This is a genomic window from Streptomyces sp. CB03234 (assembly GCF_001905885.1).
Taxonomy (GTDB): domain Bacteria; phylum Actinomycetota; class Actinomycetes; order Streptomycetales; family Streptomycetaceae; genus Streptomyces.
Window position 1 is genome coordinate 340,554 of record NZ_LIYH01000007.1, and the last position, 112,116, is coordinate 452,669.

Genomic DNA, 112,116 nt, shown 5'->3' on the forward strand with positions numbered 1-112,116 from the left:
CGGAAGAAGATCGACGCGTCGTCCAGGTTCTCGATGGTGGTGACCACCACGTCCGCGGCGGCGTCGCGGACCCGCTGCTCGACGGGGGCGTCCGCGCCCGCGAAGGCGTCCAGGCGCTCCTGCTGGAGCCGGAGCACGCGCGCGTACACCTCCTGGAGCAGGTCCTCCTTGGAGCCGAAGTAGTGGTAGAGGGCGCCCTTGGTGACGCCGGCCGCCTCGACGATCTCCTGGACGGAGGTGCGGTCATAGCCCTGCTCGGCGAAGAGCCGGGTGGCGGTGGCCAGCAGCCTCTGCGGGACGGGGATGCCGTTCCCGTCCGTCGTCCTGGCCATGTGCCGCCACCTCTCCGTTGCTCGTGCGTGTCGCCGTCCTACGCGGGATAACGCAGTTCCCGCCTGAGGATCTTCCCACTCGTCGTCTTCGGCAGCTCCGGCAGGATCTCGACCTCACGGGGATATTTGTATGCCGCGAGCCGCTGCTCGCAGTACGCGGAGAGCTCGGCGGGCTCGGCCGAGGCACCCGGGCGCAGACTGACGTACGCCTTGACCGTCTCCCCCCGGTAGGCGTCGGGGACGCCGACGACGGCCGCCTCGCGGACCGCCGGATGGGTGTAGAGGACGTCCTCCACCTCGCGCGGCCACACCTTGAAGCCGGAGGCGTTGATCATGTCCTTCTTGCGGTCGACGACGTAGAGCCAGCCGTCCGCGTCCATGAAGCCGATGTCGCCGGTGCGCAGCTCGCCGTCCGGGAAGGTCTGGGCGGTGGCCTCCGGCAGCCGCCAGTAGCCCGGGACGACCTGGGGCCCGCGTACGGCGATCTCGCCCTGCTCGCCGAACGGCACCTCCTTGCCGTTCTCGTCCAGGATCCGGACGACTGTCTCGGGCCCCGGGACGCCGACCGAGAGGGTGCCGGAGGCGGGGTCGACGGGGGCCTCCTTCTCGGGTGGTACGGAGGCGCAGGGGGCGGTGCATTCGGTCAGGCCGTAGCCGTTGCGGATGTACGGGCCGAAGCCGGCGCGGAACTTCTCTACCAGGGCCGGGGGGAGGGGCGCGCCGCCGGAGGAGATCACCTGGAAGGACGCGAAGTGGCCGGGCGTGGCGGCGGGGTGGGCGGCCAGCGCCATGAAGGCGGTGGAGGGGCCGACGGTGTAGGCGGGGCGGTACTCGGCGAACGCGTCGAGGACGACGCCCGCCTCGAAGCGGTACGCGAGGACGAGGGTGCCCGCGTTGGCCAGGCAGACGGCCAGTTGGCAGACCATGCCGGTGATGTGGAAGAGCGGGGCGAGGGCGAAGTAGGCGGCGCCTTCGGGGATGGAGTGGCCGGTGCGCTGCCGTTCGGCGTTGTGCATGATCCCGCGGTGCAGGTTCATGGCGCCCTTGGGCGTGCCGCTGGTGCCGGAGGTGTAGCTGATCAGGGCCACGTCGGTGGCGGTGAGGTCCCGGTCCGCGGGCGCGGGGTGGCCGGCCCTGGCGACGGTGGTCAGGTCGTCGGTGTCGGTCGGCACGGGCAGCCGCTGGAAGCCGAGGACACGCGGGTCGTCGCGGGTCTGGAGGTCCTTCTCGCAGGCGGTGAGGGCGACGCGTACGGGTGAGTCGGCGGCCGTTTCGCGCAGGTACTCCTCCCAGGCGCGGTCGGCGCAGATCAGCGCGCTCGCCCCGGAGTCGTGCAGGACGTGGGCGACCTCGGCCGACTTGTACATCGGGTTGAGCGGCACGACGGTCGCCCCGGCCTTCCACGCGCCGAGCAGGGCGAGGACGAAGTGCGGGGTGTTCTGGAGCATGATCGCGACGCGGTCGCCGCGCCCGACGCCCCGGGAGGCGAGGAATCCGGCCACCGAGTCGGAGAGCGTGTCGGTCTCGCGGTAGGTCAGGCGCCCGTCGAAGTAGGCGAGGGCGGGGTGCTCGGGGGCGCGGGCGACGGCGGCGCGGAAGGCGTGCACGACGGTGGCGGGCGGCTGGACGGGGGCCCGCTGGGCGTCGCTGAGCTGCGCGAGCCATGGTTTGGCCGCGTAGATCGAGGTCGTCGGGTTCACTGCCCGGTGCCCTCCCACTTCTGATGGATGTGGCTCATGTTGTTCAGCCAGCGCTCGGGGTCGCTCGCGCGGGCCCGGTAGTAGCCGGCGACCTCGGGGTGGGGCAGGATCAGGAACCGGTCGGCCTCGATGCCCTCGAACAGCGCGTCGGCGACGTCCTCGGGCTCGATGGCGGTGGGGGCGAGGACGAGCTCGCCGGCCGACCCGGCGGCGGTGAGCATGTCCGTACGGACGCCCTGCGGGCAGATCGCGTGGACCTTGAGGCCGCGGTGGCGGTAGGTGAGCGAGAGCCATTCGGCGAAGGCGTACGCGCCGTGCTTGGACACGCTGTAGGGCGCGGCGCCGACCATGGTGAGGAGCCCGGCGGCGGAGACGGTGGAGACGAACCGGCCGGAGCCGCGTTCCAGCCAGTCGGGCAGCAGGGCGCGGGCGGCGCGGACGTGGGCCATCACGTTGACGTCCCAGGCGGCCGCCCAGACGTCCTCGCCCGCGAAGGCGTCGCCGGGTGAGGCGAGCCCGGCGTTGGCGCAGTAGACGTCGACGGTGCCGCCGAGGGCCTCGCGGGCCTCGTCGACGATTCCGGAGGCGTCGCCGGGGACGGCGGTGGCGCCGATCTCGTCGGCGACGGCCTTGGTGCGGCCGGGGTCGATGTCGTTGACGACGACCCGGGCGCCTTCCGCCGCGAACCGCCGCGCGAGTGCGGCTCCGATCCCGCCGCCCGCTCCGGTGACGACCACGCCCGCGCCCTGGACCGTACTCATCGAGACCCGCCTCTCTTCTGTGACTGGACCGGCCGACAGACTAACCGGTCGGTATGTGGTGGGGGAAGGCCGTCGCGCCCGCCTCGTTCCCTGGGCCGGACGTGCGCGCTAGCGTGCGTGGCCGGAGCGGTCGAGCGGTCGAGCGGTCACGGAGGTGTGCGGATGAGCGTGTCCAGACGGGGTCTGCTGGTCGCCGGTGGCGCGGCGGGGATGGCGGCGGCCGCGTCGCCCGCCCTGGCGCACGGCGGCGGCCGCCGGGTGCGGACCGGCTTCGACCGGCTCGCGGCCGACGGGTACGCGGAGCTGGCCGGGCAGCGGGTGGGCGTGGTGACCAACCCCACGGGGGTGACCGCCGAGGTGGGGCACATCGTGGACGTCATGCACGCCGACGACCGGGTGGACCTGATCGCCGTGTTCGGCCCCGAGCACGGCTTCCGGGGCACGGCCCAGGCGGGTGGTTCGGAGGGGCGGTACGACGATCCGGCGACGGGGCTGCCGGTGTACGACACGTACCTGAAGAGCGGGCGGGCGCTGGCGGACATCTTCACCGCCTCCGGAGTCGACACGGTCGTGTTCGACATCCAGGACGTGGGCGCGCGGTTCTACACGTACATCTGGACGCTGTACGACTGCATGGTCGCCGCGGCGCTCGCGGGGAAACGTTTCATGGTGCTGGACCGGCCGAATCCGGTGACCGGGCGGGCGGCCCTCGGGCCCGTACTGGACAGGGCGTTCGCGACCTTCGTGGGGCGGGAGCCGATCGCGCAGGCGCACGGGATGACGGTGGCGGAGCTGGCGCGGCTGTTCAACGCCGAGTTCCTGGCGGAGCCGGTTGCGCTGACGACGGTACGGATGTCGGGGTGGCGGCGCGCGGACTTCTTCGACGCGACGGGGTTGCCGTGGGTCCCGCCGAGCCCCAACATGCCGACCCCGGACACCGCCCTGGTGTACGCGGGGACCTGCCTGTTCGAGGGGACGAACCTGTCGGAGGGCCGGGGTACGACGCGCCCGTTCGAGCTGCTGGGCGCGGAGGGGATCGACCGGCGGTGGGCGCAGGCGGCGAACGCGCTGGAGCTGCCGGGCGTGCGGTTCCGGGAGGCGTACTTCGCGCCCACGTTCTCCAAGTTCCAGGGGAAGACGGTGGGCGGGGTGCAGCTGCACGTGCACGACCGTGCGGCGTTCGACCCGGTGCGGACCGGCATCGGGCTGCTGGTGACGGCGAAGCGGAGCTGGGGCGGTTTCGCCTGGCGGCCGGACAACTGGATCGACAAGCTGACCGGTTCGGCGAAGGTCCGCACCCTGATCGACGCGGGAGCGGACACGGACGAGGTGGTGGGCGCCTGGGAGGCGGACCTGGCGGCCTTCCGGGCGGTGCGGCGCGCATACCTGGCGTACCACTGACAGCGGGACTGCCGGCGGCCCCGTTCGACGTCCCGTCACCGAACCGGCCAACGCGCACGGGCGCGGCGGCCATCGCACGACGGCGGCCGACGGCCGTATCCCGCCGATGTCGCCGACCGGGACGAGGAGGCGGGATCATCGTGGTCCCGGACAGGCGTTCGCACCGGCCGGGGCCCGGCATTGCCCTGAGCCCGCCGGACGGTGAGGGAGCGTCACTTTCTCGCAATCGCCACGCCGGGCGCCGTGGAGGCAATTCGCGTCAGATGTCCCGCTGATGGCCTCCATTCGTTTTTCGATGGAGCCGAACTGGGAACCCGTACGTCCATTCATCGACTCCGAAGTACGAGCGACGGAGGTGGCAGTGGATGGCCGGATTCCGGAGTCTTGCGAGACAGGTGCGTGATCCGAGGTGCGATCTGGCGCTGCGGCGGTATTCGCTGCGCAAGTGCCTTGAGCGGTTCGCCCCTTATGGGCACCGGGCGACCTGGGACCACCTGTGCAGCAGGCACAGGTTCGGGCCCGAGGACCGGGAGCCCGATCCGGCGCGGCTGGTGGCCGCGCTCGACGAGTTGGAAGAGGCGCGGGCGGTCTGGCTCGCGTACGAGGAGCAGTTCGCGGAGCGCCGCAAGCGCGAGAAGCACGACGGGCTGCGACGGCCCGGCTGGATCGACGACTGGCACCGGCGCACCTGGGGCGGCAACGGCATAGCTCGGTGCGACGACCCGTCGGTGCACCCGAGGGTGCCGCTGGCGGAGGCGCTGCGGCGGCTGATCGCCGCCCTGGAGGCCGGGCCGGGTGAACACTGCCCGGTGTGCGCGGGGGACGCGATCGTCTGGCGGCCGGACCTGTCGAACGAGCCGTGGTTCGGGCCGGTGTGCACGGGCTGTGGCGTGGTGGTGCCGCAGGCCGTCCTGACGCCCGAGGCGCTGGCGGCGGTCAAGCGGGGACGGCGCAAGGAGCTCGTGTCGGTGGCGTGAGCGCACCAGCGCGGGGGCGGGCGCCGCAGCCGGCACGCCCCCGTTGCCGGAGCGGGCCCGTTGCCGGATCGGGTCCCGTTGCCGGATCGGGCCGTTGTCAGTGGCGGGTGTCACCATCGGGGCATGATCCAGGTCTGCCTGAACGGGCGCCGCGGAACGGGGGGTTCCGCGGCCGTGCCCATGCCGCCCCGCGCGCCGGCCGGGGCGCTGACGGCGATACGGGAGGCGGTGGACGTCCCGGTCGGCGTCACCCCTGGCACCCCGGGTGTCGCGCGTGCCGGCCGAGGTGGCGTGACGGTATCAGGCGCCAAAACCGGTGGGCCACCGGATTCGCACGGGCGAGAGTGGGCGGCGACGAGAACCGCACCACGAGGAGACCACCACCATGTCGACCCTGCGTGTCACCGCCGAGCTGCTGACCGTTCACGAGCATCCGAACGCCGACGCCCTGGAGCTGGCCCAAGTGGGCCTGTACCGCGCGGTCGTCGCCAAGGGCGCCTACCGCACCGGTGACGCCGCCGTCTACATCCCCGAGCAGGCGGTGCTGCCGCCCGCGCTCGTCGAGGAGCTGGGCCTGACGGGACGGCTGGCGGGGAAGGCGTCGAACCGGGTGAAGGCGGTCCGGCTGCGCGGGGAGCTGTCACAGGGCCTGGTGTGCCGGCCGCGTGCGCTGGCGGAGGTGGACCTGGCGCGGGCGGCGGCCGAGGGGACGGATTTCGCGGAGGCGCTGGGCATCACCAAATGGGTGCCGCCGGTGCCGACGACGATGAACGGCGACGTGGAGCCGGCGCCCGGCCTGCTGCCGTGGGTCGACATCGAGAACATCCAGCGGTATCCGGACGTCTTCGAGCCGGGCGAGCCGGTGGTCCTGACCGAGAAGCTGCACGGCACGGCCTGCCTGATGACGTACGTCGCCGGCGACGAGCGGGTGCTGGTCTCCTCCAAGGGCTTCGGCGCCAAGGGCCTGGCCCTGAAGGAGGACCCGCGCAATCTGTACTGGCGGGCGATCCGCGCCCATGACGTACCGGCGGTGGCCGCACGCCTCGCCGCCGAGCTGGGCGCGAGCCGGGTCGGCGTGTTCGGCGAGGTGTACGGGGCGGGGGTGCAGGACCTGGGGTACGGCGCCAACGGCCGCAGCGAGGAGCTGGGTTACGCGGTCTTCGACGTCTCGGCCGAGATCGACGGCCACGTCCGCTGGCTGGACCCGGCCGAGCTGCCGTCGGTCGAGCTGCCGCTGGTGCCCCGGCTGTACGCGGGGCCGTACGACATAGCGAAGGTGCTGGAGCTGGCCACCGGCCGGGAGACGGTCTCGGGGCGGGAGCTGCACCTGCGCGAGGGCGTGGTGATCCGGCCCGCGACCGAGCGGTACAGCCCCGTGGTGGGCGGGCGGGCGATCGCGAAGGCGGTGAGCCCGGCCTACCTCACCCGTAAGGGCGGCACGGAGTACGAGTGAAATTTCTTGAGCCCCCTCTTGTCAACTTTGGCTCTCGGAGTTATAAGAAATAAGGCAGACGGTCAGCAGCATCCGTCAGTACACAGAGGAGGGACCGATGATGCTGATGCGGACCGACCCCTTCCGTGAGCTCGACCGGCTCACCGAGCGCCTGCTGGGCACCAGCGCCCACCCGGCGGCCATGCCGATGGACGCCTACCGCGAAGGGGACACCTTCGTCGTCCAGCTCGATCTCCCGGGCGTCAGCCCCGACAGCATCGATCTGGATGTCGAGCGCAATGTGCTCACCGTCAAGGCCGAGCGCCGTACGGCTCCGGACGGCGACGCCGAGATGGTGATCGCCGAGCGGCCGTCCGGCACGTTCAGCCGCCAGCTGTTCCTCGGCGAGACGCTGGACACCGATCGCATCGAGGCGTCCTACGACGTCGGTGTCCTGACCCTGCGGATCCCGGTCGCCGAGCAGGCCAAGCCGCGCAAGATCGAGATCAGCGGCGGGAGCGACCGCAAGCAGATCAGCGGCTGATCAGCGGCTGATCCGGCCCGCCGCCCGGCATGATGGGCGGGGACGGGTCTCCCGGCCCCGCCCATGACCATCGAGCGATGCCGAGGGAGAGAGATGCGCATGCAGTGGGACGCGTTCTTGGCCGCGGTGCAAGAACGCGGCGAATACCCCTCCCGGCGCGAGGCCGACCGGGCCGCCCGCGTCGTCCTGGCCCTGCTGGGCGCACACCTCGTCGGCAACGAGCGGGCCGAGCTGGCCGCCGGCCTGCCCGAGACGTGCGCCCTGGTGCTGCTCAACCCGCTCCCCGCCGCCGAACCGCTCGGGCCCGACCGGTTCGTGCGTGCCACGGCCGCGTGGATCGACGGCGCCACGGAGGAGACGGCCAAATGGGACATCGGCGCCGTCCTCAGCGTCGTGGCCGACACGGCGGACGAGGACCTGATGCGCCGTATCCTCCTCCAGCTGCCGCCCGGCTACGACCTGCTGTTCGGCCGCCCCGGCATGACGGAGCAGAGCACCCCCTCCCAGCCCGGGACGTCCGAGCCCGGCCTGCCTCCGGAAGCCTGACCCCGGAGGCCCGGCAAGGAGGCCTGGCCCGGAGGCCTGCGCCTCGGGTCTACTGCGCTGCCGCCTCCTCCGACGTCGGCCGGGGCCGTTCGGGCAGGAGGCGGGAGCCGACCATCCGCTCACCGAAGACGTCGTCCGGATTGGACAGGACGCACGTCTTCAGGGACAGGCAGCCGCATCCGATGCAGTCGGTGAGGTGGTCCCGCAGCCTGCTCAGCTGCTTGATCCGCTCGTCGAGTTCCGAGCGCCACGCCTCGGACAGGCGCGCCCAGTCCTCCCGGTTGGGGGTGCGCCCCTCGGGCAGTTCCGCCAGGGCGTCCCTGATCGTCGCGAGCGGAATGCCCACGCGCTGGGCGGCCCGCACGAACGCGACGCGGCGCAGCGCGTCCCTGCTGTAGCGGCGCTGGTTGCCGCTGGTGCGGCGGCTGGTGATCAGCCCCTTGGACTCGTAGAAGTGCAGGGCCGAGACGGCCGCCCCGCTGCGCGCGGAGAGCTGGCCGACGGTGAGTTCGTGGATCTTCTCTGGAATCTGCGGCACCCCTCGAACCCTACTGCTCCTCTCCGGGCGGTCCGTTGACAGGACCGCACCCGCCCCAGCATGCTGAGCAAGCGCTTAGACACCCCATGAGTACATGAGTCAGGGAGCTGGGAGATGGCAGAGCCGAGGATCTTCACGTCCGCCGACGAGCTGCGCGCCGCGGTCGGCGAGCAGCTGGGGCACAGCGACTGGGTGGAGATCGAACAGAAGCGGATCGACCTGTTCGCCGAGGCCACCGGCGACCACCAGTGGATCCACGTGGACCCGGAGCGGGCCGCGGCCGGGCCGTTCGGGACGACCATCGCGCACGGGTACCTCACCCTGTCGCTGCTCCCGCTCCTCGTACCGCAGATCATGCGGGTCGAGGGCATGAAGATGGGCGTCAACTACGGGACGAACAAGGTCCGCTTTCCCGCCCCGGTGCCGGTCGGGTCGCGGCTGCGCGCGACCGCCGTCCTCAAGGACGTGGCGGACGCGGGCGGCGGCGTGCAGCTGACGGCCGTGGTGACGGTGGAGCGGGAGGGCGGCGACAAGCCGGTGTGCGTCGCCGAGTCGCTGTCCCGCTACTACTTCTGAGCCCGCGCGGCCCCGGCGCCCACCATGCGCAGCACGAGGTCGGCGTAGAGCGCGCCGACCTCGTCGGGCGTCCGGCGCCCCCCGGTGCTGAACCAGCGGGCCACGTCGATGCAGAGCGAGAGCACGGCGAGGGTGGTGCCGGAGACGTCGGGGACGTCGAACTCCCCCGCCGCGACGCCCTCGTTGATGATGCGGCGCACCGCCGCGTCGCTCTTGCGGCGCAGCTCGAAGATCTCGGCGCGGTGCTCGTCGCTGAGCGACTCCAGTTCGTACTGGACCACGCGCGCGGTGGTGCGCCGGCCCGCGTGCCAGCGGACGAAGGAGCGTACGGCGTCGGCGAGCCGCTCGGTGGCGGTTCCGGGGCCGTCGGCGGCCGCCTGGAGGATCTCCAGCGCCTTCACATGGCCGATCCGGCTGATCCGGTGGAGGAGCTCTTCCTTGGTCTTGTAGTGGATGTAGAGCGCGGCCGGGCTCATCCCGGCCCGGCCCGCGATGTCGCGGGTGGTGGTGGCGTGGTAGCCGCGCTCGGCAAAGGCCTCGACGGCGGCGACGAGCAGCCGCCTGGCCGCGTCAGGGGTCACCTCGTCCCATGGCGTGTCCTCGCCGCCGGCCGTTTCCTCCGCCGTGCTCATCGTTCGCCCCTTCCGGTGTCCAAGGACCTTCCGGTGTCCAAGGACGAACACCATACCCCGAAGTGAGCAAGCGCTTAGAGCTTCTGGAACGGGTCGTGTTCGGCGAGCAGCTTCTCCAGCCTGGCCTGGTCGACCCTGCTGACGATCTGCCCGGCCTCCTGCCGGTCGCGGACGACCTTGGCGAGGGTGAAGGCGGAGGTGGTGAGGTAGAGGACGGCGATGCCGAGGAAGGCGCGCACCCAGGCGTCGGTCTCCAGGTTGAAGATGCCGAGGGCCACCGCGCTCAGGGCGATCGCGAAGGAGGCCACGGCCTGGCCGTAGTAGGCGGCCGTGTTCTGCTGCTTGACCGGTGTGTCACTCATGCCGGAAAGGATGCGCGGCCGCGGCGCGACCCGCATCCGTCCCCGTACTCATGCCGTACTCAGAACGCGGAGACCCCCGTCAGCGCGCGGCCGATGATGAGCTTCTGTATCTGGCTGGTGCCTTCGTAGAGGGTCATCACGCGTGCGTCGCGCAGCAGTTTGCCGACCGGGTACTCGTCGATGTAGCCGTAACCGCCGAAGACCTGGAGGGCGTTGTTGGCGGAGCGTACGGCGGCCTCGGAGGCGAACAGCTTGGCCTTGGAGGCGGCCGTGGCGAACTCCCGGCCCCGGTCGACGAGGTCGGCGACCCGCCAGGTCAGCAGCCTCGCCGCGTCGACGTCGACGGAGATGTCGCTGATCAGTTCCTGCACGAGCTGGTACGAGGCGATGGGCTTGCCGAACTGCTCGCGCTCGCCCGCGTACCGCACGGCGGCGTCCAGTGCGGCCTGGGCGATGCCGACGCAGCCGGCGGCGACCGACATGCGGCCCTTGGCGAGCGCGGACATGGCGATGGAGAAGCCCTTGCCCTCCGGGCCCATGAGCGCGGAGGCGGGCACCCGTACGTCCTGGAGGACCAGCTCGGCGGTGGCCTGGCCACGCAGGCCGAGCTTGCCGTGGATGGTGCGGCGGGTGAGGCCGGGCGTGTCGGTGGGGACGAGGAAGGCGGAGACGCCCCGGTGGCCGGGGGTCTCATTGGTGCGGGCGAAGAGGAGCACCACATCGGCCCAGGTGCCGTTGGTGATGAACATCTTGGTGCCGTTGATGACGTAGTCGCCGCCGTCGCGCACGGCGCGGGTGGTGAGGTTCCCGGCGTCGGAGCCGGTGCCGGGCTCGGTGAGGCCGAAACAGCCGATCGCGTCACCGGCGGTGAGGCGGGGCAGCCAGTGGTGCTTCTGCTCCTCGTCGCCCCAGGCGGCGATGGTCTTGGCGACCAGGCCGAGCGAGACGGACACGATGCCGCGCACGGACGAGTCGCCGCGCCCCAGCTCCTCGGTGACCAGGCAGTACGCGAGGTGGTCGCCGCCGGAGCCGCCGTACTCCTCGGGGATGGTGAGGCCGAGGAATCCGAGCGCGCCGAGCTTCTTGACGATCGACTTGTCGACGTTCTCGGCACGGTCCCACTCGACGACGTGCGGGGCGATCTCGCGCTGGACGAAGTCCTCGGCGAGCTGCCTGACGGCTGCCTGCTCCTCGCTCGGTTCCAGGTTCATACGCGGACACCCCACTTTAACTATCACTGCTAGTTTCTTTGGTCAGGCCTACTATGTGCCGCATGGCCCGACCGCGCAAGCCCCTCCTCAGCCGAGACCGCATCGTCGCCACGGCCGGTGCCCTGGTGGACGCGGAGGGGCTGGAGGCCGTCTCGACCCGGCGCCTCGCGGCGGAACTGGGCGTCAGCGGGCCGTCGCTCTACAACCACTTCCGCACGAAGGACGAGATCCTGGAGGCGGTGGCGGACTCGGTGAGCGCCAAGGTCGACCTGTCGATGTTCGAGGAGGACGACGGCCGCGACTGGCGCACGGCGCTGCACGACTGGGCCGTCTCCTACCGCGCGGCCCTCACCGACCACCCCAACATCGTCCCGGTCCTCGCCCGCGGCCCCGGCCGCCGCCCGGCCGGCCTGCGCGTCGCCGACGCCGTCTTCGGCGCGATGGTCCGCGCGGGCTGGCCCCCGGCGCAGGCCACCCACATCGGCGCGCTGATGCGCTACTTCATCACGGGCTCGGCGCTCGGCTCCTTCGCGCGCGGCTTCGTCGACGACGAGACGGCGTACGACCCGGCCGACTACCCGCACCTGGGCCAGGCGCACCTGCTCGCCGAGCGGCAGGAGGAAGTCGACGAGGGCGCCTTCGAGACGGGCCTGCGGGCGCTGCTGGACGGGCTGACGGCGCAGTACGAGGCCGTACGGGACCGGAATGTACGTGACCGGGGCGTACGTGACCAGGGTGCACGTGACCGGCGTGTACGTGACCGGGGCGGTTCGGCGCCGGCCGAGGCGTAGAGCCCGGCGGGTGCGGTGGTCCCGCGCTCCCGGCCGCGGCGGCGGACGGCGGCCGCGGACGGCGGCCGGGAGCGGCGTACCCGTCAGTGGGAAGCGGCCCGTGCCGCCCGGGAGGCCAGGATCCTGATGGAGACCAGGGCGATCACGGCGAGGCCCATGATGTAGCCGGAGACGGCCATCGACGTGCCGGTGGCCTCCAGCAGCAGCACCATCACGAACGGCGCCAGGCCGCCGCCGAACACGGCCGCGATCTGGTAGCCGAGCGAGGCCCCGGTGTAGCGCATCTCCGCCGTGAACAGCTCGGCGAACAGCGCCGCCTGCGGCCCGTACATGATGCTGAGGAAGCAGCTGGTGACGAACGTGCCGACGGCCAGCCACAGCAGCGACCTGGTGTCGATGAGCAGGAACAGCGGCACCGCCCACACCAGCAGTCCGACCGCGCCCAGCGTGTAGATGCGCAGCCGCCCGATGCGGTCGGACAGGGCCGCGGCGGCCGGGATCAGCACCAGCTGGGTGAGGCTCACACAGAGCGAGACGGTGAGGACCGCGCCGCGCTTCATGTCGAGCTCGCGGGTCGCGTAGTCGAGCACGCCGGTGATGATGATGTAGAACGTCGCGGTGTTGACGGCGAAGGATCCGCCGGCCAGGAAGACCGTGCCCAGGTGGCTGCGCAGGATGGTCCGCAGCGGCGAGCGCTTCGCGGTCTTCTCCTGCTCGGCCAGGGCCCGTTCGGCCTCCTTGAACGCCGGGGTCTCCTCCACGCGCGCGTGGATGTACCAGGCGAGGCCGAGGACGAGGAAGCCGACGAGGAACGGCACCCGCCATCCCCAGCCGGCGAACTGCGCGTCGCTGGTGAAGGCCCCGGCGACCAGGAACACGGTGTTGGCGGTCACCACGCCGATCGGGACGCCGAGCTGGACGAGGCTGCCGTACAGGCCCCGCTTGCCCTCGGGGGCGTACTCGGTCGCCATGAGCATCGCGCCGCCCCACTGGGCGCCGACGGCGATGCCCTGGAGGACGCGGAAGAGGACGAGCAGCACCGGAGCGGCGATGCCGATCGTCTCGTACGTGGGGAGCAGGCCGATACCGGCGGTGGCGAGGCCCATCAGGGTGAGCGCGAGGACGAGCATGGGCTTGCGGCCCCGTTTGTCGCCGAAATGGCCGGCGATGATCCCGCCGACGGGCCGGGCGAGGAACCCGACGGCGAAGGTGGCGAAGGCGGCGAGGACACCGGCGGACGAGCTGCCCGCCGGGAAGTAGAGGTCGCCGAGGACGAGAGCCGCGGCGATACCGAAGACGAAGTAGTCGTACCACTCGACGGCCGAGGCGAGCGCGGCCGCGGTGGCCACCCTGCGCCGGTTCCGGGTGCTGGGGGCGGAGGCGGTGGAAGGGGGAGGGGGAGGGGGTGCCGTGTCCATGCGGTGCACACTCCGTTTTGGGTGCGGGGGACGAAAGGGGGGCGGCGCCGTGAATTGCGGGGACCGTACCGACCAGCCGGTACGGTGGTCAACGGGTGAGAAGGCAACGGTTCCGCTTCGGTCCCGGCCACCGTCCCCGTACGGCGTCCCGGACGGCGTCCCGTACGGCCCCGGGCAGCACGAACACCCCGGCCGCGGGCAGCGGCCGGGGTGTTGGCGGGGCGGGCGCGAAGGGCTAGAAGACGACCAGGGCGCGTCCGCCCTTGCCCGCGATCATGTTGTCGAAGGCCGCCGGGATGCCCTCCAGCCCGATCCGCTCGGTGACCAGCGCGCCCAGGTCGAGGCGCCCGGCGCGGATGTGCCCGGCGAGGACGGGGAGGTCCTCGGCGGGGTTGGAGTTGCCGTACACGCAGCCGGAGAGCGTGCGGCCCCAGTGGAAGATCTCCAGGGCGTTGAACGTCACCTGCTGGTCCTTGCCGCCGATGCCGACGACCGTGGTGCGGCCCCCGCGCCGGGTGGAGTCCCAGGCGGTACGGATGGTGGCGGCGCGGCCGACGCACTCGACGGCCACGTCGGCGCCCTGGCCGCCGGTGAGCTTGCGCACCTCCCTGGCGGTGGTGTCGGAGGCCACGACGTACTCGGTGGCGCCGGCCTGCCGGGCGAGTGCCTCCTTCTCCGGGGACACGTCCACCGCGATGATCGTCCCCGCGCCCGCGATCCGGGCGGCCTGGAGGGTGGCCAGGCCCACCCCGCCGACGCCGAACACGACGACCGACTCGCCCTCGCGCACGCGCGCGGAGTGGTGGATCGCCCCGTACCCGGTGAGGGCGGCACAGCCCAGCAGGGCGGCGTCGGTGAGCGGGACGCCGTCGGGAACGGGCAGCACGCAGTTGGCGGCGACGACGGTCTCCTCGGCGAACGCGGCGACGTTCAGGCCCGGGTGGAGTTCCGTGCCGTCCTCGGTGACGGCGTAGACGGCGCCCGCGCCGGTGAGGGCGTCGGCGCACAGCCACACCTCACCGAGCGTGCAGGGGTGGCACGAACCGCAGGACGGCGCCCAGTTGAGGACGACGCCGTCGCCGGGGGCGACATGGGTGACGCCCTCTCCGACGGCGAGCACGGTCCCGGCGCCCTCGTGGCCCAGGACGGCGGGGACGGGCACCCGCATGGTGCCGTTGGACAGGGACAGGTCGGAGTGGCAGACACCGGCGGCGGCGAGGCGGACCCTCACCTGGCCGGGGCCGGGCTCCGGGAGTTCGATGCCGGTGATCTCCAGAGGAGCACCTATGGCGGGCAGGACGGCGGCGCGGACCACGATCGTTTTCTCCCGGTATGAGAACTGGTCAGAACTGGAGGGACTTGGTCTGGAGGTACTCGGCGAGGCCGTGCGCGCCCAGCTCGCGCCCGACGCCCGACTCCTTGTAGCCGCCGAAGGGGGCGAGCGGGTTGAACCGGCCGCCGTTGATGTCGACCTGGCCCGCCTCCATGCGGCGCGCGAAGGCGACGGCTTCCGCCTCGTCGCCGGCCCACACGGCGCCGGCGAGGCCGTACACCGTGCCGTTGGCGATGCGCAGGGCGTCGTCCTCGTCCTCGTACTTCAGGAACGAGACGACCGGGCCGAAGATCTCCTCCTGGGCGATGGTCATCTCGGGTGTGACGTCCGCGAAGATCGTCGGGCTGACGTAGTAGCCGCGGTCGAGGGGCGCGTCGGTGCCGCCCACGACGAGCCGGGCGCCCTCCTCGACGCCCTTCTCGATGTAACCGCGCACGCGCTCCAGCTGCTTGGCGTTGACCATGGGTCCGATCCGGTCGCCCGGGGTGTACTTGGCGACGGCCTGGGCGGCGATCGCCACGGCCTCGTCGTACTGGTCCTTGTGCACCAGCACCCGGGTCAGGGCGCTGCACCGCTGGCCGGAGTTGGACAGGGCGTTGGCGAGGCCGGTCTGGACCGCCTTGGCCAGGTCGGCGGAGGGCAGGACGACGTTGGCGGACTTGCCGCCGAGTTCCAGGGCGACCCGTTTGACGGCCCCGCCCGCGAGCGCGCCGATCCGCTTGCCGACGGCGGTGGAACCGGTGAAGGAGACCAGGTCCACGTCCTCGTGCTCGGCCAGCGCCTGGCCCGCGACCGGCCCGAGGCCGGTGACGAGGTTGAAGACTCCGGCGGGCAGTCCCGCCTCGTCCACGGCCTCGGCGAAGAGCTGCGCGGTCAGCGGGGTGTCCTCGGCGGGCTTGAGGACCACGGTGCAGCCGGCGGCCAAGGCGGGAGCCACCTTGGCAACGACCTGGTGCAGCGGGTAGTTCCAGGGCGTGATCGCGCCCACGACCCCGACCGGTTCGAGCAGGACCGTGGAGTTGCCCACCTTCTCCTGGAACGGGTAGGAGGCCGCCATCTCCGCGTACGTGCCGGTGATCAGCACCGGCAGTCCGGCGTGCACCTGCTGGGCGAACTGCGCCGGGGCGCCCAGCTCCGCCGTCACCGTCCCGGCGATCTCCTCCAGGCGCGCGGCGAGCACGTCCCGCAGGGCGGCGAGCCGCGCGGCCCGCTCGGCGGGCGGGGTGGCCGCCCACGCCGGGAAGGCCGCGCGGGCGGCCCGGACCGCGGCGTCCACGTCCTCGGCCGTGCCGGCCGGGACGTGGGCGATGACCTGCTCGTCGGCCGGGTTCACCACCGCGATGGTGTCGGTGCCGACGGCGGGCCGCCACGCGCCGCCGATGTACATCCCGTCATGGGCCTTCATCCGCTTCTCCTTCGCCGGCGTTCCGGACGTGACTCCTCGGTCGTCCACAACCCAAACTAGCGGTGGTAGTTTTCTGGCGCCAGGGGCTGCGGGGCCGACCACATCACATCAGAAGTCCGCCGTGGTCCTTTCGTCGAGGCGGGCCACGGACTCCTGGCCGAAGGCGCGCTCATAGGCGTCACGGATCCGCTCGATCCTCGGGTCGCGGGCCTTCGCCTCCGCCGCCGGGTACAGCAGGATCAGCTCGTACGAGCGCTCCCGCTCGATCCTCCCGCTCGCGTCCCGCCACTGCCCACGGCCCTCCTGCACGGTCAGCCCCTCCGGGAAGGCGGGCGTGACCTCCCGGTCGATGAACGCCGTGAACTGCTGGTCCGTGACGTCCGGGCCGCCGTCGGGCCGCTCGGTCCCGAAGAACAGCCGCGTCTCCACATAGGCCGTGCCCCGGGAGGTGGCGGCTCCGGCGGTATCACCGGCCCGGTCGCCGAAGGTCGCGTACGCGGCGGGGGCACCGGCCGCGAGCAGGACGGTCGCCGTGGTGACGGCCAGGCGGGAGCGGGTGGTGGACAGGATCGGCATGGCGTATGAGCCCTTTCGGCGCGCGGGTGCGTGAGCGACGGCCACTCTGGCAGTCCGCCGCCGCCCGGTCCGGCCGAAACACCGGATTCGGCCGGATCCGGGCGGCGGTTGCGGTCAGGAGGCCCGGCCCGTCACCACGCCCGTCCCGTCACGACACCCGCCCCGTCACGACGCCCGTCCCGTCACGACGCCCGGTGCGTCACCCGGCCCGACGAGACGGTCAGCCGGATCGGCGCGTCCGCGACCTCGTCGGCCGGCGCGTCGACCGGGTCGACCGCGAACGCCGTGAGGTCGGCGCGCAGCCCCGGCGCGATGCGCCCCGCCACCGCCTGCTCGCCCGCCGCGACCGCCGCGTGCGTCGTGCAGCCCTCCAGCGCCATCAGCCCGCTGAGCCCACGCCCCGTCGACGCCGCACCGCGCGGGGCACGGGCCGTGGCGAGGACCTGCCGCGCGTCGTAGTGGGCGATCGGCCAGTCGGAGCCGAGCGCCAGGTACGCCCCCGCGTCCCGCAGGTCACGGCAGCGCCACGCGCGGGACGCCCGTTCGCCGCCGAGGCGCTTGGACCACTCGTCGGTGCGGTCGGCGCGGGTGTACGCGGTGTGCGGCGGCTGCATGGAGGCGATGACGCCCAGGTCGGCGAACCGGGCGAGCTGGTCGGCGGGCAGCGTCTCGATGTGCTCGATCCGGTGCGCGAGCCGGCCGCTCTCCCCCAGGGACGCGACGGTGTCCAGGACGTGCCGTACGGCGGCGTCCCCGATGGCGTGCGTGGCCGTGCGTACACCGGCGGCGTGGAGGTGCCGTACGGCGGCGCTGTACGCGGCCGGATCCGGCCAGAACGCCTCCGTGCCCTGGCCGTGGCAGTCGGCGTGCTCCAGCCATGCCGTGCCGCCCTCGACGGTGCCGTCCATGAAGAACTTCACCCCGCCGACCAGCCAGTTCCGGCCACGCAGCCGCTGGAGGGCGATCAGTTCGTCCAGCGCTCCCCGGTCGGCGCCCGGCATGCACCAGGGGGCCAGCCTCAGCCGCAGCGGCAGCTCCTCGGCCTCCTCGACGGCCGCCAGCAGATCCGGTACGTCGCCGTCGCCCATGTCCATGACGTGCGCGCCGGTCAGCCCGGTGGCGGCCATGGCGGCCAGCAGCTCCACCAGCCGGGCGCGCCGCTCGTCGTGCGACGGCTTGGGCATCACGGCCGTGACCAGGGCCATCGCCGCGTGCTCGATCAGGTGGCCGGTGGGCCGGCCGGTGGCGTCGCACACGACCTCGGAACGCTGGGCGAAGGTGCGGGGCCCGTCGATCGCGGCGGCCCGCAGGGCGGCCGCGTTGGCGAGGGCGGAGTGGCCGTCGTACAGCCGGATGAAGACCGGGACCCCCGGCAGGACGTCCTCGATGAGGGCACGGTCGACGGGCCGGCCGCCGAAGGCGTTGTGGTCGAGGCCGTACGCGACGACCCAGCCGCCGGTGCGGTCGGCGGTGCGGAGGGCCGCCCGCAGTCCGTCGACGTCGGTGACCGTGGACAGGTCGAGTCCGGTGGCCATGTCCAGGCCCCACACGGGGTGGCTGTGGGAGTCGGTGAGGCCCGGGGTGAGGGTGGCCCCGGCGAGGTCGACGGTCTCGGTGCCCGGGCCCGTCCAGTCACGTGCGTCGGAGGCGTCGCCGACGGCGGCGATCAGCCCGTCGCGTACGGCGACGGCGGTGGCGTGCGGGTGGGCGGGGTCGAGGGTGCGGACCTTGGCGCCGGTGAGGACGAGGTCGGCTGCGGGCACGGACGTACTCCTTGCTGGGTTCATGCGACGGGCTCGGCGGACTGCGCGGGCTGTGCTCGCTCTGCGGGCTCCGACTCCGCGGGCTCGGCGGACTCCGGGGACTCCCGGGACTCGGCGGGCTCCGCGGCGAACCGGGCGTACACCTCGGGGCGGCTGCGGCGCAGTCGGAGGGCGATCAGCAGGCCGAGGAGGAAGACGCCCGGGACGACGGCGACCAGGACGGTGTTGACGGTGGGCGAGGCCCCGGTGAAGAGGTCGATCTTCGATACGACCAGGGCGATCGCGGCGGTGAGGAGGACGGCGGCGGTCACGGGTGCGACGACCGTGCGCACGACGCCCTCGCTGTGGCGGACGCGGCGGAAGTAGAACGGGATCGCGAGGGCGGCCAGCAGCTGCAGCGCCAGCAGCCCGATGCTGCCGGGGGTGTTCACCCAGAGCAGGAGCTGCGTGTACGGGTCGGCCCCGGCGAGCGCGAAGGCGAGCACGACGATCAGCCCGAGGACGGTCTGGGCGGCCCCGGCCAGGTACGGGGAGCCGTGCCGGGGGTGCACCTTGGCGAGGGCGGCGGGCAGGACGCCCTCCTCGGCGAGGGCGAGGCTGTAGCGGTTGATGGCGTTGTGGAAGGCCAGCAGCGAGGCGAGGATGCTGGTCACGATGAAAATGTGCATCAGGTCCGCCGCCCAGGCCCCCACATAGGTGGTGATGGCGGCGAAGAACAGGCCGCCGGGGTCGTCGGCCGCCGCCTTGACGACCTGCGCGTCGCCGAACGCCTGGATCACGGCCCAGACGATGAACGCGTAGAACACCCCGAGGAAGCAGACGGCGATGTACGTGGCGCGGGGGACGGTGCGGCCGGGGTCGCGGGCCTCGCGGCGGTAGATCACCGTGGACTCGAAGCCGGTGAAGGCCGCGAACGCGAACGCGAGGACGGCGGCGGTGCCGGGGACGAGGAAGTTGTCCGGGGCGAGGGAGGCCAGGGACAGCCCGTCGGCGCCGCCCTTGAGCAGGACGCCGCCGGCGAGGAGGACGAGTATGCCGGTCTCGGCGACGAGGAGGACACCGAGGACCTTGGCGCCGAAGTCGATGGAGCGGTAGCCGCCGTACCAGATGAGGACCAGACCGACGAGGGCGATGGGCAGCCACGGGATGTCGACGCCCCACAGGGCGTGGGCGGTGTCGGCGGTGGCGCTGCCGAGGAGCCCGTACACGCCGATCTCCATGCCGTTGTAGCCCACCACGGCGAGCAGGGCGGCGCCGATGCCGATGGGCTTGCCCAGGCCCTGGGTGATGTACGCGTAGAAGGCGCCGCCGCTGCGGACGTGGCGGCTCATGGTGGTGAACCCGACGGCGAAGACGGTGAGGGTGATCCCGGCGATCAGGTAGCCGACCGGGGCGCCGATGCCGCCCAGCACGATGGCGATGGGCGCGACGCCCGCCATGACGGTGAGCGGGGCGGCGGCGGAGACGACGAAGAAGGCGATGTCGGCGGTGCCGAGGGTGCCGGTGCGGAGCCGGGCCGGCGCGGGCTGCCGCTCGGCTCTCTCCGGGGACGCCTTGGAGGTCACGGACATGGGTGTGGGTGAGCCCTTCTGCATGCGGGGAGGCGGGGGCTGCGAGCGGGCGGAACGGAAGCCGCCGCACGAAAACCTAAAGGCTTTCGGTTTCGGCAATGTAGCCTCCGTCGGAGGATCCGGGAAGAGCCGACGACAGGAGCTTGCGCAATGGGACGGCCGCGCACACCACTGCTCGACCGCGCACGCATCACCACGACGGCGCTGGAACTGGTCGACGAGCAGGGCGAGTTCAGCGTTCCGCAGATCGCCCGGCGGCTCGGTACGCAGACGGGTTCGGTGTACCACCATGTGGACGGCCGGGACGGCATCGTCGAGCTGATGCGGGAGCGGATCTGCGAGGCCATCGACTCCGCCACCCTCGACGTGGAGCCCTGGGACGCGGCGCTGGCCGCCTGGGCCCGTTCGTACCGTGCCGCGTTCGCCGCCCACCCGCGCGTGATCCCGCTGCTGACCACCTCACCGGTGCGGGCACCGAAGGTGCTGGAGCAGTACGAGCGGGCCGTGGGCGTGCTGCTGGACGCCGGGTTCCGCGTGGCGGACGTGATGCCGGTGCTCACCGGCCTGGAGAACCTGGTCCTTGGCTCCGCGCTCGACCTGGCCGCGCCCGAGACGATGTGGGAGCTGACCGAGGAGACCAGCACCCCGCGACTCGCCCGCGCCCTGGAGGCCGTGGGCGCGGGGCGGGCGGAGGCGGCCTTCGAGGTGGCCCTGGCGGGGCTGATCGGCCACTGCCGGACGGTGCTCGGCCGCCCGGGTCACGCCCCCTGACGCGCCCTGCGGCGCGCCGCCCTCCCCGTCCCCGCCCCCGTCCCGGTCGCCGTCCCGGTGGACGCGTCGGGCCGCCGTCCCACCCGTACCCCCAGTCCCGCCGCCGCGAGCAGCAGGGCGCCCAGCATCACGAACGGGGCGGCCGTCCCGGCGAGCCCGGCGATCAGCCCGGCGGACGCGGGGGCCGCCACCTGGCCGAGCCGGTTGCCCGTCAGCCGCAGGGCGAGGGCCGTGGAGCGGGCCTCGTCGGGGGCGGCCTGGACCACGGTCGTCATCGACAGCGGCTGGCCGACCCCGAGGCAGAAGCCGAGCACGGCCAGCATCACGGCGAGCGCCCACACCGGCACCGGCAGCGCGATGCCCGCGCACAGCAGCCCGGCGAGCAGACACGTCACGGTCAGCAGCACCGTACGGCCCAGCAGCCGGATCATCGGGGTCATCACCAGCCGGCAGGCGATGGTGGCGGCGGCGCGCAGGCTCAGCAGCAGCCCGATGGTGGCGGGAGCGATGGACCGGTGCTCACCGATCACCGGCAGGTAGGCGGTGAGGATGTCCGTCGCGGAGAGCACGGCGAGGCTGATGAAGATTCCGGCGGGCACTCCGCGCGTACGGAGGATGCGGTGTACGGGCACCTTGCCGCCCTCCACGCGCGCGTGCGCCGGGTCCGTGTCCCGGTGCTCGATGCGCCAGAGGGACGTGAAGGACACGGTGGAGACGGCGGCCGCGACAACCAGGGCGAGGGTGCTCGTCCGGCCCATGTCGTCGCCGATGAGCAGCCCCGCCGCGACCGGTCCGACGAGCTGCCCGAGCGAGGCGCCGATGGTGAAGTGGCCGAAGTTGCGGTCCTGTTCGGCCGGCGCCGACTGCCGGGCCACCAGGGACTGGGCGCCGATCACGAAGCAGAGGGGACCGAGCCCCATGACGCCGCTCCACGCCGCCATCCAGGCCAGGGAGCCGGCCGTTCCGCTCAGTGCGCACCCGCCCGCGATCAGTACCACGCCGACGGGCAGCAGGGGCGCGCACCGCCCCCGGTCGGTCCTGCGCCCCAGCGGTACGGCGGCGAACAGCGGCAGCAGGGCGTACACGCCCGCGACGACACCGACCGCGCGCTCGTCCGCGCCCAGCGACAGGGCGCGGTACGACACGGCGGGCCGCGCCATCGACACCGCCCCCTGCGCGAAGCCGAAGGCGATGACGAGGCGCAGCAGCCAGTACCGGCGCTCCATCAGATGATGCCGAAGAGTATTCCGGCGCCGAGCACCACCAGCGAGGTGAGCGCGGCCCACTTCACCGTGAACCGGGTGTGGTCGCCGAACTCCACCTTGGCCATGCCGACCAGGACGTACACGGCGGGCACGAGCGGGCTGGACATGTGCAGGGCCTGGCCGACCAGCGAGGCGCGGGCGATCTCCAGCGGCCCGACGCCGTGCGCGGCACCGGCCTCGGCGAGGACGGGCAGGACGCCGAAGTAGAAACCGTCGTTGGACATGAAGTACGTCAGCGGCAGGCTCAGCAGGCCGGTGACGAGGGCCATGTGCGGGCCCATGGCGTCGGGGATGGCGCCGACGAGCCAGTCCGCCATGTGCTTGACCATGCCGGTGCCGGTGAGGACGCCGGTGAAGACGGCGGCGGCGAAGACCATGCCGGCGACGTTGAGGACGTTGTCGGCGTGGGCGGCGATACGGGCCTTCTGGTCGGGCATGTGCGGGAAGTTGACCGTGAGGGCGAGGGCCGCGCCGATCAGGAAGAGCACCGGGATGGGCAGCACCTCCATGATCATGGCGGTGAGCAGGCCCACCGTGAGGGCGGCGTTGAACCAGTACAGCTTGGGGCGGAGGGTGGGGCGGTTCGGGTCGAGCCCCTGGAAGCCCTCGTCGGCGTTGCCCGGAACGTCCCCGGCGCCGCCGCCCGCCGCCTTGGGCCGGTCCTCTCCCCCACCGGCCGTGACCAGCACGGTCTCCGGCTCGGGCTCGAGGACCTCGTCCAGCGTCAGGTAGCCGAGGCGCTTGCGCTCACGCCGCCCCAGCACGTACGCGAGGGCGAAGACGAACAGCAGGCCGACACCGAGGGCCGGGATCATCGGTACGAATATGTCGCCGGCGTCCAGCTTGAGCGCGGTGGCCGCGCGGGCGGTGGGGCCGCCCCAAGGCAGAGTGTTCATGACGCCGTTGGCGGTGGCGGCGACACCGGTCATCACCACCAGGCTCATCTTCAGGCGCTTGTAGAGCGGGTACATCGCCGAGACGGTGATCATGAAGGTGGTCGAGCCGTCGCCGTCCAGCGAGACGATCGCGGCGAGCACCGCCGTACCGACCACGACCCGCATCGGGTCGGCCTTGCAGAAGCGCAGGATGCCCCGGACGATCGGGTCGAAGAGGCCGACGTCGATCATCACGCCGAAGTAGACGATGGCGAACATCAGCATCGCGGCGGTGGGCGCGAGGTTGCCGACGCCTTCGATGACGTAGTCGCCGAGCTGTGCGCCTTGTCCGACGAGGACGCAGAAGAGGGCGGGGATGAGGACCAGCGCCGCGATCGGCGACATCTTCTTCATCATGATCAGGACCAGGAAGGTCGCGATCATGGCGAAGCCGAGGATTGTCAGCATGGAGGACACCTAACGTTCACCCTTGAACTCCACCGGGGGCGGCGGTCCGGATGACGTTAGGTGCCTCGTTCAGCCGTTAACAAGGTGTTGACGCGTGAGCAATACGAGCAAAACCCCAGGTCAGTGAAGTGCTGATACGTCGACGGGGAAGCCGTTGAGCACGGCGGTGCCGGACAGCGGGTCGAGCCGGGTCCCGTCGAGGAGCTGGTTGACGTTGACGCCGGGGCGCGCCGCGGCGACCGCCATGCGCGTCCCCGGCCGGTCGTGTCCCCACCCGTGCGGGAGGCTCACCACGCCCTTCCGTACGGTGTCGGTGACCTCCACCGGGACCGTGAGCTCCCCGCCCTCGGCCTTGACGCGGGCCGGCGCGCCGTCGGTGAGGCCGAGGCGGGTGGCGTCGTCGGGGTGGACCTGGAGGGTGCAGGTGTTGGTGCCGCTGTTGAGGGTGGGGACGTTGTGCAGCCAGCTGTTGTTGGAGCGCAGGTGGCGGCGGCCGACGAGGACGAGTTCGGCCGCCGGCTCACGGAGTGCGGTACGCAGCCGGGGCAGGTCGGCGGCGATGGGTCCCGGCAGCAGCTCGACGCGCCCGCTGCGGGTCTTGAGCAGCTGCGGGACGCGGGGCTTGAGGGGGCCGAGGTCGATGCCGTGGGGGTGTTCCTTGAGCCGGTCGAGGGTGAGCCCGTACGGGCCGAGGCGCAGCATCAGGTCCAGGCGCCGCTCGGCGCCGGTGCGGCCGGTGAGGCCGGCCGCGTACTCCTTGGGGTCCTGGCCGTAGGCGGGTGAGTGCGGTTCGGTGACGGCCTTGGCGAGGGTGCGTTCGATGACCATGTCGTCGACGGCACCGGGGTCGGCCCCGTCCATGCCGGTGACGGCCAGGATCAGCCGGGCGTGGATCTCGCACTCGTCCATGCGGCCCGCCTCCAGGGGGACGGGCGCGGGGGTGTAACGGGCCTGGTTGTGGACGGCGAAGCCGTTGAACGCGAAGTCGAAGTGGGCGCTCTGGGCGGGCGGCGGCGGGGGCAGGATCACATCGGCGTGGCGTGAGGTCTCGTTGAGGTACGGGTCGACGCTCACCATGAAGTCGAGTTCACCGAGGGCGCGGTCGAGGCGGTCGCCGTCGGGGGCGGAGAGGACCGGGTTGGCGGCGATGGTGATGAGCGCGCGGATCCGCCCCTCGCCGGGGGTTTCGATCTCCTCCGCGAGGGCGGCCATCGGCAGTTCGCCCTTGGCCTCCGGGTGCCCGGACACCCGGCTCGCCCAGCGGCCCAGCGCGAACCCCTTTCCGGGGCCGGCCGCCGGGCGCGGTGCGGGGGCGGTGGCGGAGAGCGGGAACATCGCGCCGCCGGGCCGGTCGAGGTTGCCGGTGAGGACGTTGAGGACGTCGACGAGCCAGTTGGTGAGAGTGCCGTACGCGACGGTGCTGCCGCCGACCCGCCCGTACACGGCCGCCGCCGGCGCCGCCGCCAGCTCGCGGGCGAGCGCCCGGATGGTGGCGGCGTCCACGTCGCACGCACCGGCCACCGCCTCGGGCGTGAACTCCCGTACGGCTTGCCGGACTTCCTCCACCCCTTCGACATGCTCGGCGAGCGCCCCGAGGTCGCTCAGGCCCTCCGCGTACAGCACGTGGACGAGGGCGGCGAGCAGGAGCGCGTCCATGCCGGGGCGGATGGCGACGTGCCGGTCGGCGAGGCGCGCGGTGCGGGTGCGGCGCGGGTCGACGACGGTGAGGGTGCCGCCGCGTTTGCGCAGCGCCTTCAGCTTGCCGGGGAAGTCGGGGGCGGTGCACAGGCTGCCGTTGGAGTCCAGCGGGTTGGCGCCGATCACCAGCAGGTGGGCGGTGCGGTCCAGGTCCGGGACGGGGATGGCGAACGCGTCGCCGAACATCAGCCCGCTGGAGACGTGCTTGGGCATCTGGTCGAGCGTGGACGCGGTGAACAGGCTGCGGGTGCGCAGCGCGCCGAGCAACACCGGCGGATAGAGGGCGCCCGCCATGGTGTGGACGTTGGGGTTGCCGAGGACGACCCCGACGGCGTCGGCGCCGTGCCGCTCGACGACCAGCGGCAACCGGCGCGCCACCAGGTCGAACGCTTCCTCCCAGCCGGCCTCCACCAGGGCGCCCTCCTTGCGCACCAGAGGGGTCCGCAGCCGGTCGGGGTCGGCGTCGAGCTCACCGAACGACGCACCCTTGGGACAGATGAACCCCTGACTGAAGACGTCGTCCCGGTCACCGCGCACACCGGTGACACGTGTGCCGTCGAGGGTGAGGGTGAGCCCGCAGGTGGCTTCGCAGAGCGGGCAGATACGGAGGGCGGTGGGCATGGAGGCCTCCCGGGGCGGCGGCGTTGACGGTGACGCGCAGATGCGCCGAGCATACCGACCGGTAGGCATGCTGGCGATGGCCGGGAAGCGGCATCGCACGGTTATCTCAGCGCCCTCCAGGAGCGCGGCGCCGGCGGATGCGGGCGTCAGCGGTGTGCGGGGCCGTGATGGTGCTGTCTTCCGGTACGGCGCGGGCCGCGAGGGTGACGCCGCTGTTGATGCAGGTACGGCGGCCGACGGCGACGCCCGGGCCGAGGCTGATGTTGTTGCCGGTCTGGACGTTGTCGCCGATCAGCGCGCCGAACCGGCGCGTACCGCATCGGTACAGCCCTGAATGTGGACGCCGGGCCCGACGATGACGTCCTCGCCGACGATGGCTGTGGGGTGGATGAACGCGGAGGTCTCAGCGCAGCGCGGGGTGGAGGGTCTCGTAGTGGTCGCACAGGGAGTTCACCGACAGCGCGACCTTCTTGGCGTGACGGAAGCAGGCATCCCATCCGGGGCCGGGCGGGGTGTACAGCCGCCTCCACGCTTCTTCGGTGCCGATCTGAGCCACCCTGGCCGGCACGTCACCGACCGGCATCGTACGAATAAGCGCCCGCACCTCCGGCACCAGCAACCGCACATGGCAGTGCAGGGTGTCGATCAGGACGTCCAGTTCCCCAGGCGGCAAGAGCGCCGACTCAAGGGTGAGGGCGTACCGGGCGGTGTCGCGCATCGTGGCGAGATCGAGTGGTCTCGGGTCCATCGCTGCTCCTGTCCCCACGTGCGGTGCCGACCAGTCCTGGCGGAGGTCGTCGGCACCGCTGCCGTCGGGGCATCACGCTAGGTGTACAACTTGTCACAGCCCAGCGACGCGATGTGACACCTTGTCAGCAGGTTCTCCGCGTACTCGCACGTCATGTCCTAGCCCTCACACTGAGGGGTCGACGCCCAACCGTGCTGCCAAGCCGCGCAGTTCGGCGTTGCGCCGTCGCTCCGACTCCAGCATGTCCCGCACGGTGGCGGCCGCGAGCACCTGATACCGGATCCACTCGGGCTGCTCCCCTTCCACCTCAAGCATGGTTTCCAGAGCGTCGGCGTGGTTGCCGGTCTGGTACTGGGCTTGTGCCACGTCAAGCCGGTGGGCAGCCCGATGTACGGGGCGGTTGATGGCGCGTACGTCCACCTTGCGAGCCGCCCGGAGCGCCAGATCGGGTCGTGGGTCGTCGCCTGCCAGCGCGATGTTCACGCGCTGCGTCCGGACGTCGGGCACGCTGAAGGCGGTTCCGTACCGCCGGAGCGGCCCCGACTGCACGGCAGCGGCTTCCGCTGCCTTCAGCATGGCCGCCGCTTCGGTGTGCTGCCCTCGCCGCGCGGCAGGCGTAGCCGCAGCCAGCAGCAGGTTGCCGTACACCGCGAACTGATCCTTCGTGCCCTTACGGAAGCCGGGTTCCAGCGCATCAGCCTTTCGCTCGGCGACCCGTTGCGCTTCCTCCCACCGGCCTTGCCGGAGCAGCACCCAGGACAGGGTGGATACGCCCATCCCCTCCAGCAGCGGGTCGGAGGCTCGCTGCGCGGCCAGCAGTTGCTTCTCGACAGCGACGAACGCCCAACTGGTATGGCCCGCCTGGGTGGCGAGGGAGGCGGCCAGTTGGTAGGCGAGCGCCATCTGCCTCCACACCTTCTCCACGTCCGCACCACGGGCCTCACGCGCCACCGCGCGGCCTTCTCGAAGGAGGAGAGGCAGATGACCGGACAGCGCGCTGTACTCGCCCTGCCAGTACAGCTCCGTGGCTGCTCGTGCGGACTCCATCCACTCCGCCGGAGGTGGCGGGTCGTCGTCGATGCCGTCCATGAGCACACCGGGCAGGGCACCGATGTCCTGGATCGCATCTCGCAGGGCGATCAGGCCGCCGTCGTCGGGTTGGTGCTGAGTCACCGTCGGCTGCCCCAGCAGGCGTTCCAGCTCAACATCAAGAGCGAACGCGAGTGCACGAAGAGTTGACAGGTGAGCGGATTGACGACGGTTCTGTTCCAGCTTTTGAACGATGGAGACGCTGACGCCTGCCCTGTCGGCGAGTTCCTCCTGGGTGAGGCCCCGGAATTCGCGCAGACCCCTGAGCCGGTCGCCGATGGTGGTCGTGCTCATGCAAAAACCCCCAGAGAGTCGTGGTTCCGCGCTCAATTCCAAGGCGCGCCGACCGGAACGCACCAAGGCGCCCCTGCCCGGCTTCGCAAGGGGCCCTTACCCAAGGACCGGCGCCAGGTAGGCGTGGAGCAGGGCGCGGGTCTCGGTGATCAGGTCCGGGTCGCCCGGGGGGCCGGTGCGGAAGGCGAGGCGGAGCAGGGCGTCGGCGGCTTCGACGGCCACCAGCACCTTGCGGCGCAGCAGGGCGTCGGCGGTGCGGTCGAGGTGGGCGGCGAGCAGGGCGCAGACGCGGTCGGCGACGAGGTGGTTGGCGAGGTGGTCGGTGTCGTCGGCCGGTTCGTCCACGGTTGCCGGGACACCGAAGTCGACGAGGCCGAAGCCGGGGACGGTGCGCTTCATGGCGAGGTACTCGTCGAGGACGACGTCGACCACCCCGGCCGGTGCGCGGTCGGCCAGGCGGGCCGCCACGCGCTCGGCGTAACGGTCGAGGTTGCGGTGGGCGAGGGCGGCGACCATGGCGCGCTTGTTGGAGAAGAAGCGGTAGACCGATCCGATCGGTACGCCGGCGCGCACGGCGACGTCCCGGGTGCTCAGCTCTTCGTAGCCGGCCTCTTCGAGGAGCTGCGCGCAGGCGTCGAGGATCCTGGCCAGGCGCTCGGCGCTGCGCTGCTGCACGGGCGTACGGCGGAGCGGAGGTCGCTGGGGCACGGGGTCCATGATGCCGCGCCGCGCCGCCGGAACCCGCTCCCGCCGGCAATCGTCCAAGACCCACCCCCGTTGACGCGGGCCGCGCGGAATCCTACGGTCTTGCATAGGATTCCGTTGGGGCAGGTCGAGCGACAGGAGCGGGCGACGATGACGAATGACGGCACCGAACAGGCGATGAAGATCGCCGAGGCGCTGGAGTACTCCTCCGGCTTCGGCAACGAGCACAGCTCCGAGGCCCTGCCCGGCGCCCTGCCGCTCGGCCGGAACTCGCCGCAGCGCGCGCCGCTGGGCCTGTACGCCGAGCAGCTGAGCGGCTCCGCGTTCACCGAGCCGCGCGCCCACAACCGCCGCTCGTGGCTCTACCGGATCCGCCCGTCGGCCGCGCACCCGCCCTTCGTACGCACCGACAACGGCGCCCTCCGCACCGCGCCCTTCACCGAGACCGTCCCCGACCCCAACCGGCTGCGCTGGAACCCGCTCCCGGACCCGGCGCCCGGCACGGACTGGCTGGCCGGCCTGTGGACCCTCGGCGGCAACGGCGACGCCGCCCAGCGCACCGGCATGGCCGTGCACCTCTACCACGCCAACGCGTCCATGGACCGGGTGTTCAGCGACGCCGACGGCGAGCTGCTGCTCGTGCCCGAGCGCGGCGGGCTGCTGCTCCGTACCGAGCTGGGCATCCTCGCCGCCCGCCCCGGGGAGGTCGCGCTGATCCCGCGCGGGGTCCGGTTCCGCGTCGAGCTGCTCGATGAGACGGCGCGCGGGTACGTGTGCGAGAACTACGGGCAGCCCTTCCAGCTCCCCGACCTCGGCCCGATCGGCGCCAACGGGCTGGCCAACCCCCGGGACTTCCGGGCGCCGGTCGCCGCGTACGAGGACGTCGAGGGCGAGGTGGAGGTGGTGAACAAGTTCTGCGGCAACCTGTGGACCGCGACGTACGACCACTCGCCGCTGGACGTCGTCGCCTGGCACGGCAACCACGTCCCGTACGTCTACGACCTGCGCACCTTCAACGTCATCGGGACGATCTCCTACGACCACCCCGACCCGTCGATCTTCACGGTGCTCACCTCGCCGTCCGACACCCCCGGCCTCGCGGGCGTCGACTTCGTCGTGTTCGCACCGCGCTGGCTGGTCGGCGAGGACACCTTCCGCCCGCCGTACTTCCACCGCAATGTGATGAGCGAGTACATGGGCCTGATCGAGGGCGCGTACGACGCGAAGGCCGAAGGCTTCGTCCCCGGCGGCGGCTCGCTGCACAACATGATGTCGGCGCACGGCCCGGACCGGGAGACGTTCGACAAGGCGAGCGCGGCGGAGCTGAAGCCGCAGAAGATCGACGACGGCCTGGCCTTCATGTTCGAGACGCGCTGGCCCGTCACGGCCACCGCGCAGGCGGCGAACGCCGACCACCTGCAGCGCGGGTACGACGACGTATGGCAGGGTCTGGAGCGCCACTTTCGGCCGTAGTACGGAGTAAAAGTGACCGCCTTCGCCCCCGACTCGCTGGTCCTGAACCGCAAGCTCCCGCTGTGGTACCAGGTCTCGCAGTCCCTCCGCGCCTCGATACTCGGCCGCGCGCCGGACGCCTCCCTGCGCCTGCCCACCGAGGAGCAGCTGGCCGCGCACTACGGCGTCAGCGTGCTGACCATGCGGCAGGCGCTCAAGGAGCTGGAGGCGGAGGGGCTGATCAGCCGGCACCGGCGGCGCGGCACGTTCATCGAGCCGGGCGCCCGGCGCAGCGCGCCGCGCCGGCTGCTCGGCTCGATCGACGCGATCGTGGCGCAGCAGTCCGGCGAGCGGACGACGATTCTCGGCCATGGGACGGCCAAGCTCCCCGGCGAGCTCGCCGAGCACTTCCCGGGCGTGACGGAGGTCGTCACGTACAAGCGGCTGCGCTGCGACGGCGAGAGCGGTGAGCCGACCAACTGGGCGGAGAACGCGGTCCTTCCGGAGGTCGCGGCCGGGATCGACCTGGCCGACCTGGAGCGGTGGCCGATGACCAAGGTGCTGCGGGACGCGGTCGGGGTACGGATCAGCCGGATCACCGACACCGTGGAGGCCCGGCTCGCGGACCCGGAGACGGCCGAGCTGCTCCAGGTGCCGCTGCTGTCGCCGATCCTGCACTACACGGGCGTCACCTACGACGAGGCCGGCCGGGTGGTGGACGTGGCCAGGATCCGCTACCGGGGCGACCGGTTCTCCTTCACGGTCACGGTGGAGGCGGACTGAGCGCGGTCACTAGCATGCGGCGGGTGACGGATGATGTGCCCCTGCTCGACGACCTGATGCCCTGGTCCGTGGCGCCGCTGCGACTGGGGCGCTCCTGGGTCGTCGCCCCGGACGTGCCGACGCTGCGGGCCCGCTGGGACGCGCTGCTGGGTGCCGGGGGCGACGAGCGGGAGGCCCTGTTCCGGCCCAGCCGGGCGCGTACGCTCACGAGTGCGGTCGCCGCGCTGCCGGGGCAGCGGACCTCGACCGCCCGGCTGGCGCGGGAGCCGGGGCCGTGCCCGGAGCCGGTACGGCTGGCGCACGGGCCGTTCGACGAGCAGTGGCTGCTCCCCGACCACCGGCTGCTGGACGCCGCGCGGCCCGAGCTGTGGCGGGTGGCGGACGGTGAGCGACAGGTGTTCGCGGTCGAGCAGGGGTACGTGCCACAGGCGCCGGGCCCTGCCTTGTTGGTGACGGCCGCGCTGCCGGACGGCTGCTCCCCGGCGGGCCGCCCTGGCCGTATCCGGCCGCTGTACCGGCGGCCCGGCGGGCGGGAGCCCAACGTCGCGCCCGGGCTGCTGGAGTTGCTGAGCGCCCGGTACGGCTCCGGGGTCGCCCCCGAGGACCTGCTGGCGTGGGCGGTGGCCGCCGCCCGCCCCTCCCCCGCCGGGTGCGCCGTCCCGCTGCCCGCCGACCCGGCCGTGTGGGCGGCCGGCGTGGCGCTCGGCCGCCGCATGACGGACGTCCAGCTGCGCGGCGCCCGGGGTGGCGAGCGCCCCCGGCTCCCCGGCGGGCGCCGCCCCTACGTCCGCGCCGCGCTCCCGGCGCGCCCCCAGGGGCTCGCGTACGACGCGGAGGACGAGGCCCTGCTGGTCGGCGACGGTGGCCGGATCTCGCCCGTCCCGGCGGAGGCCTGGGACTACCGGGTGGGCGGGGTCCGGATGCTGGAGCTCTGGTTCGAGCGCCGCACCGCCCCCGCCGAGCCGGGCACCCTGGAGGCGATCCGCCCCGCCGCGTGGCCGCAGGAGTGGACGTCCGAGCTGCTGGAGCTGATCACGGTGCTGGCGCTCCAGGCCCAACTGGACGCGGGCAGGGCGGACGTGTCCGGTGCGGCGTCCATCACCGGCGCCGACCTCCGCGCGGCCGGCGTACTCCCGGTGCCGGAGGCGTCGCGCCGCCCCGCCTCCGTACTGGACCGGGAGGAAGAGGGTCCCGAGGGGCAGCTCGCCCTGCTCTGACTAACCGAAGGAGTCCAGCACCCGCCGCAGCGCGCGGTCGAAGAGCTCGTCCGGGTCGTCCGGCACCGGCGCCTCGGCGAGCAGCTCCGCGAGCCGCGGGTACGCCCCGCTCGCCACCTCACGGCCCAGGTAGGCGGCGCGCACGGCCTGCTCCCGCTCCTCGGACCACGGCAGCGAACGCGTGCGCTCGGCCATGGCCAGCTCGTTCGCGACAGTGATCATGGCGGTGCCGTTGACCATCGCGATCAGCTCCATCTTGGCGCCGCCGGGCGCGTCGAGTGGCGCCAGGGCGTCCAGGCAGTGCTCCAGGTAGCGCAGGGCGTTGGGGCTGAAGCCGTACACGGTCGACATCACCCGGGTCAGCCAGGGGTGCCGGTACATGATGGCGCGGGTCTGCCGGCCCAGTGCCAGCATGTCGGCCTTCCAGTCGCCACTGGGCGCGTCCGGCAGCTCGTACTCGCCGCTGACCGCGTCGACCATCAGCTCGTACAGATCCGCCTTGCACGTCACGTAGTTGTAGAGCGACATCGTGCCGCAGCCCAGCTCGCTCGCCACGCGCCGCATGGACAGCCCGTCGATGCCGTCGGCGTCCGCGATCCTCACCGCCGCCGCCGCGATGTCCGCGCGGCTGTACGCCGGTTTGGGGCCACGGCCCGTGCGCTCGGGGCGCGCCCAGATCACTTCGGGTTCGGCCGCTCGGCCCGCCATCGATCATCACCTCGCCCACCATCCTAGTTACGTACGGCGTACGTAGTGGGGTATGGTCCTCCCATGACAACTACGTACGCTGTACTTAGTGAAGGTCTGGAGAAGCGGTACGGGGCCGTGCGCGCCCTGCGCGGCCTCGACCTCGCCGTCCCGGAAGGCGCGGTGTGCGGGGTGCTCGGGCCCAACGGCGCCGGTAAGACCACCGCCGTACGGGTCCTGACCACGCTCACCGCGCCCGACTCCGGCAGCGCCCGGGTCGCCGGGCACGACGTGGTGCGCGACGCCCCCGCCGTACGCCGCCACATCGGTGTCACCGGCCAGTACGCCTCCCTCGACGGGGACCTGACGGGCGCCGAGAACCTGCGGCTGTTCGCCCGCCTGCTGCGCGCCCCGCGCACCCGCGCCGGCGAACTGCTGGAGCGGTTCGGGCTCGCCGAGGCGGCGGGGCGCCCGGCCCGGACCTACTCCGGCGGCATGCGGCGGCGCCTGGACCTGGCCGCCAGCCTGCTCGTCCGGCCCAAGGTGCTCTTCCTGGACGAGCCGACGACCGGACTCGACCCGCACAGCCGCAACGCCATCTGGGACGCCGTACGGGGGTTGGCGTCGCAGGGCACGACCGTGCTGCTCACCACCCAGCACCTGGAGGAGGCCGACCAGCTCGCCGACGACATCGTGCTGATCGACGAGGGGCGGGCGGCGCACCGCGGCTCCCCCGCCGAGCTGAAGGCGCTGATCGGCAGTTACGCCGAGGTCGTCGTCGCCGACCCGTCCGGTCTGCCCGCCGCCGCGGCCGTCCTCGACCAGCTCACCGGCTCCCGGCCGGCCCTGGACGCCGAGGCGCGCACCGCCGGGGCGGTCACGACGGACCAGACGCTCACGCTTCCCCGTATCGTGCGCGCGCTGGACGCGGCGGGCGTCCTGATCGTCGACGCGACGCTGCGCCCGCCCACGCTCGACGAGGTGTTCCTGCGCCTCACGGCTCGTGAGGAGGTCGCGGCATGAGCGCTCTCGTGTACGACGGAGCCGCCATACTCGGCCGGCACCTCCAGCGGATCCGGCACGCGCCGGCGATCCTCGTCATGACGCAGACGATGCCGATCGTCTTCCTGCTCTTCTTCGGGTACGTCTTCGGCGGCGCGCTCGCCATGCCGGGCACCGAGTACCGCGCCTACCTGGTGCCGGGGCTGCTCGTCGCCACGGCCGCGAACGGCATCATGACCGGGATGTTCACCGCCGCCCAGGACGCCCACCGGGGCGTGATGGACCGCTTCCGTACGCTGCCGATGAGCCGGGCGGCCGTGCCGCTGGGCCAGGCGGCGGCCGACCTGGTGACCACGGCGGTGGGGCTGGTGCCGCTGATGCTGGTGGGGCTGGCGATGGGCTGGCGGATCGAGGGCGGTGCGCTGGAGGCGGTGGGGGCCTTCGGGCTGTTGCTGCTGTTCCGGTTCGCGACCACGTGGGTCGGGATCCTGCTGGGGCTCGCGTCGCGCAGCGAGGAGGCGGCGGGACAGCTCGGCAGCGCCACGTTCATGCTGCCGCTGCTGTCGAACGCGTACATCCCGACGGACGGCATGCCGGGCTGGCTGCGGACGGTCGCCGAATGGAACCCGATCTCGGCGGTGGCGACGGCGGTACGGGACCTCTTCGGCAACGCGGAGGGCGCCGCGGCGGCCGCCGCGGAGGGTGCCGCCTGGCCGGTCGCCCACCCCGTGGCGGGAGCGGTGGGCTGGTCGCTGGTGCTGCTGGCGGTGTGCGTGCCGGCGGCGGTGCGGAGGTATGCGGCGCCGGAGGGGTGACGTGGGGGGTGACGTGGAGGATGACGTCGCGGGGGGTGACAAAGGTGGTACGTACACGATAGGTACGGCCCATGAGCACACTGCCGCTTCCTCTTGAGGGAATCACCGTCGTCGCCGTAGAGCAGGCCGTCTCCGCGCCGTTCGCCACCCGCCAGCTCGCCGACCTGGGCGCCCGCGTCATCAAGATCGAGCGCCCGGACGGCGGTGACTTCGCGCGCGGCTACGACACGGCGGCGGGCGGCCTGGCCTCGCACTTCGTCTGGTGCAACCGGGGCAAGGAGTCGGTGGCGGTGGATCTGAAGGATCCGCGGGGCCTTGAGGTGGTGCGGCGCCTGGTCGCCGGCGCCGACGTGTTCGTGCAGAACCTGGCGCAGGGTGCGGCCGCCCGGCTCGGCCTGGACGCGGCCACCCTGTGCGCGGCGGACGAGCGGCTGATCGCGGTGGACATCTCCGGGTACGGGGCGGGCGGGCCGTACGCGCACAAGCGGGCGTACGACATGCTCGTGCAGTGCGAGGCGGGCCTCGTGTCGGTGACCGGGACACCGGACCAGCCGGTGAAGGCGGGGATCCCGGCGGCCGACATCGCGGCGGCCATGTACGCGTTCTCGGGGGTGCTCGCGGCGCTGCTGCGGCGGGCGACGACCGGGCGGGGCGGGCCGGTGGAGATCTCCATGCTGGAGTCGCTGGCCGAGTGGATGGGGCACCCGCTGCACCACGGGATGCACGGGGGCGAGGCCCCGGCGCGTACGGGCGTCGCGCACGCCGTCATCGCGCCGTACGACGCGTATGCGACCGCTGATGGGGGTCACGTGCTGCTGTCGGTGCAGAACGACCGCGAGTGGCGGCGGCTGGCCGAGCAGGTGCTGGGCCGGCCGGAGCTGGGCGACGACCCGGCGTTCGCCACGAACACGGCGCGGGTGGCGCACCGGGAGAAGACCGACGCGGTGGTTGCGGAGGCGCTGGCCGTGCTGGGCACGGCGGAGGCGGTCGGGCGCCTGGAGGCGGCGGGCATCGCGTGCGCCCGGCTGAACACGGTGGCGGACGTCGCGGCGCATCCGCAGCTCGCGGCGCGGGAGCGGTGGCGGGAGGTGGACACGGCGGTGGGACCGCTACGGGCGATGCTTCCGCCGATCACCCTGCCGGGTGGGGCGGAGACCCGGATGGGGGCGGTGCCGGCGCTGGGGGAGCACACGGACGCCGTGCTGCGGGAGCTGGGGGTTCCGGAGGACGCGCGGGTGGTGCTGCGGCGGGAGGGTGTGGTGGGCTGAGGGGTGCGGTGCGGTGCGGGTCGTCTGCTGCCGGTGGGCGGGGGGGCGTGGCCCCTCCGGGCTCACCTCGTCGAGGCCGGCGGCCTTGGGTACGTCGGAAGGGGAGCCCTTCCGACGCCTCCCCCAAGCTCTGCGGGGGCGACGCTGCACGGCCCCGCCCCGGCCGGATGCCGACTGCGGACCGTGGCCGGGACGACGTACGCGGTGGGCTTCCGACGGGTGCGGGTGCCGTCAGGCGTGGTTGCCGAAGAGCGAGCGGCGCAGGCGGCGCAGCGGGGCGAAGAGCCTGACGCGTGCGCTCTTGCTCGTACGGGTGTGTGCGACATCACGCGTCGTCAACTCCCGCATGAGCAGCGTCGCTTCGGCCGTCTCACGCTGCGGGACGGCCGGGCCGCCCAGCACCGAGAGATGTCGGTCGAGGCGCGTGCTGGTCGCTTTGCTCCCGCACGTGATGGCAGGCACCCGAGGCCTGCTGCGCACCGTTATCTGTTCCATGTCACTCCCCACCCGTACGAGGGCACCCGGCCGCTGCAGATTAACCCTATCGTCCCCGCATCTCATGCGTGTATCCCGGTGACGGGATTCACCACACATGTACGAGGGTTGACGACTACCCTCCGAATACTAGTGATTCCAGGGCGAGTTGGACACGTTCCCAGCGGGGTCGGCTTGAGCTAGCTTGAGGTCCTATGACCGAAGGGCCGGGCGGCGCACGAATGGTGGCGGGACGTTACCGATTGCTGGGCCCGCTGGGCCGGGGCGGCATGGGCGTCGTGTGGCGCGCACGGGACGAGGTGCTGGGCCGCGAGGTGGCGGTCAAGGAGGTACGCGCGCCCGCCGGCCTCGACTCCGCCGACGAGCAGCGGCTGTACGCGCGGCTGGAGCGGGAGGCGTGGGCCGCCGCCCGGATCTCGCACCGGAATGTGGTCACCGTGTACGACGTGGCGACCGAGGACGGCCGGCCGTGGATCGTGATGGAGCTGGTCCGGGGGCTGACGCTCGCCGACACGCTGGAAGCGGAGGGCCCCATGCCACCGCGCCGGGCGGCCCACATCGGGGCGGAGGTGCTGGCGGCGCTGAGCGCCGCGCACGAGGCGGGAGTGCTGCACCGGGATGTGAAGCCGGCGAACGTCCTGCTCGCCAATGACGGCCGGGTGGTGCTGACCGACTTCGGGATCGCCATGGTGGCGGGCACGTCCAACCTCACCATGACGGGTGAGTTGATCGGCTCCCCCGAATTCCTGGCTCCGGAGCGGGCGCTGGGGCAGACGCCCGGCCCGGCCTCGGACCTGTGGTCGCTGGGCGTGCTGCTGTACGCGGCGGTGGAGGGCGTCACGCCGTTCCGGCAGGACACGCCGCTGAGCACGCTGCGTGCCGTGGTGGACGAGGAGTTGCCGCCGCCGCGCTGGGCGGGGCCGCTCGCGCCGGTCATCGCGGGGCTGCTGCGCAAGGACCCGGCGGAGCGGCTCACGGCCGAGGAGGCGGGGCAGCAGCTGCGTGTCGTGGGCACGGGGGGAAACCCGCGTACGGGTCCGGTCGAGGCGGGCGGGGCGGCTGCGACGGTCGTCGCGGCGACAGGTGGGACCGCTCTCGGCGCCGGTGACCCGCGGGATCCGTCGCGGCGTGCCGGTGCCCTGCTGGCGGCGGGGGTGGCCGTCCTGCTGCTCGCGGTCGCCGGGCTGACGTACGCCTTGTTGCGCGACGACGACCGGCGCGCCCAGGGCGCGGGCGCGGGCGCGGGAGCCACCTCGCCGGGTGTGACGGCCACGCCCAGCAGCAGGGACGAGGTGTCGACTCCGCCGCCCAGGACGAGCGTCGCCCCGCCTCCGCAGTCGGTGAACGTGTACGCCCGGGCGGTGCGCGGGAGTTACAGCGGGACGTGTCCGCCCCCAAAGGCCGAGGCGCCTGCCTTCCGCGCGACGATCACCGTGGGCCGCACGCCCGTCTCCGTCGGCTACCGCTGGGTGACGGAGAGCGGCGAGAGCCCGGGTTGGCGGACGGCGGAGTTCGGGTCCGGCGGGGACACCGTACGGCGGGTGGAACACACGGAACTGACGTACGAGCACGGTGGGACGCGCCGTGACCGGGTCCGGCTGGAGATCCGGAGCCCGGTCGAGGCGTGGTCCAATTGGGTGGGTTTCTCGGTCACGTGCAAGGCCCCCGGGCCGACGGGTGGAACGCCTTCCGGCAGCCCCACGCCGACGCCGACGCCGACTCCTACGGGAACCACCTCGTCGAGCGCGGCTCCTACAGCGCTGCCCTGAAGGTGGGCAGGTAGCCACCGGACTGTCCGGCGGCCGTGGGGTGGTAGGACTCGCCGATGTTGAGCCAGTTCACGCTGTGCAGCCAGGACGCGCCCGAGCAGATCTCGTGGCCCGTGAAGGCGGGGGTGACGTCGGCGAAGGTGTAGCCGTGGTCGGCGGCGCGTTTGGCGGTGGCCGCGTTGAGGTGGTCCGCGCCGCCGTTGATGGCGCGGCGTTCGTTCTCGGTGAGGCCGGCGAGGCAGCTGCCGCCGATCTTGTAGAAGCGGGGGTAGCCGAGGACGACGACACGCGCCGACGGGGCCTTGGTCCTGATGGCCGAGTACACCGAGTCCAGGCGGCCCGGCAGGGTGGTGTCGACATAGCGCTTCGCCTCGTTGACGCGGGCGATGCAGGTGGCCTCCGACTGCATGACGCAGGTCGTCATCACGTCGGCGAAGCCGGCGTCGTTGCCGCCGACGCTGATGGAGACGAGGTCGGTGGCGGAGGACAGCGGTCCGAGCTGGCCGGCCGTCACATCGTTGGTACGCGCGCCTGAGCAGGCGGTGAACGCGAAGGACGAGGGGGAATTGGCGGCCGCCCAGAGGGCGGGGTAGGCGCGGGGGGTGCGCTTGCAGTTGCCGCTGGAGCTGTCGTAGGCGCCGGCGCCGACTCCGGAGGAGTACGAGTCGCCGAGTGCCACGTAGTCGAGGGCTGCGGACTGCGCCGCGCCTGCCCCGGTCAGGGTCAGGACGGCGCCGAGGAGGAGCGAGGTGGGGAATGCCGCGGCTCGGGACAGTCTCATGGAACCTCCCTTTAGCAGGGTTTCTGCCTAAAAAGTTCGTAGCAGGCTGCAGTGTCCATGCCAATAGCCCGGCGTGGCGTGTAGTTGACACCGAGTCAAATTCTGCTCGGTTTCGAGGCCTGATATCCGGATGTTCGGGGGCAACTCACCCGTGCGGAGCACGATCTCCCGAGCGGGACGCCCTGCTCCTGCTCGGTGCCGGTCCTCGGGCGCGCGCTCGATTTCCTGCGTACGGCGGAAGGGAATTGATTTCCCAGACGTAACTCCCGCCTCAATTCCCCCTGGCGCACGGAAGGATCTCCTACCGCTTTATTCGCCGGAACCGATCGGGCCCGTGGCGCGTCTTTGCCGCAGTCCGTCAAAGTATGGCCAAAGAAGCAAAAATGTGGGCCTCGGTCCAGGTCTTGCCATATAGTCCGCATTATCAATACCGTCATACATCCACCCGCAACGGTCCATCACGCAAGGCGGCTCAAGGGGAGGGCTCAAGTGCCGCGATGGGTCCGGAGCGGGGCGCGGTAGGGGGGTGCCGTGCTCGGTGACGTTTCCAGTGCCGGGGCGCGTACCGCGCGCGGCCAGAATTGCCAGCTCACCCATCCCGTACGGAGATCCATTCCGGCATGGGACGAGTGAGCACAACCCCCCTTTCGAACCGGAAACTCATCCGGACCGCCCGGGGGTGGGCGGTCCACCGGACGAGAGGGAAATGACTCATGAGCTCCTTCCTGCGCCCGGCCGTCGGCGATGCCGTCGAAGCCGACGCCGGCCGAATAGCCGCCCAGTACCGGGCCATCACGTCGCACCTGGCCATCGCGCCGCCGGTGAGCGTGGTGATTCCCGCGATGAACGAGGCGGAGAACCTTCCGTACGTCTTCAAGACCCTGCCCGACTGGATTCATGAAGTGGTCCTCGTCGACGGCAATTCCACCGACGACACCGTGACCGTCGCCCGTGAGCTGCGGCCCGACGTCAAGGTCGTCAAGCAGGTCGGCAAGGGCAAGGGCGACGCCCTGATCAGCGGCTTCGCCGCCTGCACCGGCGACATCATCGTGATGGTCGACGCCGACGGCTCGGCCGACGGCCAGGAGATCGTGTCGTACGTCTCCGCCCTGGTCGGCGGCGCCGACTTCGCCAAGGGCTCCCGGTTCGCCAACGGCGGCGGCACGGACGACATGACACCGGTCCGCAAGCTGGGCAACCGGCTGCTGTGCGCGATCGTCAACGCCAAGTTCGGCGCCCGCTACACCGACCTGTGCTACGGCTACAACGCCTTCTGGCGCCACTGCCTCGACAAGATCACCCTCGACTGCACCGGCTTCGAGATCGAGACCCTCATCAACATCCGGGTCGTCAAGGCGGGCCTCAGAGTCCAGGAAGTGCCCAGCCACGAGTACCTGCGCATCCACGGCGTCAGCAACCTCAACGCCGTACGCGACGGCATCCGCGTCCTGAAGGTGATCCTCAGGGAGAAGGGCGTCCGGCGCGCCGAGCGCCGCCGTACGGCCGACTTCTCCGTGAGCGTGCCCCGGGGCGGGCTCTCTTGAGCGGTCGTCACTTCTCCGTGGTGATCTGCGCCTACACCGAGGACCGGTGGGAGGACGTCCTGGCGGCCGTCGAGTCCGTACGGCACCAGTCGCGGCCCGCCCTGGAGACGCTGCTCGTCGTCGACCACAACGAGGCGCTGCTGGAGCGGCTCGGCAAGGAGTACCAGGACGCCGGGGAGGAGGTGCGGGTGCTCGCCAACGCGGGCCCCCGCGGCCTGTCGGCCGGCCGCAACACCGGCATCGCGGCCGCCCGCGGCGACATCGTCGCCTTCCTCGACGACGACGCCGTCGCCGAGCGGGACTGGCTGCGGTGGTTCGACGAGGCGTACGACGACCCCCGGGTGGTGGCCGTCGGCGGGCGGACGGTGCCGGTGTGGGCGTCGGGGCGGCGCCCGGTGTGGTTCCCGGAGGAGTTCGACTGGGTCGTCGGCTGTACGTACCGGGGGCTGCCGCCCGGGCAGGTGCGCGTGCGCAACGTCCTGGGCGGGAACGCCTCCTTCCGGCGCGGCGCCTTCGACGCGGCGGGCGGGTTCGCCACCGGGATCGGGCGGGACGGCGACAAGCGGCCGCTGGGGTGCGAGGAGACGGAGCTGTGCATCCGGCTCGGCAACGCCCTGCCGGACGCCGTCCTGCTGATCGACGACCGGGCGGTGATCCACCACAAGGTCCCGGTCGCGCGCGAACGGTTCCGTTACTTCCGTACCCGCGCCTACGCCGAGGGCCTGTCCAAGGCGCTCGTCGCCCGCAGCGTCGGCGCGGGCAAGGGCCTGGAGACCGAGCGCCGGTACACCACGCGCGTGCTGCCCGCCGGAGTGGCGCGGGGCCTCAGGGACTTCGTGCTGGCCCGGCCGGGCGGCGCGGGGCGGGCGGGCGCCATTGTCGCGGGCGTGGCGGTGGCGGCGGGGGGTTACGTACGGGGCGCCCTGGCATCCCGTAAGGGCGGCGGTTTCTCGTACGGACCGATCGGAGACCCGCCATGACCGGTCCCGTACCGATCCTGATGTACCACGCCGTCGGGCACCGGCCCGCGAAGGCGGCGTACGGGCTGTCCGTCTCGCCGGAGGCGTTCGCCGCGCAGATGGAGCTGCTCGGCGAGCGCGGGTTCACGCCGGTCACGACGGCCGGGCTCGGGCAGGCGTGGCGCACCGGTGCGCCGCTGCCGGACCGGCCGGTGCTGATCACCTTCGACGACGGGTACGAGGGGGTGCACCGGCACGCCCTGCCGGTCCTCGCCCAGCACGGCTTCGCGTCCACCCTGTTCGTGTCGACGGGGTGGCTGCGCGGCGCGTACGAGGAGGGCGGTGCCCTGGACACCATGCTCGACTGGGACCAGGTGCGGGAACTGGCCGCCGCCGGCACCGAGATCGGCGGCCACTCCCACACCCATCCGCAGCTGGACCAACTCGACGACGAGCGGCTCCGGTTCGAGACCGTGCGGTGCCGGGAGATCATCACGGAGGAGGTGGGGACCGCCCCGGTCTCGTTCGCCTACCCGTACGGCTACTCCAGCCGGCGCGTGCGGCGCACGGTCCGCGACGCCGGGTTCGCGCAGGCGCTGGCCGTGGGCAACGCGACCGCGCGGCGCACGCAGGGTCCGTACGCGCTGCGCCGGGTGACCGTGCGGCGCGGCACGGGCATCGAGGAGTTCGGTCGGCTCGTGGAAGGGCGGGCCGTCGGGCGGACGTTCGCGAAGGACCGGGCGCTGACCAAGGGGTACGCGGTCGTGCGCCGCGCCCGGCGGGCGGCGGCCGTGCTGGTTCGCACACGTACATAAACGCCGTGCGGGGAACGCGTGTGTGCCGGATCATGGAGCGCATGTCTGCCAACCCTCATGAGGCTCTGCCGATCCGGCTCACCGTCGACGACAGCGACACCCCTGCCGATGTCGTCGACGCGCTGTTCCTCGGGCGCTTCGCGACGGGCGAGCAGCCGTACGCGCACAGCTCCACCATCGACCGCGTCAAGCCCGGCGCGACCCTGCTCCCGCCGGGCGCCGCGGTGCTGCGCTCGGCCCGCGACGACGACCGCAGTGCCACGCTCGCCGAGGGCGACGGCTGGACGCTGCTGGTCTCCCGCTGGAACCGGGGCGCCGACGTGACCGTCACGGCGGTCGAGCGGGAGCTGGCCGAACGGGTGCTGAAGCAGGCGACGGACGGCGCGAAGGACGACCCGGAGCCGCAGCCGGACAACGTCACCATGGGCTTCTGGTACGTGTCGCCGCGCCGCGGCCCGCACCGCACGACCCGCCGGATCGCCGCCGGGTCGTGGGAGCAGGTGCGGCCCAACTACACCGCGCCGGTCGCCGAGGCGATGGACCGGCTGATGAAGGTCACCCCGGACGACATCGCGGGCCGGCTCCTTCTGCTGCACGGGCCGCCGGGCACCGGCAAGACGTCGGCGCTGCGCACCCTGGCCCGGTCGTGGCGGGACTGGTGCCAGGTGGACTGCGTGCTGGACCCGGAGCGGCTGTTCAACGACGTCGGGTACCTGATGGACATCGCGATCGGCGAGGACGAGGGCACGGCGAACGGCCGGTGGCGGCTGCTGCTCCTGGAGGACTGCGACGAGCTGATCCGCGGCGAGGCCAGGCACACGGCCGGGCAGGCCCTGTCGCGGCTGCTGAACCTGACGGACGGGCTGCTGGGGCAGGGCCGCAACGTCCTGGTCGGGGTCACCACCAACGAGGACCTGGAGCGCCTCCACCCGGCGGTGGTCCGCCCCGGCCGCTGCCTGGCCCGCATCGAGGTCGGGCCGCTGACCCGGCCGGAGGCGGTGGCGTGGCTCGGCACCGAGGAGGGCGTCGGGCGGGACGGGGCGACGCTGGCGGAGCTGTACGCGCTGCGCCGCGGCACGGGCCCGGCGGCGGTCCCGGACCAGGCGCGCGGCGCGGACGCGGGGCTGTACCTGTAGCGGGCGCCTGGAAGGTCCGGGCGGGGGCGCCTCCCGCCGCCCGTGAGGCACCCCGGCCGCACGCCCGGCTGGGCGCTAACCGCCGCACCGCCCGGCCGGGCCCTAGCCGTCGTACGCCGCTCGCAGCGCGTCGGTCACGGCCGCTTCCGCGTCGGCGCGGCTGAGGCCCAGGCGGTGGGCCTCGGTGGCGTACGCGGCGGCTGCCGTGGCGGCCTGGCGGGCGGCGGCGTCGCCGGCGGGGGCGACGAACGTGCCGGCCCGGCCGCGGGTCTCGATCACCCCGTCCGTCTCCAGCACCCGGTACGCCTTGGCGACCGTGTTCGCGGCGAGGCCCAGTTCTTCCGCGAGGCCCCGGACGGTCGGCAGCTTGTAGCCGACGGGGAGGCGGCCCGAGCGGGCCTGGGCGGAGATCTGGGCGCGCAGCTGTTCGTACGGGGCGGTCGAGGAGCCCGCGTCGATGGAGATCTTCAAGGTCACGGGCCCGATTGTCCCCCACCGGGGCGATATTCGGAGGCGATCGGAGCCGGGGCGCGCGTACCGTGCGGGCCCATGACTGTGATCGTGCGTGACTTCCGTCCCGATGACGCCGAGGCCGTGGTGCGGGTGCGGCGTGCCGCGCTGCCCTTCGAGGTGACGACGCCCCATGCCGTGCTCCGCCAGGCCGAGTCGGCCAACCCGGCGAAGAAGTACCGGCTGTTGATAGCCGAGAAGGACGGCGAGATCGTCGGCACGGCCAATGTCGGCCTCGCGTACGAGTCCGGGACGCCGGGGCAGTCGTACGCCAATCCGCAGGTCCACCCCGACCACCGGGGCCATGGCGCGGGCGGCCTGCTGCTGCGTACCGCCGAGGAGCACCTGGCGGTCGAGGGCGCGGAGAGCGTGTACGCGTGGGTGCTTGACGAGCCGGGGTTCCGGTCGTTCGCGGAGAAGCGCGGCTACCGGCCCACCCGGCCGGCGCACTTCCAGCGGCTGGACCTGGCGGGCGGCGCCCTGCCGGAGCTGCCCGCGGCGCTCCCGCCGGGCGTCGAACTGCGTACCGCCGCCGACTACGCCGCCGATCCGCGCCCGCTGTTCGAGGCGGACGCGGAGGTGACGTCGGACGAGCCGAGCGACATCGGGGCGGAGCTGGACGACTACGAGGCCTGGTTGGCCGACACCTGGAACAACCCGCTCCTCGACCGTGACCTGACGACGGTCGTCACGGTGGACGGCACGGTGGCGGCCTTCACCGCCGCCCACACCGACGGCGGGGCGCGCTACCACTCGGGCATGACCGGGACGCTGCGCGCGTACCGGGGCCGGGGGCTGGCGAAGCTCGCCAAGACCGACTCGCTGCGGAGGGCCCGCGCGGCGGGCTACACGGACGCGTTCACGAACAACGACGCGGAGAACGGGCCGATGCTGGCGATCAACAAGTGGTTCGGGTACGAGATCTGCGCGACGGAGGTCCGGCATGTCCGCACGCTCGGTTGACGTCCGTCTCGTCAAGGCGGGCCGGACGAAGATCCGGTACCCGGCCGAGGTGGTCTCCGACGACGGCACCCGCCTGACGGTCCGCGCCCCGTGGGCGGCGGACGGGGTGCGGGACTTCGGGTTCGTACGCTTCGAGCCGGGTGACGTGTTCGTCGAGCACTACTGGCGGGACCGGTGGTACGCGGTGAAGGAGGTCCGGGCCGGGGACGGCGCCCTGAAGGGCTGGTACTGCGACATCACGCGGCCCGCTCTCGTCTCTGCCGACGAGGTGGTCGTGGAGGACCTGGACCTGGACCTGTGGGTGTCGGCGGACGGCCGCGAGGTGCTGCGGCTGGACGAGGACGAGTTCGAGGCGAGCGGCCTGGCGGAGCGGGACCCGGCGGCCGCGGCGGCCGCCCGCGGGGCGCTGGACGCGCTGGAGGCGATGGCCCGTGCGGGCGTCCTGCCGGGGGCGGGTCAGGAGACGGGCTTGCGGTAGTGGACGCGCTCCGGGTCGGCCGCCGTGCGCGGCTCGTCGACCTCGTAGCCGTACCGCTCGTACATCGCCCGGTTCTCCCGCATCAGCGTGTGCGTGAGGAGCCGCACCTCGGGAAGGCCGAGGTCGCGGGCCCGCTCCTCCACGAAGGCGAGCAGGCGGCGGCCGAGGCCGGTGCCCTGCGCGTCGGGGTGGACGGCGATGTTGTCCAGGTACAGGTGGTCGGCCTCGGTCCTGAGGACCACGAGGCCGACCACCGGGTCACCGGCGACGTACACCCCGCCCGCGGCCACATCCGCCGCGTGGTCGGCCTCCATCGGGGCCGGTACGCGGCCGATCCGTGCGATGTAGTGGTGGTAGGCCGCGTCGGTGACGGCCTTCACGCGGGGGACGTCGTCGGTGGTCGCACGGCGAATTGTCATACCGTCAGATTACGACGGCGCGTGATCACCTTCTTGAGCAGGGGCCAGGCCAGCAGGACGACGATCACGGCGTACACGGTCACCGAGAACGGGGTGTTGACCAGGCCGGTGACGCTGCCGTCGCTGATCTGGAGCGCCCGGCGCAGCTGCTGTTCGGCGGCCGGGCCGAGGATGACACCGATGACGGCGGGCAGCACCGGCAGGCCGTAGCGGCGCATGCCGAACCCGATGAGGCCGATGATCAGCAGGATGACCAGGTCCAGGGCCTCGCCACCGACCGCGTACGCGCCGGTCGCCGCGAAGAACAGGATCCCCGCGTACAGGTACGGGCGCGGGACGCGCAGCAGCTTGGCCCACAGGGGCGCGAGCGGCAGGTTCAGCGCGAGGAGCAGCACCATGCCGACGAAGAGGGAGGCGATCAGGCCCCACACCAGGTCGGGTTCCCGTTCGAAGAGCAGCGGGCCGGGCTGGATGCCGTACTGCTGGAAGGCGGCCAGCATCACGGCGGCGACGGCCGTCGTGGGCAGGCCCAGCGTCAGCATCGACACGAGCGTGCCGGCCGCCGAGGCGGAGGCGGCGGACTCCGGTCCGGCCACGCCCTCGATGGCGCCGCGCCCGAACTCGTCCTTGTGCTTGGACAGCCGCTTCTCGGTGACGTACGACAGGAAGGTCGGGATCTCCGCGCCGCCGGCCGGGATGGCTCCGAACGGGAAGCCGATGAGCGGCCCGCGCAGCCACGGCTTCCAGGTGCGCTTGACGTCGTCCTTGCCGAGCCAGGGCCGGCCGACGGGGATCGCGTCGCCGCCGGTGCGCCGCAGGTGGGCGGCGACCCACAGGGCCTCGCCGATGGCGAAGAGGCCGACCGCGACGATGACGACGTCGATGCCGTCGGCGAGCTGGAGCGAGCCGAAGGTGAGCCGCTGCTGTCCGGTCATCTGGTCGAGGCCGACGAGGCCGAGGGTGAGGCCGATGAGCAGCGAGGCCAGGCCCCGGACGCGGGACGAGCCCAGCACGGAGGTCACCGCGATGAACGCCAGCACCATGATGGCGAAGTAGTCGGGCGCGCCGATGTCCACCGCCAGGGCGGCGACGGTCGGCGCGAGGGCCACCAGCAGGATCGTGCCGATCATGCCGCCCGCGAAGTGCCCGCCCGCGGCCGCCGCGAGAGCTTGCGCGCCGCGCCCCGCCTTGGCCATCGGGTTGCCCTCGATGGCGGCGACGACGGCGGCGCTCTCACCGGGGGTGTTGAGCAGGATGGAGGTGGTGGAGCCGCCGAACATCGCCCCGTAGTAGATGCCGGCGAACATGATGAACGCGCCGGTGGGTTCCAGTCCGTACGTCACGGGGAGCAGCAGCGCGACCGCCATGGCCGGGCCGATGCCGGGCAGGACGCCGATGGCCGTGCCGAGGAGCACGCCTATCGCCGCCCACAGCAGGTTGATGGGCGTCAGGGCGGTGCCGAAGCCGTCGAGGAGGGAGTTCAAAGAGTCCATCAGAGCACTCCCATCAGCGGGCCGCCGGGGAGCGGGACGCCGAGCAGGTTGTTGAAGACGACGTAGGTGAGCAGGGAGAGGACGACCGCGATCAGCGGGTCGCGGTCGGCGCGGCGGCTGCCGAGCGCGTACGCGGAGCCCCAGAAGATCAGCGCCCCGGCGACGGGGAAGCCGACCGGGCCGATGAGGACGGCGCCGCCGAGGAAGACCCCGGCGAGCAGCAGGACGGTGCGCCAGTCGCTGGGCTCGGACAGGTCGATGTCCTCGCCGCCCTCGGCCTCGCCCCGGCCGCCGCGCAGGACGTCGACGGCGAGGAGGACGGCGACGAGGAGCAGGCCCGCGCCGACGACGAGGGGGACGGTCGTGGGGCCGACGGGTCCGCGCTGTCCCGCGGCGATGTCCATGGTGAGCGCGTCGGTGAGGACGAGCGCCCCGAGGACGGCGAGCAGCAGGCCGACGCCGAGCTCGGAGTGCTCCCGCAGCCAGGAGCGGCGGCCTCCCTCCGGTGGTGTGGTCACAGTCCCAGCTCCTTCAGCACGGAGTCGACGCGCTTGTTCTGCTCGTCGAGGAAGGTCCCGAATTCGTCACCGGACAGGTAGGCGTCGCTCCAGCCGTTCTTCTTCAGGGATTCCCGCCACTCCTTGGAGGCGTGCAGTTTCTCGACGAGCCCGATGAGCTTGTCGCGCTCGGCGCCGGACAGGCCGGGCGGGGCGACGATGCCGCGCCAGTTGGTGAACTCGGTGTCGAGCCCCGCCTCGCGGAGGGTGGGGGCGTCCAGCCCGGGGACGCGCTTGGGGCCGGTGACGGCCAGCAGCCGCAGCTCGCCGGACTTGATCTGGTCGAGGTACTCGCCGACGCCCGAGACCCCGAAGGCGACCTTGTTGCCGAGGATGGAGGCGAGGAGCTCGCCGCCGCCGTCGAAGGGGATGTAGTTCACCGATTTCGGGGCGATCCCGGCGGCCTGCGCCATGAGCATGGGCGCGAGGTGGTCGGGCCCGCCCGGGGACGACCCGCCGCCGACGGGCAGCTTGGCCGGGTTCTTCTTCCAGGCGGCGAGGAGGTCCTGGATGGTCCTGTACGGGGAGTCCTTGCCGACGACCACGATGTCCTGCTCCTCGGTGAGCCGGGCGATCGGGGTGGTGTCGGCGAGGGTCGCCGGGGTCTTGTTGGTGTGTACGGCTCCGACGACGCCGAGGCCCATGGACATCGCGAGCCTGCCGTTGCCCCGCTCGCCGACGAGCCGGGTCAGGCCGACGGTGCCGCCGGCGCCGGGCAGGTTGAAGACCTCGATGCCGTGGGTGAGGCCGGCGTCCTCGGCGTTCTTGGCGGCGGTGCGGGCCGTGATGTCGTAGCCGCCACCGGGCGTGTTGGGGACCATGAGGCGCAGGCCGGGGATCTGCGTGCCGGTGTCGGAGCCGCTGCCCGTGGTGAGCAGCGGTGGCCCCACGAGCACCAGCAGCGCCGCCCCGAGCAGGGCGAGGGGAGTGCGCAATCGCACGGGTGCCGCCTTTCATGCGGTATCTGTGAAGTGGCCCACATGTTGCCCGCGCGTTAAGAACCTGTCTCCCTTCCGCAACCAACGGACGTTGTGGTCGTTGTGGTCGGGACCTAGCGTGTCGCCGGTGACAAAGGTGCTGGTGGTGGACGACGACTTCATGGTCGCGAAGCTGCACAGCCGCTATGTGTCCGCGGTGGACGGTTTCAGGGTCGTCGGGGTGGCGCACAGCGGCGCCGAAGCGCTGCGCGCGGCCGAGGCGCTGCGCCCCGACGTGGTCCTGCTGGACATCTACCTGCCCGACATGGACGGCATCGGTGTGCTGCGCGCGCTGCGGGCGGCGGGGCACGGCGTCGACGCGCTGTTCATCACGGCGGCCCGGGACGCGGGCACCATCCGCTCGGCGCTGCGCGCCGGGGCCCTGCACTACCTGATCAAGCCGTTCAGCCAGGCGGCACTGCGGGAGCAACTGCTGCACGTGGCGTCCCTGCGCAGCCGCCTGGAGTCGCTGGACGAGGCGCGGCAGGAGGACGTCGACCAGATCTTCGGCACCCGCCCGCCCGGCTCCCGCGAACTCCCCAAGGGCCTGGCCGCCCACACCGCCGACCTGGTGGACCGCATCCTCCGCGACCACCCCGCCGGCCTGTCCGCCACCGAGTGCGCGGAGGCCGGCTCCCTCTCCCGCGTGAGCGCCCGCCGCTACCTGGAGTACTTCGCGGAAACCGGCCGCGCCGAAGTCACCCTCCGCTACGGCGGCACGGGCCGCCCGGAACGGCGCTACCGGCGGGTGGGGTGAGGGGCCCCTGGGCCTCCGGCCGGGCCGGTTCCTGAGCGTCTTCTTAGCGTCGCCTTAAGCGGAGCATAAGGATCCTCATCTGAGGCTCCCAGCAGCGGATTTCGGCCTTGTGAGGGGCTAGCTTGCTGATCAACGGGGCTGGTCCGGACCGTCGGTGCCGAAGCCGGGGGGCTGCGCCGCCCGTCCGGAAGCCGGCCCCGTAACCCCCCACACACCGCTTTCCCGTCGAAGGAGAACGTCACCATGACTGGTCGCCGCAGCAGCACGGCAGCCGCCGCCGTCGCCCTGGGCATCGCGCCGCTCGCGCTCGCCGGACTGGCCGCGTCGCCGGCCGCGGCGCACGGCACGTTGACCGATCCGGTCAGCCGGGTGTCCGCCTGTTACGCCGAGGGGCCGGAGAGCCCGGATTCGGCGGCGTGCAAGGCGGCGGTGGCGGCCAGCGGGGCGCAGGCGTTCTACGACTGGAACGAGGTCAACATCGCCAACGCCGCCGGCAACCACAAGCGGCTGATCCCGGACGGCAAGCTGTGCAGCGCGAACCGCGACAAGTACAAGGGGCTGGACCTGCCCCGGGGTGACTGGCCGTCGTCCGAGCTGACCGCCGGCAACCACACCTTCCGCTACAAGGCGACCGCCCCGCACAAGGGCTCCTTCGAGCTGTACATCACCAAGGACGGCTACGACCCGTCCAAGCCGCTGAAGTGGTCGGACCTGGAGGCGAAGCCGTTCGCCAAGGTCACCAACCCGACGCTGGAGAACGGTGCGTACGTCTTCGACGGCACCGTCCCCGCCAAGTCCGGCCGCCACCTGGTGTACTCGATCTGGCAGCGCTCGGACTCGCCCGAGGCGTTCTACACCTGCTCCGACGTGGTGTTCGGCGAGGACAACGGCTCTGCGGGCGCTCCCGCTCCGACCGCGTCGGCCCCGTCCGACGAGCAGATCGAGGACGGCGCGGACCAGTCGACGGTCGACCACGGCGGTCACGGGGGCGACGACCACGGCGACGGCCACGGCGACGACCACTCGGCGGAGCCGTCCGCGCCCGCTTCGCCTTCCGCGCCGGCTCCGGCGGCTCCGGCGGCTCCCACGGAGCCGGCCAACGCGCCCGAGGCCAACGGCGCCGGCACCCCGTCGCCCGCCGCCGCGCCGGCGAGCGGTGAGAACCTCGCCGAGACCGGCGGCAGCGGCACCACCGCGTACCTCGCCATCGGCGGCGCGGGCGTCCTGGCGATCGGCGCCGCGGTGCTGTTCGCGACGACGCGCCGCAAGTCCGCTCGCTGACGTCCGGCGTACCGGGGCCCACCGCGCAGGCGGGGGCCCCGGCTCCGTCATGCCCAGGTCGGCATGATCCGCTCGTGGATCAGCCGCAGCTGCGTGTCCACGTCCGCGACCCCGTCCAGGTCCCGCCCGGTGAAGGCCCGCACCAGGCTGCGGTCGGTGATCGCGCAGATCATGTGGTTGACCCCGCTCGGCTCGATCTCCCGGCGGATCTTCTCCAGGCACTCCTCCGGCGTGCCCGACACCGACAGCTTCTCCGCCACCTCCGGTGAGGTCAGCTCGATGCCCCGGGCGAGGTCGCCGCCGCCGATCGCGTCGATCACCGGCTTCAGCTCCGCCGGGTCGACCCCGTTGCGGCGCAGTTGCTCCTCCGGCATCGACGAGGCGTAGATGCCGACCATGGAACGGGCGGCCTCCTTCGCCTTGGCCGAATCCGGCCCGGTCGCGAAGACCACCCACGCCCCGATGTCCAGCGACCGCCAGTCCTTGCCGGCCCGCTCGGCGCCGGCGCGGATGTGGGTGACGGCGTAGTCGTACGCCTCGCGCGTGTAGCTGAGCGCGTGGTGGCAGCCGTCCGACAACTCCCCCGCAGCCTCGAAGGACTTGGGCCCGCGCATCGCGCCCAGCTTGACCGGCAGGTGCTCCTGCACCGGGCGGGCGAAGGTGAACAGCCCGTTGTAGGTGAAGAATTCGCCGTCGTACGTGATGCTTCCCTCGTCCAGCAGGGTGCGCACCACGTGCAGCGCCTCCTTGGTGCGGGACAGCGGGCGCTGCCGGGCCCAGTCGATGCCGTACTGGGCGAGGAGGCCGAAGTTGCCGCTGGACAGGACGCCTTCGGCGCGGCCGCCGGAGAGTTCGTCGAGGGTGGCGAGGGACTGCGCGATCAGGGTGGGTTCGCGCAGCACGACGGAGGAGAGGCTGGGGCCGAGGCGGATGCGGCTGGTCTGTCCGGCCGCCGCGGCGAAGAGCAGCCACATGTCCTTGTGCCAGGTCTCGTCGGCGGCGTAACAGGCGTGGAAGCCGAGTTCGTCGGCGAGCCTGATGGAGGCCAGGGACTCGGTGAGGGGGTAGTCGGGCAGTAAGACGTAGCTGAACTTCACGAAGTCACCCTTCAGTCGAAGACCGACGCGCACGTGGTGGGCGTCGCGTGCGCCGGATCGAGTGCGTTCACGACCTCGTGGAACACGATCCGGTCGGTCAGCCCTATCGCCACGTGCTCGGAGAAGTCCAGAGGGCACAGGTCCTGCAAGAGCACGTTCCGGACATTCGGGCCGTCGAGGAACTGGGAGCGGTACGGGGTGACGACCTGGTCGTACTTGGTGGCGATGACGGTGTAGCGGACGCCCGGGACGGTGTCGCCGCCCTCGTTGAGCTTGGTGAGGAACGGGGAGCCGGCCACCTGGTCGGCGAGTGCCGGGGTCTTCTCGTTCAGCAGGTCGGCCACGCCGGGGAAGTACGGCAGCAGCGCGGTGAGGCCGAGGAGGGTGGTGCCGTGGTTGTCGGGGGCGATGCCGACGAGGGCGTTCACCTTGTCGGCGCCGCCGAGGAACTTGAGGTAGTGGCGGGGCATCATGCCGCCCTGCGAGTGGCCGACGAGGTCGGCCTCGGCGGCGCCGGTCGCGGCGAGGACCTTGTCGACGTACGCGTCGAGCTGCTCGGCCGACTTCTCGATGGGGCCGAGGCCGTGGACGAACGGCACGCCGGGCAGCTGCCCGTAGTCGAGGGAGAAGACGCAGTAGCCGCGCCCGACCAGGTAGGGGGCGAGACCGAGCCAGTTGTCGACGGAGTTCGCGAAGGTGCCGTGGACGAGGACGACGGGGCGGGGGTGGGCGGGTGACGGCTTGCAGGTGTAGTCGTTCCAGCCGCTGCTGGGGGCGGCGGCTTGGGCGGCGGAGGCGGGGGTGAGGGTCGCGGCGACGGCCAGCAGCAGGACGGCCGACGCTCTGAGGGCACAGCGCACGCGTGCGGGCAGGCGTGAGGGCAGCATCGAGTGGTCTCCTTGCGGCTCAAGGAATGGGGATGGGGCGGTGGCGGTACGCCCTGTGGCCCGGACCACTGTGGGGACGCACGGCAGACATGCCGTGCTCATGCCAAGCTACGCACGCGTAACGACGCGAGGGAAGTTACGCGTCGGTAAAAACTGACGGTCTACCACCTCACCGGCAGCCGCAGCGGAAAACGCCGGATCGTCGCGGTGTCCCACACCACCTCCCGCGCCGGCACCGCGAGGCGCAGCCCGGGGAAGCGGGTGAGCAGGGCGCCGACAGCCGCCCGCAGTTCCGCCAGCGCCAGGGGGGCGGCGACACAGTGGTGTCCGCCCCAGCCGAAGGTCATATGAGGGTGGACCGGCCGGTCCGGGTCGAGCACATGGGGGTCGCGGAACACCCGGGGGTCCCGGTTGGCCGCCAGGTACGACACATGGACGAAATCGCCCGCCCGGACGAGCACCCCCTCCACCTCCACGTCCTCCAGCGCGACGCGCGGGATGCCGACGCCCTTGCGGAACGGGATGAGACGGAGGAGTTCGTCCAGCACCCCGGGCAGCCGATCCGGATCGCGTACCAGCGCGGCCCATTGGCCGGGGCGGGTGAGCAGGGTGTGGACGATGTTGCTGATCTGGCAGGTGGCCGTGTCGTTCCCGCTGAGGATGAGCGTCACCGCCAGGACCGCCAGCTCCTCGTCGTTCAAGGGCTTCTCGCCGTCCTCGGGGGCGGCGGCGGCCATGGCGCTGAGGAGGTCCTCCCCCGGCGCCCTCCGCCGCTCCACGACCAGACCGGCGAAGTAGTCGCGCAGGTAGCGCTTCGCGTCCGCCGCCGCCCGCCGCGCCTCCGGTGCCGTGGTCAGCATCTCGTGCGTACGGCGCAGCAGTACGGGCCTGTCGGCCGGGGCGACGCCCAGCAGTTCGCAGATGGTGTGGTGCGGCAGGGGTGTGGAGAGGTGGTGGGCCAGGTCGGCCGGCGGGCCGTGCTCGGCCATCTCGTCCAGCAGGTGGCCGGCCACTCGATCGATGGCCGGGCGCATGCGCTCCACGCGCTTCTTGGTGAACGCCCGCGCGGCGGCGTGGCGCAGGCGGGTGCTGTGCGGAGGGTCCAGCACGTTGACCGACTCGGGCGAGACGATGGGCTCGGGTGTCAGCCGCGGGTAGTCCCGGCCGACGATGGCCGCGCGGCTGAACCTCGGGTCGGTGGTCACCTGGCGTACGCCGTCGAACGTGGTGACCAGCCACGCCGCCGAGTCGCCGTAGGGCAGCCTGATCCGGGTCACCGGGCCCCGGGCCATGAGGTCCGCGAGCAGCGGATCGAAGTCCAGGGCCTCGCTGAAGTCGAAGGGGCAGCTGATGGCGTCCGGCCATGTGGGCGGATGTTGGCGGTCACTCGACGCGTCCACCTGATTCATGGGCATATCCCGCATATGCCGCATCTTGCGGTAGATGACTGTTCCGTGCACTCCAGAGCCGTGACCGACGGCAGAAAGCGGTGAGAGATGCCAGCCGACGCACATCGAGGAGCACCGGTGCACGGTGCCGTGGACGTCCTGGTCGTCGGCGCCGGCCCCACCGGGCTCACCCTCGCCTGCGACCTGGCCCGGCGCGGCGTACGCACCCATGTCGTCGAGGCGGCCGACCGGCTGTTCTCCGGGTCGCGCGGCAAGAGCCTGCAGCCCCGCACCCAGGAGGCCCTCGACGACCTCGGCGTCATGGACGCGCTGCGGGCCGAGGGCGGGCCGTTCCCGCCCATGCAGACCTGGCGGGACGGGCGGCGGGACGGCGAGTGGCGGCTGATCGAGCCGGACCCCGAGGCCCCGGTGTCACGGTTCCCGGAGCCGTGGCTCGTTCCCCAGTGGCGTACGCAGGAGATCCTGCGGGACCGGTTCCTGGAGCTGGGCGGGACGGTGGAGTACGGGACCCGGCTGACCTCCCTGCACCAGACGGACCGGCACGTACTGGCCGAGCTGGCGCAGGCCGACGGCAGCCGCCGGACGCTGACCGTGCCGTACCTGGTCGGGTGCGACGGCGGGCACAGCACCGTGCGCGAGGCGCTGCGCATCGCCATGAAGGGCGGGGGGAGCGATCTGCACCCGGCCGTGGTGGCGGACGTACGCGTCCGGGGCCTGGACCGCGACCACTGGCACATCTGGCTGGACGACCCGGACACCCGGGGCGTGGGCAGCGTGCTGATGTGTCCGCTGCCCGGGACCGAGGACTTCCAGCTGAACGCCCGGGCCGACGGCGAGGACCGCGAGGTCACGCCGGAGACGGTACGGGCCCTGATCGCCGCCCGGACGCACCTGCCGGCCGACGCCGTCACCGATGTGCTGTGGGCCTCGTACTACGAGCCCCGTACGGCGCTGGCCGAGCGCTTCCGGGACGGCCGGGTCCTCCTCGCGGGGGACGCCGCGCACGCCCACCCGCCGGGCGGCGGGCAGGGCCTGAACATCGGCGTCCAGGACGCGTACAACCTGGGCTGGAAGCTGGGCCAGGTCCTGCGCCACCACGCCCCGGACGGCCTGCTGGACAGCTACGAGGCCGAACGCCGCCCCGCCGCCGCCCACGTCCTGGAGCTGAGCACCCGGCTCTACCGGACCGGCCGCAGCCCTGAGGGGGGCAGCGAGCAGGCGCGCCACCGCGGCCGGGTCACCCATCTGCTGTCGGTGCGGTACCGCGAGAGCGCCCTGAGCACCGAGACCCGGGAACGGCTCGCCGACACGGCCGTCCAGGCCGGCGACCGCGCCCCCGACCTGCCGTGCGCCACGGCGGGCGACGGTCCTGAGCGGCTCCACGAGCTGCTCGCCGGCCCGCACTTCACCCTGCTCGCGGTGGACCGCACACCGCCCCGGGTGCCGTCGGAGATCGTCACGCACCGGGTGACCGGCGGAGCCCTGGCCGAGGCGCTCGGCGCGGGGCTGTTCCTGATCCGCCCGGACGGCCACATCGGGCTGGCCACCCAGGACCCGGCGCACCTCGACCGGTACCTCGCGAAAGTCGGCTTCTAGGGCGAAGGTCGGCTTCTAGGCGACTTCTAGGCGGCGAGCGACCCCGGCACGATCGCCCCCGGCCCGAACCTCGCCCGCGCCTTGTCCGCCACCGCCTCGATCCGCCGCGCTTTGTCGTCGGCCGGGTCGAGGGACAGCTGGTGCGCTGCCTTGTCGGCGGGCATCAGGCCCTCGGCGCGCAGCCCGACGGCCCGCACCCGGGCCCGCTGCAACCCGAGGGCCTCGTGCATCGCGTACGCGGCCTCCGCCAGCGCGGCCGTGTGGGCGGTCGGCTCGCGCAGGGTGCGGGTCCGGGTGGTCGCCGACCGGTCGGCGTACCGCACGGTCAGCGTCAGCGAGCGGCACACCTGCTCCTCGCCCCGCATCCGCGCGCCCAGTTCCCCGGCGAGCGACAGCAGGGCGCGCCGGTGCCGGTCCTGGTCCAGCTCGTCGCGGTCGAAGGCCCGTTCGGCGGCGACCGACCGGGACGCGACGCCCGGCACGACCGCCGTACGGTCGATGCCCTGCGCCCGCTCCCACAGCTCGCGGCCCGCCCGCGCGCCCACGATCCGCTGGAGCACGGCGAGCGGCGCGGCGGCGACGCGCCCGATGGAGTCGAGCCCGTACGAGCAGAGCGTCTTCGCGGTGGCCGGGCCGACGCCGTACAGCGCGGCGACCGGCTTGTCCCGCAGGAACGCCTCCGAGTCGTCGACCACCAGGGTCGTCCCCGGCACCGCGTCCCGCGCGGCCATGCGGGCCAGCATCGGGTTGGGCCCGGCCCCGATGGCGCAGTCCACGCCGTACAGGGCGAGCGCCCGGACGCGGATGACGGCGGCCAGTTCGGCGGGGCCGCGCCGGAAGTACCGTACGGCGCCGCGTACGTCGGCGAGCGCGGCGTCGGGCGGGGTCGCCTCGACAACGGGCGTGAACTGCTCCAGCATGCCCACCAGGTGCGGAAGCAGCGCCTCATGCATGGGCTCCAGCCGGAATCGTACGTAGAGGATCATCCCGCGCTCCCCTGACTCTGGTGCCACAGCTTCTTCGGAACCCCTGCCGTGCCCTCGCCCGCCGGGCGGAGGTCGGCCCAGGGGTTCATCTCGTATCCGGTGGGCAACGTGATCCGCCGCCCGCTGTCGGAGGACGAGGACGACGGGCCGCCCGGCATCGGCTCGGCCAGCCGCGCCGCCACCGCGTCCAGGCCGCCCTCGCGCCGCAGCTCCACCAGCTCGGCGAGGTTCCAGGCGGCCGAGCCGACGACGCTGAGGCTGCGCGGGCCGCGCCGCTGCACCACACCCCGGACGAGCAGCAGCCAGGAGTGGAAGACGGTGTGCGCGCACCGCTCGTGGCTGTCGTCGAAGAAGGCCAGGTCGACCAGGCCCGTTCCGTCGTCGAGGGTGGTGAAGATGACGCGCTTGCCGGACCGGATGGGCGGGGTCTGGGTGGCCGCCTTGGCGCCCGCGACCAGCACGGTCTGCCCGTGTGGCGCCGCCCGCAGTTGCTGGGCGGAGACCACGCCGAGTTCGGCGAGGAAGGCGTGGTGATCGGTCATCAGGTTGCGGGAGGCGTCCATGGACAGCACGCCCAGCTCGGCGCTGAGCCGTTCGGTCTCGTTGAGGTCGGGCAGCCCGATGGGCGCGGACGTGCGGCCGCCCGCGAGCGGGAGCTGGTCGCCGTACGAGCCGGAGCCACGCTGGAGGCGGTGGAGTTCGGCGAGGTGCAGCAGCAGGTCGCGCCGGTTGCCGCCGAACGCGTCCAACGCGCCGACCTGGGCGAGCCGTTCGGCGACGGGACGGCTGGGACGGGCCCGCTCCCAGAAGTCCAGCAGTGAGGCGTACGGCTGACCGGCCTCGATGCGCGCCGCCTCCGCCTCGCTCATGCCGTGGACGTCCGAAAGGGCCAGCCGCAGGCCCCACTTGCCCAACGAACCGGACACCAGTTCGATACGGTGTGCGACCGCCGACCGGTTCACATCCACCGGCAGCACCGGCACCCCACGCCGCCGTGCGTCCGCCAGCAGGAGCCGCTTGGGGTACATACCGGGATCATGCGTGAGCAAACCGGCATAGAAAGCGGCAGGATAGTGCGCCTTCAGCCACGCCGACTGGTACGTCGGCACGGCGAAGGCCACCGCGTGCGCCTTGCAGAAGCCGTAACTGCCGAAGGCCTCGACGATCTCCCAGGTGTGCGCGACGACGTCGTCCGCGTACCCCTTGGCCTTCGCGTGCCGCTCGAACCAGACCTTGATCCGGCCCTGCGACTCGGGGTCGGACAGCCCGCGCCGTACCGCGTCGGCCTCCTCGCGGCCGCAGCCGGTCATGATGTCGATGATCTTGATGATCTGCTCGTGGAAGACGACGACTCCGTACGTCTCCCTCAGCGCGTCCTCCAGGTCGGGGTGCGGGTAGCGCACCGGCGCCCGCCCGTGCCGGGCCTCGATGAACGGCCGCACCATGTCGGCCGCGACCGGCCCCGGCCGGAACAGCGAGATGTCCACGACCAGGTCGTGGAAGGTGGACGGCTGGAGCCGCCCGACCAGGTCGCGCTGGCCCGGCGACTCGATCTGGAAGCAGCCGAGCGTCTCGGCGGAGCGGATGAGGTCGTACGTGGCGGGGTCGCCGGGCCGCACCTGCTCGGGGTCGTCGATGTCGACCACCTCGCCGCTCGCCCGCTCGACCTCGGCGACCGCGTGCGCCATCGCCGACTGCATCCGCACGCCGAGGACGTCGAGCTTGAGCAGGCCCAGCTCCTCCACGTCGTCCTTGTCGAACTGCGACATGGGGAAGCTCTCGCCGCTGGTCGGTACCACCGGCGTACGCCGGAGCAGCGAGGCGTCCGAGAGGAGCACCCCGCACGGGTGCATGGCGACGCCGCGCGGCAGCGCGTCCAGCGCCTCGACCAGCTCCCACAGCTTGCCGTACTTCTCCCGCTCGCCCGCCAGTTCACGCAGCTCGGGCAGCTCGTCGAGGGCGGCACGGGCGTCGCGGGCGCGGATGTGCGGGAAGGACTTGGCGATCCGGTCGATGTCGGCCGGGTCCATGGACAGGGCGGCGCCCACGTCCCGTACGGCGTGGCGGACACGGTACGTCTCGGGCATGGCGACGGCGGCGACCCGCTCCGGGCCGAAGCGGTCGAGGATGGCGCGGTAGACCTCCAGGCGGCGGGCGGACTCCACGTCGATGTCGATGTCGGGCAGCACGGGCCGGCGTACCGACAGGAAGCGCTCCATCAGCAGGCCCTGCTCGACGGGGTCGGCGTGGGCGATGCCGAGGAGGTGGTTGACCAGGGACCCGGCGCCGGAGCCGCGCGCGGTGACGCGGATGCCCATCTCGCGGGTGTCGTCGACGACCTGGGCGACGGTGAGGAAGTACGAGGCGAAGCCGAGCCGTTCGATGGTGCGCAGCTCGTCCTCCAGCCGGTTCCAGTACGCCCGCTTCCGGTCGTGGCCGCGCAGCACCATCCCGGCGGCGCAGCGTGAGCGCAGCACCCGCTCGGCGGTGCGCCGGCCGGCGCCCACCAGGTGCGCCTCGGGGAAGTGGACGGTGCCGATGCCCAGGTCGTCCTCGGGGTCGACCAGACACGCGGCGGCGGTCTCCTCGGTCATGGCGAGGAGCCGGTGCGCGGTGTCGCGGCGCAGCCCGGCGGCCTCGGCGACCAGCTCGGCGGTGGCCGCCATCGCGGCCGGGTCCTTGAGCCAGCGCTCACCGCTGTCGAGGCCCTTGCGGGGGTCGATGGGCACCAGGCGGCGGGCCGCGTCGAGGACGTCGGCGACCGGGCCCTGGCCGGGGTCGGCGTACCGCACGGCGTTGGTCAGCACGGCGCGTACGCCCTGCTCGGCAGCGAACCCGAGGGTGCGGGCGGCGTGCCGCAGCGAGCCGGGACCGGTGCCGGTGCGGCCGTGGTGGACGACCTCCAGGCGCAGGGCGTCGCCGTGGATCTCGCGCCAGGGGGCGAGGAGCCGGGCGGCGCGGTCGGGGCGGCCGGCGGCGAGGGCGCGGCCGATGTCGGAGTCGGGCCCGAGGAGGACGGTGACGCCGTCGCCGTGGTTCTCGGCCCAGGGGAGCAGGGGGCTGCCGCCGTGCCCGGCGGGGCGCCCGGTGGCGTACCGGGAGGCACGTCCGGCGGCCTGCCCGGCACCGTCCCCGCCCGCCCGTCCCGCCGCGTACCCGGCACCGTCCCCGGCGTACCCGGCACCGTCCCCGGCGTCGTATCCACCGCCGTGTCCGGGCGCCGTGCCGTCCTCCTCCGCGTGCGCGGCGGTGATCAGCCGGCACAGGGTGGCCCACCCCTCGCGGGACCGGGCGAGGAAGACCGCGCGGGGCGCGGACTCGTCGACGAAGGCGCCGCCGCGCACGGGGGTGCGACGCCGCTCGGTGGGCCCGTCCGCCCGGGTCGCCGGTCCGTCGATCGCGAGGTCGACGCCGAAGAGCGGCCGGACGCCCTCCTTGGCGCAGGCCGCGGCGAAGCGGACCGCGCCGGCGACGGTGTCGCGGTCGGTCAGGGCGACGGCGTCCATGCCGCGCTCGGCGGCGCGCGCCGCCAGCCGCTCCGGGTGCGAGGCCCCATAGCGCAGGGAGAAGCCCGAAACGGTGTGCAGATGCGTGAACCCTGGCACCCGCACCTCCTGGATCAATCCGGTCTCACCTCCCCCACTACCACCATAGACCAGTTTCGAACATTCGTACGACACGAATCGGATCCGCCATTCGGCCCGCCCCACCTGCGCGAATACCGCGCGCCCCGGAGCGTGGGGACATGAAGCTCGCCGCCGAAGTCAGGAACGCCGTCACGCCCCGCGCCGCGCTGCTGGTCATCGGCGTGCTCGCGCTCCAGCTGCTGTTCATCGCCTCCTATGTGGGCGCGCTGCACAATCCGAAACCCAAGGACGTGCCCTTCGGCGTGGTGGCACCGGGCCCGGCGGCCGCCCAGGCCGAGGCCCGGCTGGCGAAGCTGCCCGGTGACCCGCTCGACCCACGGGTGCTCGCCGACCCGGCCGAGGCGCGGCAGCAGATCATGGACCGGGAGATCGACGGCGCACTGATCATCGACCCGAGGGGCACGACCGACACCCTGCTGGTCGCCTCCGGAGGCGGCACCGTCCTCGCCAACGCCCTGAACACCATCGCCACCGGGATCGAAAGGCCGCAAGCCCGCACGGTACGGACGGTGGACGTGGCCCCCGCCTCGCCCCAGGACTTCGACGGCCTGTCCGCGTTCTACCTGGTGGTGGGGTGGTGCGTGGGCGGCTACCTGCTCGCCTCGATCCTGGCGATCAGCGCGGGCTCCCGGCCCGCCAACCCGCAGCGCGCCATCATCCGGCTCGTCGTCCTGGCGCTCTCCGCGATCCTCGGGGGCCTCGGCGGCGCGGTGATCGTCGGCCCGGTCCTGGGCGCCCTGCCCGGCAGCGTGGCCGCCCTGTGGGGCCTGGGCGCCCTGGTCGTCTTCTCGGTCGGCGCGGTCACGCTGGCGCTCCAGGCGCTCACCGGGATCGTCGGCATCGGCCTGGCGGTCCTGCTGATCGTGATCGCCGGAAACCCGAGCGCGGGCGGCGCCTTCCCCAGCCCGATGCTGCCCGACTTCTGGCGGGCGATCGGCCCGGCCCTGCCGCCGGGCGCGGGCACCTGGGCGGCACGCTCGATCGCGTACTTCAAGGGCAACGCGCTCTCCGGAGCGATGCAGGTCCTCGCCATCTGGGCGGTCGTCGGCACCGTACTGACCCTGGTGATGTCCGCCGTCCGCCAGCGGACCGACCGGGACGACGCCGTCGCGCCGGCCGGCGCGGACACCGCATGAGCCGGGCCCCGGATCGGCATCGACCCGGGGCCCGTCATGCCGTACGCGTACGTCAGCCGATCTGCGCGCCGAAGGTGGTCAGCGCCTCCGTGACCGGCTGGAAGAACGTCTCACCGCCCGAGGAGCAGTCACCGCTGCCGCCCGAGGTCAGACCGACCGCCGCGTCGCCCGAGAAGAGCGAGCCGCCGCTGTCGCCCGGTTCGGCGCACACATTGGTCTGGATGAGCCCCTCGACGACCTGCCCGTTGCCGTAGTTCACCGTGGCGTTCAGGCCGGTGACCTCGCCGTCGTGGACCTGGGTGGTCGAGCCGCTGCGGGTGACCTTCACCCCGACGGTCGCCTCGATCGCCTTGGTGATCGCCTGCGTGCTGCCGTTGTAGAGGTCGACCTCGCTCGGGTGCGCGGTGTCACCGGTGTACTCGACCAGCGCGAAGTCATTGCCCGGGAACTGGGAGTCGGCCATCGTGCCGATCGCCTGTCCGCCCTGGGACTCGGCCCACTCGCTGCCCGCCTTGCCGCAGTGGCCGGCCGTGATGAAGTGCGGCCGGCCGTCCTTGACCACGTTGAACCCGAGCGAGCAGCGTCCGCCGCCGGAGTGGATGGCGTCACCGCCCGCGATGAGCGGCTTGAACTCGCCCGCCGTGCGCCTCAGTTCCGCCTTCGAGCCGAGCCCCTTCACCACCTCGGTGAGCCGGTCCAGCGACGCGCCCTCGACGGTGCGGTCGGCCGTGACGACGACTTTGTTGGTCACCGGGTCGACGGCCCACGACGTGCCGGGTATGGTCGCCCGGCTCTTCAGGGTCTGGCGGGCGCCCGTCAACTCGGCCAGAGTGTGCTGGACGAGTCTCGCCCTGCCGCCCGCCTCGCGTACGGACTCGGCCGCCGCCTCGTCCACCACGTTGACCACCAGGGCCTTGGACTTCGCGTCGTAGTACGCGCCGGCCGCGTCGCCGCCGAGAGCCTTGTCGAGCGTCGCGGCGAGGGTTCCCGCCGCCGGCGCCGACAGGGACTTCACGGTGAACCGGGGCGCTTCCTCACTGGCGTTCGCAGTCTGGAAGGTGACTCCCGCTCCGAGCAGAGCGACAGCGGCTCCGCCGGCGATCGCCGCACGCCTTTTGGGTATGCGTCGGTGATTCACAACGTCGACCTCTCCTGTGGGGGGCCGCGTCCGGGCAGTGGGGTGCCCTGACACGGAGGATGGTCAGCCCACTATCCCGATACCAACCGGTAGCACACAAGGTCGACTTCAGGACGCGCACGCGACCTTCACTCTGCGCCCCCGGCACTCCCACTACTCCCGACGCCTCGTGCCGGTTCCGTTTGCGAATACCGGGCCCGTCCCGACAGGCGACAAAGCGACCCCGTACAGGCACCCTGATGGGTAATCACACCAAGGACGCTCGAAGGACACTCGAAGGGGGCGGGGGGCTTGCGACGTCGGGTGCGCGCGGCGGACGGCCGGCATCTGATGGTGGAACGCCTGGGGGACCCACAGGGCCGTCCGGTCTTCCTGCTGCACGGCACGCCCGGCAGCAGACTGGGACCGGCCCCGCGGGGCATGGTGCTCTACCAGCGCGGCATGCAACTGATCGCGTACGACCGCCCCGGCTACGGCGGTTCGGACCGCCTGGCGGGGCGCAGCGTCGCCGATGTGGCGTCGGACGTGGCGGACATCGCGGACGCGCTCGGCCTGGAGCGGTTCGCGGTGGTGGGCCGCTCCGGCGGGGCGCCGCACGCGCTGGCCTGCGCGGCCCTGCTGCCGCACCGGGTGACCCGTACCGCGGCGCTGGTGACGCTGGCGCCCCGGGACGCGGACGGGCTGGACTGGTTCGAGGGCATGGCCGCCTCGAACGTCACGGAGTACACCCACGCCACCCTCGACCCCGACGGGGTGGCCGCCCGCCTCACGCCCCGCGCCGACGCGATCCGCAAGGACCCGGTCCGGCTCCTGGACGACCTGCGCCGGGAGCTGACCGCCTCGGACCGGATGGTCGTCTCGGACGCGGGCGTACGGTCCATGCTGCTGCGCAACTACCAGGAGGCGCTGCGCACCTCGGCGTACGGCTGGATCGACGACGCGCTGGCCTTCTGCAGCCCCTGGGGGTTCGACCCGGCCGACATCCCGGGCGAGGTGCTGCTGTGGCACGGCGAGCAGGACGTCTTCTCACCGGTCGGGCACGCGCGCTGGCTCGCCGAGCGCATCCCGGGCGCGACGGCCGTCCTGGAACCGGCCGCCGCGCACTTCGACGCCCTGCACGCCCTGCCCCGCGTCCTGACCTGGCTGCTGGACGCCATGTGAAGGGTCACACCGCGAGCGGCTCCAGGTCCCGGTGCACCCGGCGCTCGTCCCGCGCGAGGCGGGTCAGCGCGTGGTCGTCGCCCAGTTGGCGGGCGAGTTCGTCGGCGGTCTCCGTCCGCAGCTGGGCCGCCTCGTCCTTGCGGCCCAGCGCGCTCAGCGTGACCGCCAGGTTGGAGGCGACGCCCAGCACCTCCGGGTGGTGGGCGCCCAGGACCTCGCGCAGCGTGCGCACGGCGCGCTGCTCGATCGCCAGGGCCTCGTCCAGTTCACCCAGGTCGGCCTTGGCGTTGGCGAGGTTGACCGTGCAGAACAGGGCGTGCGGGTGCCGCTCGCCCAGGACCTCCCGCATGACCCGCAGCGCGGCCTGGAGCAGTTGCTCGGCGGTCTCCGGCGCCCCGCAGCCCCACTGGTAGATGCCCAGGTTGTTGAGGGCGGCCAGGGTGTAGGGGTGCCGCTCCCCCGGCACCTCCCGGTACTGGTCGACGACCTCCTGCGCCAGGTCGCGGGCCGCGACCGGCTCCCCGGCCGCGAACAGGTCGGCCGCCAGGTTCAGGTCGCAGGCCAGCGAGTCCGGGTGCGCGTACGTGTACTTGGCGCGGTACCGGTTGCGGGTGGCCGTGGTGAGCCGCCGCGCGTCCTCCAGTCTGCCCGCCCGGCGCAGCGACACGGCGAGGCTCTTGCCGGCGGCCAGGGTGCCGGGGAAGGCCCGGCCGAGGGTGTCCTTGTAGATGTCGTACGTACGGGAGAGCAGCGTCACCGAGTCCTCGTACCGTCCGACCTCCCGCAGGTCGCGCGCGAGCGAGGTGGCCGAGGACAGGGTGTAGGGATGCTCGGGGCCGAGCACCTCGGTGCGCCGGTCGAAGACCTCCTGGTCGATCTCGCGGGCCCTGGAGTACTGGCCGACCATGCGCAGGTTGAGCGCCAGGTTGTTCGCGGCGGCCAGGGTGCGCGGGTGGGAGTCGTGGAAGATCTGGCTGAAGCCCTCGTGCGCCTCGGTGGCCAGCTCCATCGCCCTGCCGTACTGGCCGAGCGCGCCGAGGTCCATGGCGAGGCTGGAGGTGGTCATGTACGTGTGCGGGTGGGACCGGCCGAGGACGGCGCGCTGCCGCTCCAGGGTGACCTCGTCCAGCTCCCGCGCCTCCACGTAACGGCCCTGGGAGCGGAGGATGTTGGAGAGGTGGAAGCGCAGGTAGAGGTACTGGAGGTCGTCGTTGCCGAGCATCTCGCGCCAGGCGTCGCGCAGGTCCTCCGCGAGCGCGCCGGCGGTCTGCCAGTCGCCGCGCTTCCAGAGGTAGCGGACGCGGTCGATGAGCAGCCGGCGTGTCTCGGGCTCCTTGCAGTACCGGGCCTCGGAGGTGCCCAGGTGCGGCCAGATGGTGGCGAACCGGGGCCAGGTCTCGGGGTTGTCGATCGGCTCGTCGTCGTCGGGCCGGGCGCCGGCGAGGATCCGGTGGACGGCGTGCCGGGCCTCCCGCTGCTCCTCCTCGGACAGCTGGGCCCGGATGACGGCCTGCACCAGCCGGTGCACCTGGATGGAGTTCGAGACCTGGTCGACCTTGGCCAGGGCGAACCGGCCGATCTCCCGGATCACCCGGCCCAGCACCAGCTTCTCCTGGAGGGAGGCGTCGTACGGCTTGAGGGCCTCGATCATCTCCTTGCTGTAGAGCAGGTTGGCGTGGATGGGCTCGGGCGCGAAGAACGCGCACAGCTGGAGCAGCCGCACGGCGGCCGGTGAGCGTTCCTTGAGCCGTTCGATGGAGACGTTCCAGGTCGCGGCGACCGGCTCGGGATAGCCGGCCGGCTGGTTGAGCGCCAGGGTGCGGGCGGCGGCCTCCTCCAGCTGCTCCAGGTAGGTGGCGACCGGGGTGGCCGTCTCCGCGATCCAGGCCGCGGCCTGTTCGACGGCGAGCGGCAGATCGCCGACCGCGGTGGCGACCTTGTCGGCGTCCTCGACGCTCAGCCCCTTGGCGCGGCGCTGGAGGTGCTCGATGGACTCCTCGCGCAGGAACACGTCGACCGGCAGCGCGTCGCCGTACTGCGACCAGGTCTGGTTCCTGGAGGTGACCAGGATGTGCCCGCCGGTGGGGAAGAACCGCTTGAGCGCGTCGGGGTCGTCGGCGTTGTCGAAGACCAGCAGCCAGCGGTTGGACGGCACCCCGCGCCGCAGCAGGTCGATGGCCTCCTGGGAGGCGGCGGCCATGTCGTCGCCGCCCTGCGCGCCGAGGCGGACGGCCAGCTCGGCGAGGCCGGCGATCACGTCGTCGGTCTGCTCGGCGGACATCCACCACACCAGGTCGTAGTCGGCCATGAAGCGGTGCACGTACTCCAGGGCGACCTGCGTCTTGCCGACGCCGCCGAGCCCGTACAGGGTCTGCGGCTGGGGCAGGACGACGGCCATCCCGCCGCCGAGCTGGTCGCGCATCCGCTCCAGGACCATGGACCGGCCGGTGAAGCCGGGGTTGCGGGGCGGCGCGTTCCAGATCTTCGGCACCGTCCCGGGGAAGCGCGGACCGGGCGGGACGCCCTCGTTGAGCTTGACGGGCCGGTCCAGGGCGCGCAGCAGCGCGGCGGTGGCGTGCACCTCGTCGAGCCGGAACAGGTCGACGGGGTTGCGGTCGATGTACGGGGTGGTGAGCCGGACGTCCCCGACGCGCAGCGGCAGCAGGTGGCGCCGTCCGCCGCCCGGATCCTCGGCGGCGGCCCGCTCCCACACCTCCACCGCGCGGGCCGACTTGAGGTACGCGCTGGACAGCAGGACGACCGTGCGGGCGGCGTTCTCGGCGGCGTGGAGCACGTCGGTGCCGCTCGTCGCCGGGTCGGCGGAGACGTCGCGCGGGACGACGCGGAAGCCGGCGCGGGTGAGGACGGACTCGATCCAGTCGGCCCACATGCGGTTCTCGGCGACGTACGACAGGAACAGGTCGGCGGGCAGGGCGGGGCGGCGGCGGGTGAACGCGTCACGGATCCGCAGCCGTACCTCCTCGTTGACCGCCGGCATGGCGGTGACGTCCCCGTCGGTGACGACGGCGGTCAGCCGCTCGAAGGCGGAGAGCAGCGAGTTGGCGATCCCGGCGTCGTCGCCGAAGGTGGCGAGGGTCTCCTCGTACGCGTAGTAGGGCCGGTACGGGATCTCGACCGCGCCCCAGTAGGAGGCCAGCTCCTCCCCCGTCAGGCCGCTGGGGAAACCGTCGAACTTCAGCCGCGCCAGCGCCCGGCCCGCGTCGGCCTTCTCCTTCTCGCCCTCGTCGATCCGCATCGGTACGGGGAAGATCCGGATGCCCCGGCCGCCGTAGCGCTCGTCGATCTGGCGGGCGACGGCGGCGGCGCCGTCCATGGACTGGTCGCTGAGGGTGAAGCAGTCCACGAGGGCGTCGGGCAGGTGGACCGTGCAGATGTCGGCGATGTCGCTGAGGCCGGTGCGGCTGTCGATGAGGACGTAGTCGTAGTTGGCCTTCATGTCGTCGCGCAGCGCGTCGAAGAAGTGCCCGCCGCCGAGCCGGTCGTAGAAGTTGTCCCAATCGAAGGTGGAGACGGTCGCGGAGTACTCGCGGTTCTGCTTGCCCGCGGAGACGAAGTCGAGGGTGCCGCCGTCGGGGAACTCCCAGCCGAGCGCCTCCGGGGTGAGGGAGACGGCGTGCGGCTGGATGCGCGCGTAGTCGCGGTGCCAGTCGTCGGGCCGCTGGACGGGGCTGGTGGCGGCCCAGGCGTATTCGGTGATCAGGTCGATGACGCCGGTGGTGGCGCCGAGGGTGGACGGGTCGAGGAAGGGGTGGAAGAAGCGGTGCAGGCCGGGTGCTTCCAGGTCCCAGTCGACGGCCAGGACCCGCTTGCCGTTCGCGGCGAGAATCCAGGCCGTGTTGGCCAGGGCCATCGTCCGTCCCGTACCACCCTTGTAGGAGTAGAAGGTGACGATGCGTCCGTCACGACTGGCTGTCATCCAGGTCCTCCGCATCGGGCGCGATCTCGTGCGTCTCGGGTATGTAGTGCGTGGTGCCCAGTTCATTGGCCATCGGGCCGCGCAGCCGGGGCCGTTCGGTGTGCCGGCCGCCCGCGGGCGGGTAGACGGTGGCGTGCCGCAGGTACTGCTGGGCGGCCGCCTCCACCACCTGGGGCAGGATCTGGCCGAACGCCTCCATGGTCGGTACGCCTCTGGCGGCGGCGCGGCTGGCGGCGCGGCCCTGGCCCATCTTGATGGGCATGGTCTCTTCGAGTGTCCGGTTCAGCTCGGCGTCCGCCGCCCTGGTCTGGTGGTCCAGCTGGTTGCGGGGGACGACGACGCTCACCCAGGGGCGGTGTTCCGCGTCGAAGGCGGCGAGCCGTTCGCGGCGTTCGTCGTCCTTGAGGGCCCAGCGGTCGAGGAGCAGGATCTCGGGGCGGCTGGGAGGCTGCTTGGCGTCGGGCGGGCCGGCGTCGTGGTCGAAGGAGGTGACGGTGGCCTGGTAGTTGAGCGAGCGGACCAGGTCCTCGGTGACGTAGGCGAGCGGCCGGGCGGCGTCGGGGTGGTACGGGTTCCAGTCCTGCGGCATGTCGCCGTAGTACTCGGGGTCGCGGCCCTCGGGCAGGTCGTGGCGGGTGGGGGCGGCGACGGTGACCTGGAGGGGTCTGGGGCCGCGGCCGGGGGTGCCGAAGGCGCTGGGCGCGGAGCGGTAGTCGACGGGCCTGCCGGGGCTGATGCCGGCGGTGTCGGCGACGGAGACGATGCGTTTGGCCAGTTCGTAGACGGCCCGTTCGTACTCCTCGGCGAATATCCGGAGTTTGATCAGGCCGTAGAGCCCGTCGGTGACGTACCGGTCGCCGAAGTCGCGGTGGTTGAACTGGAGCCGCTCGGCGGGGCCGGGGAGCTGCTCGGGCGGGACCGGGACCCACAGGGCGGGCACGATGGCGTCGGCGGGCTTGTTGTGCTTGGCGTGGTGGTAGATCGCCCGGGTGGCGAAGGCGTACCACTCCTTGCCGCACATCTCGCTGGCGAAATAGCGGGGCGAGAAGAGGGGGACGAAGACCCGGCAGGTGGCGAGGACTTCTCCCAGCCGTTCCGACCAGCCCTCGCCGGATCGTATCTCCCGGTCCATGAACCCGGCGGAGGCTCCGGCGGGGAGATCGGTCATGGCCATCACATGGCCGCACAGATCGCGGTAGAGCCGCTCGACCCACATGTCGGGATCGGGGCCACCGGCTCCGTACCTCGGCGTGTGCGCATAACTCAGGAAGAAGTACGGCCGATGGTCCGCCGCGCGCGCTTGCGGTGACGCCTCCACACGACCCCCGTCCTCTGTGATCACTCGCATCCGGGATGAGAAGGATACGAGCTGATTAATCATTCCGGAGCAGGCTTTGCTCCACCCCCACGACGTTCAGTCATTCAACGCTGCTTTTCGGTCATCCCTGCGACAGCATGACGGACCGTTCCCTTGATCGGCACAGTTCCTTGCGCACCCCGGACACCAGCAGCTTGCCGCTCACGGTGAGTTCGGCGGCGTTTTCCAGCAGGTCGAGCGCCCTTTCAGCATGTTCGGCATGCCCTTCCTCGTACGCGGCGAGGCCCGCCCTCTCGTACGCCCCGGCGAGCAGCGCGGAGACCGGCACCGCCGTGTCCTCCCGCCAGGGCGCGGGGTGGCTCCAGGCACCGTCCAGCGCGTAGAGGTCCGCGACGTCGAGCAGCGCCCGCAGCTTGGCCCGCCGGAAACCGCGCAGCAGCGCCCGTGCCAGTTCCCGCTCGTCGCCCGCGAGCGGCAGGCCGAGCGCCCCGTACCCGTGCCGGCCCACGGACGGTTCCGTCCCGGTGAGCGGCGTCAGGGTGGTCAGGCTCGCGGCGGCCTCGGCGGCCTGGTCCGGTACGGCGTCCCGCAGCAGCGCCCAGGCGCGCACCAGCCGCCCGCTCCAGCCGGCCGCCTCTCCGGGCGTGAGCCGCCCGGCGGCGGGCGACTGGAAACCGTCCCGGTAGGGGTCGAGGTCGTCGAGCGCGGCGCCGTGCGGCCCGCGCCGTACCGGCCGCCATCCGGCGTTCTCCTCCCGGAGCCGTTCGACGCGCACCTCGTCGCGCCCGGCGGCCCGCACCACCAACCCGTCCCCGGTCGCCCGCACCTCCACCGGACCGGCCGTCTCCAGGCCCACCTCGACCGTCCCGAGGGTCGGCAGGTGCAGCGACCCGCCCCGGTGGGCGAGGCGGACCGGGACGTCGACCCGGCCCCGTACGGCGGCGGTGGCCACGAACCGCGCGAGCTGCCCCGCAAGGCCCGTCACCCCGGGGCGCCCTTCGCGCAGCGCGTCCAGGCAGTCCAGGAGCCAGGTGCGCGTGTAGGGGTGGGCGAGCACCTCGTCGAGACCGTCGGAGCGCTGTTCGACGGCGGCGGCCAGCTCCCACGCCTCGGCCCACCGCTCGCCGCCGCGTCCGTCGAGCTCGCTGTGGAGTTCGGCGAGGAGGACGCGGGTCAGGTCGTGCTGCTCGGCGACGAGCGCGCCGGGGTCGGCCACGGCGGGCGCGGCGGTGGCGGAGGCGGTGCGGTCCTCGATGCCGCGCACGAGCGCTTCGAGGTCGGCGCAGTAGACGGACGGGTTGTCGAAGCCGCTCGCGGCCCGGTAGCGGTGGGTGTAGAGGCCGCCGCCGCAGGAGCGGACGACGGGGCACCGGCGGCAGGTCTCGCTGACGCCGGCGAGGCCGAGCTGGCGGACCCGGACGCCGGGGTGGGCGGCGACGTCGTCGAAGGAGTGCCGGTACACGTCGAAGCCGGTGGCGGCGGCGCCCTCGTAGGCGCTCTTGAGGGAGTCGACCTGTTCGAGGGTGCCGTCGGTCTCGACGACGACGAGGTCGGTGGGGGCGAGGCCCAGGGACTCGGTGAGGCTGGGGCCGCCGTTCAGGGTGGACAGGACGGACTCGAAGAGCCGTACGGGGACGGGCCTGCCCTGCTCGTACCACCGGTCGAAGACGGTGAGGATCCACTCGGCGTACGCGGTGGGCGAGCCGTCCGGGCGCGGCGGGGGACCTTCCCAGGTGGCGTGCGGCAGCAGGAAGTCGATGCGCGGGGGCGTGAGCGCGGTGAGCGCGTCGTACACGGCGACGGGGTCGTTGGCCACGTCGATGGTGCACAGCAGGCCGAGGTCGAGGTGGCGGTAGCGCTCCTGGTGCAGCAGCTCGACGGCCTTGAGGACGAGGGGGTGGCTGCTGCGGCCGTCGGCGAAGCGGCGGTGGCGGTCGTTGGCCGTCCTGTCGCCGTCGAGGGAGATGCCCACCTTCACGCCGTACTCGTCGAACAGATCGAGGTAGCGGGGGCTGAGCTGGAGGCCGTTGGTGTGGATCCGCAGGTCCAGGTCGGTGACCGGGGCGAGGGCGGTGGTCAGCTCCTCGCAGACGCGCCTGAGGCGCGCGGGCCCTGCCAGCAGAGGCTCCCCTCCGTGCAGGATCACTGACACGGAGGGCAGGGCATGTTTCTTGGCATGCTCGGCCAGTCGCAGAGCTGTCCAGGAAATGGCCTGGTCAGAGATTGCCTTGGGGCGGGTACGCCAGCTCTGATCAGCGTGTTCGTAGATATAGCAGTGGTCACATGCAAGATCACACCTGCTGTGGACCTTGAGGACGATCTCGCGGAATGGGACCAGGGGTCCAGTCATTCCGCCAGTTTAGAGCGAGTTCAGAGCGCGGAGTTGAACGTCGGGACGCGCTCGGTACGGTCGCTCACCGACGGCAGAACACGGCTGAGCTTCTTGGCGGCTGCCGCTCCCCGCACGTCGATCTCGGCGAGGGGCACACGATTCTTCTTCGCGACAGCGAAGGTGACTGAGGTCTGAAAGCTCACGACGGCCGTCCTTGGGGGAGTGGTCGATCTCGGATAACCGCACCGTTGCAGTGTCGGCGGCACGACTTTACTCTCATGCCCACCCACAGCAAATCAGCGCGTGAAGTTGAAACAAAAGCGTTGCGCCAGTATTCCCCGACCGACCCGGAACGAGCCATTCCACCGAAAGAGTGAAGACAAAACCGCAGACGGGGGTGCGCATGACCGGGTTTCAGGGCCCACTGCAGAGCATGGTCTTCCGAAACGCAGATCTGCCTGCGCTGTTCCACCGGGCGGACGAGATCGCCATCGCCCGCCAGCGCGAAGCGGTGCAGGACACCCGCTTACAACTGTGGTTGCTCGTCCTGGGCGCCTGCCTGGCGGCGATACCCGGCGGCTGGCGGATCGGGGGTACGTTCCAACTCGCGGGCGCCTTCAGCGCCTTGGCGTACGCGGGCGTACTCCTGGCCACGTACCGCGCCTCCAGGCGCCGTGCGAAGTCGCATTGGCAACTGAACCGCTCCGCCGCCGAGTTCATCAAGTCGATGTGCTGGCGGTACGCGGTCCACGGCGCGCCCTTCGACGCCGATTTCCCCGACCCGGACGGGGAGTTCGTCGCCCGGCTGGAGGCGGGGCTCGGCGAGCTGCGGAAGGTGGGCTGGGTCGACCCCCGCGAGTCGGCGCCGGCCGTCGGCCGGGCGGAGCTCATCACCCCGGCCATGCGGATGCTGCGCGACAAGCCCTTCCGGGTGCGCAAGGAGACGTACGTCAGGGACCGGCTGATCGAGCAGCGCAACTGGTACCACAGGAAGACCGTGGTGTCGCGCCGGGCCACCACGCTGTGGTCCGTGACCATCTCGGTGCTCACCGGCCTCGCCCTGTTCCTGGGCGTGCTGCGGACGTTCTCGGTCGGCGAGTCGGCCGTGATGGCGGGGCTGCTGTCGGCGGCGGCGGCCGCGTGCGTGGCGTGGAGCGAGATCCGCCGCCACCAGCCGCTGATAGCGGCGCACTCCCTGGTGGAGGAGGACCTGGCGGCGATGCACACCGCCATGGAGACGGTGATCGGCGAGGACCGGTGGCCGGCGGCGGTGTACGAGACCGAGCGCATCGTCTCGCCACAGCACACCGACTGGCTGGTCCAGCACCGGCGCTGACCTGTCAGGGGCGTTCCACGCCCGTGCGCCAGATGACGGTCACCGGCTTCCCACGGGCACGGGCGTAGCGGACGATGTCGCCGGTGCCGCCGAGGCCCCGGGCGGGGCGGCCGTCCCAGACGGCGAGGAGGCGGTCGCAGTGGTCGGCGATGTAGGTGCCGGCCGCGTAGTACGCCTCGTCGGTGGAGCTCGGGTAGTCCATCCGGACCTCGCGCGTGGCGCGCTTGCGGAAGGCCTGGTAGCGGGCCAGTTCCTCCGGGTCGGTGAAGCCGTCCTCGTAGTCCCCGCTGGGGATGACGACGGTCAGCTCGGCACCGCAGGTGAGGGCGATGTCCGCGAAGAGCTGGTCCGCTCCGGCCGCCAGGCTGGACAGCGCCTCCAGCGGGCCTTCGTGGCCCCGGAGCGCGGCCCGGATGGCGGTGCGGATCGCGGCGCGCACATGGGCGTCGAGCTCGTCGGGGATGTCCCTGTGCCCGGTCACTCCGATGCGCCTCATCCGCCCCCGCTCTCCGAAGTCGCCCTGCGCCCCGAGCGCCGTCACATGCTCTCAAATGCGGGCGCTTCCGGACAGGGCGTCGAGCCCCCGGCCGGGGGTCCGGCCGGGGGCTCGACGGGGTTCGTCGTACGCGGGTGGAGCGGTCAGTAGACGCTGACGCGGTAGGCGTTCAGGGCCTCGGTGACCGGCTGGAAGAAGGTCGTCCCGCCGGTGCGGCAGTTGCCGCTGCCGCCGGAGGTGAGGCCGATGGCGCGGCTGCCGGAGTAGAGCGGACCACCGCTGTCGCCGGGCTCGGCGCACACGTTCGTACGGATCATGCCGTAGACGACGTCGCCGCCGCCGTAGTTGACCGTGGCGTTCAGGCCGGTGACCGAACCGCTGTGGGTACCGGTGGTGGAGCCGCGGCGGGTGACGGACATGCCGACGGTGGCGTTGGCGGCGCTGGTGATGTCGACGTTGCCGACGGTGCCGGGCTTGGCGATGGAGGTGTTGGAGTAGCGGACGATCCCGTAGTCGTTGCCCGGGAAGCTGGAGCCGGTGGTCGGACCGAGGACGGTGGTCCGGCCGGAGTTGGCGTACCAGGTGCCCGCGCCGTCGGTGCAGTGGCCGGCGGTGAGGAAGTACGTGGTGCCCGCGCTGTCGCGGACGTTGAAGCCGAGGGAGCAGCGCCAGCTGCTGGCGTAGATGGCGTCGCCGCCGGAGATGAGCTTGGTGAACTTGCCCGGTGTGCGCTCGATCTTCAGGGCGCCGGCGTTGGCTCCGGCCTGGCGCTTGATCGTGGCGATCTCGGCCTGGGAGACGGTCGAGTCGGCGGTGACGACCAGCTTGTTGGTCGCCGGGTCGACGTGCCAGGCGGTGCCCGGTACGTCGGCCTCCAGGACGGCCGAGCCGGCGGCGGACAGCTGGGCGGCGCTGTACGTCCGCGGTGAGTCGGCGTTCGCGGCGGGGACCGCGAGGGTGGCGGCGGCGGCGAGACCGGTGGAGACGGCGAGCAGACGGGTTCGTCTGGCTATGCCGCTGCGGGGGGTGGTGCGCTTGATCCTCACTTCTCGTTCCTCCCGAGGGGAATCGGGGGCCCGCCGTGGGGTGTCGGGCCCGTGAGGCGCGGTCAGTTTTTCAGGGCTAGGTTCACTCGCCCCTGGCACTGACGGCGTCCGGATTTCGGACACGCCGTGCCCCTGACAAGCGCTGCTTCGGGAGTATTCGCGGGGTCAACTACCGGCACAAGGGCATGTTTCGGCCGAGCCGGGCGCGGGCGCGCGAAGCTGCCCGGCGGGTCCCGCCCGTCCGCCGGGGTCGGTCATGTGACGTGTCAGCCGGCCAGGACGTTCCGCTCCCCCGCCGGGACGGGGCCGGGCAGGGTGTTGCCGGGCGGCGGGAGGGGGCAGATGAAATGCGCGGCGAAGGCGCACGGCGGCAGCAGCGCCCGGTTGAAGTCGACGGTCGCCGCCCCGTCGGCACCCGGAGCCGCGGGAAGCAGAAGCGGTACGTGTCCTTTCCGCTGGTCGCGTCGGCGAGGACGGCCCACAGCGAGCCGTCGCCCTCGACCGCGACCGCGAGGGTGTGCTCGGCGCCGCCGAGCGTGAACGCCGGCTCGCCCGGGAGGCCGAGCCCGCGCTCGCGCCCGTCGGCGTTCTGGACCCGGACGCTGCGCTCGGCGGCGTACGGCCGGCAGCTCCCCGGCACCACCCAGCGCTCGTCGTACGGGGTGGCCTCGATGCCCGTGAAGGTGCGGCGTGCCGGGGCAGCGGTGACGAAGTCGCGGACCGCCCAGAGCCCTTCGCGGCGCGGCACGACCAGCCGCCGCTCCCCCGCCGCGACGCGCGAGCGGGGGATCGGGGCGTGGTCGGCGGTCAGACGGACCTCGCCGGTCAGGGGCGTGCCGTCGACGGTGAGGCCGTCGGCGGCGGTGGCGCTCAGGAGCACGTGGTCGCCCTCTTCACGCCAGACACCGGGGACGGCCGGAATTCGCCCGTCCGGGTAATCGGAGAGCTGGGGGTCCCCCCGGACGGAGTCTGGGGGAGGGTGCCGGTGAGGGAGAGCGGGCCGTAGGGGGCCGAGACGGAGGCGGTGCGCCGTTCGTGCCGGCGCCTCCAGTCCGCATGAGGATCGCTGCTCATGCGGAAACCTCACGGTCCGTCAGCAGCCGTCGCAGGGGCAGCAGCAGTCGCAGCTGCCGGGGTTGCAGTCGCAGTCGCGGCAGCAGCCCTCGCGCTTCTTGCGGGACCAAGGGCCCTCGTACTCCTTGGCGCAGCAGATCCGGCAGGTGCAGAAGAGCCAGGTGAAGGCGGCGCACCCGGCCCAGAAGCCGCGCGGCTTGGGCCGGGACGGCTCGCCGCCGGGGCCGCCGAAGCCGGGCGGCATCCCGCCGCCGGGGCCACCCGGACCGCCGGGGTACGCGCCGCCCGGGTACCCACCCGGGCCCCCGGGACCGCCGGGGTACGCGCCGCCCGGGCCCCCAGGACCACCCGGGCCGGACGGACCGCCGCCGTACGGGTTGGGGGTGCCGTACGGGCCGTAGCCGGCGCCCTGGTGGGAGGCGGGGCCTCCGTACCCCTGGTGCGAGCAGGTCGCCGTGCCGAACGCCCGGTCCACCGACTGCCGCAGCTCGTGCGCGAGCAGCACGTGGAGCAGCGTGTCGTCCACGAATTCCGCGTCGCGCAGGGCGAGCCGTATCCCGTGCAGCGCGTCGTCCGCGAGCCGCCGCGCCTCCGCGAGGGACGTACCGGTCGCGGTGAGCGGGTTCCAGGCACCCGACGCGGCGTCAGCTTCCCTGTCCTCCACGGCGTCCAGCAGGTGCGCGAGGCGCCCGAAGAGCCGGCCCGCCTCCGCGAGCGGCGCCGTGTTCTGCGGCCTGCCGGCCAGGACGGCGGTGTGCGCGAAGGCCGCGGCGGTGGCCGTCTCGGTCGGCTCGGTGATGTGGAGCAGCGGCGTACCGGGCCCGGCCAGCGCCTCGATGCCGGTCTGCCGGTCCACCGCGTCGACCAGGACGGCCGTGTCGAAGCCCAGCTCGCGCCCGGCCCTGGCGCCCGCCCGGTCCCAGCCGAGCGCGACCCGGCGCGCGGCGGCGGCCATCGGGCGGCGCGCCAGCAGCCCGTCCCGGTCGGCGACATGGTCCCGTACCTTCGCCGAGGCGAGGACCAGCGAGACGGCGGCGGCGAGCCGCGCGCCCTCGCCCCGGGCGACGGGCGCCGTCCGCATGGCGCGCAGTGGACAGGGCCCCGCCGTGCGCCGCGCCGCGGCGGTCCGCTCGGTCTGAGCCTCCGTCAGGACGGAGACGATGAGGCCGTCGTAGTTGGTGGCGACCCGGGCGAACTGCCCGTGGTCGGCCCGAAGTGCCAGGCAGAGCCCGCACAGATGGGCCATCCACTCCGTCTTCAGCCCCTCGGTGAGCCGGTGCGTGCAGGGCCTGACGATTCCGAACATGGTGCTCCCCCGTGAGTGGTGCGTGGTGCGCGGCGGGCATCGTACCGAGCCTGTTCGTTCACCCGTACGTCCGCACGCTCACCCGTACGGCCCGAATTTCATATTTGAGTTACGCAGGCCCCTTCTCAGGGCCCGTATGCCCGTGGAACCTTGACGAATCGCCACATCTTCTGCACCAGTACCGTCACGAATCGCTCGCGCGGCGACTGTCCACTTGGCGCGCGATCCGCATGATGGACGACCATAGGGATAGCGGAACCACAAGTGACCGCGTGAAAGGAGGCGTCCATGGGATCGGTGCGCAAGGCGAGTGCATGGCTCGGCCTCGTCGAGGACAACGACGAGCGCTACTACGACGACGAGTACGCCGAGGGTGACCGCAACAGCGACGCCTGGGTGACCGACCCGCGGGTGCGCGTCGCCTCCGAGAGCGCCCAGGAGGAGGGCCGCCGGATCGCCACGGTGTCCCCGGACGGGTTCCGGGACGCCCGGAGCATCGGCGAGCTGTTCCGGGACGGCGTCCCGGTCATCATGAACCTCACGTCCATGGAGCCCGCCGACGCCAAGCGCGTGGTCGACTTCGCGGCCGGCCTGACCTTCGGGCTGCGCGGCTCGATCGAGCGCGTGGCGACCCGGGTCTTCCTGCTGACGCCCGCGGACACGCAGATCGTCAACGGGGAGCCCGGGCCGCACACCCAGGACGGCTTCTTCAACCAGAGCTAGCGGGCGAGGCCGCTCACCGAAAGGCTTACCGGAACGCGTCGAGGCCGGTGAGCGCCTTGCCCAGCACGAGCTGGTGCATCTCGACGGTGCCCTCGTAGGTGAGCACCGACTCCAGGTTGGTGGCGTGCCGCATGACGGGGTATTCGAGGGAGATCCCGTTGGCGCCGAGGATGGTCCGCGAGGTGCGGCAGATCTCGATCGCCTCCCGTACGTTGTTGAGTTTGCCGAAGCTGACCTGCTCGGGGCGGAGCTTCCCGGCGTCGAGCCGGCGCCCGAGGTGGTGGGCGAGCAGGATTCCCTTGTGCAGCTCCAGCGCCATGTCGGCGAGCTTGGCCTGGGTGAGCTGGAAGCCACCGATGGCCTTGCCGAACTGCTCACGCGTCTTCGCGTACTCCAGCGCCGCCTCGAACGACGAGCGCGCGGCGCCCATGGCGCCCCAGACGATTCCGTACCGGGCGTGGCTCAGGCAGCTGAGCGGCCCCTTCAGGCCGGTGACGCCGGGCAGCACGGCGTCGGCCGGCAGCCGTACGTCGTCCATGACGAGCTCACTGGTGACGCTGGCGCGCAGCGACCACTTGTGCCTGATCTCGGGCGCGGAGAAGCCGGGGCTGTCGGTGGGCACCACGAAGCCCCGGATGCCCTCGTCGGTCTGCGCCCAGACGACGGCGACCCCGGCGACCGAGCCGTTGGTGATCCACATCTTGCGGCCGTTCAGGACCCAGTCGGTGCCGTCCTTCTTGGCGTACGTCCGCATCCCGGCCGGGTCGGAGCCGTGGTCCGGCTCGGTCAGGCCGAAACAGCCGATCGTCCCGCCCGCCGCCATGGAGGGCAGCCAGCGCTGCTTCTGCTCCTCGGAGCCGAACCGGTGGATCGCGTACATGGCGAGCGAGCCCTGCACGGAGACCAGGGAGCGGATGCCGGAGTCGGCGGCCTCCAGCTCCAGGCAGGCCAGCCCGTACTGGACGGCGGTCGCGCCCGCGCAGCCGTAGCCCTCCAGCGACATGCCGAGCGCGCCGATCGAGCCGAGCTCGCGGGCCAGCTCCCGGATGCCGGGCAGTTCGCCCTTCTCGTACCAGTCGGCGATGTACGGCAGCACCCGGTCGGCGGTCCAGCCGCGGACGGTGTCGCGGATGGCGAGGTCCTCGGGCGAGAGAAGGTCGTCGATGCCGAGGGGGTCACCGGCGTCGAACGGCGGGAGCTTCGCGGGTACGGGCATGCGGGACCTCCGGGCGGGCACTAAAACTAGCGGTGTTAGTTACGCTGCGCCGTCGACGTTACGACGCGGTGTGCCACGCGTCCAGCCCCGGCGGCCGACGCCACACCGGCAGTGTGCCGCACGCGGGCCGCCGTGTTCAGCGCGCGGTACGCCCCGACCTCGCCGACTCCACCGGCTCGCGCCGCGCGGGCACATGGGCCTCGCGGCCGTCGTCGGGCGGCGCCACGCCGAGCCGGGACTCCGCGTCGGCACCCCGCGCCCCGGGCACGGTCTCGCTCCAGGGCGCGCCGGACCGGCCGTCGGCCTCCGCACCGGTGAACGGCTCCTTGCGCGCCGCCGGGACGGTGTCCGCGCCGGGGCGTTCCGTATCCTCCGCCTCCGGCCAGGACTCCGCGGCGCCCAGCCGGGCGTCGAGGTCCGCCTGGCACTCCATGACGCGCGGCAGCCGCACCGCCATCAGCGCGCCGAGCAGCAGCAGCCCCGCGCTGACGACCAGCGTGACGTGCAGGCCGTGCACGAACGCGTGCCGCGCGGCAGTGCGCAGCGCCTCGCCCGCGGGGCCGCCGAGCTGGGCGGCGACCTGGTAGGCCTCGCCCAGCGAGTTGGCGGCGGCCGCTCCGGCGGGCGCGGGCACGCCCGGCACACCGGCGAGACCGGGCGCGTACGCGGCGTTCATGACGCTGCCGAGCAGCGCGATGCCCATGCCGGCGCCCAGCTGGTAGGAGGTCTCGCCGATCGCGGCGGCCCCGCCCGCGCTGTGCGCCGGGGCCTCGCTGAGCATCGACTCGTACGCGCCGAACAGCGTCGTCTGGAGCCCGAAGCCGAGCAGGACGAAACCGGCCGTGAGCAGCAGGGGCCGGTCGTGCTGTCCCATCAGGACCAGCAGGAGGACGGAGCCCGCGGTGAGGACGAAGCCACAGCCGACCATCCGGCGCGGGCCGACGCGCCGCAGCGTGGCGGAGCCGGTGGCTCCGGCGGCCATGGCGGCGAAGGTGAGCGGCAGCAGCCGCAGGCCGGTCTCCAGGGGGCTCAGTTCAAGGACGAGCTGGAGGTACTGGACGGCGATCAGTTCCAGGCCGACCAGCGCCAGCATGGCGAGGACGATGCAGCCGACGGAGGTGGTGAAGGCCGCCCGGCCGAACATCCGCATGTCGATCAGCGGGTGCGCGCGGCGCCGCTGCCGCCGTACGAAGAGGACCAGCAGGGCCGCGCCGAGCAGCAGCGGCCCGGCCGTCTCCGGGCTCAGTACGGAGCCGCCGGCGCCGGCCCGTTTGACGCCGAGGACCACGCCCAGCACGCCGGCCGCCGCCATCAGCGCGCCCAGCACGTCCCAGGGGCCGTCGCCGCTGCCCTTGGACTCGGGCAGGAGCCAGCGGCCGAGCGGCAGGATCAGCGCCATCAGGGGGATGTTTATGAGGAAGACCGAGCCCCACCAGAAGTGCTCGACCAGGAACCCGCCGAGGACGGGCCCGGTCGCGGCGCCGACGGCGGCGACGGCCGTCCAGATGCCGATCGCCGTGGCCCGCTCCCGCCGGTCGGGGAAGACCGCGCGGAGGATCGACAGGGTGGCGGGCATGATCATGGCGCCGCCGACGCCGAGCAGCGCGCGGGCGGCGATCAGTACTGCGGGGGTGTCGGCGAAGGCCGCGACCGCGGAGGCCGCGCCGAACAGCCCGTAACCGGCCAGCAGGACCCGCCGGCGCCCGATCCGGTCGCCGAGCGTGCCGAAGAGGATCAGCAGCGAGGCGCAGACCAGGGGGTAGGCGTCGACGATCCACAGCAGCGCCGTGGAGCTGGGGCGCAGGTCCTCGGTGACGGCGGGGACGGCGACATGGAGGACGGTGGCGTCGAGCGCGACCAGCAGCAGGCTGACGCAGAGGACGACGAGGACGACCCAGCGGTTGGCACCGCCGCCGGTGGCACGCAGCCGTGCTCCGGCCATGGTCGTCAGGGACATGTACGTACCTCCCACAGATGGATCCCTCGCGCTCGGTGGGCACCTGCCGGAGGGGGACGTCCTCCGGGGCAGCCCGGCATCGACGGGCGAGTGAGCCGTCAGCGTACGCGAGTCCGGGCCGGTGGTGCGTGGTCCACCTCTCACGGGGGCAGGCGCGGGAGTATGGCGTACGCCACTCCGGCCGGCCCGCCAGGGGCCGTGCCGGGTCCGTACCGGAGGGGGAGGGACGGGGACGGGGAGGACGGCAATTCCGGGCTCAGGGCGCCGCCGGCCATTTCTCACGGCAGACAAACACACTTCCGGCCGGCATCCCTGCGGCAATAGGCCTCACGGCCCCCGAGGTTTATGGATAAGCAAGGAATAAACATCCGGCTGAGACACGCTCCACATCACATCGTCATCACGAAGAGAGCGGATGGGCGTGGGCCGACACTCACTCCCTGTAACGTCGATTGGGTGCGTACCGACATCTTTGCCCGTCTGGACCGGGAGCCGGAACCGCCGAAGATTGAGATCCCGCGGATGAGCCGCACCCGTCTCGCCCTCTTCGGCGGGACGTCGGCGTTCTACCTCGCCATCGTGGTGGCCGTGCTCGTCTCGTCGTGGCTGGTGACCCTCGACTGGAAGGTCATGCTCTTCCGGCCGTATCAGCAGTGGCCGGAGCTGCACGCGACGCTGGACTACTTCGTGGTGCTGGGCCAGCGCGGCCCGACGGCCGTGATGGTGGCGGCCTGGCTCGGCTGGCGCTCCTGGCGGCAGCACACGCTCCGCCCGCTGCTGGCGCTGGGCGCCGCGCTCCTGCTGCTGAACGCCACGGTGGGCGCGGTCAAACTCGGTCTGGGCCGGCTGGGCCCCCACTACGCGACGCAGATCGGCTCGGCCGAGATGTTCGCGGGCGGCGATATATTCCCTTCCGGGCATACCGCCAACGCGGTGGTGACCTGGGGCATTCTGGCCTATCTGGCCACCACGCCCCGGGCGAGGCGCTACCTGTCGGCCCTGTCCGCCGTGGTCGCCCTGGGCGTCGGCCTGACCACCGTCTACCTCGGTACGCACTGGCTGAGCGATGTGCTGCTCGGCTGGGCCGCCGGTCTGCTGATCCTGCTCGGGCTGCCCTGGTGCGAGCCGCTGATCGCCCGCGCCGAGGCGATCGTCCTCGCGGTGCGCGAGGAGCTGCGGGCGCGCCGCCGCGGCCAGGCGCCGTCGCTGCCCGTCGCGGCGGGCGGGCCCCGGCCGGGGGTGTACCAGCAGCGGCCGCTGGGCGCGGAGGAGGAGCCGGTGCGCGAGCCGGTCTCCGCCACGGGCGGCGTCGGCCGTGCGGCGACGGTCAGGACCACGCTCACGCAGCCGAGGCCGCACGCGGTGGTGCGTTCGGAGCGCACGCCCGTCACCCCGGCGGGCAGCCGCCGGCCGCCGCGTTCACGTCCGGTGACGGGCGGCTGAGGCCGCCGGGACGGACGCGAGGGCCCCGGCTTCGGAAAGCCGGGGCCCTCGCGTCTGTCCGTTCGGTGCGGGGGTCAGCCGACCCAGCAGCGCGTGACGGTGGCGTCGTCGACCTCGAAATTGATCCGGCCCGCCACGTACTCCAGCGTGATGATCGAGCCGGGCGGCAGCGACCGTACCGTGGTCCAGCCGCGGGAGCGGGCGCGCTGCTCCGCGTCGCGTTCGCCGAGGCCGACGTACGACTCGGGGCTGTCGTCGGGCTGCTGGGGAGAGCTCGGAATCGGTGCCATGTCATTCACCGTAGGGCGCGGCGCACGGTGACGGAAGCCGGGCCGGGCACATCACCCCACCATCCTCACGTACCTCAGCGGTCACGCTTGTGTCACAGGATCACGACATGTGTTCCGTAAGGCCCTCTTCACTCGCCGGGCCTTCCCGTGCGGCTCCGAAGGGTGTCGCCGGAGGAATTCCGCAGGGCCGGGGGCCTCTTCGCGCACCGCCGTACGGGCGAATTCCCGCGCCCCCGGAAAAACGCTTCGGCATATCGTCACGACAATCGCCGTGGCGCAGCCCATTCACGTGTTCCCCGCGGAATTCCCACAGCACCGATCCCGCTGCGCGGACCGGTCCAGGGCTCGCGAGAGGCGGTCGCGGAGCGCCCTGATGTGGTCGTCGAGCTCACGCGGCTCGACCACCTCGAACTCCATCCCCATGAGGGCGATGTGGATCACCAGGACGTCGACGCTCGTGCCGCCCGTGCGCAGCAGGCACGTCGACTCCCCCTCCGCCTCCAGGACACCGTCCATCGGCCCCACCACCCGCGCGGCCTCGGCGGCCGGGACATGGAGCCGGACGACGGCCTTCGCCGCGTACGCCGACGTCGACACGCCCTGGGACACATAGGCCGCCAAGTCCTCGGCGGGCGGTGTACGCGGCGGGAAACGCGGCCCGTGCGGCGGCCTGGGGACGATCCGGTCCGCCCGGAACGTACGCCAGTCGGAGCGGTCCACGTCCCAGGCGACCAGGTACCAGCGGCGCTCGGTGCACACCAGGCGGTGCGGCTCCACCGTGCGGCGCGTGGCCGAGCCGTTGTGGTCGCGGTACTCGAAGCGCAGCCGCTCACTGTCCCGGCAGGCCGCCGCCAGCTCGGTGAGCACCGACGGGTCCACCTGGGACTCGGGTGTGCGCAGTATCGGCACCGTGAAGGTGGTCAGCGCGCTGACACGGCGCCGCAGCCGGTCGGGCAGCACCTGCTCCAGCTTGGCCAGCGCCCCCACCGACGTCTCCCCGACGCCCTCGATGCCGCTGCCCGCCGCGGTACGCAGCCCCACGGCGACCGCGACGGCCTCGTCGTCGTCCAACAGCAGCGGAGGCAGCGCGGCCCCCGCGCCGAGCTGGTAGCCGCCGCCCGTGCCGGGGCTGGCGTTGACGGGGTAGCCGAGCTCGCGCAGCCGGTCGACGTCACGCCGTACGGTGCGCGGCGTGACGCCCAGCCGCTGCGCGAGGTCCGCGCCGGACCATTCGCGGTGCGCCTGGAGCAGGGACAGCAGGCGCAGCAGTCGTGCCGAGGTCTCCAACATGGACGCGAGTCTGCCAGCGGTCGCGGACAGCCACTGTCCTCGATCAGGGAGTTACCCGTACGCAGAGGTCGTTGTCGGTCGTGTAGCAGGGCGCCGCCTTGTAGCCCTCGCCCTGGTGGACCGGGTACACGAAGACGTTCTTCCGGTCCCAGACGTCGTCCAGGATGCGGGAGATCCGCACCGGCTCCGCGTCCGCCCCCGGGCACAGCCACAGCTCCCACAGCTGCTCCCCCGCGACCGGCGGCTCGGCGAGCGTGTCGTACGCGAGGGTGAAGGCGAACGTCCCCTCCTCGCCGTCGGCCGGCACCCGGTGGACCTTCCCGCCCAGCCGGGCCTCGACCACCGCGCCGGCACCGGCCTGTGCCCCGTACAGCGTCCCTTCCACCGTGCAGGCGCCCTCGCCGAAGACGATGTCACCGGCCTCCGCATGCGGCAGGCGCACCCAGCTGCGCACGGCGAGCCGGCCGTCCGCCGTGGGATACGGGACGCGCACGGCGACCCCGCCCTCCTCGTCGGGGACCCGGTCGACGAGCGCCCGCAGGTCCCGGACACCGGGCTCGACCGCCCGCTCGTCGAGGTACACGTCAAAGCGGCCCTCGGCGAGCTCCATGGTGCTGGGCAGCACCGCCCGCATATGGCCCGCGCTCGTCGGGGTGAGCGGCAGGCGGGTCTCGTCGGACGGGCCGCCGGAGGCGCCGCGCCGACGCAGCACCAGGACCGGTTCGGCCGTGTCGACGACCGCTATGTCGAACGTGATGCCGCCGGCGTGGTCCGCGACGCAGTCCGCGCGCGGCGGCGCTCCGTGCGCGGGGCCCGGGGTCGTGGCGTCGCTCATGCGGGCTTTCCCTTCCGGAGCACCTCGGCGGCCTTGTACCGCACCGAGTACGCGGCGTCCAGGACCGCGCCGCGCGTGCGGTGCAGCCCGTCGCGGACCCGGCCGCGCGCGCGGCCGCCCCCGCCCTGGGCGACCAGCTCGGTGAAGAGCGCCTCGTGGCGTTCGGCGATCCGGACCGGGTCGAAGCGCTGCGACGCCGCGAGCGCGGCCCGCCCGGTGCGCCGCCGCAGCTCGTCGTCCTGGATCAGGGCGAGCAGCGCGTCGGCGATGGCGTCCACGTCGCCGACCGGCACCAGGCGCCCGTCGACGCCGTCCTCGATGATCTCGCCCGGCCCGTGCGGGCAGTCGGTGGAGACGACCGGCAGGCCGCAGCGCATCGCCTCGACGATCGTCATGCCGAACGATTCGAGGCGGGAGGTGACGGCGGCGATGGAGCCCTTGACCCACTCGGGCTCCAGCGGGTTGGCCGTGCCCATCAGGAAGACGTGGTTGTGCAGCCCGCGCGCCTCGATGAGGGCGCGCAGCGCGTTCCGCTCGTTGCCGGTCGCGTCGCCGGAGCCGTAGATCCTGAGGCGCCAGTCGGGGCGGGCGGCGACCACCTTCGCGAACGCCTCGACGAGCAGGTCGTACCGCTTGACCCGGGTCAGCCGGCCGGCCGCGACGACCCATTTGGCGGCTGTGTCGGCGGGAGCGACGGCCGGCGCCGGGACGCTGTTGGGGACGGAGTCGATGCGTACGCCGGGCAGCTTGAGCTTGGTGCGGTACGAGCGGGCGTCGGCCTCGGTGACGGTGGTGATCGCGTCGAGCAGGGCGTAGCGGTGGCCGATCTCGCGGCGCAGCCGGTAGCCGTGGCTGTCCAGCGTCAGGTGCTCCTGGCCGACGCGGACCGGGCCGCGCCGGGCCTGGCGGGCGATGTGGACGTTGAGCCCGGGGCGGGTGCCGACGACGACGTCGGCCTGAAGGCTCTTCAGGTGGGCGGCGATGCGGGCGTCGGTGAGGCGGCTGTACTGCTTCCAGCGTCCGTCGCCGCGCGGGAAGACCTTGGCGGGCTTCTTGTAGTCGGGGTGCGTGCCGTCGTAGGTGGGGCTGTTCTTGCGCAGGTCGACCAGGTGCTTCATGGTCACGCCGGCGGGGGCGCCGAGGGTCGGCTCCTCGCGGTGGCGGAAGACGGACACGATCTCGACGTCGTGCCGCTCGGCCAGGGTCTGGGCGAGGTTGAACGTCGTACGGATCGTGCCGCCGATGCCGTACGCGTTGTGCAGCAGGAAAGAGATATGCATCGCGTCGCCGCGTCCCCCTGGTCCGGACGGTTCCGGTGGTGTCGTCCGATGGTCTTCGATGGTCGTCAAAGGTGGACTGTACTTGGCTTTCGTGGGCACGGCCGGTCAGGGCCGGTAGCCGAGCTGGGGGACGGTGGCGCAGTTCTCGTCCATGTCGCCGCCCTGGGTGACCCAGCCCCGGCCGTCCTGCCAACGGGCCACGGACAGACAGGTGTGACGGGTCTTCGGCGGCTCGGGGAGCCGCTCGAAGACGACGGGCAGGAGCAGCCCCCGCGCGGTGTACGGCTCGGGGCGGTTGAGAAACGTCTCGACGCACGCGCGCGTGAGGCCGGTTTTCGTGCAGGACCTCGCGGCGTCCGTGAACCACATGGCCGCCGCCCAGCCCTCCAGCGCCCACTGGGAGAGCGGCGTGCCCTTCACGTGCGCCGCCATCGCGTCACGGAACTCCCGTACCGCGGGGTGGGCCGTCTCGTCGTAGTTGCGGCTGGCTCCGGTGACCCACAGGGCGTTGCGGCAGCGCGGGGCGTCCTTGAAGTCGCGGGGTACGTTCTCGTTCCAGTTCTGGACGTTGGTGACCTTGGCGGTGACGCTCACGCCGACGGCGTCCATCGCCTCGCACAGCTGGGCGTTGCCGTGCGTGTCCAGGGCGTCGAAGACGACGTCGACGCCCTGTTCGCGGAGGTCGGCGGCGACGGCGCGGTAGTTGGGCAGGGCGAAGTCGACCTGTTCGGTGACGACCCGGTAGCCCTCCGCCTCCAGGCCGCGCTCCACCAGCCGGGCGTACGCGGCGGACGCCGCCTGGTTGTAGGCGACGACGGCCGCCGTACGGGCGCCGTGCTCCCGCCTGAACCAGCGGTAGACCTCGGTGCCGCCGGTGAGGACGCCGTTCCAGCCCGGCTCGTCCCCGGTGCGCGGGGCGGAGCTGCCGTAGATCCCGTACAGATGCGGGTACGTGTCGTACGCGGGGCCGAGCGGCTGACCGCCGATGTCGGGGACGCCCGCGCGGGAGACGCGTGCGGCGCCCGCGTAGTCGAGGGCGGTGGTGGCGACCAGAGCGAAGACGCGCTTGTCGTCGACGAGTTCGTGCACGCACTGGTTGTTGCCGACGCCGCTGCCGCCGTCGTCGCAGGTGAAGACCTCCACGCGGCGGCCGTCGACGCCGCCGCGGGCGTTGAGGGCCGCGAAGTACGCCTGCGCCCCGTCGCGCGGGCCGGTGAGGGCGCCGCCGCCGACGGGGCTGGTGGCTCCGGTGACGATGCCGATCCGGATCGGCTCCCCGCCGCCGGTCGTGGGGGCGGGGGGCCGGGACTCGAAGTCGCTCTCCGGGAGCCGGCTGCCGCAGGCGGCGCTCAGCAGCAGCGTCAGCAGCAGGAGCGCCGCCGGCAGCAGGGATTCAGCAGCCCGGCACGGCTGTCGCATCGGGGCTGAGCTTGACCAGTGCGCACAGCGTCTTCACCGACACCTTCCAGGTGTCCTGCTGGTGCACGGCGGAGCCCTTGGAGTCGGGCAGGGCCGGCTGGCCGCCGACCAGCAGGTCGTAGGTCACGTCGGCCTGGGTGGCCGAGGTGAACGCGACGTTCTTCACCTTCACGGACGTCTGCGCGGCCTGCGGGTTGCCGGCGAAGGCCTGCAGCACGGGCCGCATCCGGTCGCCGTTCTCCAGCAGCCTGGTCTTCTCCTCGACCGGTGTCTTGGGATCGAAGAAGGCCGCCCAGTTCTTCTGGATCTCCTGCCGGGCCGCGGCCGGGTCGGCGGGCTGGTTCTGTGCCGTGGTCGCGGTCGGCGACCTTTCCGCTTCGCCGTTGCCGTTGCCGTCACCACAGGCCGCTGCGGTCGGTACGAGGACGAGGACCGCTGCCGCGGCGAGTGCCGCGGCGCGGGGGCGCTTGGGGAGACTCTTGTGGACCATCTGGCTCACCGCCGGGTTCCGGGGTCTGTGCCTTGTCGGGCCTTCTTGGGCATAGTGCAAGGAATCGCCATACATCGCCAGCCGGAGGGTTCGGGATGCCGTCGTCGCGGGTGCTGTGGTGGGGCGGGATCGTGGCCGCCGCCACCGGCGCGGTGCTGTGCGTGCTGGGCTGGTACGGGGTGTCCGGCGAGCGTTTCGCGGAGCGGCAGATCCCGTACCTGGCGTCGTGCACGGTGCCGGGTGCGGCGCTGATCGTGGCGGGGGCGGTCCTGCTGGGCAGCGGGGTGCCGTCGCGGCGCCCCTCCGCGGACGGGCCGCGGGAGCCTCTCGCCGTGGCGGACCGCCCCTCCTCCGGCGCCCCGCCGGTGCGGGTGCCGGGCGGGACGCTGGCGCACCGCCCCGACTGCCCCCTGGTGGCGGGCAAGGCGGACGCGGTGCCGGTGGGGGACGCGGCGCTGGACCCGTGCCCGGTGTGCGAACCCGAGAGCTGACCGCCGGTGTCCTCACTGACGTACGAACTCGTCCTGGCGGGCCTGGCGGTGGGCAGCGCGGCCGCCCTGACCGGGATCGGACTGATCGTCACCTACCGGGCGACGGGCGTGCTGAACCTCGCGCACGGCGCCATCGCGATGGTCTGCGCGTACGTGCTGCGGCACCTGGTCGTGGAGTGGGGCTGGCCGCTTGCGCTCGCCGCGTGCGTGACGCTGCTGGTGGTGGCGCCCGGTATCGGGCTGGCGCTGGACCGGGCGGTGTTCCGGCCGGCGGCGGTGCTCGACCTGGACCCGGCGCGGACGCTGGTGGCGTCGATCGGCGTGTTCGTGCTGCTCGTCGGGGGCGCGGCGCTGGTGTGGGGCGGCGGGGCCCGGGCGGACGCGCCGGTGCTGCTGGGCGACGACCCGTGGGTGCAGCTGGGCGCGGTGGTGCTGGTGGGCGGCGCGGTGGGGGCGGTGACGCGCTGGACGCGGCTGGGGCGTGAGCTGCGGGCGGTGGTGGACAACCGGGCGCTGGCGGTGCTGGGCGGGATCGACGCGGACCGGGTGTCGGCGGTGGGGTGGGCGTTCGGATCGTTCACGGCGGGGCTGACGGGCGTGCTGCTGGCGCCGTACGTACGCCTCGATCCGTACGGCCTGCCGCTGCTGGTCGTCGAGGTGATCGCGGTGGCGGTGGTGGCCCGGATGCGGAGCCTGCCGGTGGCGGTGGCGACGGCGCTGGTCATCGGGGTCGCCCAGGCGCAGCTGACCCGGTTCCACCCGGTGGGCTGGTCGGGCCCGCTGGTCCAGGCGGTCGCCACGAACCTGTTCGTCGTCGCCCTGCTGGTCGCCGCGCTGGTACTGCCGGGCGTGGGGGCGCGGGACGCCCTGCCGCGTACGTCGACGGCGGGCGCCCGCGTCCCGCCGGGGGTGTGGGTGGCGACGGGGGTGCTGTTCCTGCTGCCGCTCGGCTTCGCCGGGGGCGACCTCCAGACGGCGGTCCAGGTCCCGGCGCTCGCCGTCGTCCTGCTGTCCCTGGTCGTGGTCACCGGCCGGGGCGGTCAGATCTCACTGGGCCAGGCGGCGTACGCGGGCCTGGGCGCCCTGTTCACGGCGCTGCTGGCGGCGGGCCGCTTCCCGGGCCTGCCCCGCCTCCCGGAACTCACCGCCCTCCTGGTGGCCGCCGTGCTGGTCGCCCCGCTCGGGCTGCTCACCGGCTGGCCGGCGATCCGCCGCCACGGGCTGGCCCTGGCGCTGGCGACGCTCGCGGTGGGGGTGGCGGTGAGCCGGTTCGTGTTCGCGCAGCCGTACGCGACGGCGGGGCTGTCCCTGGAGCGCCCGGCGGGCCTGGTGTCGGACCGCGCGTACTACACCGTGGAGCTCGCGGTCCTGGCGTGCGCGCTGCTGTGCGTCGCCGCGCTGCGCCGGGGCCGCACGGGCAGGGCGCTGGCCGCGCTGCGCGACCACGAGGCGGGCGCGGAGGCGGCGGGCGTGCCGGTCCCCGCCCTGAAGGTCCTCGCCTTCGTGGCGGGCGCGGCCCTGGCGGCGCTCGGCGGCGGCCTGCTGGGCATGGGCGTCCAGGCCTTCGACCCGGCGGCGTACGACGCGGTGCGCGGCCTGCTGTGGTTCGCCGCCGTCCTGGTCCTCGGCGCCGACAGCCTCCTGTCCCCCCTGGCCGCGGCGGTCCTCCTGGTCGGCCTCGACGCCGGCGCCCGCGGCGGCGCGGCGGCGGCGGTGATCGGCCTCCTGGCCGCCTTCACCGCCCGCGTGCCGCCACTGACGTCGCTGCTCCCGTCCGCCGGACACCCACGCGCGCGTGGCCCCGCCCCGGCCGCACCAGGCTCCCCCGCCCCCGTGCCCGCCGACGGCGCCCGGCCACCCACGGGAAGACCCGCACCCGACCGTCTCACCCGCACGGGTGGTGCAGGTGAGGACACGAGCCCGGCCGGCGGCCGGGCGCACCCCCACCGGCCCCCGGCCGCCCCCGCACCGCGCCCCGCCGCACCCGCCGCACCCGCCGCACCCGCCCGAGGCGAGCCCGCACCCGCCCGCGGCCTCCAGGCCCAGCGCCTCGGCCTCCGCTACGGCGGGTTCACCGCCCTCGACCGCGTCGACCTCGTCGTCGAGCCGGGCAGGGTCACCGCTCTCGTCGGGCCCAACGGCGCCGGCAAGAGCAGCCTGTTCCACTGCCTGGCCGGCACCACGCGCCCCACCTCCGGCCTCATCCGCCTCAACGGGAGCGACATCACCGCGCGCCCCGCGCACGCCCGCACCCGGCTCGGGATCGCCCGGACGTTCCAGGAGCTGGCGGTCTTCCCGTCCCTGACCGTCGAGGAGAACGTACGCATCGGCGCCGAGCAGGGCCACGTACGCGGCGATCCGTACGCCGTCGAGCAGGCCCTCCGCCTCCTCGGCCTGACCGGCGCCCGCCACCTGCCGGCCGCCGGGCTGTCCACGGGCGCCCTCCGCCGCGTCGAGGTCGCCCGCGCCGTCGCGGGGCAGCCGCACACGCTGCTGCTCGACGAGCCCGCCGCCGGCCTGGACGCCGACGAGACCGCCGCCCTCGCCCGCGTACTGAAGGCCCTCGCGGCGGAGGGGACGGCCGTGTTCGTCGTCGAGCACGACCTCGACCTGGTAGCGGACATCGCGCACACCGTGCACGTCATGGAGGCGGGGAGGCTCGTGTCATGAGCGTCGAGATCGCGCTGCGCGCCGCCCGCGTCCGCTACGGCCCCCTGGAGGCCCTGCACGGCATCGACCTGCCCGTCCCGCCCGCCACCATCACCGTACTGCTCGGCCGCAACGGCTCCGGGCGTACGACCGTGCTGCGCGCCCTCGCCGGGACGGTGCCGCTGAGCGGCGGGCGCGTCCTGTGGCGGGGCGATGACGTGACCCGGCTGCACGCCCACCGCCGGGCGCGCCGCGGCCTGTGCTTCGTACCGGACCGGCGTGCCGTCTACGCCACGCTCACGGTCGCCGAGAACCTCGAACTGGGCGCCCCGGCCCGGCACTTCGCCCCCGCCCTCGACGCCTACCCCGAGCTCCGCCCGCTCCTCCCCCGCCGCGCCGGCACCCTGTCCGGCGGCGAGCAGCGGATGCTCGCGCTCTCCCGGGCCCTGCTCACGCCCGCGCGTGTCGTCCTCGTCGACGAGCCGGCCCTCGGCATGTCGCCCGCCGTCGCCGCCCGTACCTACCGCCTGCTGTGCGGCCTGTGCGACCGCGGCGCGGCGGTCGTAGTGGCGGAACAGCGCCCGCCGGCCGGTCTCCCGCCCGGAACGCTGGCCCACGAACTGCGCCGGGGAGTCCTGTCCTTCAGCGGCGAGCCGGCCGAGTTCACTTACCGCCGGCGCTCTTCGGGGCGGGCTTGAGCCCCGGAAGGGACAGCATCATTCCCGGCCGGATCCGGTTCGGGTCCGCACCGATGACCTTCTCGTTGGCCTTGTACAGGGCCTTCCAGCCGCCCGGCACCTTGAAGCGGCGTGCCACGGAGATCAGCATGTCGCCCGGCTGGACGGTGTGGACACGGCCGGAGAGCCCGTACTTCTTGGAGCAGGTGGGCCAGGCCGCCCAGCCGTGCAGGCGCAGCACCTCCTCCGCGACCGTGATCTGCTGCTTGCGGGTCGCCCGATCGGCGCGCGGGGCGTAGGTGAGACCGCCGTACGCCTCCCAGGTGGACTGCTTGAACTGCAGTCCGCCGTAGTAGCCGTTGCCGGTGTCGAGGTCCCATCGGCCGCCGCTCTCGCACTCCGCCACGCAGCCCCACGGCCACTGGTCGCCGGCGCAGTCGGCGGCGGTGTGCACGGCCGGTGCGGCGACCGCGCTCGTCGTTCCCCACCCCAGCAGCAGCACGGCCGGCGCCACGGCCGGCCACAAGCGGATCTTCGGCATCGGCCCACGCTAGGGGGCGTCACGGCGCCCCACGCCGCGGCGCGCGGGGCGGCGGCCGGGGCCCACCCGGTCGGCCGACGCGCCGAGCCGCGAGGCAACCCGTGACTCCGGCCCCGGATCGCCCGTTGAACTCTTCATGAGACGAGCCGGGATCCGCCCGGTATCGCACGCAACGAGTCCGAGGAGCCACCCGTGCCCCGCATGCTCGACGTCAGCGAGGACGTACGCGCCGAGATCGGCGACGAGGAAGCCGACCGGCTGCTCGCCGGCGAGAACGCCCCGGGCAGCTACGACTGCACCTCCTGCCGCACCCCGGGCGACTCCGAGCAGGAGCGCACCAGCACCGTGCTGTTCGTCGGCGAGGAGACCGCGGTCCTCGCCTTCGCCCACGCCACCTGCATCCCCTCCCAGGTCGTCACGGTCGCCGAGGAGCAGCTCCAGGGCGCCGTCCGGTCCATCACCGGGGCGGAGGCGCAGCCGACGCCCGTGGCCCCCGTCGCCGTCGGTGACCAGGCCGTCCTGGGCGTCACCAGCGGTCTGGTACTGATCGACAACGAGCTGCACCCGGCTCTCGTCGTCGAGCCGACCGCGCCCATCGCCCGCCCGGGTTCGACGGGCGGCGGCGACGAGTTCCTGCCGCTGCTGATCGAGCAGGGCTTCCTGCCGGTCGGCGACGTGAACCAGAAGCCGAGCCCGATCGCCGGCTGGTCCGTGCTGCTGGCCATGGGACAGCTGCACGCCATCCTCCAGCCCGGTACGGGTGGGGGCAGCCCGGTCGCCTGGTGGCAGGCCCACCAGCCGCTCCAGGTCACCGAGGGCTGGCGCGCCGCGGCGAACAAGTCGCACACGGTGCTGGTCTTCGCCGCCCCGGTCGGCTGCATCGGCCAGCAGCCGCGCGAGGACCTGCTGCGGGACGCGCTGGAGAAGGCGGCGGCGAACGGTCGGCTGGTGGCGGCGGCGATGCCGCTGGCCGGTACCTGATGCACGCCAGGGCCATGGAAGGCCGGGCCCCGGAGGACCCGGCCGCCCGCCCCGGCATACGCCCCGACTACGACCCCCCGGCCGCCCCGTTCGCGCCGGTCATCCCGATGACGCCCGCCTCCCCGACGACGAGAGTCGGCGCTCCCGTGACGCCGACCGTCCCGGCACCCTGGGCGGCCGTCCCGTGGTCGGCTGCCGCCCCGTGGACGGCGGCCGCCCCGGCCACGGCCGCCGACCCCATCGCTCCGGGCGCCGCAGCCCCCGCAGGCGCCCCCGCCACCTCGGCCACCCCGCCCATGGCGACCTGGTCGGCTGCCGCCACGGCCGCCGACCCGGCGCCGGCAGGCCGCCCGGCCACGGCCGCCGACCCCCTCAAGGCGGCCGCCCCCCAGACGACAGGCGCCCCGTCCACGGCCACCGACCCGTGGACGGCGGCCCGCCCGGCCACGGTCGCCGGCCCCATCGCGCCAGGCGCCGCAGCCCCGGCGGCCACCCCGCGCACGGCGGCCGACCCGCGCCCGGCGGCCGCCCCGTGGACGGCGGGCCGCCCGCTCACGGCCACCGAACCCGTCCCCCCGGCAGCCGACCCGGCGACGGCCGCCGCCCGGGTCGCGGTCGGCGGGACGTCCCGGGCGGGTGCTGTGGGGCCGTCCGCCGGGGCGCTCACCGCGGCGGCGCGACCGGCGTTTTCCGGGGCGGGGCCGCATCCGAAGGGCGGCGGGGTCGTTGGCACATACGTGCACGCATACGAGCCATCCCGCCAGCCGTACCAGCAGATTCCCGCCATGCGCTCGACGCAGGACGGACTGTCCACCCAGTCCACCCAGTCGGCCACGCCGATCTACGACGCGCTGTACTCCGAGTACCTGAGGTCGTTCAGGACGCTGCCCGGCGACCGCAGTGGCGAGGAGGACCTCGGGTTCAAGGGGTTCGGGACGTTCGGGTCGGGCGGCGGCACCGGTGCGTACCAGACGCAGCACAGCGGCGGCTACACGGGAGCCTGGCAGCAGGTCGGTATGCGCCGGCCCGCCGGCCATCACCACGTCCCGGCGGCGCTGCCACCGGCGCCCCGCAGAGGTTTGTGAGCGACCACCCGCACACGACGGCGGGGCCGGAGCGAATCGTTCGCTCCGGCCCCGCCGTCGTCATGCGCTACGAGCGCGTCACTTCTTGCGGCCGCGCTTCTCCCGCACCCGCACCGAGATGTGGATCGGGGTGCCCTCGAAGCCGAACTCCTCGCGCAGCCGGCGCTCGACGAACCGCCGGTAGCCGTGCTCCAGGAAGCCCGACGCGAACAGCACGAACCGCGGCGGCTTGGTGCCCGCCTGCGTACCGAACAGGATGCGCGGCTGCTTGCCGCCACGGATGGGGTGCGGATGGGCCGCGACCAGCTCGCCGAGGAAGGCGTTCAGCCGCCCGGTGGGGACACGGGTCTCCCAGCCGGCCAGCGCCGTCTCGATGGCGGGGACGAGCCGGTCCATGTGGCGGCCGGTGCGGGCGGAGACGTTGACGCGCGGGGCCCAGGCCACCTGCTGCATCTCCGTCTCGATCTCGCGCTCCAGGTAGTAGCGGCGCTCCTCGTCGAGCTCGTCCCACTTGTTGTACGCGATGACGAGCGCGCGGCCCGCCTCGACGGCCATGGTGATGATCCGCTGGTCCTGGACGGAGATGGACTCGGTGGTGTCGATCAGGACGACGGCCACCTCCGCCTTCTCGACGGCGGCGGCGGTACGCAGCGAGGCGTAGTAGTCCGCGCCCTCCTGGAGGTGGACCTTCTTGCGGATGCCGGCGGTGTCGACGAACTTCCACGTCGTGCCGCCGAGTTCGATGAGCTCGTCGACCGGGTCGCGGGTGGTGCCGGCCACCTCGTTGACGACGACACGCTCCTCGCCCGCGACCTTGTTGAGCAGGGACGACTTGCCGACGTTGGGGCGGCCGATGAGCGCGATGCGGCGCGGGCCGCCGACGGCGGTGCCGAAGGTCTGCTCCGGGGCCTCGGGCAGGGCCTTCAGCACCTCGTCGAGGAGGTCGCCGGTGCCACGGCCGTGCAGGGCGGAGACCGGGAACGGCTCGCCGAGGCCCAGCGACCAGAGCATGGCGGCGTCGGCCTCGGCGGACGGGCCGTCGACCTTGTTGGCGGCGAGGACGACGGGCTTGCCGGCCCGGCGCAGCAGCTTGACGACGGCCTCGTCGGTGTCGGTGGCGCCGACGGTGGCGTCCACCACGAAGACGACGGCGTCGGCGGCCTCGATGGCGTACTCGGCCTGGGCGGCGACGGAGGCGTCGATGCCGAGGACGTCCTGCTCCCAGCCGCCGGTGTCGACGACCTTGAAGCGGCGGCCGGCCCACTCGGCCTCGTAGGTGACACGGTCGCGGGTGACGCCGGGCTTGTCCTCGACGACGGCCTCGCGGCGGCCGATGATGCGGTTCACCAGGGTCGACTTGCCGACATTCGGCCGGCCGACGACGGCGAGGACGGGCAGCGGGCCGTGCCCGGCCTCCTCGATCGCGCCTTCGACGTCCTCGATGTCGAAGCCCTCTTCGGCGGCGAGCTCCATGAACTCCGTGTACTCGGTGTCGCCGAGTGCCCCGTGGTCGTGCTGGTCGTTCATGAAGTCCGTTCCTCGTTCATCATCGGCGGATCGACTGATCCGCTACTCAAGTCTCGCTCAGCGCCCGGTGAGGCGCCTGGCGTTTTCCAGGTGGGCGGTGAGCCGTTCCTGGATGCGTACGGTGGCGTCGTCCAGCGCCGTGCGGGTGCGGCGTCCGGAGCCGTCCCCCGCCTCGAAGGCGTCGCCGAAGACGACGTCGACGCGGCTGCGCAGCGGGGGCAGCGCCTTTATCAACCGTCCGCGGCGCTCGGTGCTTCCCAGGACGGCGACCGGGAGGATGGGGGCGCCGCTGCGTACGGCGAAGTACGCGAGCCCGGCGCGCAGCGAGGCGAAGTCGCCCTCGCCCCTCGTACCCTCCGGGAAGATGCCGAGCACGCCGCCGTTCGCCAGCACGTCCAGGGCGCCGGTGATGGCGGTGCGGTCGGGTACGCCGCGGTCCACCTTCAGCTGTCCGATGCCCTCCAGGAACGGCCCGAGAGGCCCCTTGAAGGCCTCCTTCTTGATCAGGAAGTGCACGGGCCGGGGCGCGGTGCCCATCAGCATGGGGCCGTCGAGGTTGTGCGCGTGGTTGACGGCGAAGATCACGGGGCCGGAGGCCGGGACCCGCCAGGCGCCGAGGACGCGCGGCTTCCACAGCCCGTACATCAGCCCGATACCGATGCCCCGGCCGACCGCGGCGCCCTTCTCCGAGACTGGGGTCACTTGGCGGCCCGCTTCTCCTCGATGAGCGTGACGACGCACTCGATGACCTGCTGGAGGGTGAGGTCGGTGGTGTCGACCTCGACGGCGTCGTCCGCCTTGGCGAGCGGGGACGTCTTGCGGCTGGAGTCGGCCGCGTCCCGCTTGATGAGGGCCTCGCGGGTGGTGTGGACGTCGGTGCCCTTGAGCTCGCCGGAGCGGCGGGCGGCACGGGCCTCGGGGGAGGCGGTGAGGAAGATCTTCAGGTCGGCGTCGGGCAGGACGGTCGTACCGATGTCCCGCCCCTCGACGACGATGCCCTGCTCGGCGCTCGCGGCGATGGACCGCTGCAGGTCGGTGATCAGGGCGCGTACCTCGGGCACGGCGCTGACGGCGCTGACCTTGGAGGTGACCTCCTGCGTACGGATGGGGCCGGAGGCGTCCACGCCGTCGACGGTGATCGTCGGGTGGGACGGGTCGGTGCCGGACACGATGGCGGGCTTGCCGGCGGCGGAGGCCACGGCGTCGGCGTCGTCGACGTCCACGCCGTTGGTGATCATCCACCAGGTGATCGCCCGGTACTGCGCGCCGGTGTCCAGGTAGCTGAGGCCCAGCTTGGCGGCGACCGCCTTGGAGGTGCTCGACTTGCCCGTGCCGGAGGGCCCGTCGATGGCGACGATCACGGATTCCACGGTGTCGGACACCTTCCTGGTACGCGGGGTGCGGGCCGGCCGGTTGCCAAGGGGCCCGGCACAAGGTTACCGACTGCGGGCCCCACCCCTTGCACCCGTTCGGGCTACACCCCGGGGACGGGCCTACTGCCGCAGCGCCCAGCCCCTTTCCCGGAGGGCCGCCGCCAGGACCGGGGCCGAGGCGGGCTCGACCATCAGCTGGATGAGACCCGCCTGCTGGCCCGTGGCGTGTTCGATGCGGACGTCCTCGACGTTGACACCCGCCCGGCCGGCGTCCGCGAAGATGCGGGCGAGTTCGCCGGGCTGGTCGCTGAGCAGGACCGCGACCGTCTCGTACGCCACCGGGCCGCCGCCGTGCTTGCCGGGGACGCGGGCGCGGCCCGCGTTGCCGCGGCGCAGCACGTCCTCGACGCCCGTGGCGCCGTCGCGGCGCTTGTCCTCGTCGGCGGACTGGAGGGACCGCAGCGCCCGGACCGTCTCGTCCAGGTCGGCGGCCACCCCGGCGAGGACGTCCGCGACCGGGCCGGGGTTGGCCGAGAGAATCTCGACCCACATGCGGGGGTCGGAGGCCGCGATGCGGGTCACGTCGCGGATGCCCTGCCCGCAGAGCCGTACCGCCGTCTCGTCGGCGTCCGCCAGCCGCGCGGCGACCATCGACGACACCAGCTGCGGGGTGTGCGAGACCAGCGCGACCGCCCGGTCGTGGGCGTCGGCGTCCATGACGACCGGGACCGCCCGGCACAGGGCCACCAGCTCCAGGGCGAGGTTGAGCACCTCGGTGTCGGTGTCCCGGGTCGGGGTCAGCACCCACGGGCGGCCCTCGAACAGGTCGGCCGTCGCGGCCAGCGGACCCGAGCGTTCCTTGCCGGACATGGGGTGCGTACCGATGTACGCGGAGAGGTCGAGGCCCATCGCCTCCAGCTCCCGCTTGGGTCCGCCCTTGACGCTGGCCACGTCCAGGTAGCCGCGGGCGATCCCGCCGCGCATCGCGTCGGCGAGGGTGGCGGCGACGTACGCCGGCGGTACGGCGACGATCGCGAGGTCGACCGGCCCCTCGGGCGGCTCCACGGTGCCCGCGCCCCGCGCGGCGGCGGTACGGGCCCGGGCGGGGTCGTGGTCGACGAGGTGGACGCTGATGCCACGCCCGGCCAGCGCGAGGGCGGCCGAGGTGCCGATCAGTCCGGTTCCGATGACGACGGCGGTTCTCACTGGGCGATGTCCTTGCGGAGGGCGGCCGCGGCGCCGAGGTAGACGTGCGCGACGGCGGACTTGGGGAGGTCGGTCTCGACGTGCGCGAGGAGGCGCACGACGCGCGGCATCGCACCGGCGACGTCCAGTTCCTGCGCGCAGATCAGCGGGACGTCCACGATGCCGAGCTCGCGCGCCGCCACGGCCGGGAACTCGCTGTGCAGGTCGGGCGTCGCGGTGAACCAGACGCTGATCAGGTCGTCGGCCGTCAGGCCGTTGCGCTCCAGTACGGCGGTGAGCAGCTCGCCGACCTGCTCCCGCATGTGCCCGGCGTCGTCCCGCTCCAGCTGGACGGCCCCTCGGACCGCTCGTACCGCCACGTCCTGCTCCTTCGCCTGTGCCGCGTGCGCGCGTGCTGATGTTCAGCCTAGTCAGCGTGGGCGTCCGCGCCGGATGTGTCCGGCATGCAGACGGCGGGCGAGACTGTCCGCATGCTGCTTCACATCGCACCCGCCGCCGAGTGGTCCGCCCCCGACCCGGAGGTGCCCTACCGGCCGGCCTCCCTCGCCACAGAGGGTTTTGTGCACTGCTCCCCCGACGAGGACACGGCCCTGGCCATCGCCGATGCCCACTACCGGAGTGTTCCGGGGCCGTTGCTGCTGCTGATGTTCGACGAGGCCCTGCTGACCGCGGAGGTGCGCTGGGAGGGCTCGGGCGACCGGCTCTTCCCGCATGTGTACGGTCCGGTCGACCGCGCCGCCGTCGTGGGCGTGCGGGAGATCCGGCGTGACGCGGCCGGCCGCGTCACGGGGCTCGCCCCCTGGGTGTAAGCGGCAGCGCGGTTGCTTCGTCCCGGGGGCGTACGGCGCGAGGATGCGGCGCATGACAACGACCCCCACCCCCCGTCGTACCGTCCTCGCGGCCGCCGCCTCCGTCACCGCCGCGCTGGTCGCGGGCTGCGGCGACGACAACGGAGCCGCCCCGCCGGCCACCGCCACGAGCCCCGGGCCCGAGCTGGCCGGGACGGCCGACATCCCGGCCGGCGGAGGCCGGATCTTCAAGGACCGCAAGGTCGTGGTGACCCAGCCCCAGGAGGGCGAGTTCAAGGCCTTCTCCGCGGTCTGCACCCACCAGGCCTGCGTCGTCGCCACGGTGGAGGACGGCACGATCAACTGCGCCTGTCACGGCAGCCGGTTCCGGATCGCGGACGGCTCCGTCGCGCGGGGCCCGGCGACCAGGCCGCTGCCGGCCGAGCAGATCACCGTGACGGGGGACAGCATCCGCCTGACGTAATGTCTGGCGCATGCCAACCCCTGACGAACTGGTGCGCGACCACACGATCTACTCCTGCGTCATGGGGTCGCGCGCCTTCGGGCTGGCCACGGACGGCAGCGACACCGACCGCCGAGGTGTGTTCCTCGCACCCACCCCGCTCCAGTGGCGTTTCGACAAGCCGCCCACGCACATAGAGGGCCCGGCGGACGAGCAGTTCAGCTGGGAGCTGGAGCGGTTCTGCGAGCTGGCCCTGCGCGCCAACCCCAACATCCTGGAGTGCCTGCACTCCCCGCTCGTCGAGTACGTCGACGGCACCGGCCGTGAACTGCTCGCGCTGCGCGGCGCCTTCCTCTCCCGCCAGGCCCACGAGACCTTCGCGCGGTACGCGACCGCCCAGCGCAAGAAGCTCGACGCGGACGTGCGGCAGCACGGCGCGCCCCGCTGGAAGCACGTCATGCACCTGCTGCGCCTGCTGGCGTCCTGCCGCGACCTGCTGCGTACGGGCGAGCTGACGATCGACGTGGGCGACGACCGGGACCGGCTGCTGGCGGTCAAGCGGGGCGAGGTGCCGTGGCGGGAGGTCGAGTCGTGGATGGCCCGCCTCGTCGGCGAGGCCGACGAGGCGGCTCCCCGCTCGCCGCTCCCGCCCCAGCCGGACCGGCGGGCGGTCGAGGACTTCCTGTTCCGTACGCGCCGGGCGTCAGCCCTCCGAGCCCTCCAGTCGGGCCCGTACGACGAAGTCGTGCAGGGCGTCGTACGCGGCGGGGGCGGGGGCGTCCGGTAGGGCGGAGGCCGCCTGCGCCTCGTCGAGGACGGTGTGCAGCGCCTCGACGTCCGCCCGTACCCGCTCCATGTCCACGCCCGTGGCCGGCCCGTGCTCGGCGTCCGCCTTCGCCGCGACGAGCTCGGCCACGTACTCCGGCGCCGGCACGGACCCGAGCAGCGTCGGGAGATGGGCCACCACCTCGCCCGTACGCATGAGGTGGATGCCGGTGAGCAGCACCCGGAAGGTGTAGAGCAGCGGCTTGAGTTCCCCGCTCTTCTCGAACAGCCGCCACTGGGTGGCGGCGAACCCACGGTAGTGGTGGGCGTGGTGTGTGGTGAGCACACCGGGTGCGAGGGCGGCCAGCTCCGCGTGGGCGTCGGTGGTGTGGGCGACCAACGGGGACAGCAGCTGTTCGAGTACGTAGCCGTTGCGCCGCAGCATGAGCCGTACGAACTTGCGCAGGTCGTGCGTGACCAGGTCCATCTCGACCCCGTCCCGCTCCCACATGCGGGACCTGGTCTCCTCGGGCTCGCGCAGCCCGATCAGCGCGTCCACCGGCAGCAGGTGCACCCCGCGCACGTCCACGTCCGAGTCGCGGGACGGGAAGCCGTACAGGTGCGCGCCTGAGACGGTGGCGAACAGCAGCCGGTCGGGCTGTTCGGCGACGACGGAGGCCAGGTCGGGAAGCTCGAGGAGTTCGGTCATGGGCCTAAGCGTCCCAGAGCGCCCCCAGCGTCAGCAGCTCACTTCCGTACTCGATGCGGTCCGCCCACTCCTTCGGCCACGCCCCGGCGCCCAGATGGGCCCCCGCGAAGGCGCCGGCGAGGCAGGCGATGGAGTCGGAGTCACCCTTGGTGCAGGCGGCCCGGCGGATGGCGGTGAGCGGCTCTTCGGGGAAGAGCAGGAAGCAGAGCAGCGCGCTTGTGAGCGCCTCCTCGGCGATCCAGCCCTCGCCCGTCAGCAGGCACGGGTCGGTCTCCGGGTCGGCCGTGCGCAGCGCGGACTCCAGGGTCTTGAGGACGTCCAGGCACTCGTCCCAGCCACGCTCGATGAACTGCGCCGGAGCCGCGTCATGGGAGTACGTCCACAGGTCACCGAGCCACTGCTGGTGGTAGCGGGAGCGGTTCTCGTACGCGTACGAGCGCAGTTGCCCGACCAGACCGAGCGGCTCGGCGCCCCGCGACAGCAGGTACACCGCCTGGGCGGTGAGGTCGGAGGCGGCCAGCGCGGTGGGGTGGCCGTGGGTGAGGGCGGCCTGGAGCTGCGCGGCGCCGGCGCGCTGTTCCTGGCTCAGTCCCGGTACGAGCCCGATCGGGGCGACCCGCATGTTGGCGCCGCACCCCTTGGAGCCGATCTGGCTGGCCTCCTGCCAGGGCCGTTCGCCGTCGAGCTTCTCGCAGGCGGCCAGGCAGGTGTGGCCGGGTGCCCGGTTGTTCTCCGGTGAGTGGTACCAGGCGACGAACTCGTCGCGCAGGGGGCGGGTGAGCGTCTGCGGGGAGAGCGCGCCGCGGGCGAGCGCGGTCCGTACGGCACGGGCGACGGCGAGGGTCATCTGGGTGTCGTCGGTGACGATCGCGGGCTTCGGCAGGGCCATCTCCCGCCAGGGGCCGCACTTGGCGAGGATGGACGGTACGTCGTTGAACTCGGTCGGGAAGCCCAGCGCGTCGCCGAGCGCGAGCCCGATGAGCGAGCCGGTGGCCGCCTGCTTGGTGGTGGTCCTGGCGGTGATCATTCCTGCCTTCCTTCCGGTCGCAGCAGTGGCGGGTGCAGGGCCGTGGCCTGCCCCGCCCGGTACAGAGCGGCCGGTTTCCCCCGTCCGCCGGTCAGGCGCGGCGGTCCTTCCACGGCCTGGACGAAGCCGGGTGTGGTGAGGACCTTGCGCCGGAAGTTGGGGCGGTCGAGTTCGACGCCCCACACCGTCTCGTACACCTGCCGCAGCTCGCCGAGCGTGAACTCGGGCGGGCAGAAGGCGGTGGCCAGGCAGGTGTACTCGAGCTTGGCGCCCACGCGCTCGTGCGCGTCGGCGAGGATCGTGTCGTGGTCGAAGGCGAGGCGCCCGTACGAGCCGTACGGCAGCCACTGCGCGTGCGCGGCGTCGCCGCCGCCCCGGGGCTCCGGCAGGTCCGGTACGAGGGCGGTGTACGCGACGGAGACGACCCGCATCCGGGGGTCGCGGTCGGGGTCGCTGTAGGTGCGCAGCTGCTCCAGGTGGAGGTGGGCGACGGTGGCGTCCGACAGGCCGGTCTCCTCGGCGAGCTCACGGCGGGCGGCCTGCCCGGCGGACTCGCGGGGCAGCACGAAGCCCCCGGGGAGGGCCCAGCGGCCCTTGTAGGGCTCCTGGCCGCGCTGGACGAGCAGGACGTGGAGCCGCTCCTCGCGGACGGTGAAGACGGCGAGGTCGACGGTGACGGCGAACGGCTCGAAGGCGTACGGGTCGTAACCGTCGGGGCGCGGCTCGCGCTGCGCGCTCATACCCGCATCACCCCCACCGCGCAGGCGCCGGAGCCTGGTCCACCCCCGTGGGTCCAGGTCCACCGGCCGTACGCGGCAAGGGTGATGGGGAGTCTCAACGCCGCCTCCTTAAGAGTCACCTTGACTATAAAGGCGGACGAGGGTGCCCCACAAGCACGAAAGCCCGTGGCCTTCCGCGGGCCACGGGCCTTCGTACCGATACGGGCTGTTACAGCCCGACTTCCTTCATCAGCATGCCGACCTCGGTGTTCGTCAGGCGGCGCAGCCAGCCCGACTTCTGGTCGCCGAGCTGGATCGGACCGAACGCGGTCCGCACCAGCTTCTCGACCGGGAAGCCCGCCTCGGCGAGCATGCGGCGCACGATGTGCTTGCGGCCCTCGTGGAGCTGCACCTCGACCAGGTAGTTCTTGCCGGTCTGCTCGACCACCCGGAAGTGGTCGGCGCGGGCGTAGCCGTCCTCCAGCTGGATGCCCTCCTTGAGCCGCTTGCCCACCTCGCGCGGGAGCGGGCCCGTGATGGCGGCCAGGTAGGTCTTCTTCACGCCGTACTTGGGGTGCGTGAGGCGGTGGGCCAGCTCACCGTGGTTGGTGAGCAGGATGATGCCCTCGGTCTCGGTGTCGAGCCGTCCGACGTGGAAGAGCCGCGTCTCACGGTTGGTGACGTAGTCGCCGAGGCACTGGCGGCCGTCCGGGTCCTCCATCGTCGAGACGACACCGGCGGGCTTGTTCAGCGCGAAGAACAGGTACGACTGGGTGGCCACGGTCAGGCCGTCGACCTTGATCTCGTCGTGCTCGGGGTCGACGCGCGTGCCCTGCTCGATCACGATCTTGCCGTTGACCTCGACCCGGCCGGCGTCGATCAGCTCCTCGCAGGCACGGCGCGAGCCCATACCGGCCCTGGCCAGCACCTTCTGCAGGCGCTCGCCCTCCTGGTCCCCGAACGTCTTGGGGGTCTTGAGCTGCGGCTTGTTGGCGTACCGCTCTCGGTTGCGCTCCTCGATCCGGGCGTCCAGCTCACGCGGACGCGCCGGGGTCGTGCGGCCGCCGCCGCGCTGGGGCGACTGGCGGGGGCCGCCCTTGGCGCCACCGCGGGCCGCCGCGCCGCGCCCCCGCTTGGGGCCCTCCGACGTGCCGCCCACGTCGTAGCTGCGCTCCTCGGGGCGGGGGCGGCGCGGGTTGCTCGCGCCCTTGCTCCGGTCGTCGCGGCTGTTACCGGCACCCCGGTAATTGCCGCGGCCGCCGCTGCTGCCGCGGCCGCCGCTGTTGCCACCACGGCTCCCGCCGTTGTTTCCGCTGCTGTTCCTGCCGCTGCTGCTTCGCATCAAAGTTCCGTCTTGTCGTCGTCTGGATCGAACGACGGGAGCCCTTCCTGCGTCTCTGCCTCGATCGCGTCCGCCTCGGGGAGGAAGGGCGCGAGCTCGGGGAGCTCGTCCAGGCCACGCAGGCCCATCCGCTCCAGGAAGTAGTTCGTCGTCCTGTACAGGATCGCACCTGTTTCGGGTTCCGTGCCCGCCTCCTCGACGAGACCCCGCTGGAGGAGGGTGCGCATGACGCCGTCGCAGTTCACTCCGCGTACCGCCGAGACCCTCGACCGGCTCACCGGCTGGCGGTACGCGACGACCGCGAGGGTCTCCAGGGCGGCCTGGGTGAGCCGGGCCTGCTGCCCGTCGAGTACGAAGCTCTCCACGGCCTCCGCGTACTCGGCCCGGGTGTAGAACCGCCATCCCCCCGCGACCAGCCGCAGCTCGAATCCTCGCTTTTGTACGTCGTACTCGTCGGCCAGCTCGCGCAGCGCGTCGGCGACCTCGCGGCGGGGGCGGTCCAGCACCTTGGCGAGGTGCTCCTCGGTGGCCGGCTCGTCGACGACCATGAGGACGGCCTCCAGGGCCGGCTTCAGCTCCATCACGTCTCCTCCTGGTCGAACTCGTCCGTCACGGCGACACCGTCCGCTCCCGTCCACCGCACGGTGAGCTCCCCGAAAGCGTCCTCCTGGTCCAGGGCGACGGCCTTCTCCCGGTACAGCTCCAGCAGGGCGAGGAACCGGGCGACGACGGTGAGCGTGTCCGGGGCGTCCTCGGCCAGTTCCCGGAAGCTCACCTCTCCCCGCTTCCTCAGCCGGGCGATCACCACCTCGGCCTGCTCGCGGACGCTGACCAGCGGGGCGTGGATGTGGTCGACGTACACCTGCGGCTTGGCCCTGGGCTGCATGGCCTTGACGGCCAGCTTGGCGAACCCCTCGGCGCCGATGCTGATCACGACGTCGGGCAGCAGCTCGGCGTGGTGCGGCTCCAGCCCGACGGTACGGGGATACCGGCGCCCTTCGCTCTCCAGCCGCGCGCTGAAGATCTCCGCGACCTGCTTGTACGCGCGGTACTGCAGCAGCCGCGCGAACAGCAGGTCCCGCGCCTCCAGCAGCGCGAGGTCCGCCTCGTCCTCCACCTCGGCGGCGGGCAGCAGCCGGGCGGCCTTGAGATCGAGCAGCGTCGCCGCGACGACGAGGAACTCCGTCGTCTGGTCCAGGTCCCAGTCGGGCCCCATGGCCCGGATGTGCGCCATGAACTCGTCGGTGACCTTGGACAGGGCGACCTCGGTGACGTCCAGCTTGTGCTTCGAGATCAGCTGCAGCAGCAGGTCGAACGGCCCCTCGAAGTTCCGCAACCGCACGGTGAACCGCCCGTCCGGGACGTCCGGGGCGGGGTGAGGCCGTGCAGGGTCGTCCCCGGAGGGGGTGGCGGCGCTGTGACGGCTCCCGCTCCCCGGTGCGAGGGCCGCGGGACCCTGTGGGGGTCCCGCCGGCTCGGGGGCCCGCTCGGGGGCGTCGCCCACCGGCTCCGGCGGGGCGCCCGCCGGGGTGGTGCCCACCCGCTCGGGGGCATGGCCCACCGGCTCGGGCGGGGGGCCCGCCGGGACGGAGCCCGCAGTGGTCGTGCCCGCCCGCTCGGGGGCCCGCTCAGGGACGTCGTCCGTCCGGACGGGGCCCGCCCGCTCGGGGGCGGGGGGGTCGGTCGGGGGGCCGGCCGGGGCCGTGGGGGGCGCCGCGGGCGGGGCCTGCGGCCGGGGGGCTCCCGGGCCGCGGCCCAGGGCGCGGCGGCGCGGGGTGGGAGCGTCGGTCGGGGGCATCCTGGTCCTGGGGCGAAGCGGAAACGGGCGGCGGCCCGCGCAGGCTACCGTCAGCGCCCGCGCAGGCGCCGCACGAGGATGCTCGCGTCGCCCCGGGACTCCAGGTCGGCCAGCACCACGGCGACCGCCTCGCGGACGATCCGCCCGCGGTCCACGGCCAGGCCGTGCTCGCCGCGCAGGACCAGGCGCGCGTGCTCCAGGTCCATGAGCTCCTCGGCGGAGACGTACACCGTGATCTTCTCGTCGTGGCGTTCGCGCCCGCTGGGCCGCCGGTTCGCCGCGCGGCCGCGGCGCCGCGCCGGAGCGGGCTTCGCGGGGGCGGGCTCCGCCTCGCGGCTGCGGGGCTCCGCCGCGTCCGCCTCGGCGGCCGAGTGCTCCTCGGGCGCCGAGGCGGGCGCCGAGGCCGGGGCCGACGGGTCGCTCTCGCCCGCCGGCGCCGGCACCCGCGGCTCACCGTTCTGGCGGCGCGGCGTGGAGGACTGCAGCGCCATGCCCCCCGTCGTACGGAACAGCTCGTCGGCACCGGGCAGACTCACTCGGCGTGACACCGGGCGAGCACCTCCCTGGCGAGCTGGCGGTAGGCGGCCGCACCGACCGAGTTCGAGGCGTACGTGGTGATCGGCTCACCCGCGACCGTGGTCTCGGGGAAGCGCACGGTCCGGCCGATCACCGTGTGGTACACGTGGTCGTCGAAGGCCTCGACCACCCGCGCGAGCACCTCACGGCTGTGCACCGTGCGCGAGTCGTACATCGTGGCGAGGATGCCGTCGAGCTCCAGCTCCGGGTTGAGCCGCTCCTGGACCTTCTCGATGGTCTCGGTCAGCAGCGCGACGCCACGCAGCGCGAAGAACTCGCATTCCAGCGGCACTATCACCTTGTGAGCGGCCGTCAGCGCGTTCACGGTCAGCAGACCGAGCGAGGGCTGACAGTCGATCACGATGTAGTCGTAGTCGTTCAGCAGCGGCTTGAGCGCCCGCTGCAGCGTGGACTCGCGCGCGACCTCGCTCACCAACTGCACTTCGGCGGCTGACAAATCGATATTGCTGGGCAGCAGGTCCATGTTGGGCACGGCGGTCTTCAGCAGGACCTCGTCCGCCGACATGCCCCGCTCCATGAGCAGGTTGTAGACGGTGAGGTCGAGCTCCATCGGGTTCACGCCGAGACCGACCGACAGGGCTCCCTGCGGGTCGAAGTCGACGAGCAGGACCCGCCGTCCGTACTCCGCGAGCGCGGCGCCCAGGTTGATGGTCGACGTCGTCTTGCCCACGCCGCCCTTCTGGTTGCACATCGCGATGATCTTCGCGGGACCGTGATCGGTCAGCGGTCCCGGGATCGGGAAGTACGGCAGGGGCCGCCCGGTGGGGCCGATCCGCTCGCGGCGCTGGCGGGCAGCGTCCGGGGCGAGGGTGGCCGCGTACTCCGGATCGGGCTCGTACTCGGCGTCAGGGTCGTAGAAGTGCCCCTCGGGGACTTCGTCGTAGGCGGCGAAGTGGGTGGACTCTCGGCCACTCTCGTTGCCGGCCATGGCGTTCACGTGTTGGCCGTCCATCATCTTCATCGTGTGGGCTGTCGTCATGTGCTGGTGCGTCGCGAAGGTGCGGACAGCGACGGAGCCGACAGCCTCGATCCCGGAGGACGGAACCTGGCTCGCCGCGGACGTCGCGGACATTGCGGACGTTCCTGGGTGACCACCCCCGGGAGTAAATGTCGACTCATTCACAAGTCGTCTTACCTCCTTGGACGTGACCAGGAAACTTATCGATAGGTCAGCGTGGCACCATGCCGACGGTTTGCGACTCTATGGCGTGTCACCGCTCCGCAGCAACACAATCGCCCGGACGCGAGCCGATGTGTCGGCAACGGAACACCTCGCTGTCAAGGGCGCACGGCCATCCATCCACACGTTTCGCGGGTGTGCGAAACGGTTAAAGGGTTACGTTCGAGGCGACTTGAACCGGCGTCGGGGCATGGCCGGACACGCATCCGGCCGGACCTCGTCGAGCAAGGTCCGGCCGGATGCGTGATATTGACGGCGCCCGTTGACGGCCGGGCGCCCCTAGGGCGAATCAGCCGATGAGCGAGCCCAGTTCGACGTGCTCCAGGCCGTGGGCCTCGGCGACCTCCTTGTAGACGACCTTGCCGTCGTGGGTGTTGAGGCCCTTGGCGAGCGCGGCGTCGCGGCGCAGCGCCTCGACCCAGCCGTTGTTGGCCAGCGACACGATGTACGGCAGCGTGGCGTTGGTCAGCGCGTACGTGGAGGTGTTCGGCACCGCGCCCGGCATGTTGGCGACGCAGTAGAAGACCGAGTTGTGGACGGTGAACGTCGGCTCGGCGTGCGTGGTCGGACGGGAGTCCTCGAAGCAGCCGCCCTGGTCGATCGCGATGTCGACAAGGACACTTCCGGGCTTCATCTTGGCGACGAGCTCGTTGGTGACCAGCTTCGGGGCCTTGGCGCCGGGGATGAGGACGGCACCGATGACGAGGTCGGCCTCGGTGACGGCCTTCTCGAGCTCGAAGGCGTTGGAGACGACCGTCTTGACCTTCGTACCGAAGATCTTGTCGGCCTCGCGCAGCTTGTTGATGTCACGGTCGAGCAGGGTCACGTGGAAGCCCATGCCGACGGCGATCTGGGTGGCGTTCCAGCCGGAGACGCCGCCACCGATGACGACGGCCTCGCCGGCGTGGGTGCCCGGGACACCGCCCGGCAGGACGCCGCGGCCACCGGCCGAGCGCATCAGGTGGTAGGCGCCGACCTGGGGGGCGAGGCGGCCCGCGACCTCGGACATCGGGGCGAGCAGCGGCAGGGCGCGGTTCGCGGTCTCGACCGTCTCGTACGCGATGGCGGTGGTGCCGGACTCGATCAGGGCGTCCGTGCACTCGCGGGAGGCGGCGAGGTGCAGGTAGGTGAAGAGGGTCTGGTCCTTGCGGAGGCGGTGGTACTCCTCCGCGATGGGCTCCTTGACCTTCAGCAGCAGGTCCGCGGTGGCCCACACCTCGTCGGCGGTCGGCAGGATCCGCGCGCCCGCGGCGACGTACTCGTCGTCCGTGATCGAGGAGCCGACACCGGCGTTCTGCTCGATGAAGACCTGGTGACCGTTGCGCACGAGCTCGTGCACACCGGCGGGGGTGATGGCCACCCGGAACTCGTTGTTCTTGACCTCGCGGGGGATGCCGACCTTCACGTCGATCACGGTCCTTGGCTTTGGGGGTACGGGGCAATGCAATACATACCCGGATGCACTGGACGCACCGGGATACACCGCGGTCAATCGCGGCTCACCCAGTCTATTGAAGGCGCCACCGTTGTCTAGCCTTGAAAAGATTTAATCTTTGGCTGAAGCACTGCGGATTTCGTAGGCAGAGTCTTCGGTTCCCAGCAGTTGATCAGCCGCAGCCCGGTGCAGCCGGGCCGCGGCGGGGTCGCCGAGCCGGTCGAGCGTGTCCGCCAGCCGCAGCTGGAGCGCCGCGAGAAGCCGCACGTCCTTGGCCCGGCGCGCCCACTCCACGGCCTCCTCGCAGGTACGCAGGCACTCCTGCGGCCGCCCGGCGTACTCCTGGACGCGGGCCGCCTCGCTCAACGCCCGTGCGTGGCCCGCGAGATCGCCGAGGCGGCGATATCCGGCCGCGGCGGCGCGCCAGTTCCGCAAGGCCTCGCCGTACCGGCCCTCATAGGTGTGTACGGCACCGAGCCTGCCGTACAGCCGCGCCTGGTCCGCGCGCTCGTCGCGCGCGAGCCGCTGCGACAGGGCCCGCCCGTACCAGTCGGCGGCCCGCTGCCAGTCCCCCAGCTCCTGGTGGGCACCGCCTACGGATTCCATCGCGCGGCTGATCGCGTACGGGTCGTTCGCGAGCCGTCCGGCGTCCAGAGCGGCCCGGTAACGGGCCAGCGCGTCGGTCGTACGGCCGGTCCGGGCGTCCAGGTCGGCGAGGTTCAGCAGGGCGGCGGCCCGCTCGCGGTGCAGCCCGCGCCGCTCGGCGACGTCCAGGACCAGCCGGTGCAGCCCGTACAGCTCGGGCGCGGCCTCCTCGGTGCCCCGGTGCGCGGCGAGCGCCCGGACGAGGGCGGCGACCAGGCGGCGGGCGAGGGTGTCGAGGTCCCCGTCGGCGACGGCGACCCGGGCGGCGGCCAGCAGCGCGGGCTGCCGGGTGCGCAGCCACGCGGCGGCGCCCTCGCGGGTCGGGAAGCGCAGCGCGCGGGGCAGCCCGGCGAGCTTGCGCCGCGCGGGCGAGCCCTCCGGCTCGGTGACCGCGCGGCAGGAGTGCAGCAGCCGTACGGTCCGCTCCAGCATCCGCGCGCGGGCCAGCTGCACCTCGGCGGGCCGGTCCTCGGCCTCCAGCCGCTCCCGCAGCAGCGGCAGGAGGCAGCCGGGCACCTCGTACTGCTCGTCCTCCGCCCGGTGGACGAGCCCGAAGGCGGCGAAGCTCTCCAGCGTGGACCGGGCGGCCGACACCGAGCAGCCGGCCAGGGCGGAGGCGGTGTGGGCGTCGGCGATGCCGACCGGGGCGAGGGCGAGCAGGCGCAGCATCCGCGCGGCGGGCGCGGGCAGCGCCTCGTAGGCCAGGCGGAAGGCGCGGGCCAGCGGGCGGGCGGCGACAGGGCGGTCGGGCTCGTCGGGCAGGGCGCGCAGCCGCTTGGTGAGGTCGGCGACGGACGACATGGGGCGGGCGGCGAGCCAGCCGCCGGCCAGCACGAGGGCGGCGGGCTGGCCGCCGCACAGCTCGGTGAGCGTCTCGGCGGCCTGCGGGTCGACCGTGATCCGTACGGAGCCGGTGAAGCTGTCGAGCAGTTCGATGGCGGCCTTGGCGTCCAGTCCGCCGACCGTGCAGGGCCGCACGTCGGGGACGCCGGTGAGCGGGCCCTGGGCGACGCACACGACGAGGCAGGCGGGGTTGTCGGGGAGCAGCGCGTCGACCTGCTCGGCGTTCGCGGCGTCGTCGAGGAGGAGCAGGGCGCGGCGTTCGGCGAAGGTGTCCCGCAGCAGCTGGGTCAGCTCGTCCTCGCCCGCCCCGGCGGGCGCGGGGATGGCGAGGCGGTCGAGCAGCCCGCGGGCGATCCGCTCGAGGGGCACCGGCTCGCCGCCGGGCTCGGTCAGCCGGGCCCGCAGTACGCCGTCGCGGTAGCCACGCGCGAGGTCGCCGACCAGTTCCTCGGCGAGGGCGGTCCGCCCGCTGCCCGGCCGCCCGGCGATCAGCAGCACCCGGGCGCGCGGGGAGGGCCGCCCGGCGAGCGTGTCGAGCCCGGCGCGGGCGATGTCGGCGCGCAGCTCCTTGAGCTCGCGCACCCGCCCGAAGAACCGACGGCGCGGGTCCCCGGGCCGCGTACCGGACCGGTCCGCGCCGCCCGCGCCGCCGAATTCCACCGCCTGATCCGTCACGGGCCACGCTCCCGTCCGCCTGTGCACGTGCTGATCCCGCCGGATCCCCAGGCGGGCGATCCGAGCGTAGTTCAGCCACCGGTACCCACCTCGCGGAGCACGACCGCCGAGTCCCTCAATCGGATCAGCCGATCGTCACACCATCGGTCTCACGCCCCGCCGGCCGCCCACTCGGCCACCCGGTCCGCCAGGTCCGTGCCCGCGCGGCAGGCCGACCGCACCACAGGCCTCCGGTGTCCGGAGCACCGCGCTCAGGGCCACCCGCCCCCGGCCCCCGCACCCCCGTGCGCACGCCCACGCCAGGCCACCAAGCCCGGCCACGCGTCCCCCGCCACTGCCTCCGGCCGCACGCCGACCACGGGACCACCCGGGCCACAGGACCACCGGCCGTCCGAGCCGCCAGGGCCGCCGGGTCGGCGCAGGCCACCGCGCCGCCATGCGCACGCGCCGGGACGGCGCAGGCCCACCCCGGGCCACCGGAACCGCCCGGGCAGACCGGGCGTCGCGCCTGGGCTGCCGGCGTACCCCCGCCGCCTCCGGGTCCGCGGTCGCCGACGCCGGCCGCCGCACACGGCCCTCGGGGGCTACGCCTCGAAGGGGCGGGCCGGCCAAAGGGCTTCGGCGGGGCGGAGGGCGTCGAGGCCGTCGGCCGCGCGGGCGGCGAGGACCGAGAGGACGCCCACCACCAGGCAGTTGTTGTGGAGCGCGCCCGCCAGGACGCCCCGTACCAGCTCGTCGAGCGGGATCCGGGCGAGTTCCATGTCGGCCTCCTCCTCCGCGACCTCGAAGCGCTCACCCTCCGCCGCCGACAGGCCGCGCGCCAGGAAGATGCGTACGGCTTCGTCGCAGCCGCCCGGAGTGGTGTACACGTCCGTGAGGACGTTCCACCTCTCCGCCTTGACGTGCGCCTCCTCGTACAACTCGCGCACCGCCGCGCTCAGCGGGTTCTCGCCGGGCACGTCCAGCAGGCCGGCCGGGATCTCCCAGAGCTTGTGCCGCACCGGATGGCGGTACTGGCGCAGGACGAGGACCCGGTCCTCGTCGTCGAGGGCGAGCACCGCGACCGAGCCGGGGTGGACCTGGTAGTCGCGGCGTACGACGGTCCCGTCCGGCATGACCACGTCGTCGGTGCGGACACTCGTCTTGTTGCCCTTGAACGGCAGGGCGGTCGCGGTGACCTGCCACTCCTCGGGC

The 112,116-nt window shown here is 72.8% G+C and carries 103 protein-coding genes and 1 pseudogene (2 of these 104 running past the window's edge); 37 read left to right on the top strand and 67 right to left on the bottom strand.

The window, feature by feature from the left end:
* The 3 genes in view from AMK26_RS30130 to AMK26_RS30140 are tightly spaced (at most 38 nt apart) and all read right to left on the bottom strand, a layout consistent with a single transcriptional unit that may run on beyond the window.
* Positions 1-332, bottom strand: partial view of a TetR/AcrR family transcriptional regulator gene (locus AMK26_RS30130; protein ID WP_073758420.1) — the 5' portion only. Its footprint begins 262 nt before the window's first position; the window shows 332 of its 594 coding nt (coding positions 1-332); it begins with the start codon at positions 330-332; the stop codon falls past the left edge of the window.
* A 38-nt stretch (positions 333-370) separates the two neighbouring features.
* Positions 371-2,032 (bottom strand): AMP-binding protein, encoded by a 1,662-nt coding sequence (locus AMK26_RS30135; RefSeq protein WP_241838114.1) that lies wholly within the window; start codon positions 2,030-2,032, stop codon positions 371-373.
* On the bottom strand, positions 2,029-2,793 hold the full coding sequence (locus AMK26_RS30140; protein ID WP_073758424.1) for an SDR family oxidoreductase: 765 nt from the start codon (positions 2,791-2,793) through the stop codon (positions 2,029-2,031). Before AMK26_RS30140 ends, AMK26_RS30135 begins: the two co-directional genes overlap by 4 nt.
* Positions 2,794-2,955: 162 nt before the next feature.
* Between AMK26_RS30140 and AMK26_RS30145 the strand changes: the two genes are divergently transcribed.
* The 5 genes from AMK26_RS30145 to AMK26_RS30165 all read left to right on the top strand — a co-directional run bounded on the left by AMK26_RS30145 (position 2,956) and on the right by AMK26_RS30165 (position 7,693).
* Positions 2,956-4,194: an exo-beta-N-acetylmuramidase NamZ family protein gene (locus AMK26_RS30145; RefSeq protein ID WP_073758426.1), complete on the top strand. Its 1,239-nt coding sequence runs from the start codon at positions 2,956-2,958 to the stop codon at positions 4,192-4,194.
* Between the two features lie 365 nt (positions 4,195-4,559).
* Positions 4,560-5,171 carry a hypothetical protein gene (locus tag AMK26_RS30150; protein ID WP_073758428.1) on the top strand — a complete coding sequence of 204 codons (612 nt, stop codon included), beginning with the start codon at positions 4,560-4,562 and terminating at the stop codon, positions 5,169-5,171.
* 385 nt (positions 5,172-5,556) lie between these two features.
* Positions 5,557-6,624: an RNA ligase (ATP) gene (locus AMK26_RS30155; protein ID WP_073758430.1), complete on the top strand. Its 1,068-nt coding sequence runs from the start codon at positions 5,557-5,559 to the stop codon at positions 6,622-6,624.
* Positions 6,625-6,721: 97 nt separating this feature from the next.
* Positions 6,722-7,147, top strand: a complete 426-nt coding sequence (locus AMK26_RS30160; RefSeq protein ID WP_073758432.1) for an Hsp20/alpha crystallin family protein — start codon at positions 6,722-6,724, stop codon at positions 7,145-7,147.
* Positions 7,148-7,240: 93 nt separating this feature from the next.
* Positions 7,241-7,693 (top strand): DUF2267 domain-containing protein, encoded by a 453-nt coding sequence (locus AMK26_RS30165; RefSeq protein WP_079277873.1) that lies wholly within the window; start codon positions 7,241-7,243, stop codon positions 7,691-7,693.
* Positions 7,694-7,742: 49 nt separating this feature from the next.
* Here the strand turns inward: AMK26_RS30165 and soxR are convergent, their stop codons facing one another.
* The gene (gene soxR, locus AMK26_RS30170) at positions 7,743-8,231 is read right to left on the bottom strand and encodes a redox-sensitive transcriptional activator SoxR (protein WP_073758434.1); all 489 of its coding nucleotides are present in this window, start codon (positions 8,229-8,231) and stop codon (positions 7,743-7,745) included.
* A gap of 114 nt (positions 8,232-8,345) precedes the next feature.
* Between soxR and AMK26_RS30175 the strand changes: the two genes are divergently transcribed.
* Positions 8,346-8,807, top strand: a complete 462-nt coding sequence (locus AMK26_RS30175) for a MaoC family dehydratase (RefSeq protein WP_073758436.1) — start codon at positions 8,346-8,348, stop codon at positions 8,805-8,807.
* Here the strand turns inward: AMK26_RS30175 and AMK26_RS30180 are convergent.
* From AMK26_RS30180 to AMK26_RS30190, 3 genes are all read right to left on the bottom strand, one after another.
* Positions 8,798-9,439 (bottom strand): TetR/AcrR family transcriptional regulator, encoded by a 642-nt coding sequence (locus tag AMK26_RS30180; RefSeq protein WP_073758438.1) that lies wholly within the window; start codon positions 9,437-9,439, stop codon positions 8,798-8,800. The genes AMK26_RS30175 and AMK26_RS30180 overlap by 10 nt on opposite strands.
* 74 nt (positions 9,440-9,513) lie before the next feature.
* Complete coding sequence (locus AMK26_RS30185) at positions 9,514-9,801, bottom strand: YiaA/YiaB family inner membrane protein (protein WP_073758682.1); 288 nt, start codon at positions 9,799-9,801, stop codon at positions 9,514-9,516.
* 59 nt (positions 9,802-9,860) lie between these two features.
* On the bottom strand, positions 9,861-11,012 hold the full coding sequence (locus AMK26_RS30190) for an acyl-CoA dehydrogenase family protein (protein ID WP_073758440.1): 1,152 nt from the start codon (positions 11,010-11,012) through the stop codon (positions 9,861-9,863).
* 53 nt (positions 11,013-11,065) lie between these two features.
* Here AMK26_RS30190 and AMK26_RS30195 point away from each other — a divergent pair, with 53 nt between their 5' ends.
* Positions 11,066-11,803: a TetR/AcrR family transcriptional regulator gene (locus tag AMK26_RS30195; protein ID WP_241838115.1), complete on the top strand. Its 738-nt coding sequence runs from the start codon at positions 11,066-11,068 to the stop codon at positions 11,801-11,803.
* Positions 11,804-11,886: 83 nt separating this feature from the next.
* On the opposite strand, the gene AMK26_RS30200 is transcribed toward AMK26_RS30195, so the two are convergent.
* The 6 genes from AMK26_RS30200 to AMK26_RS30225 all read right to left on the bottom strand — a co-directional run bounded on the left by AMK26_RS30200 (position 11,887) and on the right by AMK26_RS30225 (position 19,869).
* Positions 11,887-13,221: an MFS transporter gene (locus AMK26_RS30200; protein ID WP_073758442.1), complete on the bottom strand. Its 1,335-nt coding sequence runs from the start codon at positions 13,219-13,221 to the stop codon at positions 11,887-11,889.
* A gap of 235 nt (positions 13,222-13,456) precedes the next feature.
* The gene (locus AMK26_RS30205) at positions 13,457-14,536 is read right to left on the bottom strand and encodes a zinc-binding dehydrogenase (protein WP_073758444.1); all 1,080 of its coding nucleotides are present in this window, start codon (positions 14,534-14,536) and stop codon (positions 13,457-13,459) included.
* A gap of 28 nt (positions 14,537-14,564) precedes the next feature.
* Positions 14,565-15,959 carry an aldehyde dehydrogenase family protein gene (locus AMK26_RS30210; RefSeq protein ID WP_073758446.1) on the bottom strand — a complete coding sequence of 465 codons (1,395 nt, stop codon included), beginning with the start codon at positions 15,957-15,959 and terminating at the stop codon, positions 14,565-14,567.
* A gap of 108 nt (positions 15,960-16,067) precedes the next feature.
* Positions 16,068-16,535, bottom strand: coding sequence for a DUF3574 domain-containing protein (locus tag AMK26_RS30215; RefSeq protein WP_073758448.1), 468 nt, complete (start codon positions 16,533-16,535; stop codon positions 16,068-16,070).
* Between the two features lie 182 nt (positions 16,536-16,717).
* Positions 16,718-18,298: an amidohydrolase gene (locus AMK26_RS30220; RefSeq protein ID WP_073758450.1), complete on the bottom strand. Its 1,581-nt coding sequence runs from the start codon at positions 18,296-18,298 to the stop codon at positions 16,718-16,720.
* A gap of 20 nt (positions 18,299-18,318) precedes the next feature.
* Entirely contained in the window at positions 18,319-19,869 is a 1,551-nt protein-coding gene (locus AMK26_RS30225) for an APC family permease (protein WP_073758452.1), read from the bottom strand.
* 150 nt (positions 19,870-20,019) lie between these two features.
* On the opposite strand from AMK26_RS30225, the gene AMK26_RS30230 reads away from it, so the two are divergent.
* Positions 20,020-20,640, top strand: a complete 621-nt coding sequence (locus AMK26_RS30230; protein ID WP_073758454.1) for a TetR/AcrR family transcriptional regulator — start codon at positions 20,020-20,022, stop codon at positions 20,638-20,640.
* On the opposite strand, the gene AMK26_RS30235 is transcribed toward AMK26_RS30230, so the two are convergent.
* From AMK26_RS30235 to AMK26_RS30265, 7 genes are all read right to left on the bottom strand, one after another.
* Positions 20,628-21,866, bottom strand: coding sequence for an MFS transporter (locus AMK26_RS30235; protein ID WP_073758456.1), 1,239 nt, complete (start codon positions 21,864-21,866; stop codon positions 20,628-20,630). The two genes, AMK26_RS30230 and AMK26_RS30235, sit on opposite strands and share 13 nt — an antisense overlap.
* Positions 21,866-23,248, bottom strand: coding sequence for a CitMHS family transporter (locus AMK26_RS30240; protein WP_073758458.1), 1,383 nt, complete (start codon positions 23,246-23,248; stop codon positions 21,866-21,868). The genes AMK26_RS30235 and AMK26_RS30240 overlap by 1 nt, the downstream gene beginning before the upstream one ends.
* A 120-nt stretch (positions 23,249-23,368) precedes the next feature.
* Positions 23,369-25,567, bottom strand: a complete 2,199-nt coding sequence (locus AMK26_RS30245) for a molybdopterin oxidoreductase family protein (protein WP_073758460.1) — start codon at positions 25,565-25,567, stop codon at positions 23,369-23,371.
* A 106-nt stretch (positions 25,568-25,673) separates the two neighbouring features.
* Positions 25,674-25,895, bottom strand: a complete 222-nt coding sequence (locus AMK26_RS30250) for a hypothetical protein (RefSeq protein WP_079277883.1) — start codon at positions 25,893-25,895, stop codon at positions 25,674-25,676.
* Between the two features lie 75 nt (positions 25,896-25,970).
* Complete coding sequence (locus AMK26_RS30255; RefSeq protein WP_073758462.1) at positions 25,971-26,315, bottom strand: DUF6415 family natural product biosynthesis protein; 345 nt, start codon at positions 26,313-26,315, stop codon at positions 25,971-25,973.
* Positions 26,316-26,480: 165 nt separating this feature from the next.
* On the bottom strand, positions 26,481-27,698 hold the full coding sequence (locus AMK26_RS30260) for a helix-turn-helix domain-containing protein (protein WP_073758464.1): 1,218 nt from the start codon (positions 27,696-27,698) through the stop codon (positions 26,481-26,483).
* 96 nt (positions 27,699-27,794) lie between these two features.
* Positions 27,795-28,415 carry a TetR/AcrR family transcriptional regulator gene (locus AMK26_RS30265; RefSeq protein ID WP_073758466.1) on the bottom strand — a complete coding sequence of 207 codons (621 nt, stop codon included), beginning with the start codon at positions 28,413-28,415 and terminating at the stop codon, positions 27,795-27,797.
* Between the two features lie 138 nt (positions 28,416-28,553).
* Here AMK26_RS30265 and hmgA point away from each other — a divergent pair, with 138 nt between their 5' ends.
* From hmgA to AMK26_RS30280, 3 genes are read left to right on the top strand one after another with little or no spacing between them, the layout of a single operon-like run.
* Positions 28,554-29,876 carry a homogentisate 1,2-dioxygenase gene (hmgA, locus tag AMK26_RS30270; protein ID WP_073758468.1) on the top strand — a complete coding sequence of 441 codons (1,323 nt, stop codon included), beginning with the start codon at positions 28,554-28,556 and terminating at the stop codon, positions 29,874-29,876.
* A gap of 12 nt (positions 29,877-29,888) precedes the next feature.
* Complete coding sequence (locus tag AMK26_RS30275; RefSeq protein WP_073758470.1) at positions 29,889-30,638, top strand: GntR family transcriptional regulator; 750 nt, start codon at positions 29,889-29,891, stop codon at positions 30,636-30,638.
* Positions 30,639-30,652: 14 nt separating this feature from the next.
* Positions 30,653-31,855: a type ISP restriction/modification enzyme gene (locus AMK26_RS30280; RefSeq protein WP_073758472.1), complete on the top strand. Its 1,203-nt coding sequence runs from the start codon at positions 30,653-30,655 to the stop codon at positions 31,853-31,855.
* Here AMK26_RS30280 and AMK26_RS30285 read toward each other — a convergent pair whose 3' ends face one another.
* Positions 31,856-32,563, bottom strand: coding sequence for a TetR/AcrR family transcriptional regulator C-terminal domain-containing protein (locus AMK26_RS30285; RefSeq protein WP_073758474.1), 708 nt, complete (start codon positions 32,561-32,563; stop codon positions 31,856-31,858).
* Positions 32,564-32,626: 63 nt separating this feature from the next.
* Between AMK26_RS30285 and AMK26_RS30290 the strand changes: the two genes are divergently transcribed.
* The 3 genes from AMK26_RS30290 (at position 32,627) to AMK26_RS30300 (ending at position 35,627) form a co-directional block, all read left to right on the top strand.
* Positions 32,627-33,565, top strand: a complete 939-nt coding sequence (locus AMK26_RS30290) for an ATP-binding cassette domain-containing protein (RefSeq protein ID WP_073758476.1) — start codon at positions 32,627-32,629, stop codon at positions 33,563-33,565.
* Positions 33,562-34,359 (top strand): ABC transporter permease, encoded by a 798-nt coding sequence (locus AMK26_RS30295; protein WP_073758478.1) that lies wholly within the window; start codon positions 33,562-33,564, stop codon positions 34,357-34,359. The genes AMK26_RS30290 and AMK26_RS30295 overlap by 4 nt, the downstream gene beginning before the upstream one ends.
* Before the next feature lie 71 nt (positions 34,360-34,430).
* Positions 34,431-35,627: a CaiB/BaiF CoA transferase family protein gene (locus AMK26_RS30300; protein ID WP_073758480.1), complete on the top strand. Its 1,197-nt coding sequence runs from the start codon at positions 34,431-34,433 to the stop codon at positions 35,625-35,627.
* A 231-nt stretch (positions 35,628-35,858) separates the two neighbouring features.
* Here the strand turns inward: AMK26_RS30300 and AMK26_RS30305 are convergent, their stop codons facing one another.
* Positions 35,859-36,122 carry a hypothetical protein gene (locus tag AMK26_RS30305; protein WP_073758482.1) on the bottom strand — a complete coding sequence of 88 codons (264 nt, stop codon included), beginning with the start codon at positions 36,120-36,122 and terminating at the stop codon, positions 35,859-35,861.
* Between the two features lie 194 nt (positions 36,123-36,316).
* Here AMK26_RS30305 and AMK26_RS30310 point away from each other — a divergent pair, with 194 nt between their 5' ends.
* Entirely contained in the window at positions 36,317-37,891 is a 1,575-nt protein-coding gene (locus AMK26_RS30310) for a serine/threonine-protein kinase (RefSeq protein WP_073758484.1), read from the top strand.
* Here the strand turns inward: AMK26_RS30310 and AMK26_RS30315 are convergent.
* Positions 37,875-38,672: an SGNH/GDSL hydrolase family protein gene (locus AMK26_RS30315; RefSeq protein WP_073758486.1), complete on the bottom strand. Its 798-nt coding sequence runs from the start codon at positions 38,670-38,672 to the stop codon at positions 37,875-37,877. The two genes, AMK26_RS30310 and AMK26_RS30315, sit on opposite strands and share 17 nt — an antisense overlap.
* A 713-nt stretch (positions 38,673-39,385) precedes the next feature.
* Between AMK26_RS30315 and AMK26_RS30320 the strand changes: the two genes are divergently transcribed.
* The 4 genes from AMK26_RS30320 to AMK26_RS30335 are packed head-to-tail and all read left to right on the top strand — an operon-like array spanning position 39,386 to position 43,126.
* Positions 39,386-40,216, top strand: coding sequence for a glycosyltransferase family 2 protein (locus AMK26_RS30320; RefSeq protein ID WP_073758487.1), 831 nt, complete (start codon positions 39,386-39,388; stop codon positions 40,214-40,216).
* Positions 40,213-41,196 (top strand): glycosyltransferase family 2 protein, encoded by a 984-nt coding sequence (locus tag AMK26_RS30325; RefSeq protein ID WP_073758489.1) that lies wholly within the window; start codon positions 40,213-40,215, stop codon positions 41,194-41,196. The genes AMK26_RS30320 and AMK26_RS30325 overlap by 4 nt, the downstream gene beginning before the upstream one ends.
* On the top strand, positions 41,193-41,990 hold the full coding sequence (locus AMK26_RS30330; RefSeq protein ID WP_073758490.1) for a polysaccharide deacetylase family protein: 798 nt from the start codon (positions 41,193-41,195) through the stop codon (positions 41,988-41,990). Before AMK26_RS30325 ends, AMK26_RS30330 begins: the two co-directional genes overlap by 4 nt.
* 41 nt (positions 41,991-42,031) lie before the next feature.
* A complete protein-coding gene (locus AMK26_RS30335) occupies positions 42,032-43,126 on the top strand; it encodes a DUF5925 domain-containing protein (protein ID WP_073758684.1) in 1,095 nt (364 codons plus the stop codon).
* A gap of 102 nt (positions 43,127-43,228) precedes the next feature.
* Here the strand turns inward: AMK26_RS30335 and AMK26_RS30340 are convergent, their stop codons facing one another.
* A complete protein-coding gene (locus AMK26_RS30340; protein ID WP_073758492.1) occupies positions 43,229-43,603 on the bottom strand; it encodes a GntR family transcriptional regulator in 375 nt (124 codons plus the stop codon).
* Positions 43,604-43,675: 72 nt separating this feature from the next.
* Here AMK26_RS30340 and AMK26_RS30345 point away from each other — a divergent pair, with 72 nt between their 5' ends.
* Complete coding sequence (locus AMK26_RS30345; RefSeq protein WP_073758494.1) at positions 43,676-44,599, top strand: GNAT family N-acetyltransferase; 924 nt, start codon at positions 43,676-43,678, stop codon at positions 44,597-44,599.
* A complete protein-coding gene (locus AMK26_RS30350; RefSeq protein ID WP_073758495.1) occupies positions 44,580-45,077 on the top strand; it encodes a DUF402 domain-containing protein in 498 nt (165 codons plus the stop codon). The genes AMK26_RS30345 and AMK26_RS30350 overlap by 20 nt, the downstream gene beginning before the upstream one ends.
* Here the strand turns inward: AMK26_RS30350 and AMK26_RS30355 are convergent.
* The 4 genes from AMK26_RS30355 to AMK26_RS30370 are packed head-to-tail and all read right to left on the bottom strand — an operon-like array spanning position 45,056 to position 48,487.
* A complete protein-coding gene (locus AMK26_RS30355; RefSeq protein WP_073758497.1) occupies positions 45,056-45,496 on the bottom strand; it encodes a GNAT family N-acetyltransferase in 441 nt (146 codons plus the stop codon). The genes AMK26_RS30350 and AMK26_RS30355 overlap by 22 nt on opposite strands.
* Positions 45,493-46,989: a tripartite tricarboxylate transporter permease gene (locus tag AMK26_RS30360; protein ID WP_073758499.1), complete on the bottom strand. Its 1,497-nt coding sequence runs from the start codon at positions 46,987-46,989 to the stop codon at positions 45,493-45,495. Before AMK26_RS30360 ends, AMK26_RS30355 begins: the two co-directional genes overlap by 4 nt.
* Positions 46,989-47,507 carry a tripartite tricarboxylate transporter TctB family protein gene (locus AMK26_RS30365; protein WP_073758501.1) on the bottom strand — a complete coding sequence of 173 codons (519 nt, stop codon included), beginning with the start codon at positions 47,505-47,507 and terminating at the stop codon, positions 46,989-46,991. The genes AMK26_RS30360 and AMK26_RS30365 overlap by 1 nt, the downstream gene beginning before the upstream one ends.
* Positions 47,504-48,487 carry a Bug family tripartite tricarboxylate transporter substrate binding protein gene (locus tag AMK26_RS30370; protein WP_073758503.1) on the bottom strand — a complete coding sequence of 328 codons (984 nt, stop codon included), beginning with the start codon at positions 48,485-48,487 and terminating at the stop codon, positions 47,504-47,506. Before AMK26_RS30370 ends, AMK26_RS30365 begins: the two co-directional genes overlap by 4 nt.
* 124 nt (positions 48,488-48,611) lie before the next feature.
* Between AMK26_RS30370 and AMK26_RS30375 the strand changes: the two genes are divergently transcribed.
* Both AMK26_RS30375 and AMK26_RS30380 read left to right on the top strand, forming a co-directional pair.
* Positions 48,612-49,280 carry a response regulator gene (locus tag AMK26_RS30375; protein WP_073758686.1) on the top strand — a complete coding sequence of 223 codons (669 nt, stop codon included), beginning with the start codon at positions 48,612-48,614 and terminating at the stop codon, positions 49,278-49,280.
* Positions 49,281-49,523: 243 nt separating this feature from the next.
* A complete protein-coding gene (locus AMK26_RS30380) occupies positions 49,524-50,561 on the top strand; it encodes a lytic polysaccharide monooxygenase (protein ID WP_073758505.1) in 1,038 nt (345 codons plus the stop codon).
* Between the two features lie 47 nt (positions 50,562-50,608).
* Here the strand turns inward: AMK26_RS30380 and AMK26_RS30385 are convergent, their stop codons facing one another.
* The 3 genes from AMK26_RS30385 to AMK26_RS30395 all read right to left on the bottom strand — a co-directional run bounded on the left by AMK26_RS30385 (position 50,609) and on the right by AMK26_RS30395 (position 53,954).
* The gene (locus AMK26_RS30385; protein WP_073758507.1) at positions 50,609-51,658 is read right to left on the bottom strand and encodes an LLM class flavin-dependent oxidoreductase; all 1,050 of its coding nucleotides are present in this window, start codon (positions 51,656-51,658) and stop codon (positions 50,609-50,611) included.
* Positions 51,659-51,669: 11 nt separating this feature from the next.
* Positions 51,670-52,545 (bottom strand): esterase/lipase family protein, encoded by an 876-nt coding sequence (locus tag AMK26_RS30390; RefSeq protein WP_073758509.1) that lies wholly within the window; start codon positions 52,543-52,545, stop codon positions 51,670-51,672.
* Between the two features lie 161 nt (positions 52,546-52,706).
* Positions 52,707-53,954: a cytochrome P450 gene (locus AMK26_RS30395; protein WP_073758511.1), complete on the bottom strand. Its 1,248-nt coding sequence runs from the start codon at positions 53,952-53,954 to the stop codon at positions 52,707-52,709.
* 117 nt (positions 53,955-54,071) lie between these two features.
* Here AMK26_RS30395 and AMK26_RS30400 point away from each other — a divergent pair, with 117 nt between their 5' ends.
* Positions 54,072-55,550, top strand: a complete 1,479-nt coding sequence (locus AMK26_RS30400) for an FAD-dependent oxidoreductase (protein WP_241838116.1) — start codon at positions 54,072-54,074, stop codon at positions 55,548-55,550.
* A gap of 26 nt (positions 55,551-55,576) precedes the next feature.
* Here AMK26_RS30400 and AMK26_RS30405 read toward each other — a convergent pair whose 3' ends face one another.
* Together AMK26_RS30405 and AMK26_RS30410 are read right to left on the bottom strand one after the other, a co-directional pair.
* A complete protein-coding gene (locus AMK26_RS30405) occupies positions 55,577-56,536 on the bottom strand; it encodes a DNA polymerase Y family protein (protein ID WP_073758515.1) in 960 nt (319 codons plus the stop codon).
* Entirely contained in the window at positions 56,533-60,141 is a 3,609-nt protein-coding gene (locus AMK26_RS30410) for a DNA polymerase III subunit alpha (RefSeq protein WP_073758688.1), read from the bottom strand. The genes AMK26_RS30405 and AMK26_RS30410 overlap by 4 nt, the downstream gene beginning before the upstream one ends.
* Positions 60,142-60,281: 140 nt before the next feature.
* Between AMK26_RS30410 and AMK26_RS30415 the strand changes: the two genes are divergently transcribed.
* A complete protein-coding gene (locus tag AMK26_RS30415) occupies positions 60,282-61,319 on the top strand; it encodes a DUF3533 domain-containing protein (RefSeq protein ID WP_073758517.1) in 1,038 nt (345 codons plus the stop codon).
* 52 nt (positions 61,320-61,371) lie between these two features.
* Here the strand turns inward: AMK26_RS30415 and AMK26_RS30420 are convergent, their stop codons facing one another.
* Entirely contained in the window at positions 61,372-62,457 is a 1,086-nt protein-coding gene (locus tag AMK26_RS30420) for a S1 family peptidase (RefSeq protein WP_073758519.1), read from the bottom strand.
* A 291-nt stretch (positions 62,458-62,748) separates the two neighbouring features.
* Here AMK26_RS30420 and AMK26_RS30425 point away from each other — a divergent pair, with 291 nt between their 5' ends.
* Positions 62,749-63,618 (top strand): alpha/beta fold hydrolase, encoded by an 870-nt coding sequence (locus AMK26_RS30425; protein WP_198944200.1) that lies wholly within the window; start codon positions 62,749-62,751, stop codon positions 63,616-63,618.
* A 4-nt stretch (positions 63,619-63,622) separates the two neighbouring features.
* Here the strand turns inward: AMK26_RS30425 and fxsT are convergent, their stop codons facing one another.
* From fxsT to fxsA, 4 genes are all read right to left on the bottom strand, one after another.
* Positions 63,623-67,555 (bottom strand): FxSxx-COOH system tetratricopeptide repeat protein, encoded by a 3,933-nt coding sequence (gene fxsT / locus AMK26_RS30430; RefSeq protein ID WP_073758523.1) that lies wholly within the window; start codon positions 67,553-67,555, stop codon positions 63,623-63,625.
* A complete protein-coding gene (locus AMK26_RS30435) occupies positions 67,539-68,903 on the bottom strand; it encodes a TIR-like protein FxsC (RefSeq protein ID WP_158071157.1) in 1,365 nt (454 codons plus the stop codon). The genes fxsT and AMK26_RS30435 overlap by 17 nt, the downstream gene beginning before the upstream one ends.
* Before the next feature lie 91 nt (positions 68,904-68,994).
* Positions 68,995-71,223 (bottom strand): radical SAM/SPASM protein FxsBH, inactivated beta-hydroxylase extension form, encoded by a 2,229-nt coding sequence (gene fxsBH / locus AMK26_RS30440; protein ID WP_198944201.1) that lies wholly within the window; start codon positions 71,221-71,223, stop codon positions 68,995-68,997.
* 20 nt (positions 71,224-71,243) lie between these two features.
* Positions 71,244-71,408 carry an FxSxx-COOH cyclophane-containing RiPP peptide gene (fxsA, locus tag AMK26_RS36480; protein ID WP_241838117.1) on the bottom strand — a complete coding sequence of 55 codons (165 nt, stop codon included), beginning with the start codon at positions 71,406-71,408 and terminating at the stop codon, positions 71,244-71,246.
* Between the two features lie 230 nt (positions 71,409-71,638).
* Between fxsA and AMK26_RS30450 the strand changes: the two genes are divergently transcribed.
* On the top strand, positions 71,639-72,541 hold the full coding sequence (locus tag AMK26_RS30450; RefSeq protein WP_073758527.1) for a DUF4231 domain-containing protein: 903 nt from the start codon (positions 71,639-71,641) through the stop codon (positions 72,539-72,541).
* A gap of 4 nt (positions 72,542-72,545) precedes the next feature.
* Here AMK26_RS30450 and AMK26_RS30455 read toward each other — a convergent pair whose 3' ends face one another.
* From AMK26_RS30455 to AMK26_RS30470, 4 genes and pseudogenes are all read right to left on the bottom strand, one after another.
* Entirely contained in the window at positions 72,546-73,037 is a 492-nt protein-coding gene (locus AMK26_RS30455; RefSeq protein ID WP_073758694.1) for a hypothetical protein, read from the bottom strand.
* 143 nt (positions 73,038-73,180) lie between these two features.
* The gene (locus AMK26_RS30460) at positions 73,181-74,083 is read right to left on the bottom strand and encodes a S1 family peptidase (protein ID WP_073758529.1); all 903 of its coding nucleotides are present in this window, start codon (positions 74,081-74,083) and stop codon (positions 73,181-73,183) included.
* A 266-nt stretch (positions 74,084-74,349) separates the two neighbouring features.
* A pseudogene (locus AMK26_RS30465) lies at positions 74,350-75,157 on the bottom strand (DUF1684 domain-containing protein).
* A 19-nt stretch (positions 75,158-75,176) separates the two neighbouring features.
* The gene (locus AMK26_RS30470; protein ID WP_073758531.1) at positions 75,177-76,463 is read right to left on the bottom strand and encodes a DUF5685 family protein; all 1,287 of its coding nucleotides are present in this window, start codon (positions 76,461-76,463) and stop codon (positions 75,177-75,179) included.
* A gap of 288 nt (positions 76,464-76,751) precedes the next feature.
* Between AMK26_RS30470 and AMK26_RS30475 the strand changes: the two genes are divergently transcribed.
* Positions 76,752-77,186, top strand: a complete 435-nt coding sequence (locus tag AMK26_RS30475; RefSeq protein WP_073758533.1) for a cell division protein SepF — start codon at positions 76,752-76,754, stop codon at positions 77,184-77,186.
* 25 nt (positions 77,187-77,211) lie between these two features.
* On the opposite strand, the gene AMK26_RS30480 is transcribed toward AMK26_RS30475, so the two are convergent.
* Positions 77,212-78,402, bottom strand: coding sequence for an acyl-CoA dehydrogenase family protein (locus tag AMK26_RS30480; RefSeq protein ID WP_073758535.1), 1,191 nt, complete (start codon positions 78,400-78,402; stop codon positions 77,212-77,214).
* A 136-nt stretch (positions 78,403-78,538) separates the two neighbouring features.
* A complete protein-coding gene (locus AMK26_RS30485) occupies positions 78,539-80,359 on the bottom strand; it encodes an MFS transporter (protein WP_073758537.1) in 1,821 nt (606 codons plus the stop codon).
* Positions 80,360-80,815: 456 nt separating this feature from the next.
* On the opposite strand from AMK26_RS30485, the gene AMK26_RS30490 reads away from it, so the two are divergent.
* A complete protein-coding gene (locus AMK26_RS30490; protein ID WP_073758539.1) occupies positions 80,816-81,802 on the top strand; it encodes a phosphatase PAP2 family protein in 987 nt (328 codons plus the stop codon).
* Between the two features lie 74 nt (positions 81,803-81,876).
* On the opposite strand, the gene AMK26_RS30495 is transcribed toward AMK26_RS30490, so the two are convergent.
* The 6 genes from AMK26_RS30495 to AMK26_RS30520 all read right to left on the bottom strand — a co-directional run bounded on the left by AMK26_RS30495 (position 81,877) and on the right by AMK26_RS30520 (position 87,406).
* Positions 81,877-82,092, bottom strand: a complete 216-nt coding sequence (locus AMK26_RS30495) for an I78 family peptidase inhibitor (RefSeq protein ID WP_073758541.1) — start codon at positions 82,090-82,092, stop codon at positions 81,877-81,879.
* 285 nt (positions 82,093-82,377) lie between these two features.
* On the bottom strand, positions 82,378-83,382 hold the full coding sequence (locus AMK26_RS30500) for a helix-turn-helix transcriptional regulator (protein ID WP_073758543.1): 1,005 nt from the start codon (positions 83,380-83,382) through the stop codon (positions 82,378-82,380).
* Between the two features lie 43 nt (positions 83,383-83,425).
* Complete coding sequence (locus AMK26_RS30505) at positions 83,426-84,217, bottom strand: hypothetical protein (RefSeq protein ID WP_073758545.1); 792 nt, start codon at positions 84,215-84,217, stop codon at positions 83,426-83,428.
* Positions 84,214-85,497 (bottom strand): glycosyltransferase family 4 protein, encoded by a 1,284-nt coding sequence (locus tag AMK26_RS30510; protein WP_073758547.1) that lies wholly within the window; start codon positions 85,495-85,497, stop codon positions 84,214-84,216. Before AMK26_RS30510 ends, AMK26_RS30505 begins: the two co-directional genes overlap by 4 nt.
* Positions 85,498-85,602: 105 nt before the next feature.
* Positions 85,603-86,916, bottom strand: coding sequence for an ABC transporter substrate-binding protein (locus tag AMK26_RS30515; protein WP_073758549.1), 1,314 nt, complete (start codon positions 86,914-86,916; stop codon positions 85,603-85,605).
* Positions 86,891-87,406 carry a hypothetical protein gene (locus AMK26_RS30520; RefSeq protein ID WP_073758696.1) on the bottom strand — a complete coding sequence of 172 codons (516 nt, stop codon included), beginning with the start codon at positions 87,404-87,406 and terminating at the stop codon, positions 86,891-86,893. Before AMK26_RS30520 ends, AMK26_RS30515 begins: the two co-directional genes overlap by 26 nt.
* A gap of 95 nt (positions 87,407-87,501) precedes the next feature.
* Between AMK26_RS30520 and AMK26_RS30525 the strand changes: the two genes are divergently transcribed.
* The 3 genes from AMK26_RS30525 to AMK26_RS30535 are packed head-to-tail and all read left to right on the top strand — an operon-like array spanning position 87,502 to position 91,244.
* Entirely contained in the window at positions 87,502-87,897 is a 396-nt protein-coding gene (locus AMK26_RS30525) for a hypothetical protein (RefSeq protein ID WP_073758551.1), read from the top strand.
* Between the two features lie 6 nt (positions 87,898-87,903).
* The gene (locus AMK26_RS30530; RefSeq protein ID WP_073758553.1) at positions 87,904-90,567 is read left to right on the top strand and encodes an ABC transporter permease subunit; all 2,664 of its coding nucleotides are present in this window, start codon (positions 87,904-87,906) and stop codon (positions 90,565-90,567) included.
* A complete protein-coding gene (locus tag AMK26_RS30535) occupies positions 90,564-91,244 on the top strand; it encodes an ATP-binding cassette domain-containing protein (RefSeq protein WP_073758555.1) in 681 nt (226 codons plus the stop codon). Before AMK26_RS30530 ends, AMK26_RS30535 begins: the two co-directional genes overlap by 4 nt.
* On the opposite strand, the gene AMK26_RS38445 is transcribed toward AMK26_RS30535, so the two are convergent.
* Positions 91,210-91,764, bottom strand: coding sequence for a LysM peptidoglycan-binding domain-containing protein (locus AMK26_RS38445; RefSeq protein WP_073758557.1), 555 nt, complete (start codon positions 91,762-91,764; stop codon positions 91,210-91,212). The genes AMK26_RS30535 and AMK26_RS38445 overlap by 35 nt on opposite strands.
* A 192-nt stretch (positions 91,765-91,956) precedes the next feature.
* On the opposite strand from AMK26_RS38445, the gene AMK26_RS30545 reads away from it, so the two are divergent.
* Together AMK26_RS30545 and AMK26_RS38620 are read left to right on the top strand one after the other, a co-directional pair.
* A complete protein-coding gene (locus tag AMK26_RS30545; protein WP_073758559.1) occupies positions 91,957-92,745 on the top strand; it encodes a hypothetical protein in 789 nt (262 codons plus the stop codon).
* Between the two features lie 14 nt (positions 92,746-92,759).
* Positions 92,760-93,830, top strand: a complete 1,071-nt coding sequence (locus AMK26_RS38620) for a hypothetical protein (protein ID WP_338015607.1) — start codon at positions 92,760-92,762, stop codon at positions 93,828-93,830.
* Positions 93,831-93,908: 78 nt separating this feature from the next.
* On the opposite strand, the gene der is transcribed toward AMK26_RS38620, so the two are convergent.
* From der to aroH, 5 genes are all read right to left on the bottom strand, one after another.
* Positions 93,909-95,357 carry a ribosome biogenesis GTPase Der gene (gene der / locus AMK26_RS30560; RefSeq protein ID WP_073758563.1) on the bottom strand — a complete coding sequence of 483 codons (1,449 nt, stop codon included), beginning with the start codon at positions 95,355-95,357 and terminating at the stop codon, positions 93,909-93,911.
* A 57-nt stretch (positions 95,358-95,414) separates the two neighbouring features.
* On the bottom strand, positions 95,415-96,098 hold the full coding sequence (locus AMK26_RS30565) for a lysophospholipid acyltransferase family protein (RefSeq protein ID WP_073758565.1): 684 nt from the start codon (positions 96,096-96,098) through the stop codon (positions 95,415-95,417).
* Positions 96,056-96,718: a (d)CMP kinase gene (cmk, locus tag AMK26_RS30570; protein ID WP_073758700.1), complete on the bottom strand. Its 663-nt coding sequence runs from the start codon at positions 96,716-96,718 to the stop codon at positions 96,056-96,058. The genes AMK26_RS30565 and cmk overlap by 43 nt, the downstream gene beginning before the upstream one ends.
* Before the next feature lie 132 nt (positions 96,719-96,850).
* Positions 96,851-97,936, bottom strand: coding sequence for a prephenate dehydrogenase (locus tag AMK26_RS30575; protein WP_073758567.1), 1,086 nt, complete (start codon positions 97,934-97,936; stop codon positions 96,851-96,853).
* Positions 97,933-98,295, bottom strand: coding sequence for a chorismate mutase (gene aroH, locus AMK26_RS30580; RefSeq protein ID WP_073758569.1), 363 nt, complete (start codon positions 98,293-98,295; stop codon positions 97,933-97,935). Before aroH ends, AMK26_RS30575 begins: the two co-directional genes overlap by 4 nt.
* A 111-nt stretch (positions 98,296-98,406) precedes the next feature.
* Between aroH and AMK26_RS30585 the strand changes: the two genes are divergently transcribed.
* The 3 genes from AMK26_RS30585 to AMK26_RS30595 are packed head-to-tail and all read left to right on the top strand — an operon-like array spanning position 98,407 to position 99,974.
* Positions 98,407-98,745 (top strand): DUF952 domain-containing protein, encoded by a 339-nt coding sequence (locus tag AMK26_RS30585; protein ID WP_073758702.1) that lies wholly within the window; start codon positions 98,407-98,409, stop codon positions 98,743-98,745.
* 52 nt (positions 98,746-98,797) lie between these two features.
* Positions 98,798-99,208: a Rieske (2Fe-2S) protein gene (locus AMK26_RS30590; protein ID WP_073758571.1), complete on the top strand. Its 411-nt coding sequence runs from the start codon at positions 98,798-98,800 to the stop codon at positions 99,206-99,208.
* 10 nt (positions 99,209-99,218) lie between these two features.
* The gene (locus tag AMK26_RS30595) at positions 99,219-99,974 is read left to right on the top strand and encodes a nucleotidyltransferase domain-containing protein (RefSeq protein WP_073758573.1); all 756 of its coding nucleotides are present in this window, start codon (positions 99,219-99,221) and stop codon (positions 99,972-99,974) included.
* Here AMK26_RS30595 and AMK26_RS30600 read toward each other — a convergent pair.
* From AMK26_RS30600 to AMK26_RS30650, 11 genes are all read right to left on the bottom strand, one after another.
* Positions 99,891-100,661, bottom strand: coding sequence for a nucleotidyltransferase domain-containing protein (locus AMK26_RS30600; protein WP_073758575.1), 771 nt, complete (start codon positions 100,659-100,661; stop codon positions 99,891-99,893). The genes AMK26_RS30595 and AMK26_RS30600 overlap by 84 nt on opposite strands.
* Before the next feature lie 4 nt (positions 100,662-100,665).
* The gene (locus AMK26_RS30605; RefSeq protein ID WP_073758577.1) at positions 100,666-101,688 is read right to left on the bottom strand and encodes an ADP-ribosylglycohydrolase family protein; all 1,023 of its coding nucleotides are present in this window, start codon (positions 101,686-101,688) and stop codon (positions 100,666-100,668) included.
* On the bottom strand, positions 101,685-102,428 hold the full coding sequence (locus tag AMK26_RS30610) for an NUDIX hydrolase (RefSeq protein ID WP_073758579.1): 744 nt from the start codon (positions 102,426-102,428) through the stop codon (positions 101,685-101,687). The genes AMK26_RS30605 and AMK26_RS30610 overlap by 4 nt, the downstream gene beginning before the upstream one ends.
* Positions 102,429-102,636: 208 nt before the next feature.
* A complete protein-coding gene (locus AMK26_RS30615; protein ID WP_073758581.1) occupies positions 102,637-103,749 on the bottom strand; it encodes a pseudouridine synthase in 1,113 nt (370 codons plus the stop codon).
* Complete coding sequence (scpB, locus tag AMK26_RS30620) at positions 103,749-104,330, bottom strand: SMC-Scp complex subunit ScpB (RefSeq protein ID WP_073758583.1); 582 nt, start codon at positions 104,328-104,330, stop codon at positions 103,749-103,751. Before scpB ends, AMK26_RS30615 begins: the two co-directional genes overlap by 1 nt.
* Positions 104,330-105,547: a segregation and condensation protein A gene (locus AMK26_RS30625; RefSeq protein WP_073758585.1), complete on the bottom strand. Its 1,218-nt coding sequence runs from the start codon at positions 105,545-105,547 to the stop codon at positions 104,330-104,332. Before AMK26_RS30625 ends, scpB begins: the two co-directional genes overlap by 1 nt.
* A 50-nt stretch (positions 105,548-105,597) precedes the next feature.
* Entirely contained in the window at positions 105,598-106,095 is a 498-nt protein-coding gene (locus AMK26_RS30630; protein WP_198944202.1) for a hypothetical protein, read from the bottom strand.
* Positions 106,080-107,216: a ParA family protein gene (locus tag AMK26_RS30635; protein ID WP_073758589.1), complete on the bottom strand. Its 1,137-nt coding sequence runs from the start codon at positions 107,214-107,216 to the stop codon at positions 106,080-106,082. The genes AMK26_RS30630 and AMK26_RS30635 overlap by 16 nt, the downstream gene beginning before the upstream one ends.
* Before the next feature lie 397 nt (positions 107,217-107,613).
* Positions 107,614-108,729, bottom strand: coding sequence for an alanine dehydrogenase (ald, locus tag AMK26_RS30640; protein ID WP_073758704.1), 1,116 nt, complete (start codon positions 108,727-108,729; stop codon positions 107,614-107,616).
* Positions 108,730-108,870: 141 nt separating this feature from the next.
* The gene (locus AMK26_RS30645) at positions 108,871-110,922 is read right to left on the bottom strand and encodes a tetratricopeptide repeat protein (RefSeq protein WP_073758591.1); all 2,052 of its coding nucleotides are present in this window, start codon (positions 110,920-110,922) and stop codon (positions 108,871-108,873) included.
* A 584-nt stretch (positions 110,923-111,506) separates the two neighbouring features.
* Positions 111,507-112,116: the 3' portion of an NUDIX domain-containing protein gene (locus AMK26_RS30650; protein ID WP_073758593.1), read on the bottom strand. The gene runs 17 nt beyond the window's last position; only the last 610 of its 627 coding nucleotides appear in the window; its start codon lies off the right edge, out of view; the stop codon is at positions 111,507-111,509.

What these genes read in the sequence shown, in the direction of transcription:
- AMK26_RS30235 (WP_073758456.1), bottom strand. Translation starts at nt 21,866, where the DNA reads ATGGAGCGCCGGTACTGGCTGCTGCGCCTCGTCATCGCCTTCGGCTTC.
- AMK26_RS30180 (WP_073758438.1), bottom strand. Translation starts at nt 9,439, where the DNA reads ATGAGCACGGCGGAGGAAACGGCCGGCGGCGAGGACACGCCATGGGAC.
- AMK26_RS30255 (WP_073758462.1), bottom strand. Translation starts at nt 26,315, where the DNA reads ATGGACCCGAGACCACTCGATCTCGCCACGATGCGCGACACCGCCCGG.
- AMK26_RS30590 (WP_073758571.1), top strand. Translation starts at nt 98,798, where the DNA reads ATGACAACGACCCCCACCCCCCGTCGTACCGTCCTCGCGGCCGCCGCC.
- AMK26_RS30165 (WP_079277873.1), top strand. Translation starts at nt 7,241, where the DNA reads ATGCGCATGCAGTGGGACGCGTTCTTGGCCGCGGTGCAAGAACGCGGC.
- AMK26_RS30345 (WP_073758494.1), top strand. Translation starts at nt 43,676, where the DNA reads ATGACTGTGATCGTGCGTGACTTCCGTCCCGATGACGCCGAGGCCGTG.
- AMK26_RS30390 (WP_073758509.1), bottom strand. Translation starts at nt 52,545, where the DNA reads ATGCTGCCCTCACGCCTGCCCGCACGCGTGCGCTGTGCCCTCAGAGCG.
- AMK26_RS30480 (WP_073758535.1), bottom strand. Translation starts at nt 78,402, where the DNA reads ATGCCCGTACCCGCGAAGCTCCCGCCGTTCGACGCCGGTGACCCCCTC.
- AMK26_RS30395 (WP_073758511.1), bottom strand. Translation starts at nt 53,954, where the DNA reads ATGAATCAGGTGGACGCGTCGAGTGACCGCCAACATCCGCCCACATGG.
- AMK26_RS30635 (WP_073758589.1), bottom strand. Translation starts at nt 107,216, where the DNA reads ATGTCCGCGACGTCCGCGGCGAGCCAGGTTCCGTCCTCCGGGATCGAG.
- scpB (WP_073758583.1), bottom strand. Translation starts at nt 104,330, where the DNA reads ATGGAGCTGAAGCCGGCCCTGGAGGCCGTCCTCATGGTCGTCGACGAG.
- AMK26_RS30610 (WP_073758579.1), bottom strand. Translation starts at nt 102,428, where the DNA reads ATGAGCGCGCAGCGCGAGCCGCGCCCCGACGGTTACGACCCGTACGCC.
- AMK26_RS30525 (WP_073758551.1), top strand. Translation starts at nt 87,502, where the DNA reads ATGCCGTCGTCGCGGGTGCTGTGGTGGGGCGGGATCGTGGCCGCCGCC.
- AMK26_RS30150 (WP_073758428.1), top strand. Translation starts at nt 4,560, where the DNA reads ATGGCCGGATTCCGGAGTCTTGCGAGACAGGTGCGTGATCCGAGGTGC.
- AMK26_RS30280 (WP_073758472.1), top strand. Translation starts at nt 30,653, where the DNA reads ATGCGGCGGGTGACGGATGATGTGCCCCTGCTCGACGACCTGATGCCC.
- AMK26_RS30500 (WP_073758543.1), bottom strand. Translation starts at nt 83,382, where the DNA reads ATGTTGGAGACCTCGGCACGACTGCTGCGCCTGCTGTCCCTGCTCCAG.
- AMK26_RS30245 (WP_073758460.1), bottom strand. Translation starts at nt 25,567, where the DNA reads ATGCCCACCGCCCTCCGTATCTGCCCGCTCTGCGAAGCCACCTGCGGG.
- AMK26_RS30195 (WP_241838115.1), top strand. Translation starts at nt 11,066, where the DNA reads ATGTGCCGCATGGCCCGACCGCGCAAGCCCCTCCTCAGCCGAGACCGC.
- AMK26_RS30600 (WP_073758575.1), bottom strand. Translation starts at nt 100,661, where the DNA reads ATGACCGAACTCCTCGAGCTTCCCGACCTGGCCTCCGTCGTCGCCGAA.
- AMK26_RS30290 (WP_073758476.1), top strand. Translation starts at nt 32,627, where the DNA reads ATGACAACTACGTACGCTGTACTTAGTGAAGGTCTGGAGAAGCGGTAC.
- AMK26_RS30505 (WP_073758545.1), bottom strand. Translation starts at nt 84,217, where the DNA reads ATGAGCGACGCCACGACCCCGGGCCCCGCGCACGGAGCGCCGCCGCGC.
- AMK26_RS30535 (WP_073758555.1), top strand. Translation starts at nt 90,564, where the DNA reads ATGAGCGTCGAGATCGCGCTGCGCGCCGCCCGCGTCCGCTACGGCCCC.
- AMK26_RS30355 (WP_073758497.1), bottom strand. Translation starts at nt 45,496, where the DNA reads ATGACAATTCGCCGTGCGACCACCGACGACGTCCCCCGCGTGAAGGCC.
- AMK26_RS30405 (WP_073758515.1), bottom strand. Translation starts at nt 56,536, where the DNA reads ATGATCCTCTACGTACGATTCCGGCTGGAGCCCATGCATGAGGCGCTG.
- AMK26_RS30155 (WP_073758430.1), top strand. Translation starts at nt 5,557, where the DNA reads ATGTCGACCCTGCGTGTCACCGCCGAGCTGCTGACCGTTCACGAGCAT.
- AMK26_RS30515 (WP_073758549.1), bottom strand. Translation starts at nt 86,916, where the DNA reads ATGCGACAGCCGTGCCGGGCTGCTGAATCCCTGCTGCCGGCGGCGCTC.
- AMK26_RS30300 (WP_073758480.1), top strand. Translation starts at nt 34,431, where the DNA reads ATGAGCACACTGCCGCTTCCTCTTGAGGGAATCACCGTCGTCGCCGTA.
- AMK26_RS30215 (WP_073758448.1), bottom strand. Translation starts at nt 16,535, where the DNA reads ATGCCGATCCTGTCCACCACCCGCTCCCGCCTGGCCGTCACCACGGCG.
- AMK26_RS30320 (WP_073758487.1), top strand. Translation starts at nt 39,386, where the DNA reads ATGAGCTCCTTCCTGCGCCCGGCCGTCGGCGATGCCGTCGAAGCCGAC.
- AMK26_RS30260 (WP_073758464.1), bottom strand. Translation starts at nt 27,698, where the DNA reads ATGAGCACGACCACCATCGGCGACCGGCTCAGGGGTCTGCGCGAATTC.
- AMK26_RS30240 (WP_073758458.1), bottom strand. Translation starts at nt 23,248, where the DNA reads ATGCTGACAATCCTCGGCTTCGCCATGATCGCGACCTTCCTGGTCCTG.
- AMK26_RS30330 (WP_073758490.1), top strand. Translation starts at nt 41,193, where the DNA reads ATGACCGGTCCCGTACCGATCCTGATGTACCACGCCGTCGGGCACCGG.
- AMK26_RS30595 (WP_073758573.1), top strand. Translation starts at nt 99,219, where the DNA reads ATGCCAACCCCTGACGAACTGGTGCGCGACCACACGATCTACTCCTGC.
- AMK26_RS30335 (WP_073758684.1), top strand. Translation starts at nt 42,032, where the DNA reads ATGTCTGCCAACCCTCATGAGGCTCTGCCGATCCGGCTCACCGTCGAC.
- AMK26_RS30285 (WP_073758474.1), bottom strand. Translation starts at nt 32,563, where the DNA reads ATGGCGGGCCGAGCGGCCGAACCCGAAGTGATCTGGGCGCGCCCCGAG.
- AMK26_RS30295 (WP_073758478.1), top strand. Translation starts at nt 33,562, where the DNA reads ATGAGCGCTCTCGTGTACGACGGAGCCGCCATACTCGGCCGGCACCTC.
- fxsBH (WP_198944201.1), bottom strand. Translation starts at nt 71,223, where the DNA reads ATGACTGGACCCCTGGTCCCATTCCGCGAGATCGTCCTCAAGGTCCAC.
- AMK26_RS30210 (WP_073758446.1), bottom strand. Translation starts at nt 15,959, where the DNA reads ATGAAGGCCCATGACGGGATGTACATCGGCGGCGCGTGGCGGCCCGCC.
- hmgA (WP_073758468.1), top strand. Translation starts at nt 28,554, where the DNA reads ATGACGAATGACGGCACCGAACAGGCGATGAAGATCGCCGAGGCGCTG.
- AMK26_RS30200 (WP_073758442.1), bottom strand. Translation starts at nt 13,221, where the DNA reads ATGGACACGGCACCCCCTCCCCCTCCCCCTTCCACCGCCTCCGCCCCC.
- AMK26_RS30380 (WP_073758505.1), top strand. Translation starts at nt 49,524, where the DNA reads ATGACTGGTCGCCGCAGCAGCACGGCAGCCGCCGCCGTCGCCCTGGGC.
- AMK26_RS30585 (WP_073758702.1), top strand. Translation starts at nt 98,407, where the DNA reads ATGCTGCTTCACATCGCACCCGCCGCCGAGTGGTCCGCCCCCGACCCG.
- AMK26_RS30625 (WP_073758585.1), bottom strand. Translation starts at nt 105,547, where the DNA reads ATGCCCCCGACCGACGCTCCCACCCCGCGCCGCCGCGCCCTGGGCCGC.
- AMK26_RS38445 (WP_073758557.1), bottom strand. Translation starts at nt 91,764, where the DNA reads ATGCCGAAGATCCGCTTGTGGCCGGCCGTGGCGCCGGCCGTGCTGCTG.
- AMK26_RS30495 (WP_073758541.1), bottom strand. Translation starts at nt 82,092, where the DNA reads ATGGCACCGATTCCGAGCTCTCCCCAGCAGCCCGACGACAGCCCCGAG.
- AMK26_RS30185 (WP_073758682.1), bottom strand. Translation starts at nt 9,801, where the DNA reads ATGAGTGACACACCGGTCAAGCAGCAGAACACGGCCGCCTACTACGGC.
- AMK26_RS30190 (WP_073758440.1), bottom strand. Translation starts at nt 11,012, where the DNA reads ATGAACCTGGAACCGAGCGAGGAGCAGGCAGCCGTCAGGCAGCTCGCC.
- AMK26_RS30145 (WP_073758426.1), top strand. Translation starts at nt 2,956, where the DNA reads ATGAGCGTGTCCAGACGGGGTCTGCTGGTCGCCGGTGGCGCGGCGGGG.
- AMK26_RS30175 (WP_073758436.1), top strand. Translation starts at nt 8,346, where the DNA reads ATGGCAGAGCCGAGGATCTTCACGTCCGCCGACGAGCTGCGCGCCGCG.
- AMK26_RS30225 (WP_073758452.1), bottom strand. Translation starts at nt 19,869, where the DNA reads ATGTCCGTGACCTCCAAGGCGTCCCCGGAGAGAGCCGAGCGGCAGCCC.
- AMK26_RS30475 (WP_073758533.1), top strand. Translation starts at nt 76,752, where the DNA reads ATGGGATCGGTGCGCAAGGCGAGTGCATGGCTCGGCCTCGTCGAGGAC.
- AMK26_RS30305 (WP_073758482.1), bottom strand. Translation starts at nt 36,122, where the DNA reads ATGGAACAGATAACGGTGCGCAGCAGGCCTCGGGTGCCTGCCATCACG.
- AMK26_RS30455 (WP_073758694.1), bottom strand. Translation starts at nt 73,037, where the DNA reads ATGAGGCGCATCGGAGTGACCGGGCACAGGGACATCCCCGACGAGCTC.
- AMK26_RS30140 (WP_073758424.1), bottom strand. Translation starts at nt 2,793, where the DNA reads ATGAGTACGGTCCAGGGCGCGGGCGTGGTCGTCACCGGAGCGGGCGGC.
- AMK26_RS30470 (WP_073758531.1), bottom strand. Translation starts at nt 76,463, where the DNA reads ATGTTCGGAATCGTCAGGCCCTGCACGCACCGGCTCACCGAGGGGCTG.
- AMK26_RS30230 (WP_073758454.1), top strand. Translation starts at nt 20,020, where the DNA reads ATGGGACGGCCGCGCACACCACTGCTCGACCGCGCACGCATCACCACG.
- AMK26_RS30520 (WP_073758696.1), bottom strand. Translation starts at nt 87,406, where the DNA reads ATGGTCCACAAGAGTCTCCCCAAGCGCCCCCGCGCCGCGGCACTCGCC.
- AMK26_RS30310 (WP_073758484.1), top strand. Translation starts at nt 36,317, where the DNA reads ATGACCGAAGGGCCGGGCGGCGCACGAATGGTGGCGGGACGTTACCGA.
- AMK26_RS38620 (WP_338015607.1), top strand. Translation starts at nt 92,760, where the DNA reads ATGGAAGGCCGGGCCCCGGAGGACCCGGCCGCCCGCCCCGGCATACGC.
- der (WP_073758563.1), bottom strand. Translation starts at nt 95,357, where the DNA reads ATGAACGACCAGCACGACCACGGGGCACTCGGCGACACCGAGTACACG.
- AMK26_RS30415 (WP_073758517.1), top strand. Translation starts at nt 60,282, where the DNA reads ATGAAGCTCGCCGCCGAAGTCAGGAACGCCGTCACGCCCCGCGCCGCG.
- AMK26_RS30605 (WP_073758577.1), bottom strand. Translation starts at nt 101,688, where the DNA reads ATGATCACCGCCAGGACCACCACCAAGCAGGCGGCCACCGGCTCGCTC.
- AMK26_RS30615 (WP_073758581.1), bottom strand. Translation starts at nt 103,749, where the DNA reads ATGCGAAGCAGCAGCGGCAGGAACAGCAGCGGAAACAACGGCGGGAGC.
- AMK26_RS30160 (WP_073758432.1), top strand. Translation starts at nt 6,722, where the DNA reads ATGATGCTGATGCGGACCGACCCCTTCCGTGAGCTCGACCGGCTCACC.
- fxsT (WP_073758523.1), bottom strand. Translation starts at nt 67,555, where the DNA reads ATGACAGCCAGTCGTGACGGACGCATCGTCACCTTCTACTCCTACAAG.
- AMK26_RS30450 (WP_073758527.1), top strand. Translation starts at nt 71,639, where the DNA reads ATGGTCTTCCGAAACGCAGATCTGCCTGCGCTGTTCCACCGGGCGGAC.
- AMK26_RS30315 (WP_073758486.1), bottom strand. Translation starts at nt 38,672, where the DNA reads ATGAGACTGTCCCGAGCCGCGGCATTCCCCACCTCGCTCCTCCTCGGC.
- AMK26_RS30510 (WP_073758547.1), bottom strand. Translation starts at nt 85,497, where the DNA reads ATGCATATCTCTTTCCTGCTGCACAACGCGTACGGCATCGGCGGCACG.
- AMK26_RS30360 (WP_073758499.1), bottom strand. Translation starts at nt 46,989, where the DNA reads ATGGACTCTTTGAACTCCCTCCTCGACGGCTTCGGCACCGCCCTGACG.
- AMK26_RS30485 (WP_073758537.1), bottom strand. Translation starts at nt 80,359, where the DNA reads ATGTCCCTGACGACCATGGCCGGAGCACGGCTGCGTGCCACCGGCGGC.
- AMK26_RS30350 (WP_073758495.1), top strand. Translation starts at nt 44,580, where the DNA reads ATGTCCGCACGCTCGGTTGACGTCCGTCTCGTCAAGGCGGGCCGGACG.
- AMK26_RS30265 (WP_073758466.1), bottom strand. Translation starts at nt 28,415, where the DNA reads ATGGACCCCGTGCCCCAGCGACCTCCGCTCCGCCGTACGCCCGTGCAG.
- AMK26_RS30435 (WP_158071157.1), bottom strand. Translation starts at nt 68,903, where the DNA reads ATGCGAGTGATCACAGAGGACGGGGGTCGTGTGGAGGCGTCACCGCAA.